The sequence below is a fragment of the Mesorhizobium erdmanii genome (assembly GCF_013170725.1).
Lineage (GTDB): Bacteria > Pseudomonadota > Alphaproteobacteria > Rhizobiales > Rhizobiaceae > Mesorhizobium > Mesorhizobium erdmanii.
This window is the reverse complement of record NZ_CP033361.1, coordinates 3,802,685-3,916,353: the sequence shown is the minus strand read 5'-3', so window position 1 is coordinate 3,916,353 and position 113,669 is coordinate 3,802,685. Positions and strand designations below refer to the sequence as shown.

110 protein-coding genes, 1 tRNA gene and 2 pseudogenes (2 of these 113 running past the window's edge) are annotated in these 113,669 nt (G+C 62.6%); 43 read left to right on the top strand and 70 right to left on the bottom strand.

All coding sequences use genetic code 11. From position 1 onward, the window contains the following. The 3 genes from clpA to EB233_RS18935 form a co-directional block, all read right to left on the bottom strand. Positions 1–990, bottom strand: the 5' end (the start) of a protein-coding gene (gene clpA / locus EB233_RS18945) for an ATP-dependent Clp protease ATP-binding subunit ClpA (protein ID WP_064988613.1). It extends 1,479 nt beyond the left edge of the window; 990 of the gene's 2,469 nt are visible here — the first part of the coding sequence; the start codon lies at positions 988–990; the stop codon falls past the left edge of the window. 6 nt (positions 991–996) lie between these two features. Beyond that, complete coding sequence (gene clpS, locus EB233_RS18940; RefSeq protein WP_027051901.1) at positions 997–1,326, bottom strand: ATP-dependent Clp protease adapter ClpS; 330 nt, start codon at positions 1,324–1,326, stop codon at positions 997–999. 276 nt (positions 1,327–1,602) lie between these two features. Next, positions 1,603–1,932: a phasin family protein gene (locus EB233_RS18935; protein WP_010909566.1), complete on the bottom strand. Its 330-nt coding sequence runs from the start codon at positions 1,930–1,932 to the stop codon at positions 1,603–1,605. Positions 1,933–2,216: 284 nt separating this feature from the next. On the opposite strand from EB233_RS18935, the gene EB233_RS18930 reads away from it, so the two are divergent. Then, positions 2,217–3,644, top strand: a complete 1,428-nt coding sequence (locus EB233_RS18930; RefSeq protein ID WP_027051902.1) for a D-alanyl-D-alanine carboxypeptidase — start codon at positions 2,217–2,219, stop codon at positions 3,642–3,644. A gap of 46 nt (positions 3,645–3,690) precedes the next feature. On the opposite strand, the gene EB233_RS18925 is transcribed toward EB233_RS18930, so the two are convergent. The 3 genes from EB233_RS18925 to EB233_RS18915 all read right to left on the bottom strand — a co-directional run bounded on the left by EB233_RS18925 (position 3,691) and on the right by EB233_RS18915 (position 6,587). Then, complete coding sequence (locus tag EB233_RS18925; RefSeq protein ID WP_064988612.1) at positions 3,691–4,392, bottom strand: DnaJ domain-containing protein; 702 nt, start codon at positions 4,390–4,392, stop codon at positions 3,691–3,693. Positions 4,393–4,668: 276 nt separating this feature from the next. Continuing rightward, positions 4,669–5,106 carry a DUF1489 family protein gene (locus tag EB233_RS18920; RefSeq protein WP_064988611.1) on the bottom strand — a complete coding sequence of 146 codons (438 nt, stop codon included), beginning with the start codon at positions 5,104–5,106 and terminating at the stop codon, positions 4,669–4,671. Between the two features lie 77 nt (positions 5,107–5,183). Beyond that, entirely contained in the window at positions 5,184–6,587 is a 1,404-nt protein-coding gene (locus tag EB233_RS18915; protein ID WP_064988610.1) for an L-serine ammonia-lyase, read from the bottom strand. Between the two features lie 175 nt (positions 6,588–6,762). On the opposite strand from EB233_RS18915, the gene EB233_RS18910 reads away from it, so the two are divergent. Then, positions 6,763–7,482 (top strand): DUF599 domain-containing protein, encoded by a 720-nt coding sequence (locus tag EB233_RS18910; RefSeq protein WP_027051906.1) that lies wholly within the window; start codon positions 6,763–6,765, stop codon positions 7,480–7,482. Here EB233_RS18910 and EB233_RS18905 read toward each other — a convergent pair. The 5 genes from EB233_RS18905 to EB233_RS18885 form a co-directional block, all read right to left on the bottom strand. After that, positions 7,455–8,252 (bottom strand): YdcF family protein, encoded by a 798-nt coding sequence (locus EB233_RS18905; RefSeq protein ID WP_064988609.1) that lies wholly within the window; start codon positions 8,250–8,252, stop codon positions 7,455–7,457. The genes EB233_RS18910 and EB233_RS18905 overlap by 28 nt on opposite strands. 121 nt (positions 8,253–8,373) lie before the next feature. Further along, the gene (locus EB233_RS18900; protein ID WP_064988608.1) at positions 8,374–9,939 is read right to left on the bottom strand and encodes an amidase; all 1,566 of its coding nucleotides are present in this window, start codon (positions 9,937–9,939) and stop codon (positions 8,374–8,376) included. Beyond that, entirely contained in the window at positions 9,939–10,394 is a 456-nt protein-coding gene (locus tag EB233_RS18895) for a GNAT family N-acetyltransferase (protein ID WP_027051909.1), read from the bottom strand. Before EB233_RS18895 ends, EB233_RS18900 begins: the two co-directional genes overlap by 1 nt. Positions 10,395–10,401: 7 nt before the next feature. Next, entirely contained in the window at positions 10,402–10,689 is a 288-nt protein-coding gene (gene gatC, locus EB233_RS18890) for an Asp-tRNA(Asn)/Glu-tRNA(Gln) amidotransferase subunit GatC (RefSeq protein WP_027051910.1), read from the bottom strand. A 389-nt stretch (positions 10,690–11,078) separates the two neighbouring features. Beyond that, positions 11,079–11,786 (bottom strand): metal-dependent hydrolase, encoded by a 708-nt coding sequence (locus tag EB233_RS18885; RefSeq protein WP_064988607.1) that lies wholly within the window; start codon positions 11,784–11,786, stop codon positions 11,079–11,081. Between the two features lie 124 nt (positions 11,787–11,910). Here EB233_RS18885 and ruvX point away from each other — a divergent pair, with 124 nt between their 5' ends. Continuing rightward, a complete protein-coding gene (gene ruvX / locus EB233_RS18880) occupies positions 11,911–12,417 on the top strand; it encodes a Holliday junction resolvase RuvX (protein ID WP_064988606.1) in 507 nt (168 codons plus the stop codon). Here the strand turns inward: ruvX and EB233_RS18875 are convergent. The 3 genes from EB233_RS18875 to EB233_RS18865 form a co-directional block, all read right to left on the bottom strand. Beyond that, the gene (locus EB233_RS18875; RefSeq protein ID WP_081293958.1) at positions 12,335–12,676 is read right to left on the bottom strand and encodes a DUF6105 family protein; all 342 of its coding nucleotides are present in this window, start codon (positions 12,674–12,676) and stop codon (positions 12,335–12,337) included. The genes ruvX and EB233_RS18875 overlap by 83 nt on opposite strands. After that, positions 12,676–13,224 (bottom strand): hypothetical protein, encoded by a 549-nt coding sequence (locus EB233_RS18870; RefSeq protein ID WP_064988604.1) that lies wholly within the window; start codon positions 13,222–13,224, stop codon positions 12,676–12,678. The genes EB233_RS18875 and EB233_RS18870 overlap by 1 nt, the downstream gene beginning before the upstream one ends. Positions 13,225–13,373: 149 nt before the next feature. Beyond that, positions 13,374–15,002, bottom strand: a complete 1,629-nt coding sequence (locus EB233_RS18865; RefSeq protein ID WP_064988844.1) for a DNA alkylation response protein — start codon at positions 15,000–15,002, stop codon at positions 13,374–13,376. Positions 15,003–15,226: 224 nt separating this feature from the next. On the opposite strand from EB233_RS18865, the gene EB233_RS18860 reads away from it, so the two are divergent. Genes EB233_RS18860 through dprA form a run of 4 tightly spaced genes read left to right on the top strand, consistent with a single transcriptional unit; the run spans position 15,227 to position 19,249 of the window. Then, the gene (locus tag EB233_RS18860) at positions 15,227–16,192 is read left to right on the top strand and encodes an aspartate carbamoyltransferase catalytic subunit (RefSeq protein WP_064988603.1); all 966 of its coding nucleotides are present in this window, start codon (positions 15,227–15,229) and stop codon (positions 16,190–16,192) included. Further along, positions 16,189–17,475 (top strand): dihydroorotase, encoded by a 1,287-nt coding sequence (locus EB233_RS18855; protein ID WP_064988602.1) that lies wholly within the window; start codon positions 16,189–16,191, stop codon positions 17,473–17,475. Before EB233_RS18860 ends, EB233_RS18855 begins: the two co-directional genes overlap by 4 nt. Before the next feature lie 56 nt (positions 17,476–17,531). After that, the gene (gene plsY, locus EB233_RS18850) at positions 17,532–18,119 is read left to right on the top strand and encodes a glycerol-3-phosphate 1-O-acyltransferase PlsY (RefSeq protein ID WP_064988601.1); all 588 of its coding nucleotides are present in this window, start codon (positions 17,532–17,534) and stop codon (positions 18,117–18,119) included. Beyond that, on the top strand, positions 18,116–19,249 hold the full coding sequence (dprA, locus tag EB233_RS18845) for a DNA-processing protein DprA (RefSeq protein WP_064988600.1): 1,134 nt from the start codon (positions 18,116–18,118) through the stop codon (positions 19,247–19,249). The genes plsY and dprA overlap by 4 nt, the downstream gene beginning before the upstream one ends. A gap of 8 nt (positions 19,250–19,257) precedes the next feature. On the opposite strand, the gene EB233_RS18840 is transcribed toward dprA, so the two are convergent. From EB233_RS18840 to EB233_RS18820, 5 genes are all read right to left on the bottom strand, one after another. Next, a complete protein-coding gene (locus tag EB233_RS18840; protein WP_064988599.1) occupies positions 19,258–19,470 on the bottom strand; it encodes a hypothetical protein in 213 nt (70 codons plus the stop codon). A 45-nt stretch (positions 19,471–19,515) separates the two neighbouring features. Next, positions 19,516–20,301 (bottom strand): trehalose-phosphatase, encoded by a 786-nt coding sequence (gene otsB, locus EB233_RS18835; protein WP_064988598.1) that lies wholly within the window; start codon positions 20,299–20,301, stop codon positions 19,516–19,518. Continuing rightward, positions 20,298–22,067 (bottom strand): alpha,alpha-trehalose-phosphate synthase (UDP-forming), encoded by a 1,770-nt coding sequence (locus EB233_RS18830; protein WP_064988597.1) that lies wholly within the window; start codon positions 22,065–22,067, stop codon positions 20,298–20,300. Before EB233_RS18830 ends, otsB begins: the two co-directional genes overlap by 4 nt. 105 nt (positions 22,068–22,172) lie before the next feature. Further along, positions 22,173–24,335 (bottom strand): amylo-alpha-1,6-glucosidase, encoded by a 2,163-nt coding sequence (locus EB233_RS18825; RefSeq protein WP_064988843.1) that lies wholly within the window; start codon positions 24,333–24,335, stop codon positions 22,173–22,175. 44 nt (positions 24,336–24,379) lie between these two features. After that, positions 24,380–25,441: a glycosyltransferase family 4 protein gene (locus tag EB233_RS18820; RefSeq protein ID WP_064988596.1), complete on the bottom strand. Its 1,062-nt coding sequence runs from the start codon at positions 25,439–25,441 to the stop codon at positions 24,380–24,382. A gap of 85 nt (positions 25,442–25,526) precedes the next feature. Between EB233_RS18820 and EB233_RS18815 the strand changes: the two genes are divergently transcribed. Then, the gene (locus tag EB233_RS18815) at positions 25,527–26,108 is read left to right on the top strand and encodes a hypothetical protein (RefSeq protein ID WP_244277604.1); all 582 of its coding nucleotides are present in this window, start codon (positions 25,527–25,529) and stop codon (positions 26,106–26,108) included. Positions 26,109–26,300: 192 nt separating this feature from the next. Here the strand turns inward: EB233_RS18815 and EB233_RS18810 are convergent, their stop codons facing one another. Continuing rightward, positions 26,301–26,654, bottom strand: a complete 354-nt coding sequence (locus tag EB233_RS18810; protein WP_064988595.1) for a hypothetical protein — start codon at positions 26,652–26,654, stop codon at positions 26,301–26,303. Positions 26,655–26,811: 157 nt separating this feature from the next. Then, positions 26,812–26,887, bottom strand: a tRNA-Lys gene (locus EB233_RS18805). A gap of 304 nt (positions 26,888–27,191) precedes the next feature. Between EB233_RS18805 and EB233_RS18800 the strand changes: the two genes are divergently transcribed. Beyond that, on the top strand, positions 27,192–27,668 hold the full coding sequence (locus tag EB233_RS18800; protein WP_064988594.1) for a BA14K family protein: 477 nt from the start codon (positions 27,192–27,194) through the stop codon (positions 27,666–27,668). A gap of 110 nt (positions 27,669–27,778) precedes the next feature. Here EB233_RS18800 and EB233_RS18795 read toward each other — a convergent pair whose 3' ends face one another. The 11 genes from EB233_RS18795 to EB233_RS18745 all read right to left on the bottom strand — a co-directional run bounded on the left by EB233_RS18795 (position 27,779) and on the right by EB233_RS18745 (position 39,158). After that, positions 27,779–28,255, bottom strand: coding sequence for a DUF6882 domain-containing protein (locus EB233_RS18795; protein WP_064988593.1), 477 nt, complete (start codon positions 28,253–28,255; stop codon positions 27,779–27,781). A gap of 32 nt (positions 28,256–28,287) precedes the next feature. After that, the gene (glpK, locus tag EB233_RS18790; RefSeq protein WP_064988592.1) at positions 28,288–29,781 is read right to left on the bottom strand and encodes a glycerol kinase GlpK; all 1,494 of its coding nucleotides are present in this window, start codon (positions 29,779–29,781) and stop codon (positions 28,288–28,290) included. 250 nt (positions 29,782–30,031) lie between these two features. After that, positions 30,032–31,558 (bottom strand): glycerol-3-phosphate dehydrogenase, encoded by a 1,527-nt coding sequence (gene glpD / locus EB233_RS18785; protein ID WP_064988591.1) that lies wholly within the window; start codon positions 31,556–31,558, stop codon positions 30,032–30,034. A gap of 126 nt (positions 31,559–31,684) precedes the next feature. Beyond that, complete coding sequence (locus tag EB233_RS18780) at positions 31,685–32,452, bottom strand: DeoR/GlpR family DNA-binding transcription regulator (RefSeq protein WP_064988590.1); 768 nt, start codon at positions 32,450–32,452, stop codon at positions 31,685–31,687. A 125-nt stretch (positions 32,453–32,577) separates the two neighbouring features. Then, a complete protein-coding gene (locus EB233_RS18775; RefSeq protein ID WP_064988589.1) occupies positions 32,578–33,990 on the bottom strand; it encodes a pyridoxal phosphate-dependent decarboxylase family protein in 1,413 nt (470 codons plus the stop codon). Between the two features lie 89 nt (positions 33,991–34,079). Next, positions 34,080–34,811: a proteasome-type protease gene (locus EB233_RS18770; protein WP_064988588.1), complete on the bottom strand. Its 732-nt coding sequence runs from the start codon at positions 34,809–34,811 to the stop codon at positions 34,080–34,082. A 31-nt stretch (positions 34,812–34,842) separates the two neighbouring features. Further along, on the bottom strand, positions 34,843–35,637 hold the full coding sequence (locus tag EB233_RS18765) for a transglutaminase family protein (RefSeq protein WP_064988587.1): 795 nt from the start codon (positions 35,635–35,637) through the stop codon (positions 34,843–34,845). 7 nt (positions 35,638–35,644) lie between these two features. Beyond that, the gene (locus EB233_RS18760) at positions 35,645–36,586 is read right to left on the bottom strand and encodes an alpha-E domain-containing protein (RefSeq protein ID WP_027051938.1); all 942 of its coding nucleotides are present in this window, start codon (positions 36,584–36,586) and stop codon (positions 35,645–35,647) included. Positions 36,587–36,678: 92 nt separating this feature from the next. Continuing rightward, positions 36,679–38,091: a circularly permuted type 2 ATP-grasp protein gene (locus tag EB233_RS18755; protein WP_064988586.1), complete on the bottom strand. Its 1,413-nt coding sequence runs from the start codon at positions 38,089–38,091 to the stop codon at positions 36,679–36,681. Positions 38,092–38,261: 170 nt separating this feature from the next. Further along, positions 38,262–38,498, bottom strand: a complete 237-nt coding sequence (locus tag EB233_RS18750; protein ID WP_010909609.1) for an Lrp/AsnC family transcriptional regulator — start codon at positions 38,496–38,498, stop codon at positions 38,262–38,264. An 81-nt stretch (positions 38,499–38,579) separates the two neighbouring features. Continuing rightward, on the bottom strand, positions 38,580–39,158 hold the full coding sequence (locus EB233_RS18745) for a DsbA family protein (protein ID WP_244277603.1): 579 nt from the start codon (positions 39,156–39,158) through the stop codon (positions 38,580–38,582). 240 nt (positions 39,159–39,398) lie between these two features. Between EB233_RS18745 and EB233_RS18740 the strand changes: the two genes are divergently transcribed. Beyond that, complete coding sequence (locus tag EB233_RS18740) at positions 39,399–39,818, top strand: DUF4864 domain-containing protein (RefSeq protein ID WP_064988584.1); 420 nt, start codon at positions 39,399–39,401, stop codon at positions 39,816–39,818. 7 nt (positions 39,819–39,825) lie between these two features. Here the strand turns inward: EB233_RS18740 and tgt are convergent, their stop codons facing one another. From tgt to coaD, 7 genes are all read right to left on the bottom strand, one after another. Then, positions 39,826–40,956, bottom strand: coding sequence for a tRNA guanosine(34) transglycosylase Tgt (gene tgt / locus EB233_RS18735; RefSeq protein ID WP_064988583.1), 1,131 nt, complete (start codon positions 40,954–40,956; stop codon positions 39,826–39,828). Next, positions 40,949–41,218, bottom strand: a complete 270-nt coding sequence (locus EB233_RS18730; protein ID WP_064988582.1) for a hypothetical protein — start codon at positions 41,216–41,218, stop codon at positions 40,949–40,951. The genes tgt and EB233_RS18730 overlap by 8 nt, the downstream gene beginning before the upstream one ends. Continuing rightward, complete coding sequence (gene queA, locus EB233_RS18725; protein ID WP_064988581.1) at positions 41,208–42,296, bottom strand: tRNA preQ1(34) S-adenosylmethionine ribosyltransferase-isomerase QueA; 1,089 nt, start codon at positions 42,294–42,296, stop codon at positions 41,208–41,210. Before queA ends, EB233_RS18730 begins: the two co-directional genes overlap by 11 nt. After that, positions 42,296–42,745, bottom strand: coding sequence for a DMT family transporter (locus EB233_RS18720; protein ID WP_027044615.1), 450 nt, complete (start codon positions 42,743–42,745; stop codon positions 42,296–42,298). Before EB233_RS18720 ends, queA begins: the two co-directional genes overlap by 1 nt. A 12-nt stretch (positions 42,746–42,757) precedes the next feature. Continuing rightward, positions 42,758–43,270, bottom strand: a complete 513-nt coding sequence (locus EB233_RS18715) for a peptidylprolyl isomerase (protein WP_027051946.1) — start codon at positions 43,268–43,270, stop codon at positions 42,758–42,760. 30 nt (positions 43,271–43,300) lie between these two features. Continuing rightward, on the bottom strand, positions 43,301–43,795 hold the full coding sequence (locus EB233_RS18710) for a peptidylprolyl isomerase (RefSeq protein ID WP_244277616.1): 495 nt from the start codon (positions 43,793–43,795) through the stop codon (positions 43,301–43,303). 110 nt (positions 43,796–43,905) lie between these two features. Then, positions 43,906–44,406, bottom strand: coding sequence for a pantetheine-phosphate adenylyltransferase (gene coaD / locus EB233_RS18705; protein ID WP_027051948.1), 501 nt, complete (start codon positions 44,404–44,406; stop codon positions 43,906–43,908). A gap of 194 nt (positions 44,407–44,600) precedes the next feature. Between coaD and EB233_RS18700 the strand changes: the two genes are divergently transcribed. Next, the gene (locus tag EB233_RS18700; protein WP_081293956.1) at positions 44,601–44,753 is read left to right on the top strand and encodes a hypothetical protein; all 153 of its coding nucleotides are present in this window, start codon (positions 44,601–44,603) and stop codon (positions 44,751–44,753) included. 66 nt (positions 44,754–44,819) lie between these two features. On the opposite strand, the gene gyrA is transcribed toward EB233_RS18700, so the two are convergent. Next, the gene (gyrA, locus tag EB233_RS18695) at positions 44,820–47,621 is read right to left on the bottom strand and encodes a DNA gyrase subunit A (protein ID WP_064988579.1); all 2,802 of its coding nucleotides are present in this window, start codon (positions 47,619–47,621) and stop codon (positions 44,820–44,822) included. Positions 47,622–47,832: 211 nt separating this feature from the next. Between gyrA and EB233_RS18690 the strand changes: the two genes are divergently transcribed. Both EB233_RS18690 and EB233_RS18685 read left to right on the top strand, forming a co-directional pair. After that, positions 47,833–49,536 carry a SulP family inorganic anion transporter gene (locus EB233_RS18690; RefSeq protein WP_064988578.1) on the top strand — a complete coding sequence of 568 codons (1,704 nt, stop codon included), beginning with the start codon at positions 47,833–47,835 and terminating at the stop codon, positions 49,534–49,536. Next, entirely contained in the window at positions 49,533–50,156 is a 624-nt protein-coding gene (locus EB233_RS18685) for a ParB-like protein (RefSeq protein ID WP_064988577.1), read from the top strand. Before EB233_RS18690 ends, EB233_RS18685 begins: the two co-directional genes overlap by 4 nt. A gap of 28 nt (positions 50,157–50,184) precedes the next feature. Here EB233_RS18685 and EB233_RS18680 read toward each other — a convergent pair whose 3' ends face one another. Continuing rightward, the gene (locus tag EB233_RS18680; protein ID WP_064988576.1) at positions 50,185–51,015 is read right to left on the bottom strand and encodes a helix-turn-helix transcriptional regulator; all 831 of its coding nucleotides are present in this window, start codon (positions 51,013–51,015) and stop codon (positions 50,185–50,187) included. An 85-nt stretch (positions 51,016–51,100) separates the two neighbouring features. Between EB233_RS18680 and EB233_RS18675 the strand changes: the two genes are divergently transcribed. Beyond that, positions 51,101–51,631 carry a hypothetical protein gene (locus EB233_RS18675; protein WP_064988575.1) on the top strand — a complete coding sequence of 177 codons (531 nt, stop codon included), beginning with the start codon at positions 51,101–51,103 and terminating at the stop codon, positions 51,629–51,631. 148 nt (positions 51,632–51,779) lie between these two features. Then, the gene (locus tag EB233_RS18670) at positions 51,780–52,409 is read left to right on the top strand and encodes a MarC family protein (RefSeq protein WP_027051953.1); all 630 of its coding nucleotides are present in this window, start codon (positions 51,780–51,782) and stop codon (positions 52,407–52,409) included. Positions 52,410–52,442: 33 nt separating this feature from the next. Here the strand turns inward: EB233_RS18670 and EB233_RS18665 are convergent, their stop codons facing one another. Together EB233_RS18665 and EB233_RS18660 are read right to left on the bottom strand one after the other, a co-directional pair. Continuing rightward, the gene (locus tag EB233_RS18665; RefSeq protein WP_064988574.1) at positions 52,443–52,868 is read right to left on the bottom strand and encodes an OsmC family protein; all 426 of its coding nucleotides are present in this window, start codon (positions 52,866–52,868) and stop codon (positions 52,443–52,445) included. A gap of 129 nt (positions 52,869–52,997) precedes the next feature. Further along, positions 52,998–53,516 carry a single-stranded DNA-binding protein gene (locus EB233_RS18660; RefSeq protein ID WP_027051955.1) on the bottom strand — a complete coding sequence of 173 codons (519 nt, stop codon included), beginning with the start codon at positions 53,514–53,516 and terminating at the stop codon, positions 52,998–53,000. Positions 53,517–53,740: 224 nt separating this feature from the next. On the opposite strand from EB233_RS18660, the gene EB233_RS18655 reads away from it, so the two are divergent. The 9 genes from EB233_RS18655 (at position 53,741) to EB233_RS18615 (ending at position 62,621) form a co-directional block, all read left to right on the top strand. Further along, positions 53,741–54,055: an ArsR/SmtB family transcription factor gene (locus EB233_RS18655; RefSeq protein WP_027051956.1), complete on the top strand. Its 315-nt coding sequence runs from the start codon at positions 53,741–53,743 to the stop codon at positions 54,053–54,055. Continuing rightward, on the top strand, positions 54,052–54,531 hold the full coding sequence (locus EB233_RS18650; protein WP_064988573.1) for an SRPBCC family protein: 480 nt from the start codon (positions 54,052–54,054) through the stop codon (positions 54,529–54,531). Before EB233_RS18655 ends, EB233_RS18650 begins: the two co-directional genes overlap by 4 nt. Before the next feature lie 21 nt (positions 54,532–54,552). Beyond that, on the top strand, positions 54,553–55,161 hold the full coding sequence (locus EB233_RS18645; RefSeq protein ID WP_064988572.1) for an ATP-dependent Clp protease proteolytic subunit: 609 nt from the start codon (positions 54,553–54,555) through the stop codon (positions 55,159–55,161). A 459-nt stretch (positions 55,162–55,620) separates the two neighbouring features. Continuing rightward, positions 55,621–55,902 carry a hypothetical protein gene (locus EB233_RS18640; RefSeq protein ID WP_064988571.1) on the top strand — a complete coding sequence of 94 codons (282 nt, stop codon included), beginning with the start codon at positions 55,621–55,623 and terminating at the stop codon, positions 55,900–55,902. A gap of 771 nt (positions 55,903–56,673) precedes the next feature. Then, a complete protein-coding gene (gene uvrA / locus EB233_RS18635) occupies positions 56,674–59,595 on the top strand; it encodes an excinuclease ABC subunit UvrA (protein WP_064988570.1) in 2,922 nt (973 codons plus the stop codon). Positions 59,596–59,636: 41 nt separating this feature from the next. Beyond that, positions 59,637–60,002: a DUF302 domain-containing protein gene (locus tag EB233_RS18630; protein WP_244277601.1), complete on the top strand. Its 366-nt coding sequence runs from the start codon at positions 59,637–59,639 to the stop codon at positions 60,000–60,002. Beyond that, positions 60,002–60,466, top strand: a complete 465-nt coding sequence (locus EB233_RS18625) for a GNAT family N-acetyltransferase (protein WP_064988568.1) — start codon at positions 60,002–60,004, stop codon at positions 60,464–60,466. The genes EB233_RS18630 and EB233_RS18625 overlap by 1 nt, the downstream gene beginning before the upstream one ends. A gap of 28 nt (positions 60,467–60,494) precedes the next feature. Then, positions 60,495–61,301 carry a DUF72 domain-containing protein gene (locus EB233_RS18620; protein WP_064988567.1) on the top strand — a complete coding sequence of 269 codons (807 nt, stop codon included), beginning with the start codon at positions 60,495–60,497 and terminating at the stop codon, positions 61,299–61,301. A 171-nt stretch (positions 61,302–61,472) separates the two neighbouring features. After that, entirely contained in the window at positions 61,473–62,621 is a 1,149-nt protein-coding gene (locus EB233_RS18615) for a GGDEF domain-containing protein (RefSeq protein WP_064988842.1), read from the top strand. A gap of 50 nt (positions 62,622–62,671) precedes the next feature. Here EB233_RS18615 and EB233_RS18610 read toward each other — a convergent pair whose 3' ends face one another. The 6 genes from EB233_RS18610 to urtA form a co-directional block, all read right to left on the bottom strand. After that, positions 62,672–62,848: a hypothetical protein gene (locus EB233_RS18610; protein ID WP_081293955.1), complete on the bottom strand. Its 177-nt coding sequence runs from the start codon at positions 62,846–62,848 to the stop codon at positions 62,672–62,674. Between the two features lie 269 nt (positions 62,849–63,117). Then, a complete protein-coding gene (gene urtE / locus EB233_RS18605; RefSeq protein ID WP_027051965.1) occupies positions 63,118–63,813 on the bottom strand; it encodes an urea ABC transporter ATP-binding subunit UrtE in 696 nt (231 codons plus the stop codon). 69 nt (positions 63,814–63,882) lie between these two features. Continuing rightward, positions 63,883–64,629 carry an urea ABC transporter ATP-binding protein UrtD gene (gene urtD, locus EB233_RS18600; RefSeq protein ID WP_027051966.1) on the bottom strand — a complete coding sequence of 249 codons (747 nt, stop codon included), beginning with the start codon at positions 64,627–64,629 and terminating at the stop codon, positions 63,883–63,885. 6 nt (positions 64,630–64,635) lie between these two features. Then, a complete protein-coding gene (gene urtC, locus EB233_RS18595; protein WP_064988566.1) occupies positions 64,636–65,871 on the bottom strand; it encodes an urea ABC transporter permease subunit UrtC in 1,236 nt (411 codons plus the stop codon). Continuing rightward, positions 65,868–67,484, bottom strand: a complete 1,617-nt coding sequence (urtB, locus tag EB233_RS18590; RefSeq protein ID WP_064988565.1) for an urea ABC transporter permease subunit UrtB — start codon at positions 67,482–67,484, stop codon at positions 65,868–65,870. The genes urtC and urtB overlap by 4 nt, the downstream gene beginning before the upstream one ends. A gap of 108 nt (positions 67,485–67,592) precedes the next feature. Then, positions 67,593–68,873: an urea ABC transporter substrate-binding protein gene (urtA, locus tag EB233_RS18585; RefSeq protein WP_244277600.1), complete on the bottom strand. Its 1,281-nt coding sequence runs from the start codon at positions 68,871–68,873 to the stop codon at positions 67,593–67,595. A gap of 343 nt (positions 68,874–69,216) precedes the next feature. Between urtA and EB233_RS18580 the strand changes: the two genes are divergently transcribed. Both EB233_RS18580 and EB233_RS18575 read left to right on the top strand, forming a co-directional pair. Continuing rightward, complete coding sequence (locus EB233_RS18580; RefSeq protein ID WP_064988563.1) at positions 69,217–69,615, top strand: hypothetical protein; 399 nt, start codon at positions 69,217–69,219, stop codon at positions 69,613–69,615. Positions 69,616–69,864: 249 nt separating this feature from the next. After that, the gene (locus tag EB233_RS18575) at positions 69,865–70,113 is read left to right on the top strand and encodes a hypothetical protein (RefSeq protein ID WP_064988562.1); all 249 of its coding nucleotides are present in this window, start codon (positions 69,865–69,867) and stop codon (positions 70,111–70,113) included. Between the two features lie 290 nt (positions 70,114–70,403). Here EB233_RS18575 and EB233_RS18570 read toward each other — a convergent pair whose 3' ends face one another. The 3 genes from EB233_RS18570 to EB233_RS18560 form a co-directional block, all read right to left on the bottom strand. Next, positions 70,404–71,975, bottom strand: a complete 1,572-nt coding sequence (locus tag EB233_RS18570) for a GMC family oxidoreductase (protein ID WP_064988561.1) — start codon at positions 71,973–71,975, stop codon at positions 70,404–70,406. A 51-nt stretch (positions 71,976–72,026) separates the two neighbouring features. Further along, positions 72,027–72,557 carry a Twin-arginine translocation pathway signal gene (locus EB233_RS18565; protein WP_064988560.1) on the bottom strand — a complete coding sequence of 177 codons (531 nt, stop codon included), beginning with the start codon at positions 72,555–72,557 and terminating at the stop codon, positions 72,027–72,029. Positions 72,558–72,635: 78 nt separating this feature from the next. Then, positions 72,636–73,031 carry a VOC family protein gene (locus EB233_RS18560; protein WP_064988559.1) on the bottom strand — a complete coding sequence of 132 codons (396 nt, stop codon included), beginning with the start codon at positions 73,029–73,031 and terminating at the stop codon, positions 72,636–72,638. 235 nt (positions 73,032–73,266) lie between these two features. On the opposite strand from EB233_RS18560, the gene EB233_RS18555 reads away from it, so the two are divergent. Then, positions 73,267–73,572, top strand: a complete 306-nt coding sequence (locus EB233_RS18555) for a ribbon-helix-helix domain-containing protein (protein ID WP_027044642.1) — start codon at positions 73,267–73,269, stop codon at positions 73,570–73,572. Here EB233_RS18555 and EB233_RS18550 read toward each other — a convergent pair. Both EB233_RS18550 and cckA read right to left on the bottom strand, forming a co-directional pair. Beyond that, complete coding sequence (locus EB233_RS18550; protein WP_064988558.1) at positions 73,569–74,282, bottom strand: purine-nucleoside phosphorylase; 714 nt, start codon at positions 74,280–74,282, stop codon at positions 73,569–73,571. The two genes, EB233_RS18555 and EB233_RS18550, sit on opposite strands and share 4 nt — an antisense overlap. 89 nt (positions 74,283–74,371) lie before the next feature. Then, positions 74,372–76,948 carry a cell cycle histidine kinase CckA gene (cckA, locus tag EB233_RS18545; protein WP_064988557.1) on the bottom strand — a complete coding sequence of 859 codons (2,577 nt, stop codon included), beginning with the start codon at positions 76,946–76,948 and terminating at the stop codon, positions 74,372–74,374. A 245-nt stretch (positions 76,949–77,193) separates the two neighbouring features. Between cckA and EB233_RS18540 the strand changes: the two genes are divergently transcribed. Then, positions 77,194–77,952 (top strand): flagellar biosynthetic protein FliO, encoded by a 759-nt coding sequence (locus EB233_RS18540; protein ID WP_064988556.1) that lies wholly within the window; start codon positions 77,194–77,196, stop codon positions 77,950–77,952. Positions 77,953–78,074: 122 nt separating this feature from the next. Here EB233_RS18540 and dksA read toward each other — a convergent pair whose 3' ends face one another. After that, positions 78,075–78,491, bottom strand: coding sequence for an RNA polymerase-binding protein DksA (gene dksA, locus EB233_RS18535; RefSeq protein WP_006202025.1), 417 nt, complete (start codon positions 78,489–78,491; stop codon positions 78,075–78,077). A gap of 271 nt (positions 78,492–78,762) precedes the next feature. Between dksA and EB233_RS18530 the strand changes: the two genes are divergently transcribed. The 4 genes from EB233_RS18530 (at position 78,763) to EB233_RS18515 (ending at position 82,574) form a co-directional block, all read left to right on the top strand. Beyond that, positions 78,763–79,266 carry a SixA phosphatase family protein gene (locus tag EB233_RS18530; protein WP_027051978.1) on the top strand — a complete coding sequence of 168 codons (504 nt, stop codon included), beginning with the start codon at positions 78,763–78,765 and terminating at the stop codon, positions 79,264–79,266. Between the two features lie 75 nt (positions 79,267–79,341). Further along, entirely contained in the window at positions 79,342–80,817 is a 1,476-nt protein-coding gene (locus EB233_RS18525) for a YcjX family GTP-binding protein (protein ID WP_064988555.1), read from the top strand. Further along, on the top strand, positions 80,814–81,899 hold the full coding sequence (locus tag EB233_RS18520; protein ID WP_064988554.1) for a YcjF family protein: 1,086 nt from the start codon (positions 80,814–80,816) through the stop codon (positions 81,897–81,899). The genes EB233_RS18525 and EB233_RS18520 overlap by 4 nt, the downstream gene beginning before the upstream one ends. A 123-nt stretch (positions 81,900–82,022) precedes the next feature. Next, positions 82,023–82,574, top strand: a complete 552-nt coding sequence (locus EB233_RS18515) for a hypothetical protein (RefSeq protein ID WP_064988553.1) — start codon at positions 82,023–82,025, stop codon at positions 82,572–82,574. A gap of 92 nt (positions 82,575–82,666) precedes the next feature. Here the strand turns inward: EB233_RS18515 and EB233_RS18510 are convergent, their stop codons facing one another. The 3 genes from EB233_RS18510 to EB233_RS18500 all read right to left on the bottom strand — a co-directional run bounded on the left by EB233_RS18510 (position 82,667) and on the right by EB233_RS18500 (position 85,372). After that, a complete protein-coding gene (locus EB233_RS18510; protein WP_019858327.1) occupies positions 82,667–82,933 on the bottom strand; it encodes a hypothetical protein in 267 nt (88 codons plus the stop codon). Between the two features lie 181 nt (positions 82,934–83,114). Next, positions 83,115–84,323, bottom strand: a complete 1,209-nt coding sequence (locus tag EB233_RS18505; RefSeq protein WP_064988552.1) for an MFS transporter — start codon at positions 84,321–84,323, stop codon at positions 83,115–83,117. Positions 84,324–84,382: 59 nt separating this feature from the next. Then, the gene (locus tag EB233_RS18500) at positions 84,383–85,372 is read right to left on the bottom strand and encodes an AraC family transcriptional regulator (RefSeq protein ID WP_064988551.1); all 990 of its coding nucleotides are present in this window, start codon (positions 85,370–85,372) and stop codon (positions 84,383–84,385) included. Between the two features lie 162 nt (positions 85,373–85,534). On the opposite strand from EB233_RS18500, the gene EB233_RS18495 reads away from it, so the two are divergent. The 3 genes from EB233_RS18495 (at position 85,535) to EB233_RS18485 (ending at position 88,602) form a co-directional block, all read left to right on the top strand. Continuing rightward, complete coding sequence (locus EB233_RS18495; RefSeq protein ID WP_064988550.1) at positions 85,535–87,370, top strand: monovalent cation:proton antiporter-2 (CPA2) family protein; 1,836 nt, start codon at positions 85,535–85,537, stop codon at positions 87,368–87,370. Positions 87,371–87,384: 14 nt separating this feature from the next. Then, positions 87,385–87,930: a DUF924 family protein gene (locus tag EB233_RS18490; RefSeq protein WP_064988549.1), complete on the top strand. Its 546-nt coding sequence runs from the start codon at positions 87,385–87,387 to the stop codon at positions 87,928–87,930. Positions 87,931–88,044: 114 nt separating this feature from the next. Next, entirely contained in the window at positions 88,045–88,602 is a 558-nt protein-coding gene (locus EB233_RS18485; RefSeq protein WP_064988841.1) for a cytochrome b, read from the top strand. A gap of 25 nt (positions 88,603–88,627) precedes the next feature. On the opposite strand, the gene folK is transcribed toward EB233_RS18485, so the two are convergent. The 3 genes from folK to folP form a co-directional block, all read right to left on the bottom strand. Beyond that, a complete protein-coding gene (gene folK / locus EB233_RS18480) occupies positions 88,628–89,146 on the bottom strand; it encodes a 2-amino-4-hydroxy-6-hydroxymethyldihydropteridine diphosphokinase (protein WP_064988548.1) in 519 nt (172 codons plus the stop codon). Then, on the bottom strand, positions 89,130–89,489 hold the full coding sequence (gene folB / locus EB233_RS18475) for a dihydroneopterin aldolase (RefSeq protein WP_027051989.1): 360 nt from the start codon (positions 89,487–89,489) through the stop codon (positions 89,130–89,132). Before folB ends, folK begins: the two co-directional genes overlap by 17 nt. Positions 89,490–89,562: 73 nt before the next feature. Next, on the bottom strand, positions 89,563–90,447 hold the full coding sequence (folP, locus tag EB233_RS18470) for a dihydropteroate synthase (RefSeq protein WP_064988547.1): 885 nt from the start codon (positions 90,445–90,447) through the stop codon (positions 89,563–89,565). Between the two features lie 114 nt (positions 90,448–90,561). Here folP and EB233_RS18465 point away from each other — a divergent pair, with 114 nt between their 5' ends. Continuing rightward, positions 90,562–91,185 carry a DUF922 domain-containing Zn-dependent protease gene (locus EB233_RS18465; RefSeq protein ID WP_064988840.1) on the top strand — a complete coding sequence of 208 codons (624 nt, stop codon included), beginning with the start codon at positions 90,562–90,564 and terminating at the stop codon, positions 91,183–91,185. 233 nt (positions 91,186–91,418) lie between these two features. Next, on the top strand, positions 91,419–92,900 hold the full coding sequence (locus EB233_RS18460) for an MDR family MFS transporter (RefSeq protein ID WP_064988546.1): 1,482 nt from the start codon (positions 91,419–91,421) through the stop codon (positions 92,898–92,900). Between the two features lie 64 nt (positions 92,901–92,964). Here the strand turns inward: EB233_RS18460 and EB233_RS18455 are convergent, their stop codons facing one another. The 3 genes from EB233_RS18455 to EB233_RS18445 form a co-directional block, all read right to left on the bottom strand. After that, a complete protein-coding gene (locus EB233_RS18455; RefSeq protein ID WP_064988545.1) occupies positions 92,965–93,996 on the bottom strand; it encodes an NAD(P)/FAD-dependent oxidoreductase in 1,032 nt (343 codons plus the stop codon). A gap of 83 nt (positions 93,997–94,079) precedes the next feature. Continuing rightward, a complete protein-coding gene (locus EB233_RS18450; RefSeq protein WP_027051994.1) occupies positions 94,080–94,400 on the bottom strand; it encodes a 2Fe-2S iron-sulfur cluster-binding protein in 321 nt (106 codons plus the stop codon). A gap of 100 nt (positions 94,401–94,500) precedes the next feature. Continuing rightward, positions 94,501–94,869, bottom strand: a complete 369-nt coding sequence (locus EB233_RS18445; protein WP_064988544.1) for an Hpt domain-containing protein — start codon at positions 94,867–94,869, stop codon at positions 94,501–94,503. Positions 94,870–95,139: 270 nt separating this feature from the next. On the opposite strand from EB233_RS18445, the gene EB233_RS18440 reads away from it, so the two are divergent. Continuing rightward, positions 95,140–101,742: a kinesin gene (locus EB233_RS18440; protein ID WP_064988543.1), complete on the top strand. Its 6,603-nt coding sequence runs from the start codon at positions 95,140–95,142 to the stop codon at positions 101,740–101,742. A 186-nt stretch (positions 101,743–101,928) separates the two neighbouring features. Next, a pseudogene (locus tag EB233_RS18435) lies at positions 101,929–102,544 on the top strand (3'-5' exonuclease). 35 nt (positions 102,545–102,579) lie between these two features. On the opposite strand, the gene EB233_RS18430 reads toward EB233_RS18435, so the two are convergent. From EB233_RS18430 to EB233_RS18415, 4 genes are all read right to left on the bottom strand, one after another. After that, complete coding sequence (locus EB233_RS18430) at positions 102,580–103,176, bottom strand: ABC-type transport auxiliary lipoprotein family protein (RefSeq protein WP_027051998.1); 597 nt, start codon at positions 103,174–103,176, stop codon at positions 102,580–102,582. An 87-nt stretch (positions 103,177–103,263) separates the two neighbouring features. After that, on the bottom strand, positions 103,264–104,637 hold the full coding sequence (locus EB233_RS18425; protein WP_064988542.1) for an MlaD family protein: 1,374 nt from the start codon (positions 104,635–104,637) through the stop codon (positions 103,264–103,266). A gap of 14 nt (positions 104,638–104,651) precedes the next feature. Then, entirely contained in the window at positions 104,652–105,473 is an 822-nt protein-coding gene (locus EB233_RS18420) for an ABC transporter ATP-binding protein (protein WP_051355287.1), read from the bottom strand. Between the two features lies 1 nt (position 105,474). Further along, a complete protein-coding gene (locus EB233_RS18415) occupies positions 105,475–106,662 on the bottom strand; it encodes an MlaE family ABC transporter permease (RefSeq protein ID WP_027052001.1) in 1,188 nt (395 codons plus the stop codon). Between the two features lie 78 nt (positions 106,663–106,740). Here EB233_RS18415 and dgcA point away from each other — a divergent pair, with 78 nt between their 5' ends. Further along, positions 106,741–107,724, top strand: a complete 984-nt coding sequence (gene dgcA / locus EB233_RS18410; protein ID WP_064988541.1) for an N-acetyl-D-Glu racemase DgcA — start codon at positions 106,741–106,743, stop codon at positions 107,722–107,724. On the opposite strand, the pseudogene EB233_RS18405 reads toward dgcA, so the two are convergent. Further along, positions 107,644–108,908 (bottom strand): annotated as a pseudogene (locus EB233_RS18405) (MFS transporter). The gene dgcA and the pseudogene EB233_RS18405 sit on opposite strands and share 81 nt — an antisense overlap. Positions 108,909–109,031: 123 nt before the next feature. Next, the gene (locus EB233_RS18400; RefSeq protein WP_081293952.1) at positions 109,032–109,847 is read right to left on the bottom strand and encodes a UDP-2,3-diacylglucosamine diphosphatase; all 816 of its coding nucleotides are present in this window, start codon (positions 109,845–109,847) and stop codon (positions 109,032–109,034) included. Between the two features lie 118 nt (positions 109,848–109,965). Between EB233_RS18400 and EB233_RS18395 the strand changes: the two genes are divergently transcribed. From EB233_RS18395 to EB233_RS18385, 3 genes are all read left to right on the top strand, one after another. Next, positions 109,966–110,745, top strand: a complete 780-nt coding sequence (locus EB233_RS18395; RefSeq protein ID WP_064988540.1) for an SDR family oxidoreductase — start codon at positions 109,966–109,968, stop codon at positions 110,743–110,745. Positions 110,746–110,906: 161 nt separating this feature from the next. Continuing rightward, positions 110,907–113,231, top strand: a complete 2,325-nt coding sequence (locus tag EB233_RS18390; RefSeq protein WP_064988539.1) for an NADP-dependent malic enzyme — start codon at positions 110,907–110,909, stop codon at positions 113,229–113,231. Positions 113,232–113,415: 184 nt separating this feature from the next. Continuing rightward, positions 113,416–113,669 carry the beginning of an outer membrane protein gene (locus EB233_RS18385; RefSeq protein WP_064988538.1) on the top strand. The gene runs 427 nt beyond the window's last position, so 254 of the gene's 681 nt are visible here — the first part of the coding sequence; it begins with the start codon at positions 113,416–113,418; the stop codon falls past the right edge of the window.

Genomic DNA, 113,669 nt, shown 5'->3' with positions numbered 1-113,669 from the left:
CGCACCCGAAGACAGCGCCGGCTTCAACAGGTTCGACGCATCCATGGCGCCGCCCGACGTGGCACCCGCACCAATCACGGTGTGGATCTCGTCGATGAACAGCACGGCACCAGGGTAGTCCTCGAGTTCCTTGACGACCTGCTTCAACCGTTCCTCGAAATCGCCGCGGTAGCGCGTGCCGGCCAGCAGCGTGCCCATGTCGAGCGCGAAGATGGTGGCGTTGAGCAGCACTTCGGGAACGTCGCCCTCGACGATGCGCTTGGCCAGACCTTCGGCGATCGCCGTCTTGCCGACACCGGGGTCGCCGACATAGAGCGGATTGTTCTTGGAGCGGCGGCACAGCACCTGGATGGTGCGGTTGATCTCGCTCTCGCGACCGATCAGCGGGTCGATCTTGCCGGCCTTGGCCTTGTTGTTGAGGTTGACGCAATAAGCGGTCAGGGCATCCTGCTGCTGCTTCTTCTTGCCGCCTTCCTCTTGCGGCTCGGCGCCGTTCTGGCCGCCCTGCTCATCGTCGGCGCCACGCGGCGAGCGCGTCTCCGATGCACCGGGACGCTTGGCGATGCCGTGCGAAATGTAGTTGACCGCGTCATAACGGGTCATCTGCTGTTCCTGCAGGAAATAGGCAGCGTGGCTTTCGCGCTCGGCGAAGATCGCGACGAGCACGTTGGCGCCCGACACTTCCTCGCGGCCGGAAGACTGCACATGGATCACCGCGCGCTGGATGACGCGCTGGAAGCCGGCGGTCGGCTTGGAATCCTCGTCGTAGCCGGTGACCAGGTTGTCGAGCTCGGTGTCGATATAGGTGAGAACAGTGTGCTTCAGCTCGTCGAGATCGACGTTGCAGGCGCGCATGACGGCGGCGGCCTCGGTGTCATCGATCAACGCAAGTAGCAGATGTTCAAGGGTTGCGTATTCATGGTGCCGCTCATTGGCGAGCGTCAGCGCCTGGTGAAGCGCCTTTTCCAGGCCTTGGGAGAAAGCCGGCATGTTACCTCACTTCTTCTCCATCACGCATTGCAGCGGATGCTGATTCTGTCGGGCGAAATCCATGACCTGAGACACTTTGGTCTCGGCCACCTCGAATGTATAGACCCCGCACTCGCCCACTCCATGATTGTGAACATGAAGCATGATGCGTGTGGCGGCTTCGCGGTCCTTCTGGAAAAAACGCTCCAGCACGTGAACCACGAACTCCATCGGAGTGTAGTCGTCGTTGAGGATGAGGACCCGATAAAGGCTGGGCTTCTTGGTCTTGGTTTTGGTGCGCGTGATGACGGCCGTACCGCGGCCGGCCTCATTGCCGTCGCCGCTGCCGTTTTGCATCCGCGCCACTTGTCTCGTGGCAGTCAAACCGATCGTCACGTAATCCTGCCTCTTTCGAATCCCCATGCGAGTTCGACATGTAGGTGTTCGATGGACGATTTTAAGCCCTTCTGGTTAGCTGACAATATGGCTAGGTGACCAACTTGGCTGTTTTTCGCAATCGTGAAGGCCCACGTCTCCCCAGAGCGGAAATCGACATGAAAAAACCCGGCCGCGCTGCCGCGACCGGGTCCTGTCCCGGGCCCAAAGGGCCGGATCTGAAACTGTCGAGCGAAATTACTTCGCCTTGGCAACGATCGATTCGAACGGCTTGTAGGCTTCCTTGGCGAGTTCGGCATAGAGGTCGCCAATCTTGGTGGCCTCGGCGACGAACGCCTCGTAGGACTGCTTGGCATAGTCTGTCTGGATCTCGATCGCCTTGTCCAGCGACTTGGCCGAGAACAGCTTCTCGACAGCGGCGCTGCCCGCTTCGAAGCTCTTCTTGGTGTACTCGCCGGCCTCGGTGGCGATTGCCTGGGCGCCCTTGGACAGCGAAGCGAAGCTCTTCAATCCGGTGTCGGCGAATTCCTTGCCGTATTTGCTGAAGTCCTCATAGGTCTGGGTCATTTCACGATTCCCTTGACGGTTGAGGCGTCCTTCTTCGGGGCGCCTTTGTGCAATGCACCTCAATATATTGTGCGCCGCACAAAAGTCAATATTCGCCGCGGCGCGGAGCCCGCCTGCGCAGGCAATGGCTAAAAATCAAATAAAGTGAGTTTCAAGCACGAAGAAAATGGTGAACGCGGCGGTTACCATAAACGGATTGGTAACGCTGCCCGTCTAGCGTGGCTGGAAGTGAGGCAGGACCCTTTGCCGCCTCCAACGCAACGAAGAATCCAAGGGTAATATCAGTGCGTCAGGCGTTGTTGGGCATCGTTTCCAAATCCACTTCCCCCCTCAAAGCGATCATGGTCTTCGCCCTGGCGGTGACGTTCGTTTGTGCCGACGTGGCCTCGTCGCTGGCAGCACGGCCAGCGGCCATTGTCGTGGATGCCAAGACCGGCAAGGTGCTGTATTCCGCGGATGCCAACGGCAGGCGCTATCCGGCGTCGCTGACCAAGATGATGACGCTTTATCTGACCTTCGAAGCGATGGCGAAGGGCAAGATCAACAGGAATTCGCAGGTCGTGTTTTCGGCCCATGCCTCTGCCGAAGCGCCGACTAAACTTGGGGTGAAGCCGGGCGGTTCGGTCACGGTCGAGACCGCGATCCTGTCGATCGTCACCAAGTCGGCGAACGACTCGGCCACCGCGCTCGGTGAAATGCTCGGCGGCGATGAACCCACTTTTGCGCGCATGATGACCGCCAAGGCGCGGCAGCTCGGCATGAACGGCACCGTCTTCCGCAACGCCAACGGCCTGCCCGACCCCGGCCAGTTCACCACGGCGCGCGACATGGCGACGCTCGGCATCGCCCTGCGGGAGCATTTCCCGCAGTACTATGGCTATTTCTCTCAGCGCTCCTTTCTCTACGGCCGTCAGCGCATCAACGGTCACAACCGTCTGCTTGGACGCATCAAGGGCGTCGACGGCATCAAGACCGGTTACACCCGCGCTTCCGGTTTCAACCTCGTCTCGTCGGTCAACGACGGCAACCGCCGCCTCGTCGCGGTTGTCATGGGCGGCACGTCGGGCGGCAGCCGCGACAACCAGATGGCAAGCCTGATCAACACCTACATGCCGAGGGCCTCGACGCGCGGTGGCGGCGATCTGGTTGCCAAGGCCGACAGCAGCAACCCGATCAAGGCCCTTGCCAAGGTTATCCTGCCCAAACACGACGCCCCGACCCCGGACGACAAGCCGGTGGCGGTGGCCAGCGCCGACGATACAGCCGTTACCGAAGACGCGACTGTCGCCGAGGATGACACCGCCGACAGCGATGCCCAGGCCGAAACACCCAAACTGGTCGCCCCGGCAAAGAAGGTGAAGACGGTCATCGTCGCCGCGCCGAAGGTCGCCACCGCCCAGGTCGTCGCCGCCTATGCCGAGCCGACGCCGCCGGCCGTCGATCCGGTCAATACCGCTTCGGTGCCGTCGGGTTGGGCCATACAGGTCGCGTCGTCGCCGAAGCAGTCGGAAGCCCAGGCCTTCCTCGACAGGACCACAAAGCAGGCGCCCAAAATTCTGGCGGACGCGTCGGGCTTCACCGTCGCCTTCGACAAGGATGGCGAGACGTACTACCGCGCCCGCTTTGGCGGTTTCGGTTCGAAGGATGCCGCCTGGAAAGCCTGTACCGCTTTGAAGAAGAAAAAAATCGCCTGCTACGCCGTCCAGCAATAGGACAGCGTGGAAGATATCTCCCGGAAATTTTTTGCGTCGAAGGAGACTAGTTGTGATTGGAGAGCAAGACGTCCTTGGCTTCGTTGATTCGCGCCGCCAGGAAAGACGTGCCGCCGATATCGGGGTGCAGGCGCTGCATCAGGCGGCGGTGCGCCTTGCGGACATCCGCCGCGGCGGCCCCCGCTTCAAGACCAAGGACCTTGTAGGCCTCCTCCTTAGTCATGGCGCCCGGACCTGGCGCAACACCCAGCCCTTCGCCACCGTTCGTCTCAGTGTTTTTGCGCCAGACGGGAAATCTGCCGTCAAGATACGTCTCTAGCAGCTGGCGGCTCTCCGCGTCGCCGGAGAGCTCACGGTAGAGATGCTGCAGCTCGCCAAGACCCATCGCGCCAAGCATCTTGCCGTCGTGGCGGCCAGCCAGAACCAGCCCTTCGAGGCCGCCCGTATTGTGATCCAGCTCCATCTCGAGCGCTGCCGTTCGCACCGTCGAGCGTTTTCCTGGCTCCGGCCTGACGTCAGGCCGGTTCGCACGCGTGGCGAAATACCAGCCGATTGCCGCGAACAGAATGACGCCGCCGATTCCGCTTCGGCCAACCAGAAGCACCGCGCCTCCCACCAGCGCCAGCAGGATCGGTCCCATTGTTCTGGTCCCGCTTGCCAGCCGGGCCGGATCGGCCCGAAGGAAGGCCGATGCTACCCCGAGCATCACCAGCAGCAATGCGACCAGACCGATAATTGCGCCTAACATTTCCCACCGCCCCGCAGGTTCCCTGCCCGCCTGGACAGCCACCTGACGTCATCCAGCACTTTTTCTGCGCCGGAATGATGGCCTGCATCGAGACAGGGAGAGGACCGCCCTGCGGGATGGCCCCCCAACTCCGTGGCCCTTGCCGAATTCGACGGCTGTTCATTGCGCATGAGTTCAAGATGTGGCGTTGTCGAGCCGCTTGCAAGTCCAGCAAGAGGCAAGAGTGAGGGCCAGAAAAGCCCGCGCAGGCGGCAGGCAATACCGCCGCGCTATGGCTTATAGCAAACCCAGATCGGCAAGCTCGCGCCTGAGTTTCGGTGGCATCTCGACCAACCCCGCCTTGCCCTTGCCGAGGTCGAGCGGCGCATCCGATGGTTTCAGGTAGCGCCAGCCCTGGAAAGCCCGGCGCGGCTGCCAATCGGTGCGCACGACGTGCGGATCGAGCATCAGATGGCAACGGCCAATGCCCTCGTCATCGGTGAAGGGCCGGATCTCGGTGATGAGCTGGCGGCATTGCACGTTGCCCTTGATCACCCAGTAGAGCGAGCCGCCATCGGTAATCTCGGCGCCGCGCGTCGGCACCATGCGCGTCGTGTGCCAATGTTCGGCCGGTTCAGCGGCCCGCCGCCGTTCGTCGAGACGGAACTCGATCCATTCCTCGAGGTCCTCGACGCTGTCGCAGCCGACGCACAGTTTTAGGAGATTGAGAGCCATTCGTTAAGGTTAGTCGTGAGCGCCGAGACGTCAACGGCCTGACGGACTTCTCCACAGTGCCAGTTCGGTCCAGCCCCTCAGCACTCCACGACATTGACGGCGAGCCCGCCAAGGCTGGTTTCCTTGTACTTCTCGTTCATGTCGAGGCCGGTCTGGCGCATGGTCTCGATCGCCGCGTCGAGCGGCACGAAGTGGACGCCGTCACCCTTGATCGCCAGGGACGCCGCCGTCACCGCCTTGACCGCGCCGAGTGCATTGCGCTCGATGCACGGAACTTGCACCAGCCCGCCGACCGGATCGCAGGTCATGCCGAGATGGTGTTCGAGCGCGATCTCGGCTGCATTCTCGACCTGCATGGGTGTGCCGCCCATGACGGCACAGAGGCCGGCCGCGGCCATCGCCGAGGCGGACCCGACCTCGCCCTGGCAGCCGACCTCGGCGCCCGAGATCGAGGCATTGCTCTTGATGATGCCGCCGACGGCCGCCGCCGTCAGCAGGAAGTCGCGGATGCTCGGCTGGTCGGCCTCGGGATGAAAATGCAGCCAGTAGCGCAGCACTGCCGGCAGCGTGCCGGCCGCCCCGTTGGTCGGCGCGGTGACGACGCGGCCCCCAGCGGCATTCTCCTCGTTGACGGCCATCGCGTAGATTGACAGCCAGTCATTGGCGAGCAGCGGATTGGGCCGGTTTTGTTGCCACTGTTCCTGCAGCTTGTCGTGGAGCTGCCGGGCACGGCGCCGCACCTTCAGCCCGCCCGGCATGATGCCGTCCTGCGACAGGCCACGGTCGATGCAGCCCTTCATCGCACCCCAGATGGCGTCGAGGCCGGCGTCGAGCTCTTCGCGCGACATCTGCGTTTCCTCGTTGATGCGCTTCATCTCGGCAATGGAAAGACCACTCTTGCCCGCCATCTTCAGCATCTCGACGGCGTTCTTGAAGGGATAAGGCACTTTCTTGCCTTCTGATGTCACGGACCCCTTGGCCTTCATCCGCTGCAGTTCTTCTTCCGAAACCACGAAGCCGCCGCCGATCGAATAGTAGATGCGCTTGAGCAGCAGACGGCCACCGGCATCGTAGGCATAGAACGCCATGCCGTTGGCATGGCCGGTGAGAGGCGTCTTGCGGTCGAGCACCAGATCGGTGGCTGGGTCGAACCGATAAGAGGGATGACCGGGAGGCGTAATGCGCTTCTCGGCAGCGATGCGGCTGGCAATTCCGTCAGCCTGGTCGGGATCGACGGTCTGCGGCGTCAGGCCGGCAAGGCCGAGCACGACAGCACGATCGCTGCCATGGCCGATGCCGGTATAGGCGAGTGAACCGTGCAGGCTGGCGCCAACGCGATCCACGCCCACACCAGCGGGTCGCGGCCAGTCACCATTCAGGATTTCGTCCAGGAAACGCGAGGCAGCCGTCATCGGCCCCATCGTGTGCGAGCTCGAAGGACCGATGCCGATCTTGAACAGGTCGAAAACCGAAAGGAACACGTTGTCTCCTGGAGTCGCGTCGAGGACTACATATAGGAATTGCCAGGATGTTTCCGCTCTTTTGAAATTCGCGGCGCTGCGCCTGCCGACCTTGTTTGCTCCGGCAGCGACATTGTGTCGTCGATCGCAATGTCAGTCATCGAAGCGACCGCGCCGGATGTGATAAATTCGGCTTATGGGCGATTCCCTCGATCTTTCGACAGCCGATTTAGCGGCGCTGGGCCTTTTCCTCCTCGCCTGGGTGCTGCATACGCTCGCTTCCGACGGCCGGTTGGTCAGCCGCATGTCGTTGACGATGGCCATGAATGCGCAGCGCGAGGCCTGGATGCGCACCATGGCCGAGCGCGAAATCCGCATCGTCGACACCGCCATCATGAGCGGCCTGCAGCAGGGAACTGCCTTCTTCGCCTCCAGTTCGCTGATCGCGCTTGGCGGCTGCTTTGCCTTGCTCGGTGCGTCCGACCGGGTGCTCGAGGTGCTGAGCAACCTGCCACTCGGCGGCGCGCCGTCGCGCTCGGCCTTCCAGATCAAGGTGCTGGGACTGGTTCTGATCCTGGCCTTTTCCTTCTTCAAATTCGGCTGGGCCTACCGGCTGTTCAACTATTGCTCGATCCTGATCGGCGCCGTGCCGATCCCGCATGGCGAAGCCTCACGCAATGCCGTCACGCAAACGGCTGTATGGCGTGCCACGCAGATGAACATGCTGGCCGGCAAGCATTTCAACTCGGGCCTGCGCGGCGTGTTCTTCTCGATTGGCTATCTCGGCTGGTTCGTCGATCCGATGGTGTTCGTGGCGTCGACGCTTCTGCTGCTGGCCGTGCTGGTGCGGCGTCAGTTCTTCTCGGCGGCGCGGCGCGCCGTTATCGGTCAGCCGCCCGGTGCTGGGAAAGGCTGATCGATGCGGCCGGAAAGCCAATAGGCGAAAAGCCCGATCCATTCGCGAACCGCCATGGTCGTATTCTCCAGGGAATCGGCCGGATTGTCGCGAAACAGGCCGACGCCTTCCTTGCCAGACGTGCGATAGTCGACCGGCCACGGGACGGTTGGAAAACCCGCTCTGTCGAACAGCGCCTTGGCCCGGGGCATATGGAAGGCGGAGGTCACGAGCAGCCAGGTCTCGCCCGGTTTCGGTTTGACAAGTTCATGGCTGAAGACCGCATTTTCATAGGTATTGCGGGACTTGTCCTCGAGGATAAGACGATCGGCCGATACACCCAGCGGCACGAGCAGGCGGGGCGCGGTGTCGGCATCGCCCTCGCCGTCCAGCAACAGTGAGCCATTCCCTCCGGAAACCACCACCTTCGCCTGCGGGAAGCGCCGGGCAAGGATTGCGGTCTCGACCATGCGATCGCCGCCGCTGCTCAATTCATAGCCGCCGCGTACAAGATTGATCCCGCCCTCGAAGCCGCCGCCGAGAACGACTATGCCGTCGACCTTTTGCGGCAGCGGCGGCCGTGGAAAGCGCTCTTCGAGCGGATTGAGCATCATCGCGCCGAGCGACGTCCAGGCCGAGAGCGCAAGGATCAGAAACGCCAGAACACTGCCGGTGACGGCCATCCGCCGCCTGCCGATCATGCCGGCGATCAGCCCCGCCAGAAGCAGGAAGATCGTGAGGTTGAGCGGCTGGATGAAAAACCAGAAGATCTTGGAAAGATAGTAGAACATCGCTCACCCCGCCGCGCGCGTGTGGCCGCGCACAGCACGCTGTAGCAATTGATTTCGCCCATGATCCTTCCCGAAAGCCGATTCCGGTTCTCGCGACCCATGCGCTAGACGAGCGATGCCCTTACCACCACTTTTCCGGCTGAAATGTGCCGGCCGCCTGTTCGATGACGGCAGCGGTCTGAAACAGCGTTTCTTCCTCGAAAGGCCTGCCGATCAGCTGCAAGCCAAGCGGTAGCCCTTTGGGGTCGAGCCCCGCGGGCACGGCGATGCCCGGCAGGCCGGCCATGTTCACAGTGACGGTGAAAATGTCGTTGAGATACATCTTGACCGGGTCGGCGGCCATGTCCTCGTCGGCGATGCCGAAGGCGGCGGATGGCGTCGCCGGCGTCAGGATGACGTCGACGCCGGCGGCGAAGACATTCTCGAAGTCGCGCTTGATCAGGTTGCGCACCTTCTGCGCCTGCAGATAGTAGGCGTCGTAATAGCCGGCCGACAGCACGTAAGTGCCGATCATGATGCGGCGCTTGACCTCGCGGCCGAAGCCGGCGGCGCGGGTCTTCTCATACATGTCGACGATGTCCTTGCCGGGCACGCGCAGGCCGTAGCGGACGCCGTCATAGCGCGCCAGGTTGGACGAAGCTTCGGCGGGCGCTACGATGTAGTAGGCAGGCAACGCGTATTTGGTGTGCGGCAGGGAAATGTCGACTATCTCGGCGCCGGCATCCCTGAGCCAGGCAATGCCCTTCTGCCACAGGGCTTCGATCTCCTCGGGCATGCCGTCGACGCGGTATTCCCTGGGAATGCCGACCTTCATGCCCTTGATCGGCTTGCCGATCGCCGCCTCATAGTCCGGCACCGGCCGATCGACCGAGGTCGTGTCCTTCGGGTCGACGGAGGCCATGGACTTCAGCAGGATCGCGGCATCGCGCACGTCGCGCGCGATCGGTCCAGCCTGGTCGAGTGACGAGGCGAAGGCGACGATGCCCCACCGTGAGCAGCGGCCATAGGTGGGCTTGATGCCGACCGTGCCGGTGAAGGCGGCCGGTTGGCGGATCGAACCGCCGGTATCCGTGGCAGTCGCGCCGGCGCATAGGAAGGCCGAGACGGCGGTGGCCGAGCCGCCGGAAGAACCGCCCGGCACCAGTTGCGCATTGTCCAGGCTGCGCTGGGTTCTCGTGCCGCCGGCCGAGACGAAGCCACCATCGCCCTGATGCGTCGTCGGCATCACCACCGTATCGAGGCGCGAACGTCGCCAGGGATTGATGACCGGTCCATAATAGGAGGTCTCGTTCGACGAGCCCATGGCGAACTCGTCCATGTTGAGCTTGCCGAGCATGACGGCGCCGTCGGCCCACAGATTTGATGTGACGGTCGATTCATAGCGCGGCTTGAAGCCGTCGAGCACATGGCTGCAGGCCTGGGTATGAACACCCTCGGTGCCGAACAGGTCCTTGATCCCCAGCGGAATGCCTTCCAGTGTCCCGCCCTCACCCTTGACGAGCCTGGCATCCGACGCCTTGGCCATATCTAGCGCCTTGTCGCCGGTCACCGCGACATAGGCATTGAGCGCCGGATTGGCGCGGTCGATCGCCGAGAGATAGGCCTCTGTTATCTCGGTCGCGGTGATTTCCTTGCCGCGCAGCTTGGCGCGGGCCTGCGAAATCGTCAGTCGGGTCAGGTCGCTCATCAAAGGCTCTTTTCGTAAAACACCGACCACTCGGAATCGGGATAATCCAGCACCGGGCCGCAGCGCGAAAATCCGGCACGTTCGTAGACGGCCCAGGCGGCTGGATGACGATCGCCCGTCTCCAGCACCAGCCGCTTCAGTCCTTCCTGCCTCGCGAGCGCCTCGACCCGCTCGACGATCCTGGCGCCGATTCTCTGGCCGCGATGCGAAGGCCGCGTATACATGCGCTTGACCTCGCCGATCCCGGCGCCGTGACGCTTGAGCGCCCCGCAACCGATGGCAAGGCCATTGTCACGGGCAATGAAAACCGTCGTGTCCTGGCCCGCCATCTGTTCCACCGTCAGGTGATAACAATGCTCCGGCGGCGTCAGTTCAAGCAAGGTCTCGTTGAGTTCGGTGACCAGGCCGCGCACGTCGTCCTGTAGCGGTGTCTCGATGGCGATCTCGATTGCCATCGGGGCCTTACTCCACGACCTTCGGCACGAGGAAGAAATTCTCTTCGGTCGCCGGTGCGTTGGCGACGATGTCGGCCGCCTTGTTGCCGTCGGTGACGACGTCCTGACGCTTCTTCATCTCCATCGGCGTGACCGAGGTCATCGGCTCGACGCCTGATACATCGACCTCGTTCAGCTGCTCGACAAAGCCCAGTATGGCGTTCAGCTCGCCGGTCATGCGCTCTGCATCGTCTTCGCTGACCGCAATGCGGGCGAGACGCGCCACGCGCTTCACTGTCTTGACATCAACGGACATACATTTTGCCTCGGGGAAAACCAGTCCGCGCTATAGCGGCGCGGCGCGCACTGCGCAACATGCATCGTGCCAAGGCATCACGCCAGACTGCCGTGCCGGCCCGGTTCTTGGGACGGCGCAACAGGGCGGACAACTCGAACAATCGCTTCCTTGACGAACACTGCCGCATGGGTCCACGCGCGGCGAAGGCTCGCAATTCCGCATTGGAACAGCCGGGCTCAAGCGGTCGACATGCCAGATAGGGATCCTAGTGCCGGAATGGCCATGATTGGATTGGCTCGAACAACTTTCGCAGGAGAGATTGCAGCGATCCGCGACGTGCGGTTCCAGCTTTGGGAACACCAGCCAGATCGCCCCAACCCCACGGATTTGCTCCGCTTTGGTTGTTTCTAGATCGTAATCGCTTTGCCGATGTCGGGCAATGCGACCTTGACCCCGGACCCTTCCAGGCCGGCCTCGAACTTCTCGGGCGTCGGATCGATCATCGGAAACGTACCGAAATGACAAGGGACGACCGTGTCGAACTTGAAGAAGCGGCGGCAGGCAAGGGCCGCCACCGCACCGCCCATGGTGAAGCGGTCACCGATCGGCACGATGCCGATCTTCGGCTCATGCAGTTCGTTGATCAGCGCCATGTCGGAGAAGATATCGGTATCGCCCATGTGGTAGAGCGTCTTGTCTTCCGGGAAATGCAGAACCAGCCCGCCCGGATTGCCGAGATAGACGTTCCTGCCGCCGTCTTCGCCAAAAGAGGACGAGTGGAGCGCCTGGACGAAGGTGGTGGTGAAGCCGCCGCAATCGACCGTGCCGCCGATATTGCCGGGATTGATCTTGCCGCCGTCGACGCCCTTGCCGACCAGATACATGCAGACCTCGAAATTGGCGACCAGCTGCGCGCCGCTCTTGCCGAGCACTTCCAGCGCACCGCTGATATGGTCGCTGTGTCCGTGCGTCAGCAAGACATGCGTTATCCCCTCCGCCGGCCCTTCCCAGCCGCCTGTCCAGGACGGATTGCCGATCAGATAGGGGTCGATGAGGATCTTGGCGTCGCCGGTTTCGATACGGAAGGCCGAATGGCCGTACCAGGTCAGTTCCATGAATGCATTCCTCGATTTTTGCCGGGTCAAAGGATAGAACGCCGATGGCCCGGAGATCAAAGGGTATAGTGTCCGCCGCGCCTCCGGAAGGATGGGCGCTGCTTAAAAAGACAAGGGAAAACTGTTGGCTATCATCACGATTGAGCAATTGCCGGCACGGCTCGCCGATGGCAGGACGCTGGCGGGGCTCGATCTCGGCGACAAGACCATCGGCGTCGCGGTTTCCGATCGGGGCTTCTCCTTCGCCCATCCACGCCCGGTCATCATGCGAAGGAAATTCTCGCTCGATGCCGCCGTGCTTCTGGCGTTGCTCAAGAAGGAGAACGCCGGCGCGGTGGTAATCGGGCTGCCGATCAACATGGATGGATCGGAGGGGCCGCGTGCGCAGAAATCACGCGCCTTCGTGCGCAACATGGCGCAATTGAGCGACCTGCCCTTCGTATTCTGGGATGAGCGGCTCTCGACGGTCGCGGCCGAGAGGACGCTGATCGAAATGGACTTTTCGCGCGCCAAACGTGCCGGCAAGATCGATTCGGCGGCGGCCGCCTTTATTCTGCAGGGAGTTTTGGACCGGCTTCAGTCGCTCGATGCAGCCGATCGAACGGAACCTGGACCGCCCAACGCCGACTGATCCAGCCGGCGATTTCGCGACGGCGGCGGAAAGCCCAGAGGGCCAGCAACAGAAACCCGTCGAAGATGCACGTCTTGGCTACCATTCCGGGGATGATCGAAGGGTCGATGCCCAGCATCTGACCGTAGAGCTGGAAGAAGAAGTCATGCGTCCGCCGGCTGAGCATGACGTAGCCGAAATTGAGGTCGTTGGCCGACAGATAGAACCAGCCCCAGAAAATCGCCATCGGGGCCGCCCACATTCCGAAGATATAACGCATCAGCGACCTCCCTTCCCTTTCGGGCTGGCCCGGCCCGATATCAGGGAGAGCAGCGAATTGTGAGCCGCTGCCTTCGCCATTGTGTGCGCCGTAGCCCGGAAATCGAGGTCATCCGACGCCTCCGCCGAGCGGCGCTCGGCGAGCATCGCGACATAGGAGGCCAGAAGTGCGGCCAGTTGCACCGCGACGACCATGAAAAGCCCGTTGATGCCCTGCGCGGCGCCACCGATCAGGATCATCGACAACACACCGGAAGCCGAAATGAAGGCGATACGAACGACGCTGTCGGCGCCCGGGCTGGTCGCATCGCTGATCAGGGAATCGACAAAGGCCCAGAAGAACAGCACCGAGACGACCAGCAAGGCGGTCGCCAGCGGCGCGACCACGACGAGATTTTCGAGATTGACGAAGCGGGCGCTCTCGACGGTCACACCGAGTACGCCGAGGGCTGCCGCCACACCGCGATCACCGTCGATGCAGATCAGCGCCAGCAGGGCAAAAACAATTGCCCAGTGCACGGACAGAAAGGAGGTCATTACGTGTCGCATCGTGGTTCCTGCTTCGGCAGCGATGACAGTGGGCTTTGCCGCCCGCCGCCGCAATGGAAACCATTTGTTAAGGTTAACGGCGATCCACAGGGCATTCCCCTTCGGATGTGTTCAGCCGATCGAAGCCCCAGCGGCTTGCAGCACCCGGCTCAGTTCACCGGCGGATAGAGCGTGTCGATGATCATGCGCGCGTCGTGGCGCGAATCGAGCATGCCATAGGTGTTGCGCCACTGACCGGCCAGGCGCGTTTCGACGAAGGCATCGGCGATTCGCCCTGCCCCCAGCCGGCGCAGTTCCGCCGCGGCGGCCGACAGCGCCAGTTGCTCCGTCAGCAGGCGCGCCGAGCCCTCGTCGGTCGAAGCCACCTGCATCGCCGCCTTCAGCACACCGATCGTGCCGCGCCCGCCGGCGCCGAGGTCGCGGTCGATGCCGGCCAGCACCTCTTCGAACAGCCCAGGCGCGCGGCCAAGCACGCGCAGCACATCGAGAGCCATGACATTGCCCGACCCTTCCCAGATCGCATTGACAGGGGCTTCGCGGTAATAGCGGGCGAGCGGCGCCTCCTCGACATAGCCATTGCCGCCGAGGCATTCCATCGCCTCGTAAAGCAGCGGCGGTGCAATCTTGCACACCCAGTATTTGACGACCGGCGTCATGGCACGGGCAAACGCCGCCTCGCCGCGATCACCCGCCGCCTCGTCGAAGGAGCGCGCCAGCCTGAACGACAGCGCCGTGGCCGCGGCAACATCCAGCGCCATGTCGGCCAGCACGCGCTGCATCAGCGGCTGCTCGATCAAGGTCGAGCCGAAAACCTGGCGATGGCGAGCATGATGAACGGCTTCCGCCAGCCCCGCCCGCATGAGAGCCGAGGACGCCACCGCGCAGTCGAGCCGGGTCAGGGTCACCATGTCCATGATCGTCTTCACGCCGGCGCCGGGTTCGCCAACCATCTCGCCGATGGCATTGACGAATTCGACCTCGGAAGACGCATTGGAGCGATTGCCGAGCTTGTCCTTCAGCCGTTGGAAGCGGAAGCCGTTGCCCGATCCGTCGCCGAGAACGCGCGGCACGAGAAAGCACGACAGTCCCTCCGGCGCCTGCGCCAGCACCAGGAAGGCATCCGACATAGGCGCCGACATGAACCATTTGTGCCCGGTCAGGCGATAAAAACCGCTGCCGGCGCGTTCAGCCCTCGTCACATTGGCGCGCACATCGGTGCCGCCCTGCTTCTCCGTCATGCCCATGCCGAGCGTCAGTCCGGTCTTCTCCACCGGCGGCTTCTGGCTCTGGTCATATTTGCGCGTGGTCACGCGCGGCGCCCATTCGCGAAACAGCTTTGGGCTGGCCATCAATGCCGCCAGCGAAGCGCTGGTCATGGTGATGGGACAAAGGTGCCCGGTCTCGAGTTCGGCGGTCAGATAAAAACGGGCAGCGCGCACCTGATGGCGGCGGCCGATCTCGGCGTCACCATTTTCCCAGACCGACGAATGCAGCCCATTGGCCACCGAACGGCGCATCAAGGCGTGGTAAGCGGGATGGAATTCGACAAGGTCTATGCGCCGTCCCTGGCGATCATGCGTCCTCAGTTTCGGCATCTCGACATTGGCGAGACGCGCAAGTTCCTGCGCCTCCTGCGTCAGCACGAAACGGCCGAGCCCGTCTAGTTCCTTGCGCACCGGATCGGAAAAGCGCTCGGCAAGCTGGATCAGCAACGGATCGCCCCGCCAGGCGTTGCCGCCCGTCAACGGCGGCGGCTGGTTCGTTACGTCGTCAGTCACGCCCAATCCTTTTATCGGTAGACCTTTTGTCGGTAGAAAGGTCTTATCGTGCGAAAGCCTCGAATCCGAGGCCCTCGGCTAGATATAGCCAAGCGTTGCCGCGCGCGCGACGAAAATACCGGCCGATCTAATCGGCCATCTCTACAAAAAAATGAGGAGAACGGCGCCAAACGAAAGCTGGTGCTTGCGGGCGCAAAATCCGCACCCTATAGCAGCCACTTGAGATGACCGACGCTTCGTCCCTGCCACTCTATCCCCACCGCCATCTTCTGGGCATCAGCGATCTTTCGCCTGGTGACATCGAGCTTTTGCTGGACCGGGCGGACAGGGCGGTCGCGATCTCGCGGCAGTCCGAGAAAAAGACCTCGACGCTGCGCGGACGCACCCAGATCAATCTCTTCTACGAGGCCTCGACCCGGACGCAGTCGTCCTTCGAGCTTGCCGGAAAGCGGCTCGGCGCCGATGTCATGAACATGTCGGTGGCAAGCTCTTCGGTGAAGAAGGGCGAGACGCTCATCGACACGGCGATGACGCTGAACGCCATGCGGCCCGACATATTGATCATCCGCCACCAGTCGGCGGGTGCCGCCGCTCTTCTGGCGCAGAAAGTCGGCTGCTCCGTCGTCAATGCCGGTGACGGTGCGCATGAACACCCGACCCAGGCGTTGCTCGACGCGCTGACCATCCGCCGCGCCAAGGGGCCGCTGTCGAAGCTGATCGTGGCGATCTGCGGCGACATCCTGCATTCGCGCGTCGCGCGTTCCAACATCATGCTGCTCAACGCACTCGGCGCGCAGGTACGCGTGGTGGCACCCTCGACTCTGCTGCCCTCCGGCATCGAGAAAATGGGCGTCATCGTCACCCGATCGATGGCCGAAGGCCTCAAGGACGCCGACGTGGTGATGATGCTGCGCCTGCAGCGCGAGCGCATGGAAGGCGCCTTCGTGCCTTCGGTGCGCGAATATTTCCGCTATTTCGGCCTCGATGCCCAGAAGCTGAAGGCCGCCAAGGACGATGCGTTGGTGATGCATCCCGGCCCGATGAACCGCGGCGTCGAAATCGCCTCGGAAATCGCCGACGGCCCGCAAAGCGTCATCCAGGAACAGGTGGAGATGGGCGTCGCCGTGCGCATGGCGGTGATGGAAGCGCTGCTCGACCCCCGTCGCAATCAAGAAGGCCGCGGCGCATGAGCATAACGGTCTTTGAACGCGCCCGCATCGTCGACCCCTCGCGCGGCATCGATGAAGTCGGCTCTCTCATTGTCGATGGCAAGAAAATCCTTGCCGCGGGCAAGGCAGCGTTGAACCAGGGCGCGCCCGATGGCGCCATCATTACCGATTGCGCCGGCAAGGCGATCATTCCAGGCCTGATCGATGGTCGCGTTTTCATCGGCGAGCCAGGCGGCGAACATCGCGAAACCATCGCTTCGGCGAGTGTCGCGGCGGCGGCCGGCGGCGTCACCTCCGTCGTCATGATGCCCGATACCGACCCGGTGATCGACAATGTGGCGCTGGTCGAGTTCGTGCTGCGTACCGCCAAGGACACGGCGAGCGTCAACATCTTCCCGGCGGCGGCGATCACCAAAGGGCTCGATGGCCGCGAGATGACCGAATTCGGCCTGTTGCGCGAGGCCGGCGCCGTGGCTTTCACCGATGGCCGCCACACCATATCGAGCGCGCTGGTGATGCGCCGCGCGCTCACCTACGCCCGCGACTTCGGCGCCACCATCGTGCATGAGACGCAGGATGCCGACCTCGGCTCGTCAGGCGTCATGAATGAAGGCCTGTACGCCAGCTGGCTCGGCCTCTCCGGCATTCCGCGCGAGGCCGAATCGATCCCGCTGGAACGCGACCTGGCTTTGGCCCGGCTGACGCGCGGCTCCTACCATGCGGCAAAAATCTCGACGGCGATGGCGGCAAACGCCGTGACGCGCGCGAAAGCCGACGGTGCGGCGGTCACATCAGGCGTATCGATCCACAATCTGTCGCTCAACGAAAACGACGTCGGCGAATACCGCACCTTCTTCCGGCTGACACCGCCGTTACGCGCCGAGGAAGACCGGTTGGCGATGATCGAGGCGGTCAGGGACGGCACGGTCGACATCATCGTCTCCTCCCACGATCCTCAGGATGTCGACACCAAGCGCCTGCCCTTCGCCGACGCGGCCGCCGGTGCCATCGGGCTGGAGACGCTGCTCGGCGCGGCCTTGCGGCTCTACCACAATGGCGATGTGCAGTTGCTGCGGCTGATCGAAACGCTCTCCACCGCGCCGGCAAAACTGTTTGGACTGTCCGGTGGCACGCTGAAGCCCGGCGCCGTAGCCGACCTTGCGCTTGTCGATCTCGATGAACCATGGATCGTCAGCGAAAGCGGCATCCGCTCGCGCTCGAAGAACACCTGCTTCGAAGGTGCGCGCCTGCAAGGCAAGGTCTTGCAAACGCTGGTGGCGGGCCGCACAGTGTTCTCGGCATAGGCTAAGAACGGGCGCGCACCTGATCTCGCCTATCTGGGGGAAATGCGGGAGAAACAATGACTTACGGCCTGATCCTGGCGCTGGTGTTCGGCTACCTCCTGGGCTCGATTCCCTTCGGCCTGCTGCTGACCCGCGCCGCCGGCCTCGGTGACGTGCGCAAGATCGGCTCCGGCAATATCGGCGCCACCAACGTGCTGCGCACCGGCAACAAGGGCCTGGCCGCCGCGACCTTGCTGCTCGATGCGCTGAAAGGCACGGTCGCCGTTGTGATATCAGGCCATTTCGCGCCGGAAACGGCGGTCTGGGCCGGCCTCGGCGCTTTTCTCGGCCACCTCTTCCCGGTCTGGCTGGGCTTCAAGGGTGGCAAGGGCGTCGCCACCTATCTTGGCGTGCTGATCGGCCTTGCCTGGCAGGTGGCGCTCATCTTCGCCGTCGTCTGGCTGGTGATGGCATTCCTGTTTCGCTATTCCTCCCTGGCAGCGCTGACGGCGGCCGTCGTCGTGCCGATTGCCCTTTATTTCATGAGCGCGCCGCAGACCGCCGTCCTATTCGTGGTGATGAGCATCATCGTTTTCATCAAGCACAGGGCCAACATTTCGCGGCTCCTTGCCGGCAGCGAGGGCAAGATCGGAGCCAAGGGATGAGCGAGCCTGCCGCCGGGCCGCGCCTCAGCGACCGGCAGCGGCTGAGCTGGCTGCGGCTGATCCGTACCCAGAATGTCGGACCTGCCTCCTTTCGCGACCTGATCAACCGCTTCGGGTCCGCCGAGGTGGCGCTGGAAATCCTACCGGAACTGATGATTTCGGGCGGTGCCAGCCGGATAGCCCGCATTCCATCGATTGCCGAGGCCGAGGCCGAGTTGGAAGCAGCCCGGCGGGCGGGCGCGCGTTTCGTCGGCATTGGCGAGCCCGATTATCCGCCAATGCTGAGAAGCATGGACAATCCACCGCCCCTGCTGGCGGTGAAGGGTAATGCCGCGGTGTTCCGGCTGCCGGGCATTGCCATTGTCGGCGCTCGCAACGCATCGCTGGCCGGCATAAAGATGGCGCGCATGCTGGCGACCGATCTTGGCGGCGACGGCTATGGCATCGTGTCGGGGCTGGCACGCGGCATCGACACCGCAGCGCATCAGGGCAGTTTGGCGACCGGTACCATCGGTGTGCTCGCCGGAGGCCTCGACCTGCCCTACCCGCCTGAAAATGCTGGTCTGTGCGACGAAATCGCCGGGCGCGGCGCCATCATTTCGGAAATGCCGTTCGGCTGGCAGCCACGCGCCCAGGATTTTCCACGCCGCAACCGCCTTGTCGCTGGTGCTGCCCTCGGGCTGGTGGTGATCGAGGCAGCACAGCGGTCGGGTTCGCTGATCAGCGCGAGACTTGCCGGCGAAATGGGCCGGCTGGTGTTTGCCGTGCCCGGCTCCCCGCTCGATCCCCGGGCCGCTGGCACCAACGGCCTGCTCAAGGACGGCGCCACGCTGGTCACCGAGGCATCGGACATTGCCAGGGCGATCGCGCCGCTGACCGGCATGCGGGCGCCTGAGGTGCCGCCATTTGAAGAGCCGCCCGACTTCTCGGCCACGCCGCCACCCGGCGAGAGCGACCGCGCCAAGGTCATCGAGGCGCTCGGCCCGACACCCGTGGCTATCGACGAGATCATTCGGCACACCGGCCTGCACCCGGCCCAGGTTTTCATGGTGCTTTTGGAACTCGACCTCGCCGGCCGGCTCGATCGCCATGCCGGCGGCAACGTTTCGCTACTGTTCGGGGATGGCTGACCCAGCCATCAATGGCGGCTGGGTTCTTTCTCGCTGGTCTCGGCGTAATCCGGCGTGTTGGCTCCAAACTGGTTCTTTTCGACAGCCTTGCGCCAGACTGCGTCGGCGTCTTCGGGGTGCAACGGCCCGGCCGCCGTCTTGGCATCACAGTCTAGGGGCCCGGAGCGCCGCCGCAGCCAGGCGGGCATGATTTCCCGGATGAGGCTGGTCAGTTGGGTCATTGCAAACTCCTTCCATGCGTAAACCGGGGGGCTCGGATGCCGGTTTCACTTGGCCATTTCGGCTGGCGTGGCGGCGGTCCCGCGCCCGGCCAGGCCGTCCAGCCATGCCAAGGCCGCATCGACGCCGGCCAGCGCAAACGGTGCCGCTGTCGATCCCTGCGGCTTTATGCGAACCGAGATACCGCCCAATTCATTGACCACTTCGAATCCGTTTTCGTCGGATGTGTCGTCACCGAGGAACACCGGCCGCCGGCCCCTGAAAGCCGCAGTTTGCATGAAGCGTCGGATGGCTGCTCCCTTTGCTGCCTCCAGCGGCATCAGCTCCACACCGGCATTTCCGGCCAAGACCCGATATCCCGCGGGTAATCTGTTAAGTGCCTGTTCGACCAGGTCGGTTGCGCGCTTCAGCAAATGCGGGGCCGCGCGCGTATGAATGGCCAGGATCGGCCCCTTGCGTTCGATATAGACATCCGCGTTGTCCAGTTCCGCCGCGATTTCGTCGGCAAGCGCGGCAATGTCAGCCGGTTCGACGGCCGCCTCGACCGCCCCATCGCGTACCAGCCTGTGTTCGAGGCCATAAAGTCCCGCGGCGCGCAATCTGAGAGGCTGGAAAAGGTGGTCGACGGCGGCGATCGACCGCCCGGTAATGAACGCCAACGCTCCATCCAATTGCGCTTCGAGCCGCACCAAGAGTGCGCGCAACCCCTCGTCTACAGCCACCGCATCGGGATGCGCGGCATGTTCGAGAAGCGTGCCATCGATATCGAGGAACAGGCTCCACGGCCCTTGCGGGACCTCGGGCACCGGCAGGTTTGACAGTTTAGACCTCATAACGCCGCCACGCGTTTTCGATCGAGCAGCGATATCACATTGCCCGGCGCCGCTGGCGCGGCGCCGACGGCACGATCGACCGCGATGCGCTTGCGCAGGCGCGCGGCGTCCAGAAGCATGCTGCCCGCCCATCGATAGACATTGTTGTCGCGAACGACCTCGCGCATGCGTTGCATGCGCTGGCGTTGTTCCTCCTCAGACATCGTCAAGGCCTGCATCAAGGCGTCGCCCATCATCGCCGCGTCATAGGGATTGACGATCAGTGCCTCCAGCAGCTCCTTCGAGGCGCCGGCAAACATGCTGAGCAGCAACACACCCTGTTCATCCTCGCGCGCCGCGACAAACTCCTTGGCGACCAGGTTCATGCCGTCATGCAAGCTGGTAACCATGCAGACGTCGGCGGCACGGTAGATTTCGTAGACCTGCTGCTGTGAATGGTGTTCCGTGACCATCAGGACGGGCGTGTAGCCTTCGCGGCCATAGCGCCGGTTGAGGTCCTCGGCGTGGCGCAGGCACTCCTCGTAGAGCTGCTGGTAGGCAGGCAAGGTGCCACGGCTAGGTGCTGCAATCTGCAGGAGTGCCACCTTGCCGATCCATTCCGGATGAAGCTTCAGCAGTTCATCCAGCGCGTTGAGGCGATCGAGGATACCCTTGGTGTAGTCGAGCCGTTCGACGCCCACGCACAGCCGGACATTTTCGCCCAGGTCGAATTTTTCGCGAACCTGCCGGCGGCACTGCGTCACGTCAGCCAGTCTGTCCAGTTGCACCGGCGGCCATTCGATTGAGATCGGATAGGCATGGACCAGGCTGATCTCACCGCCGTAGGAGATGGCCGAATCCTCGCGCTCGATCCGGCTCTCCAGGAAGCGGTCGACGCTGTCGATGAAATTGTTGCAATGGAACTGGGTGTGAAAGCCGACAATCGAACTGCCGAGCAGGCCCTCGAGTATCTTCTCGCGCCACGGGCAGATGCTGAACACTTCCGAATTCGGCCATGGAATATGCCAGAAAGTTATGATGATCGCCTCCGGCAGGCGCTCGCGGATCATTCGCGGCAGCAACGCGAAATGATAGTCCTGGACCAGCACGATCGGCCGCTCGTTGCGGGCCTCCGCGATGACGGTGTCGGCGAATTTGCGGTTGACCGCCTCGTATGCCTCCCAATCGGAGGCGCGGAATATCGGCCGGGTGAAGGCGATATGGCATAGCGGCCAGAGACCTTCATTGGCAAAGCCTAGATAGTAGCCTTGCTGTTCCTCCTCGCTTAGCCAGACCCGGCGGAGCGTGTAGGAAGGATCCTCGGGAGGCACCTCGATGCGGTCGTTCTTGTCGACGACGAGCGTGTCGGCCGAACCGCCGCCATAGGCGATCCAGGTGCCCGCACAGGCGCGCGTGATCGGCTCCAGGGCGGAGACGAGCCCGCTGGCGGGTACGACCAGCTGGATGTCGTCGCCGTTGCGATTGTGGATATACGGCTCGCGATTCGAGACGACAATCACCTGGGCTTCGGGGAGTTCGGTCGCCAGTATATGACGAAGCGTTTCAGGCGACCATTGCACCAGCGCGGCGGCGGCCGACTGCCCATTCTTCTCGAATTCCGGCAAGGGACCGCGCGCAGGTTCCGAGGCCACAGCGACCGGCCCGTTCGACGCGCGCGCGCGCAACATCATCGCGACCAGCACAATGGCCAGGACGCCGACCGCTACGAGGATGAGAACCCACAATGAGAACACGGGAATGACCAGGTACGAACTGTTGTCGGGCATTGAAATCGATTACCTTTCAATGGGATACCTCAGCGACTTCATCGACCTGATTTCGGCACCCATGGCGCGGGTGCAACGCCCGTGGCGCGGGATGGTTCCAATTTTTCAGCTCCTGACCACGAGAGGCACCAGCCCTTCATGAGGCTCGGCGAGGAAGGCGCCGACACGATCCCCGACGCGCTGAAACGTCAGATCCACCGCTGCCTGTCCTACTGAAAGATGACGAATGACGAGGCTGTCGATGCCGATCGGCAGGCGCGGCCGGGTCACATGGATTTCGCCTGTCCAACCATCGATCTGGAGGCCGAGGCACGATTGCATCAGCATGAAGGCTGAACCGGCGGACCAGGCTTGCGGCAGGCAGGCCACCGGATAGGCGATCGGCGCTTCGCCGGCCGCGCGGGTAAAGCCGCAAAAGAGCTCGGGCAGCCGCATGTTGAAATGGACGGCGGATTCGAAGGTTCCGCTCATCAGCCGCACCACGCTGTCGCGGATGCCGTATCGCGCCAGTCCGGCAGCGCAGATCGCGGTGTCGTGCGGCCAGATGGACCCGTTGTGATAGGACATCGGATTGAAGAAGATCGCGTCGTCCGCCAGCGTTCGCAGCCCCCAACCAGAATGGAAAGAGGCTGACAGCAGCTGGTCGGCGACCATGCGCGCGCGATCCGGGCTGGGAAGGCCGACGTAAAGCAGGTGACCCGCATTGGATGTGCGCACCTTGCAAGGCTGGCCGTCTCCATCCAGCGCCAGCGCATAGTAGCCGAGCTCTTCGACCCAGAAACGGCGCTCGACCTGTTGGCGAATAGCATCGGCGCGCATTTCCCAGCTTTCCGCCCGCTCCACGTCACCACGTAGCCGTGCCAGTTTCGCCAACCCCTGGAACGCCGCGAAGACGTACCCCTGCACCTCGACCAGCGCGATCGGCCCCTTCGGGATGCGGCCGTCGGCGTGGAAGACAGAATCGAAACTGTCCTTCCATCCTTGGTTGGCCAGGCCCGATTCGGCGGCGCGCTGGTAGGTGAGGAATCCCGTCGAACGGCTCGCCGTTTCGATCCACTCAGCCGCGGCGCACAGCGACGGCCACAGGTCATCGATGAAGGCCGTGTCCCCCGTGCGGTCCGCATAGGCGCAGGCAAGATGGATATAGAGCGGCGTCGTATCGACGCCGCCATAGTAGCGACCGAACGGCAACTCGCTGAGCGCCACCATCTCGCCCTTGCGGGTCTCGTGCATGATCTTGCCAGGTTCGGAATCGCTGAACGGAGAGGTCTCGGTTGCCTGATGCTGGGCGAGAAACGCCAGGACGCCGCGCGCCAGGCCAGGATTGAGCCAGAGCATCTGCAAGGCCGAGATCACGCCATCCCGGCCAAAGGCGGTGGAGAACCAGGGAATGCCGGCATAGGGATATGGCCCGGTCGCCAGTTCCGTGGTCAGCAGCGCGACATCGGCGCGGGCCCGCTCCATCCAGTCGTTGAAAACGCGGCCTGAACTGTGCAGCGTCGCGCCATGACGGCGTTTGGCACGCATGCCGAAACGAGCACGGGCGGCAGCAGCGCGAAACCGGTCGCTTTCGGGGCGAGCATCGGTCTCGTTGCCCACTTCCACATAAAGCGTCTGGCTGCTGCGCTTGGTAACGGCGATGAAGAAGTCCGCCCGCTCGGAGGTCAGTTGATCAGGAGTATGCGAAAAAGAAATCGCCGATGTCCGCACCACTTTGTCCAGGCCTTCGTAACCAAGCACGACCGCATTGCGGGTAATCTCGGCCGTGTGGGCGGTTCCACGCTTCGAACGGGTCGAGCCGCGGACCTCGAACATGTCGCGGAAATCAGCGCCGAAACTCAGCGACAGCAAGATCGTCGAATGCTCCCGGCTGTAGTTCGAGAGCGTTATGCGCTCATATAGCCGTTCCTCCCACAGCAGCCTGACGCGCTCGATATGGATAGCACCTTGCGGGATCTGTCGGCCTGCCGCGCTCTCGATCGGCAGGTTGGTCAGGTTGGTGGTGAACAGCACATTGTCCTGGCTGAGCGATGCACCGAGCAACGACGTCGATCGCCCGCCGACGGTGAGGCGAAATTCGGAAAGCACGCGGGTATCGTCACGGAAGAAGCCATCGCCGACACCACGTATGTCGCCATAGGCATCGGCAACGGCAAAACAATCGCCATGCTTGAGAGCGAACAGGCGGTGCGGCTCCCTGGGCGCGGTCTCGTCGAGGGACGCCAATGCTATGGCCGGATCAAGCTTGCGCTCGTCGAGTTGAGTGATGGTCAAGAAGATTGTCCCGTGCTGGTTTTTCGAACGGGTTAGCGTTACGAGGCTCTGCTTTCCTCATGGCCGCTGCTCAGCCGGGAGTAGGCGGCGACATAGTCGCTCGCCATTCTGTCGGCTGAAAACCGCCTTTCGAACACCGCCCTTATGCGCCGCCTGTCGAGTTGCAGGAGAGCCGGCATGGTGGCGACAGCGTCTTCGATGGTTTCCACGACGAATCCGGTAACACCATAGTCGACGATCTCGGGCATGGCGCCGCAACTCCAGGCCATGACCGGGGTTCCACAGGCCATGGCCTCTATCACGGCAAGGCCGAAGGGTTCGGGCCAATCAATCGGGAACAGCAGGGCGGCTGCATTGCCGAGAAATCCGCTCTTCTGGTCCTCATTGATCTCGCCGACATATTCGACCCTGTCGCCGTCGATCAGCGGTTGGACGACTTCCTCGAAATAGGCGCGATCGCCATCGCCGATCTTGGCCGCGAGCTTGAGTTTCAGCCCGGTGCGGCGGGCGATCTCGATCGCCCGGTCCGGCCGCTTGTCGCGCGACATCCTGCCGAGAAAGGCGAGATAGCCGCCATCCGTGCCCGCCTCGAAATCGGGTTCGTAGAGATCGAGCGGCAACCCGTGGTGGATTGTCGCCAGCCAGTTCGCGGACGCGAACCGCGCCCGTTGGCTGCGCGATATCGAAATCATCGGGAAGCGCGGGAACCGGTTATAGGCCTGCGGGAGATCCGCGTAATCCAGCCTGCCATGCGGCGTCGTGACCGTACGCTGCGGCACGTCGCGGAAAAACGGGAAATGCAGGAAATGGCTGAGATGAAAGTGAACGACATCGAAATCGTCGGCGCGTTTCCTCACCTCATCGAGCATCGATAGATGCGCCGCGATCTCGGATTTCAGTGGACGCGGATCGAGACGAAGCGCCCGCTCGCGGCATGGCACCAGTTTGGCGGAAGTCTTCGTGTCACCGCTGGCAAATAACGTCACATCATGGCCGAGACCGACGAGCGCCTCGGTGAGGTAGGAGATGATGCGCTCCGTCCCGCCATAGAGTCTTGGCGGAACCGATTCGTACAGTGGCGCGACATGGGCAATCTTCATGGCCCGGCTTTCCCTCGATGAGCTGGTCATGGAGCCAAATGTTTCAGGCGCAGGATAGTTCCGTCCTTATTGGCGGACACGCCAAATGGCCCAACAGCGTTTGATGTCCGATTGTGCCGCCCTATTTCCTTTTGGCTGCCGAATTTGCGCTCAGCCCAAGGAGGCCGCGGTGCAGGAACCCAGGGATGTTGCAGCCCGACGCCTGAGCATGCTCATCGAGCAATATGTCGAGGCGAGAAAACGGCGTTATGACTTCGTGTCGACGGATCAGGCTGCCAGGGTGGTCCGCAGGATGTTGAAACCTGCGGATCCGGCTCTCTCGGACCGCAAGCTCGACGACATGGTCGCCGCCCTCGCCGTCAAGAACGGCCTGGCGGTCGTCTTCGATCGCGGCGTCAGAGCCCCGGTCGATATCGCCGAGGCCGACCTGAACAGGAAGGAACCGGCCATGCGAGCACCATCGGAGACCCCGGATGTTGCCGGCGCGGTGGATGCCATTCTGGGCACTCAGACCGCTCCGCTTACGCAAATCACCCCGCTTTCAATGAGCGCGGTGATCTCGCTGCTGCGCGAACGGACGGGCACGAAACGGTCGGACGCCGACCTGGAAGGCCTGATCGCCAAGAAGGCCGCCGTTCTGGACGTGCACTTGGCGCGCAATGGCTGAGCGGCACTGCGCGCCGGCAAAGGCGTTCGTATGTCGTTTGACAAGGATGAGCGCGATGGGATTCAAACCCATGCCCTACCGATAAAAAGGGCTTTCTGGCAGTACGTCATGGAATGCGGTGAGCGCAATGAATAGGCGCCGGCGAGCTGTCGATCTGGACGGTTGGGCTTCCAGGCTTTGGGATCTCGCACCCTATTCACCCCATAGCGCTCGCGCATCAGAGCAATACCTCTCATGCGCTCCAGCGGGGAAGAGGATGTTCGCATTTCGAATTCCCGCGAGGTACATCTGATCTCGCGTGGCCTCCTTGCCAATCTCCGCCTCCGCTGCTGCGAATTCTCGCCGATGCTCCGCCCGCGTACGCTCGTTGTCGATCCCGCAGGCAATGTTGATAGCATTGAAGTACTCGACCTGTTCGGCGTGCCGATTGAACGGCTGGTGTTCCTTGAAAAGGGAGCTGACTACCCGCGCAACCGGTTGCCTTTCGCCAGCGTGAGCATAATAGGGCTGCAGGGTTACGATGAGCATCGCGAGGATTTTGTACATGGCAGGAATCTGTCCAGATGGTTCGTTGGTTAGTAGCGCAAACCGGCGGCTCACATTTCTGGGCCTTTTCATCTGAATCCCTTTAGACCGCCCGTCCTTAGCGACTAACGATGTCGGTAGGTTAGGCTCTTCATAAATTTGGATTTTGTCAGACTATTGGTGAGCGCGATGGGATTCGAACCCATGACCTACTGATTAAAAGTCAGTTGCTCTACCGGCTGAGCTACGCGCTCCCGCGGGCGCGAACAGGCGACCCTCGAAATTGCGCGGAACATAGGGAGAGTGCCTCGACCGGTCAACCGGAAAAAGAGCGTCCACAAGCCAGACTTCTCAAGCACTGCCATGCTGCCTCCCTGTCCGCTTCGATAAAGAGTGGCGCACTCTGGAAAAGTACCGGCAATCCTCCTCGTCGACACTGGCGGCAGGCCGGAGAAACATTACAAATCAGCAACTTGGCATTTTGACGAGGAACCTTCCCCCACACCACCCGTTGTCTCGCCACAAGGGACGTCAATCACCCTTTCCAAGGAGAAGACAATGAACAAGATCTCAACGGGTATACTGGCGACCACCTTGTCGGCCTCGTTTGCGGCGGCTGCGATGCCTGCCAACGCGGCCCAGATGTTTGTGCCGCAGGCGGCTTCGGCTTCCAGCGATGTCCAGACAGTCGACTACAAGCCGTGGATGAAGAACCGCAATTTCAGCAACCGCCATTTCAACGGCAACCGTAACTTTGCGCGAAATTATGATGGCGGCGGCTACTGGAATGGCCATCGCGGCTATCGCGAATACCATCGCGGTTATCGCCGCCATGGCGACTATTGGTTCCCGCTGGCGGCTTTCGCGACCGGCGCGCTGATCACCGGGGCGATCGTCAACAGCGAGAACCATCGCGTCTACGAAGGCAATTCCCATGTGCAGTGGTGCTACGACCACTATCGCAGCTACCGGGCCTCCGACAACACCTTCCAGCCGAACTATGGCCCCCGTCAGCAATGCCGTTCGCCTTACTGACCTGATCTAAGCTGGTTTCAAGCATCGGGTAAATACGGCCCGCGTCGGCAACGGCGCGGGCTTCTTTGCATGGAACTTTCAGCATGCCGATCAGCGTAATGAAGTTCCTATCAGCTGGCCCAACTTGCGCTTTTGAGGATGAGATAAAGACCGCCTCCCTCCCCGCTTGGAGAGCGGTAAGCGCCGATTGCTTCGCAGACCCTCACCATCGCCGCCGTCAGGTCCCAGCCGAGCGCTTCCAGGTCATCCGTCGTGTCGGTCACGTAGGCCTGCTTGAGTTCGGCGATATCGTTCTCCTGACCGAAGGAACGGACCCGTTTGGCGTCGCCGAGAATTTCGCCGGGCAAGTTGGAACTTGACCAAGCCCAAAGCCAGTTGCCGGCTTTGGCACTTGTCGAGCCTGCAATCTGAATCTCGGTAACGACTTTGACGGTCCCCTGGTCCGAGAACAGAAGCCGGCCGGTGGTCAGGTCGTAATTATAGCGCTGCCAGTGACCGAGGCGGAACTCCTTCTCCAAACGAGCATTCTTGGCGATTAGCTGTTCAAAAGCCTCATCACGCCAAGCAGGATACCAGTCTGGCTGCATGTTTCACCCCAGCCCCGCTCCCATGGCGACCGTTATGGCGCGCTCAGCGTCCTTCGCACAGCATCGCGCCAGCCTGCCAGCTTCACGGACCGAGTGGAGGTGTCCATCTGCGGCCTGAACCGTCGTTCAAGCGCCCAGCTTCTGGCAAACTCCTTTGCCTTCGGCCAAACCCCTGCCTTCGAACCGGCGAGCCAGGCCGCACCCAGCGCCGTCGTCTCCAGAATGGTCGGCCGATCGACCGGCGCGTCGAGAATGTCCGCCAGCCGCTGCATGGTCCAATCCGATGCCACCATGCCGCCATCGACCCTGAGAACCGTTTTGGCGGAAGTGCCCTTCCAGTCCTTGCGCATGGCGTCGAGCAGGTCCCGGGTCTGGTAGGCGACGGATTCGAGTGCCGCGCGCGCGAATTCCGCCGGGCCGGAATTGCGGGTCAGACCGAAGATAGCGCCGCGCGCGTCGGCGTCCCAGTGCGGCGCGCCAAGACCGACAAACGCCGGCACCAGATAAACGTTCTGTGTCGGGTCGGCTTCTTCAGCCAGTTTGCCGCTCTGCTCGGCCTTGCCGATCACCTTGATGCCGTCGCGCAGCCACTGCACGGCCGCCCCGGCAATGAAGATCGAGCCTTCCAGCGCATAGGTCGTCTTGCCGTTCAGCCGGTAAGCGATGGTGGTCAAAAGCCGGTTCTTCGAACGGACCAGATCGCTGCCGGTGTTGAGCAGCGCAAAGCAGCCGGTGCCATAGGTGGATTTCATCATGCCCGGCTCGAAGCAGGCCTGGCCGATGGTCGCGGCATGCTGGTCGCCGGCAACGCCAAGGATTCTTATCTCGGCGCCGAAGAGATTTTTCTCTGTGATCCCATAGTCATCCGCACAGTCTTTGACCTCCGGCAGCATTTTTGCCGGAATATTGAGAATGGCCAGCAGCTCATCGTCCCAGGCGTTGTTCTCGATGTTGTAGATCAGCGTACGCGACGCATTGGTGGCGTCCGTTGCATGAACCTTGCCGCCGGTGAGCCGCCAGATCAGGAAGCTGTCGATGGTGCCGGCCAGCAATTCGCCCTTCCCGGCGCGCTTCCTCGCCCCCTTCACCTTGTCCAGCATCCAGGCGATCTTGGTGCCTGAGAAATAGGGATCGAGCAGCAGGCCGGTCTTGCGGGTGAATTTCTTCTCCAGGCCCTGCGTCTTCAGCTTCTGGCAGAGCGGCGCGGTGCGGCGGTCCTGCCAGACGATCGCGTTGTGGATCGGCTTGCCCGTCGCTCTGTCCCAGATGACCACGGTTTCGCGCTGGTTGGTGATGCCGATCGCGGCCACATCCGATGCGGTGCGGCCTGCAACCTTCAGCGCCGCTTTCACCGTCGCAAGCACACCCGCCCAGATGTCTTCCGGATCATGCTCGACCCAGCCCGACGCCGGATAGTGCTGGGTGAATTCCTTCTGCCCGGTGCCGGCGACTTTCATGTCCTTGTCGAACAGGATCGCCCGGGTCGATGTCGTCCCCTGGTCGATCGCCAGCACAAAACCGGTCATTCCAATATCCTCCGCCTTGATACAAACAGGGGAGACGGCAACGCGCCGCCTCCCCAATTTCACACGAGCGCGAACGCTCGCATAGACCGTCCTACTTCTGCCAGCTCTTGACCCAAACGTTAAGCGAGCCATGCTGAAGTGTCAGCGAGACGTCGCGTATATGCTCGACCGCACCGACCGTCTTGGTGACGTTCCTCAGTTCAAGCATGACGCCTCCTCCCAGGCTTTCCGCATCAGCTCATGACCCTCTTCATTCGGCGGCCGCGACGTGCCGGCGGCTTATGCCGCGCATGAATTCATCGAGTGCCGCGACCTGTTCACGGGCAAGGTGCAGGCCGCGCTTGGTCCGCCGCCACAGCACATCTTCCGCCGTGACCGCCCATTCGTTTTCAACGAGATAGCGCACCTCGGCCTCGTAGAGGTCGCCACCGAAATTGCGGCCGAGCTCGGCATTCGACTTGGCAAGACCGAGCAGGAGCTGAGCCCGCGTCCCGTAAAGCCGGGTCAGCCGGCGGGCGAGACGCGCGTCGAGGAACGGATAGGCCGTCTTCAGCTTCGCCACCTGCGCGTCGAAACCGGTGGCCGGAAAATCACCGCCGGGCAGCGGCGCATTTGATGTCCACGGCTTGCCGCGCTTGCCGAGAAAACCTTCGATCTTTTCCAGCATCGATTCCGACAGCCGGCGATAGGTGGTGATCTTGCCGCCGAAGGCGTTGACGATCGGCGCCGCGCCCTCGCCGCCATCGGCCTTCAGCACGTAGTCGCGCGTCGCTTCCTGCGCCTTGGAGGCGCCGTCATCATAGAGCGGGCGCACGGCCGAATAGGTCCAGACGATGTCGGAACGCTTGACGGGCTGGGCGAAATATTCGCTTGCCGCGGCGCAGAGATAATCGATCTCGGTGTCGCTGATCTTCACCTCATGCGGATCGCCGAGGTAGTCTTGGTCGGTGGTGCCGATCAGCGTGAACTCTTCCTCATAGGGGATGGCGAAAATGATGCGGCCATCCTTGTTCTGGAAGAAATAGGCACGCGGATCGTCGAACTTCTTGGCGATGACGATGTGGCTGCCCTGCACAAGGCGCACATTGTGCACATCGTTCAGGCCGACGACGCCGGAGAGTACATGATCGACCCACGGTCCGGCGGCATTGACCAGCAGCCGCGCCTTGACCTCCTCGGTCCCACCGCTCCGCAGGTCCTCTATTTTGATCGTCCAAAGGCCGTTTTCGCGGCGCGCGCCGACAACTTTCGTGCGTGTGCGGATCGTTGCGCCACGGTCGGCGGCGTCGCGTGCGTTGAGCGCCACCAGCCGCGCGTCGTTGACCCAGCCGTCTGAATATTCGAAGGCCTTTTTGAACAATGGCTTCAGAGGCTTACCGGCCGGATCCGTAGCCATGTCCAGCGTCCTGGTCGCCGGCAGCAATTTGCGTCCGCCAATGTGGTCATAGAGGAACAGGCCGAGCCGGATCAGCCAGGCCGGACGCAGGCCCTTGGCATAGGGCAGCACGAAGCGCATCGGCCAGATGATGTGCGGCGCGTTCTTCCACAGAACCTCGCGCTCCATCAGTGCCTCGCGCACCAGACGAAACTCGTAGAATTCGAGATAGCGCAGGCCGCCATGAATGAGCTTGGTCGAGCCGGAGGAGGTTCCGCTGGCAAGGTCGTTCATCTCGGCGAGAAAAACCGAGAACCCGCGTCCAACGGCATCGCGGGCAATGCCGCACCCATTGATGCCGCCACCTATGACGAAAATGTCCCGGACTGAAGACGTGTCCACTTAACTCCTCCACGATTTCGCATTGCACCGTTTCCGGTCTTTTACGAAACCATGGTGGAATTATTTCGAACCGATAACGAATGTCAAACGAAATATCGCAAGGTCGTGAAGCGGGCGTGATGAGCCTCAGCCAACTGACGTCTCGATCAGCTGAACCTCGGCCTCCTGGCATATCTTGCGCACCGACGGGATGTCGCAGCGGTCGGTGATGAAGGTGTTGACCTGCGACAGATGACCGATGCGCACCGGCGCGGTGCGTTCGAACTTGGTCTGGTCGGAGACCAGAATCACATGCCGGGCATTGGCGATGATTGCCTGCGCCACCTTCACCTCGCGAAAATCGAAGTCGAGCAAGGCGCCGTCATGGTCGATGGCCGAGGCGCCGATGACGGCGTAGTCGACTTTGAACTGCCTGATGAAATCGACCGCCGCCTCGCCGACGACGCCGCCGTCCGAACCGCGCACCACGCCGCCAGCGATCACTACCTCGATCGAGGGATATATGCGCATCCTGTTGGCAACATTGATATTATTGGTGATGACCATGAGACCGCTATGATCCAGCAACGCCTTGCTGACCGCCTCGGTCGTGGTGCCGATATTAATGAATAGCGAGGCGTTGTCGGGGATGAGCCTGGCGGCTGCGCGGCCGATCGCTTCCTTCTCGTCCGCCGCGATCTTGCGCCTGGCCTCATACTCCATGTTCTCTATACCGGACGGGAACAATGCTCCGCCATGGATGCGCGAAAGCAGCCGCTGGTCGCAAAGATCGTTGAGATCCTTGCGAATGGTCTGCGGGGTTACGTTGAAGTGGGTGGCTAGGTCGTCGACCAGCACGCGGCCGTGGTCCTTGGCCATCTGGATGATTTCGGCATGGCGTGGGGACAGATACACTGCAAGCTCCCGTTTTCGTTTTTCTTGTCTATAGCGGAAAACGAAAGCAATGAAAAGGCATAAGCCGGCTAAGGGAAATCATCTGATTGCAAAGGCAAACTCCGGCGCAATCCTGTAGCGACCTTTCAGGCCATGTCCCGTGCGATTTCGGTGATGACGACAAAGGCCGCATCGACATCGTCGGCTGTTGCTTCGAACTGGCCGACTTGGAACCTGATCGCCACATGCCCGTCGACCCTCGTCTGCGTCAGGTAAATGCGGCCATCGTCGTTGATCGCATTGACCAGCCGCAGATTGTGCTCGTCGGCATCGGCACCTGAGCCCACGATGTGCCGGAACGAAAACAGCGACAGCATCGGTTCGCTGACGATCTCGAAATCCGGCTCGCCTGCCAGCCGTGCGGCAAGCCCCTCGCTCCACGCAACATGGTTGCGGATCATGGCGCGCAGGTTTTGCAGCCCGTAGGCGCGCAGCAGGAACCACAATTTCAAGGCGCGGAAGCGCCGGCCGAGCGGCACCGACCATTCGGAATAGTTGATGATGCCGTCCCGTCCGTGCGTCTTGAGGAATTCGGGCTTGATCGCCAGCGTGCGCACCAGGTCTTCCGGCTGTCGCAAGAACTGGATGGAGCAGTCAAACTGTGCTCCAAGCCATTTGTGCGGATTGAAGACGACAGAATCCGCTTGTTCGACGCCGGCCCAGAAATGGCGATACTCCGGGCAGATCATTGCCGATCCGGCCCACGCGGCATCGACATGCAAATAGAGCCCATGCCGGCGCGCCACACCGGCGATCGCGGCGATATTGTCCGTGCCGCCGATGCTGGTTCCGCCGACGCTGCCTATGATGCCGGCTGGCAGCATTCCAGCCGCACGATCAGCGACGATTGCCGCTTCCAGGGCTGCTGTATCCATGGCGCGAAAGCGGCCGGCGATGGGAATGCGCACGAGATTATCCTCGCCGATGCCCGATACCCAGATCGCCCGGTCGATCGACGTGTGCACCTGATCCGAGGAATAGACGCGCAGCCGTGCCTGGCCGGTCAGTCCCTTTTTGTTGCCTTGCCAATCCAGCGCCCGCTCGCGCATGGTCAGCACGGCGTTCAGCGTCGCCGACGAGGCCGAATCCTGGATGACGCCGGAGAAGCCATCCGGCAGGCCGAGCGCCTGGCGCATCCAGTCGACGGTGCGGGTTTCGAGTTCGGTCGCCGCCGGCGAGGTCTGCCAAAGCATGCATTGCGCGGCCATGGCCGAGACCAGATACTCAGCCACCACCGAAACCGGCGCCGCGTTCGCCGGGAAATAGGCGAAGAATCGCGGATGCTGCCAATGCGTCATGCCCGGCACGATCTTGCCTTCGAAATCGGCGAAGATCCTGTCCATCGGCTCGGCGTCTTCGGGCGGTGACGCTTCTATGCTCCTGAATATGTCGCCGGGCTCGACCAGCGGCCGCACCGGCCGCTCGCGCAAATTGTCCCGATAGTCGGCGCCCCAGTCGGCGGCGCGCTGCGACCACTGCCGGAACTCATCATTGTTCATCCTGTCCTCCCGACACGGACCGCAATGCCGGCGCTCTCGGCCCGACTTTCAAAATCCACCATTAATCAAGCGCTGGCGGCGCACACGCCCTACCCCGGAAAATCCGGCAGGCTGGCAAAAGCCGTTTTCAGCGCATTTGACCAGCCATCGGAGATCGTGCGGTAATACTGGTCGTCCTGGCCGATCCGCTTCTTCAGGCCGACCTTGAAGGCGTCCTGTTCCAGAAACAGCAGGTCGAGCGGCAAGCCGACCGACAGATTCGACTTCAGCGTCGAGTCGAACGACACCAGCAGCAGCTTTACCGTCTCGGCCAGGCTCATCGCGCGCTCATAGGCGCGGATGATGATCGGCTTGCCGTATTTGGTCTCGCCGATCTGGAAGAAAGGCGTGTCGTCGGTCGACTCGATGAAATTGCCCTCGGGATAGATCATGAACAGCCGTGGCGGACTGCCCTTGATCTGGCCGCCCAGGATGAAGGAGGCGTTGAAATAGGAATCGGCCTTCTCGCCGACCGGTGACGCCTGTGCGATCACCTCTTTCACCGTATCACCCACCAGCCGCACCGTTTGGTACATGGATGGCGTTTCGAGCAGCTTCTCGTGACGGTCCGTCACCGCCTTGGTGCGCTCGTCAAGCAGGCTGACCACGGCCTGCGTCGTCGCCAGATTGCCGGCCGACATCAAGACGATGACGCGCTCGCCGGGCTGCTCCCAGACGTGCATCTTCTTGAAGGTCGAGATCGAATCCATACCGGCATTGGTGCGCGTGTCCGACATGAACACGAGCCCGCGATCGATCTTTAGGCCGACGCAATAGGTCATGGAATCTCTTCTGGCACCAATCCTCGGCGGATTACTGCTCCACCGTGACGGTGACCGCAAGCTGTTCTTCCGCCTGTCCCAGTCGAATTCCCGACACCGGAGAAGCATCGCGATAGTCGCGGCCGGTGGCCACCTTCACATAGCGTTCGTCGGGAGAAATCCCGTTTGCGGGGTCGAAGGCAACCCATCCGAGCCCCGGAACATGCGCCTCGGACCAGGCATGGCTTGCCGCCTGCTCGACGTCCGCATCCATCATCAGGTAGCCGCTGACATAGCGGGCTGGAAAACCCATCGCACGCGCGGTGGCGGCAAAGATGTGGCTATGGTCCTGGCAGACCCCAGTCTTCAGCGTCAGGGCCTCTTCGGCCGGGGTGGCCGCATTGGTCGTGCCCGGCGTGTAGGCGACGCGTTCGCCGATCATTGCCATCAGCCGGTGCAGCCTTTCGATGTCGGTGCCCTTGCCGACCGCTTCGGCAAGATTACGGACGCCGCCGCCTATCGTGGTCAAAGGCGTCTCCTGCGCGAACAACCACAACGGCGCAAAACCCTGATGCGCCCCACAGACGCCGGATGTATCGCGCGTCACCACCTCGCCAGACGCTTCGACGGTGATGAAATCGTGGTTGCCCTCGACGCTCAGCAGTCGCGTGTCGTTGCCGTAGTGATCGGTAAATCGCACCTCCTCGCGCGCGCCTTCGACCTTCAGCGCCCAGGACAGCACGGTCTGCGTAGGCCCGCTCACCGGCAGCAACCGCAGCCGTTGCAGCAGATATTGCACCGGCGCGTCGTAGCGGTATTCGGTCCGGTGGGTGATCTTGAGTCGCATGATGTCCTCAATAAAACCGGTAATCCTGCGCGATTTCGTCGCCGAGCCTGGTGTTGTCCCTGATGAAATTGGCCAGGAATTCATGCAGGCCGGCATCAAAAATATCCTTGATCGACCCTGCCCTCAGCATTGTCTGCGTCTTCTCCGCCGTGGCGTGGCAGGCATGACGTTCGCCGTAATCGTCGCCGAGGAATTTCAGGTGCTCGGCCAGGAAGCGGTAGCAGAACGTCAGCGAACGCGGCATGCGCACGTTGAGGATCAGGTAATCGGCGATGTTCGTCGGCTTGTAGTCGGCGTCATAGACCCAGCGGTAGGAGCGGTGCGCAGACACCGAGCGCAGGATTGATTCCCACTGATAGTTGTCGAGCGTCGAGCCGACCCAGGAGATCGACGGCAACAGCACATAGTATTTCACGTCTAGGATGCGTGCGGTGTTGTCGGCGCGCTCGACATAGGTGCCAAGTTGCGAGAAGTCGAAGATCTCGTTGCGCAGCATGGTGCCGTAGAACGAGCCGCGGATCAGCGCCGTTTCGCGCTTGATCGCGTCGAGCACAGTGGGCAGGTCGCGCTCGTCGATCGGCTTGGCCAGCATCCGCTTCAGCGCCATCCAGGCTTCGTTGATGCTTTCCCAGGTCTCGCGCGTCAGCGCGGTGCGCACCATGCGGGCATTGTTGCGCGCGGTCTCGATCGACGACATCGTGCTCGACGGGTTCGACGTGTCGCGCAGCAGGAAATCGGCGACATTGGCGGCCGTATAGTCCGAATATTTCTGCTTGAAGGCCACGTCGGCGCCGGCGCTGAGCAGCACCGAGTTCCACTCCTCGGACGCGCTCTGCGTGCGCGTCAGCGCCATGCGCAGCCCGGCATCGACCAGTCGCGCCATGTTTTCAGCCCGCTCGATATAGCGGTTCATCCAGTAGAGCCCGTTGGCGGTGCGGCCCAAAAGCATGTCAGCTTGCTCCGGTGTCGGGCGAATAGCGAATAGTCAGTAGCGAATAGCGAAGAATACGTCTCATGATTGCTGCGTTCCCCGCGCTCGTCTCAATCATCCAACACCCACGTATCTTTCGTTCCGCCACCCTGCGAGGAATTGACCACCAGTGAGCCTTCCTTGAGCGCGACGCGCGTCAGGCCGCCGGGAACGATCTGGATGCGGTCGGATACCAGCACATAGGGCCTGAGATCGACGTGGCGCGGCGCCAGTCCCTTGTCGGTCAGGATCGGGCAGGTCGACAGCGCCAGTGTCGGTTGGGCGATGTAGTTCGAAGGCTTCGCGGCGAGCTTCTTGGCGAAGGCCTCGCACTCCTTCCTGGTCGCCGCCGGGCCGACCAGCATGCCGTAGCCGCCGGAGCCGTGCACTTCCTTGATCACCAGCTCATGGATGTGCTCGAGCACATACTTCAGGCTGTCAGGTTCCGAACAGCGCCAGGTCGGGATGTTGCCGAGGATCGCCTTGCGGCCGGTGTAGAACTCGACGATCTCCGGCATGTAGGAATAGATCGCCTTGTCGTCGGCTATGCCGGTACCCGGCGCATTGGCGATGGTGATGTTGCCGGCGCGGTAGACATCCATGATGCCGGGTATGCCAAGCGCCGAATCCGGCCGGAAGGTCAGCGGGTCGAGGAAAGAATCATCGACGCGCCGGTAGAGCACGTCGATCTGCTTGTAGCCCTCGGTCGTGCGCATCGCGACATGGCCGTCGACGACGCGCAGATCCTGGCCCTCGACCAGTTGCACGCCCATCTGGTCGGCGAGGAAGGCGTGCTCGAAATAGGCGGAGTTGAAGCTGCCGGGTGTCAGCACCGCGATGGTCGGCGCGCCCTTGGTGCTCTGCGGACGAACCGCCGCCAGCGACTGACGCAGCAGTTGCGGGTAGTTCTCCACCGGCCGCACCTTGATCTTCTGGAACAGCTCGGGGAACAGCTGCATCATCGTCTCGCGGTTCTCCAGCATGTAGGAGACGCCGGACGGCGTGCGTGCGTTGTCCTCCAGCACATAGAATTCGTCTTCGCTGATGCGCACGATATCGACGCCGATAATGTGGGTGTAGACGCCGGCGGGCGGGCGCACTCCGATCATTTCCGGCAGGAAAGCCTCGTTCTTGGCGATCAACTCCCGCGGCACGCGACCGGCGCGCAGAATCTCCTGGCGGTGATAGATATCGTCAAGGAAGGCGTTCAGCGCCTGCACGCGCTGCTCTATGCCTTGCGTCAAGCGCCGCCACTCATTGCCGGAAATGATGCGTGGGACAATATCGAACGGGATCAGCCGTTCGGACGCCTCCTGCTCGCCATAGACGGCGAAGGTGATGCCGGTCTTGCGGAAGACGCGTTCGGCGTCCTGCATCTTCTCGGTAAGCCTGGCCGGATCCTGCTCCTTCAGCCAGCGGTCATAAGCCGAATACGGTCTTCTCAATCCGGAGACTTCCGGAAGCATTTCATCGAACGCTGCCAATCGCATACTCCCCTGTGACGCCATTTCAATGGCGTGGCCGGAGAAAATCAAGCGCAATCGGTGATTTGGGAGATCCGGACGATCAGTATGTTGCGGCTGCCTAAAATTGAGGCAGCTGAAATATGACCTTGAACAGGCTTTGCCTTGTGCCCGGGCAGATGCATTCCTGGCTAGAAGGCGCGGAAGGTGACGACCGTGAAGGTGTCTTTTATGCCGGGGAGAATCTGCACCTTCTCGTTGACGAAATGGCCGACGTCCTCTTCGTCATCGACATAGAATTTGGCGAGCAGATCGTAATTGCCGGCGGTGGAATAGATTTCCGAGGCGATCTCGGCGTCGGCAAGCGCGCTGGCAACCTCATAGGATTTGCCCAGCTCGCATTTGATCTGCACGAAAAACGCCTTCATGGCTTCGTCCCGCTAAACGTCCAAGTCCAAGCGGCCCTTCTGGCAGACTGGAGGCGGCCTTTCAAGCACTGGAATCCGTACTTAGCCGGCGCGGGCCCTGGCCACGGCCTCGCGCAGCTCCGCAACCGGCATGCCACGCTTGAACAGCCTGCCGCCGATCACCAGCGCCGGCGTGCCCCGCAGCCGGAAGGCCGTTGCCTGCGCATCGTTGCGCGACAGCAAGGCATCGATCGCCGGCTGACGGTCAGCGAGAGCGGCGCGCGCACTGGCGACATCGACGCCGGCCACGCCGAGAATATCGTCAGTGCGATGCGCGGAAAGCCCACGTTCATTGGTCATCAGCGCATCGACAGCGGCTGGATAGTGGTCACCGGCCGACAACGCCATCCGCGCGGCATCGCGCGAGACGTCACCGAAGATCGGCCAGTCCTTCATCACCAGCCGGACGCCATGGTCCTCGGCCAGCAGCTTCTTCAGTTCGACAAAGACAAGCTTGCAGACCGGACACTGGTAATCGACGAATTCGGCGATGGTCACATCGCCCTTGGGATTACCAAGCGCCGGTATCGCCGGGTCGAAGGCCACTTCGCTGACCGTCGCCACGATCCTTGGCCAGGCGGGCAGCGGCGCCAAAGCCGCAAGGCCGGCGGCACCTTTCAACAAAAGGCGCCGATCAACGGACCGCGTGAAAATCATTCGTCCCATCGGTCTTGCATGCTCTCTCCCCCAAGGTTCACGATGAGCGCCCCGCCTTAAAGGAAGCTTAAGCATGAGGGACCTGCCTCGACGAGGAAGAATATTGGCGGATACTGAAACCGCGAGGCGCCGTCACGCGTATGTTAAGATGTCTCCAGGAACAGCTTTCCGGAGGCATCCTTCGAGGGACAGTGGAGACAGGCCATGCGCCGCGCCTTTTTCGCATTCGTGATGGTACCGTTCATGCTGGCGTCCTCGGCATTTGCCGGCGATGCCGAGGTCAAGGCGGGCCAGGCTGTCATCGACGGCCAGTTGAAGGCCCTCCTCGCCGATGACGGCGCCAAGGCCTACAGCTTCGCCGCCCCGAACGTGAAACAGGTCTTCCCGACCGTCGATGCCTTCATGAACATGGTGACCAATGGCTACCCTCCAGTGCGCAAGCCACAATCCTATTCCTTCGGCAAGGTCGAGCAGACAGGCCCGGGTTCGATCATCCAGCAGGTGCTGATCGTCGGTCCCGACGGCAAGGATTATGAGGCGGTCTATACGTTGCAGCAGCAGCCCGACGGCACGTTCCAGATCACCGGCTGCAGCCTGCGCGCATCGAACTCGCTCAGCACCTGAGGTTTAGCTAGAGGACTGGGATATCGCCCCTCGCCCAGCCTTCGGTGATTTCAGCCCCACGCACGTCAAAGCTGCCGGTCTCGATCGCGGCGCGGATGTCCTGCATCAGCTTCTGGTAATAAGAAAGATTGTTCCAGGTCAAAAGCATGGCGCCCAGCGCCTCCTGCGAGCGCACCAGATGGTGCAGATAGGCGCGCGAATAGCCTCGCGCTGCCGGGCAGTCGCTTTCCTCGTCGAGCGGGCGCGGGTCGTCGGCATGGCGCGCGTTGCGCAGATTGACCTTGCCACGCCTTGTGTAGGCAAGGCCGTGGCGGCCGGCTCGCGTCGGCATAACGCAGTCGAACATGTCGATGCCGCGCGCCACCGATTTCAGGATGTCGTCGGGCGTGCCGACGCCCATGAGATAGCGCGGCTTGTTATGGGGCAGTACCGGACAGGTGATGTCGAGCATTTCGAGCATTACCGCTTGGGGCTCGCCGACGGCCAGGCCGCCGACCGCATAGCCCTTCAGCTCCATGGCGCTCAGCGCCTGCGCCGAACGAATGCGCAGCGCAGCATTGTCGCCGCCCTGCACGATGCCAAACATCGCCTTGCCTGGCTGGTCCCCGAAAGCCGTCTTGCAACGCTCCGCCCAGCGCAGCGACAGCTCCATGGCGCGCTCGATCTCCTTGAGCTCGGCCGGCAGTGCCGTGCATTCGTCGAGCTGCATCTGGATGTCGGAATCGAGCAGGCCCTGGATCTCGATCGAACGCTCGGGCGACATCTCGTAGGCGGCACCATCGATATGCGAGCGGAAGGTGACGCCTTTCTCGGTCAGTTTCCTCAGCTTCGACAGCGACATCACCTGAAAACCGCCACTGTCGGTCAGGATCGGATGCGGCCAGCGGGCGAATTCGTGCAGGCCGCCAAGCCGCGCCACGCGCTCGGCGCCCGGCCGCAGCATCAGGTGGTAGGTGTTGCCCAGGATGATGTCCGCGCCGACGCCACGCACCTGGTCCATATACATCGCCTTGACCGTGCCGCCGGTGCCGACCGGCATGAAGGCGGGTGTACGGATCTCGCCGCGCGGCATGTCGATGACACCACGCCGCGCCTTGCCGTCGGTCGCCAGAACCTTGAAGGTGAACGGCTTAGCCATTGAATTCCTTGTCGTGGATCGGCGCGTCAGGCGCCTGTCTGTCGAGCGACTGCCGGTATTGGACGCAGCCACGCATGAATTTGGGCCAGGGCGGCACGGCGATCGATGGCGTGGTCTTTTCCGGCAGCAGGTCCCACAGATCGGGATGATGCCAGCAAAGGTCATGGCCCGACGTGTCGCGATGCGCCCGAATGCCGGCGCGCAATTTCTTCACCTCGGCGATCAGGGCATCGCGATCGAGGGCTTGCAGGTCATCGTCCATCGCTCGTCTCCGCTCGGTAAAGCAGGCTTGCGTCGCCGTAGGAATAGAACCTGTAGCGGTTCGCGATAGCATGCGCATAGGCGGCCCGCATCGTGTCGAGGCCGCTGAAGGCCGAAACCAGCATGAACAGCGTCGAGCGCGGCAGATGGAAATTTGTCATCAGCATGTCGGCGGTGCGAAAGCGATAGCCGGGCGTGATGAAGATGTCGGTCGGGCCGGACCACGCAGGTACCGTACCGTCGTCGCGCGCCGCACTCTCCAGCAGCCGCAACGAAGTCGTGCCGACGGCGACGATGCGCCCGCCTCTCGCCTTGGCAGCGTTCAGCGCGTCGGCTGTTTCCCGGCTGACCGAACCGATCTCGGCATGCATCTTGTGATCGGCGGTGTCGTCTGCCTTGACCGGCAGGAACGTGCCGGCACCGACATGAAGCGTGACGAAATGGCGTTCGACTCCCTTGGCGTCGAGCGCCGCAAAGAGCTCCGGCGTGAAATGCAAGCCGGCGGTGGGCGCGGCAACCGCCCCTTCCTCCCTTGCATAGATGGTCTGGTAGTCGGAACGGTCGCGCTCGTCTTCGTCACGCTTCGAGGCGATGTAGGGCGGCAATGGAATGTGACCGACGGTGTGCAGCGCCTCGTCGAGGAATGGTCCGGACAGGTCGAAGCCAAGCAGTGCTTCGCCCCCCTCGCCCTTCTCGATGACCGTGGCGTCGAGCTGGCCGAGGAAACAGGAATTGCCGTCATGGCCGAAATGGATGCGGTCGCCGACCCCGATGCGTTTGCCTGGCCGCATGAATGCGAGCCAGCGATCCGGCGCCACGCGCATGTGCAAGGTGGCCTCGACCTGCGCCTGTGCTTCGCCACGCCGCCGGATGCCTTTGAGCTGCGCCGGAATGACCTTGGTGTCGTTGAAAACCAGCACGTCGCCGGCCCTGAGCAAGGACGGCAGGTCGCCGACTATGCGGTCGTCGAGTTCCCCCCCCGGCTTGACCACCAGCATTTTGGCGCTGTCGCGCGGCTCGGCAGGGCGAAGCGCGATGCGCTCTTCCGGCAGGTCGAAATCGAAGAGGTCGACGCGCATCAGTAGAGCCGGACGAGCAGCGCTCCGGCCAAGAGCAGCACCGCGCCGGCAACGCGACCGAGCGAGATTTCCCGAACGGCGACGCCGAGGAAGCCGATGCGGTCGATGAGCATGCCAGCCAGCAACTGGCCAGCCACCAGGAACGCCATAAGCGCGGCGGCACCGATGCGTGGCGTCAGGATTGTCGAGAGCGTGACATAGAAGCCGCCGAGCATGCCGCCGGCGACGAACAGCCAGGGCGCCGGTGCCTTCCAGTCGAGGGTGATGCCTTGCAGCTTCACCACCGTGACGGAGATGATGCCGAGCACGACGGCGCCCGACAGGAACGAGAAGGCGGCAGCCGCGACCGGGAGCCCCAGGCCGCGTGCCAACTGCGAATTGATCGGAGCCTGAATGGCAATGAAGGCGCCGGACAGGATGCCGAGAAGCGACCAGACGACGCCCATCATTGTCGTTCCGCCTTACTTGACGTCCGCCGCGACCTTCAGCGACACAATCTTGTCGGGATCGACCACCGGCTCGCCGCGCTTGATCTTGTCGACATTGTCCATGCCTTCGATGACCTGGCCCCAGACAGTGTACTGGCGGTTGAGGAAGGCGGCATCGTCGAAGCAGATGAAGAACTGCGAATTGGCCGAGTTCGGGTTCTGCGAACGGGCCATCGAGCAAGTGCCGCGACCGTGGTTGGCGTTGGAGAATTCAGCCTTCAGGTCAGGCTTTTCCGAGCCGCCCATGCCGGCACGCGAGGGAGCAAAGCTCGGCTTGCTCGAATTGCCGAACTTGACGTCGCCGGTCTGCGCCATGAAGCCGTCGATGACGCGGTGGAAGACGACGCCATCATAGGCGCCTTCCCTGGCCAGTTCCTTGATCCGGGCGACATGGCCGGGGGCCAAATCGGGGAAAAGCTCGATGACGACCTTACCCTTGGTCGTTTCCAGGATGAGCGCGTTCTCGCGGTCCTTGATCTCAGCCATGTCAGATATCCTTTTTCTCAGAAAATAGAGTTACTTATCGGCGGCGATGCGCACCTTGATCATCCGGTCGGGGTCGGAGACCGTACCGTTGTCGGCCTCGTCACCCTTCTTGATCTTGTCGACCAGTTCCATGCCGCTGACGACGTTGCCGACGATGGTGTACTGGCCATCAAGCGGCGGCGCCGGCGCGAACATGATGAAGAATTGCGAATTGGCGGAGTTCGGATCCTGGGAGCGGGCCATGCCGACCACGCCGCGCTTGTAGTGCTCGGTCTGCGAGAATTCGGCCGGCAGGTCAGGCAGATCGGAACCGCCGGTGCCGACGGCCTGGGCGTTGAAACCCTTCTTCATGTTGCCGAACTTGACGTCGCCGGTCTGGGCCATGAAGCCGTCGATGACACGGTGGAAGGCGACATTGTCATAGGCATGATCACGGACGAGCTTCTTGATCTGCGCGACATGCTTGGGCGCCAGATCAGGCCGCAAGGCGATGGTGACGTCGCCATCCTTGAGCGTGATGATCATGGTGTTTTCGGGGTCGGCGGCATAGGCCGAGACCGATGCGGTCAGGAGACCGGCAAGCACGACGAGGAACGAGGCGAGCTTTTTCAGCTGCATGGTCTTCTCCGAGAAACTTATTTTGCGAATTTGGCGGTGAGCGCGCCAGCGACCGCCGCCGGCACGAAGGGGCGGATGTCGCCGCCCATGGAGGCTATCTGGCGCACAAGTGTGGCGGTAATGGTGCGTACCGACGGGCTGGCGGGCAGAAAAACCGTCTGCAGCTCGGGCGCCATGGTTTCGTTCATGCCGGCCATCTGCATTTCGTAATCGAGATCGGTGCCGTCGCGCAGGCCTCGGATCATGATCGAGGCACCCTCTCTCCTGGCGGCGTCGATGACCAGGCCGTCGAAGGCGACGACCTTGATGCGGGTGCCATCGCGGCCAAATTCGGCCTTGGTGGCCGCTTCGATGAGCTGCACCCGTTCTTCGAAGGAGAACAGCGGCTTCTTGCCCGGATGAATGCCGATCGCGGCGTAGACGATGTCGGCCACGGCCAGCGACGCTTTCAGCACATCGAGATGGCCGTTGGTCAGCGGGTCGAAGGAGCCGGCGTAAAGGGCGATGCGTTCCATCATGCCGCAGCTTCTAGCGAGCCTCTCTCGCAAAGGCAAATCCGATCAGCGCGCAGGCCGTGAACCTTTTCCGGCACATGAACGACAGATGAACACGCTGATCACGAAGCCTTCACGCAGCGTTCACTAGGTTGCACCCTTAATAAGATGAAACCAAAACCCCATCTACCCGTTGTAAGGCGCAGGAGAACACGCATATGCTGATCTACATGCTTGCCACCGCAATGACCGTCGCCATGCTGATCGCCACAGTATTCGGGCTGCATCAGGAGGCGCAACGCATCCGCGTCAGGGCAACAACCAAGCGCTTCGAGGGCTTCGGCCCCCGCAAGCCGTATCGTCACTACTAAGTCTATCTAGAACTTGCTGCCGCGCCGGCCAACAGGCCGGCGTTGCTATGTCAAAGCCTGCCCTGCCTACTCAGCACCCTCAGGGCCATCGGCCGCCGGATCGGCTTCGGCGCCGCCCTGAACGATCTCTTCGCTTTCCTCGTCCGGCTGCGGCTCCGAGATCCGCTCGACCGAAACCACCTTCTCACCGTCGGCGGTATTGAAGATGGTCACGCCCTTGGTGGCGCGGCTTGCGAAGCGGATACCGTTGACCGGCACCCGGATGACGGTACCCCCATCCGACACCAGCATGATCTGATCGTCATTGCCGACCGGGAAAGTCGCCACCAGCCGGCCGATCTCGGCCGTTTTCGACACGTCGGTGGCGCGGATGCCCTTGCCGCCGCGTCCAGTCAGGCGGAAATCATACGACGACGAGCGCTTGCCGTAGCCATATTCGGTCACCGTCAGCACATACTGCTCGTGTGCTTTGAGGAACTCGTAGCGTTCGTCGGAAAGCTCCGCCTCCTCGCCGACCTCTTCATTGGTCAGCGCTATTTCTTCCTCTTCGCCGGCGGCGATGCCCGCGGCAGCCCGCCGTTCGGCCGCCGCACGCTTGAGGTAGGCGGCGCGTTCGGCGGGCGGCGCATCGACACTCTCGATCACCGACATGGAGATGATGCGGTCGGTCTCGGCCATGGTGATGCCGCGCACGCCGACCGAATTGCGGCTCTGGAAGACGCGCACGTCGCCGACAGAGAAGCGGATGCACTGGCCGGAGCTGGCGGTCAAAAGCACGTCGTCATTGTCGGTGCAGGTCTCGACGCCGAGAATCTCGTCGCCCTCTTCCTCCAGCTTCATGGCGATCTTGCCGTTGCGGTTGACCTGGACGAAGTCGGAGAGCTTGTTGCGGCGAACGGTACCGCGCGTCGTGGCGAACATAACGTCGAGCTCGCCCCAGCTCGTCTCGTCCTCGGGCAGCGGCATGATGGTGGTGATGCGCTCGCCCTGCTCGAGCGGCAGCATGTTGATCAGCGCCTTGCCGCGTGACTGCGGATTGCCGATCGGCAGACGCCAGACCTTTTCCTTGTAGACGATGCCGCGCGAGGAGAAGAACAGCACCGGCGTGTGCGTATTGGCGACGAACAGCCTTGTGACGAAATCCTCTTCCTTGGTCGACATGCCGGAGCGGCCCTTGCCGCCGCGGCGCTGCGCCCGGTAGAGCGACAATGGCACGCGCTTGATGTAGCCGGAATGGCTCACCGTCACGACCATGTCCTCGCGCTGGATCAGGTCCTCGTCTTCCATGTCCGCGCCGCCGTCGGTGAGTTCGGTACGGCGAGGCGTGCCGAACTCGTCGCGCACGGCGGCGAGCTCGTCCTTGACGATCTGCTGGACGCGCGCGCGCGACGACAAAATGTCCAGATAATCAATGATTTCGGCGCCGATCGTGTTCAATTCGTCGGCGATCTCGTCGCGGCCGAGCGCGGTCAGGCGCTGCAGGCGCAGTTCGAGGATGGCGCGCGCCTGTTCCTCGGACAGATTGTAGGTGCCGTCCTCATTGATGCGGTGGCGCGGATCGTCGATGAGGAGGATCAGCGATTCCACATCGCCGGACGGCCAGCGCCGTTCCATCAACTGCTCGCGCGCCGTCTGCGGGTCCGGCGCGGTGCGGATCAACTTGATGACCTCGTCGATATTGGCAACCGCGATGGCAAGGCCCACCAGCACATGGGCGCGGTCGCGCGCCTTGCGCAGCAGGAATTTCGTCCGCCTTGTGATGACCTCTTCGCGGAAGGTGACGAACGCCTTCAGCATGTCGGTCAGGTTCATCACTTCCGGCTTGCCGCCATTCAGCGCCACCATATTGGCGCCGAACGAGGTCTGCAGCGGCGTGAAGCGGTAAAGCTGATTGAGAATGACGTCGGCGACGGCGTCGCGCTTCAGTTCGACGACGACTCGATAACCCTGACGGTCGCTTTCGTCGCGAATGTCGGAAATGCCTTCGATGCGCTTGTCGCGCACCAGTTCGGCCATCTTCTCGATCATCGAGGCCTTGTTCACCTGGTAGGGAACCTCGGTGATGATGATCGATTCCCGGTCGTTGCCGCGCTGTTCGATGTTGACCTTGCCGCGCATGACGATCGAGCCGCGGCCGGTCGAATAGGCGCTGTAGATGCCGGAGCGGCCAAGCACGATGCCGCCGGTCGGGAAATCGGGGCCTGGAATGATCTCCATCAGCGCCGGCAGGTCGATCGCCGGATTGTCGATGACGGCAATGGCGCCGTTGCAGACTTCGCCGAGATTGTGTGGCGGAATGTTGGTGGCCATGCCGACGGCGATGCCGCCGGAGCCGTTGACCAGCAGATTGGGAAAGCGCGCCGGCAGAACCTTCGGTTCCGTGTCCGAGGCATCATAGGTGTCCTGGAAATCGACGGTATCCTTGTCGATATCCTCCAGAAGCTCATGCGCGACCTTGGTCAGCCGCGATTCGGTGTAGCGCATCGCCGCCGGCGGATCGCCGTCGATCGAGCCGAAATTACCCTGCCCGTCGATCAGCGGCACACGCAGCGACCAGTCCTGCGCCATGCGCACCAAGGCGTCATAGATCGATGCGTCGCCGTGCGGATGGTATTTACCCATCACGTCGGCGACCGGGCGCGCCGACTTCACATATTTGCGGTTCCAGTGGTAGCCGCTCTCATGCGCCGCATAGAGAATGCGCCGATGCACGGGCTTCAGGCCGTCGCGCACATCGGGCAGCGCACGGCTGACGATCACGCTCATGGCGTAAGAGAGATAGGAGCTCTGCATCTCCTCGATAATGGAGATCGGCTCGATGCCGGTGGGGCCGCCGTCGGCGCCGCGCGGTGTCTTTTGGTCGGTCAAATCGGATCACAATCTAATCAGGAATCACTGACCGCTTATATAGGAAGCGCGGCCGAAACTCCAATGTTCGCGGCACTTTTCCAGTGTCATTTTTGGTGGTAATTTCAAAAGGATACCGCAGATTGCGACGAAATGGCCACAACGCTTTTCGCCGCCACCAAGGCAAAAGCCGGCAATGGACCAACTTCCCCAGGCAAAAGCCTCAAGCACCATGAACTGGCGCCAGTGGCTGCCTTTGCGCGCGCTGACCGGCTGGCAGCTCCGGGATTTGAATGGCGATCTGATCGCGGGTTTGACGCTGGCCGCGATCGCCATTCCAGAGCAGATGGCAACGGCCCGGCTCGGCGGCTTTGCTCCGGAGATCGGTTTCTTCGCCTTTGTGGCTGGTTCAGTGGCGTTTGCCCTGTTCGGCGCCAACCGTCACCTCTCGGCCGGCGCGGATTCGACCATCACGCCGCTGTTTGCCGGTAGCCTGGCGCTGGTCGCCACATCAGGCTCGCCGCATTACATGGCGCTGGCGGCCATGCTGGCATTGATGGTCGGGCTGATCGTGGCCCTCAGCGGCGTCTTGCGCCTCGGCTGGATTGCCGATCTCCTGTCCGTGCCGGTCACGACGGGGTTTTTGGCCGGCATCGCCGTCCATATCATCGTTTCGCAGATGCCCGGGCTGCTCGGCCTGCCCGCCGAGAGTGGCGAAACCCTGCGGCGTGTCGGCCAGATCGCCGGCAGTCTTCATCTCACCAATCCCTGGAGCTTCGGCCTTGGCTTCGGCGTGTTTGCGATCGTGTTCTGTTCGGAACGGATCAGCGCTCGCATCCCCGGCGCCTTGATCGGCATGGTGCTCGCCACGCTTGCCGTCATCGTCTTCGATCTCAGGGATCGCGGCGTCGAGGTGCTTGGCGCCTTGCCCAACGGCCTGCCGCGCGCCTACCTGCCGGAAGCCGGCCTCGCTGACGTTCAGGCGCTCGTTCCGCTGGCCTTGCTGATCGCCATTGTCGTCATGGTGCAGACGGCTGCCACCTCGCGTTCCTTCGCCTCGCAACAGGACGACGCACCCGACGTCAACCGCGATTTCATCGGCGTCGGCGCCGGCAGCATCGCGTCGGGCCTGTTCGGCGCCTTTGCCGTCAATGCCAGCCCGCCGCGCACGGCGATCGTTTCCCAGTCGGGCGGCCGCTCGCAACTGTCAGGCCTCATTGCCGCGGCCATCGTGCTTGCGCTCGGCGCCTTTGGCGGCGGTCTGCTCGCCAATGTTCCGCAGGCCGCGCTTGCCGGCGTCCTGATGTTCGTCGCCCAGCACATACTGCGCTGGAAGGTGTTCGCCAGTGTCTACCGGCAGGCGCCGGTCGAATTCGTGTTGATTCTGATCACCATGGCGGCGATCGTCGTGTTGCCGATCGAGGCCGGCGTGGCGGTCGGCATCGGCCTGTCGCTGCTGCACGGCATCTGGAGCGCGACCCGGACGCTGCCGATCGAGCTCGAACAGGTGCCTGGCACTTCCGTGTGGTGGCCGCCCAGCAAGCCCAATGCCGGCGAACAGATCCCAGGCGTGCTGGTCGCGGCCTTCCAGGCGCCGCTATCCTTCGTCAATGCCGATCGCTTCAAGCGTGGTGTTTGCGATCTCGTCGATGCCAGGAACGAAACCGTGAAACTGGTCGTGCTCGAGGCCAGCAACATCGTCGAAATCGACTACACCGCCGCGCAGGCGCTGATCGACACCATCGCGCATTCCCGCAAGGCGGGCGCGGTCTTTGCCATTGCACGACTGGAATCGCTGCGCGCCCAGGCGGCACTGGCGCGGTTCGGCATCGCCGAAATAGTCGGCACGCAGCGCATATTCCACAGTGTCGACGCAGCGATCAAATCACTTGGTCCGGGCAAACAGCCGCGGCAGGAACAGGATGGAGTGCCATGATCGACCCTCGAGAACCCATTGTCACGCCGGTTGCCGTCGCGGACCTTCGGCCGACGCAGATAACGGTCGGCATGAGAGAAGTTGCGTTGAAGCGCCAGATGATCCGGTCGCAGGACGCCAGGAAGAAGACCGGCGCTTTCCTCGGCAAGCACATGGTGCCGGTCGTATTGGGTCCTAAAAATCGCAACTACGTGACCGACCACCATCACCTCGCTCGCGCCCTGCTCGAGGAGGGGGTCAAGGACGTGCTTGTGACCGTGATCAGCGACCTGTCCGCGCTCGACAAGGACGCGTTTCTTTTCGTGCTCGACAACAGAGGCTGGATGCACCCCTTCGATGAGAACGGCCGGCGCCGCGATTACTCGGCAATTCCTAAAACAATCGGCGAGCTGATCGACGATCCTTACCGGAGCATGGCGGGCGAGTTGCGCCGGCAAGGCGGTTTCGCCAAGGACACGACGCCGTTCAGCGAATTCATCTGGGCGGATTTTCTGCGCCGGCGCATCGATCCGGATGCCGTGGCGAAGAACTTCGACAAGGCGATGAAAGAGGCGTTGACGCTCGCCAAGGGCAAAGACGCGGACTATTTGCCAGGCTGGTGCGGGCCGACCACGGACTGACGCCGCCGGCGGCGGGCAAGCCGTTCTTTCAGCGCCGGGACAGCTGCCCGGCACGATATCTGCTGGGCGTCTGGCCCATGACGCGCCGAAACCGGCGGTTGAAGGTCGAGAGATCGTTGAAGCCGGCGTTGAAGGCGATTGCCGAGATGGCATCGTCCGACAGCCGCAGCCGTACTGCCGCACGGTGCAGCCGGGTCCTGATCAGGAATTGGTAGGGCGTCATGCCGGCGACCTGCCGGAAAATGCGCAGGAAATGATAGGGACTTGTCGCGGTTTCGTCCGCCAGTGCCGACAGCGAGACCGGCCCGTCGCCATCCAGTTCGATGCGCCGTACCGCTTCGGCCACCCGTTTCTGGTCGCGGCGGCTCGGTCCGCGCCTGATAGGCGCGGCGCCGGAAGCTGCAACCACCGCCGCACCCGCAATACGTAGGGAAAGTTCCTCGAAGGAGGCCCTGTCAGCCATGTCACGCATGGCTTCCGCCTCGGCCAGCAACGGCGCCAGGGCCGGCAAGGGCGGCAGGCGTGGCGCCTCGAAGGTGAGCCTCCTGGCCCCGGGCACGCTGGCGATGATCCGTTCCATGTAGGCTGGTCCGAAATGGAATGAGAGACAACGGTCGCCGCTGCCATGCTCGTGCCCGCATTCGTAGCACGTGCCGGGATTGCCGAGCAGAAACGCGCCGGGCGCCAGCATTGCGGTCCCTTGTTGCGCGCGGTAGCGGAACGTGCCGCTTGTCACCGCCGCGACGCAGAAGTCCTGGTGGGTTTCCTCGAATGGCCGATCGCCGGCGCTTGCCGTGCAGGTCACATCCGCAACGTGCCAGCCGGGTCCGGATGCGAGAGTGCGGGTCGTCGCTGTCATGCCCGAAATATAGCAATTTTTCCCAAGCCCATAACCCCGTCGGCGCCTACTCCTAACGGCCTCCTGACAGAAAGAGACCGCAACCATGTTCGACCCCTTTGCCGAAGCCTTGCACAGCCCCGGACCGATCGGCGGGCTTGCGGAAAAACTGAACCTTTACGGCCGCTTCGTCGGCGCCTGGACGTTCGATGCCTCACGCCACCTCGAGGATGGCACCGTGCTGACCGGCCGCGGCGAGGTGCATTTCGGCTGGGTGCTGGAAGGCCGCGCCATCCAGGACGTCTGGATACTGCCCGCCCGTGATGCCGGCCCCTCGCCTTCGCTCGGCAAGTGGACTTTTTATGGCACCACACTGCGCGTCTACGATCCCGGCGCGGAAGCCTGGCACATCTTCTGGAGCGATCCGCGCAACCAGTATTTCAGCCGCCAGCTCGGCCGCGCCGAGGGCGATACGATCGTGCAAGTCGGCGCCGATGGCACGGGCTCCTCGGTGCGCTGGAGCTTTTCGCGGATCACCGAAAACTCCTTCCGCTGGCTCGGCGAGCGCTCGCAGGGCGGCACGGACTGGCACCTCGAAGTCGAGTTCCTGGCGCAGCGAGAGAATAAAGCTCAATAGGTCTTCGAAAGGCGGTCGAAATGATAGGTGGCGATCCTTCGCGCCAGCATAAAGGAGAACCGGGGCATTCATGCCTCTGACTGTTCCCACCGGCCGGGCTTTGCTCTACCAATGCAGAGCGGGCTCGGCCCGGCGGGAGGGGTCAGCGATGCCGAGTTTCGACAGCCTGTTCAATGCCTTCGTCACCATTCTCGTGACCATCGACCCGCCCGGCCTGGCACCGCTGTTCCTCGCCGTGACACGCGGCATGAACCGCGAGGAGCGACAGCAGGTCTCCGTGCGCGCCTCGGTCATCGGCTTCCTGGTGATGGCGCTGTTCGCGGTGGCCGGCGCCTCTATCCTGTCGGTGTTCGGCATCACCTTGCCGGCCTTCCGCGTCGCCGGCGGCTTTCTGCTGTTCTTCATCGCCTTCGAAATGGTGTTCGAGCGCCGTCAGGACCGCAAGGAGAAGATCGGCGACGTCGCCATCACCAAGGACATGATCCACAACATCGCCGCCTTCCCGCTGGCGATCCCGCTGATCGCCGGTCCCGGCGCGATTTCTGCGACGGTGCTGCTTTCCGGCTCGTTTCAGGGCTTTGCCGCGCAAGCGGCACTGGTCGGCATCATCTTCGTCTGCCTCGTCATCACCTATATGGTGTTCGTGCTCTCGGAACGCATCGACCGCATCCTCGGCCAGACCGGACGCTCGATCCTCACCCGCCTGCTCGGCGTCATTCTGGCTGCACTGGCCGTGCAGTTCGTGGCCGACGGCATCAAGGCCTTGATGGCGGGGTGAGCGGCACGCCTACTGCCCTACTGCCCTTCTGCCCTACTTCGCCGCCGTGTCGATCACTTCAAAATCATGCGTGATCTTGGCCGTCTTGGCCATCATTGCCGAGGCCGAGCAGTATTTGTCGATCGACAAACCGATCGCGCGTTTCACCTTGTCGGTCGAAAGCGCCCTGCCCTTGACGATGAAATGCATGTGGATGCGCGTAAACACTTTCGGGTCAGTCTCTGCCCTGTCGGCATCGAGTTCGACGACGCAGTCCTCGACCGCTTCGCGGCCCTTCTCGAGAATGTGGACGACATCATAGGCCGAACAGCCGCCGGTGCCGATCAGCACCAGTTCCATCGGGCTCGGGCCTGGCGTCTTGCCTTCAGGGCCGGATGCCGTTCCCATGACCAGCTTGTGGCCGCTGCCGGACTCGCCGACGAATGTGCGCTCTTCGACCCATTTTACCCGTGCCTTCACCGCCTTGTCCTTTCAATCCTTGATCGCACCTGCCGCCGGGCCAAATCAACAACGCAAAACCCCGAAAGTCCATGCAGGACTCTCGGGGCGTCTCGACCACGCGGCGTCAGCCGTTTGGTGTCAAATCGATCAGAACGGGATCTCGTCGTCCAGTTCGCGCGACGAGCCGCCGCCGCCACCCCTGGGCGCGCCGCCGCCGCGGTTGAAGCTTTCATTCGGGCTGGACTGGCCGAAATCGGAACCGCGGCTGCTGCCGCCGCCGGAATAACCGCCGACCTGGCCGCCTTCACCCTGGCCACGTGCGTCGAGCATCTGCAACTCGCCGCGGAATTTCTGCAGCACGACCTCCGTCGTGTACTTGTCGGCCCCGGTCTGGTCCTGCCATTTGCGCGTCTGCAATTGGCCCTCGACATAAACCTTCATGCCCTTCTTCAGGTACTGCTCGGCCACCTTGGCGATGCCCTCATTGAAGATGACGACATTGTGCCACTCGGTCTTCTCCTTGCGCTCGCCGGAATTCTTGTCGCGCCAGCTTTCCGACGTGGCGATGCGGATATTGACGACCGGCTCGCCCGAATTCAGGCGGCGGATCTCCGGATCCGCGCCGAGGTTGCCGACCAGAATGACCTTGTTGACGCTACCCGCCATGATATTTCTCCGCTCATCCGAAACAAATTTTTGTGGGCGTACCTTACAGGCTGCCGACGTCAGCCGCCTGCCAAGGCTGGCTTTTCCCACAAGGTTTTTGTTCCCTTTTCGTTCCTATATTCACTGCCGCTGATTGTCAAGGAATGGCAGCAATGCCCGAGCCCCTCATATGGGCCTCAAAACAGCGCTTGCCAAATCAATAAGTATCGACTTATGCTTTTGCCATGATCGAAGCAGAGATTTTCCGCGCCCTGGCCGACCCGACGCGACGCGCCGTCTTCGAGCGCCTCGCCACGGCTGAGATGAGCGTTTCGGAATTGCGCAGCGGCCTGACGGTGTCGCAACCGGCTGTGTCGCAGCATCTGGCGGTGCTGCGTGGCGCCGGCCTGGTCGTCGAGCGGCGAGCGGGCCGCAACGCCTACTACCGCGCCGACCCGCAAGGGCTTGCCCCGCTGCTCTCCTGGATCGATCGCTACCGGACCTTCTGGCCGGAGCGCATCGAGAGGCTGAAGACGGTTTTGAAGGATATGGATCAATGAACGACGAAAAGCAGGCGCGAACCGCCAACGACGCCCTCGCCTTCGAATGCGATCTCCCGGATGCGCCGGAAAAGGTGTGGCGTGCGCTGACCGTGCCGGAGCTGTTGGCGGCGTGGATGATGCCGAACGATATCAAGCCGGAAAGCGGCAGCCGCTTCGCCTTTGCCGGACAGGGCGCGCCGATCGAGTGCGAAGTGCTCGATGCCGAACCCGGGCGTCTGCTTCGCTACTCCTGGCGCGAGCGGTCCGAGAGCGGCGAAGCCGATCGTCGGGAACTCGACAGTGTCGTCACCTTCACACTCTGCCGCACCGTTTCCGGCGGCACGCATCTGCGCATTGTCCATGACGGCTTTGCCGGGAAGGCGATACCTGCCGTCGCCATGGCGGGCACCGGCTGCCGGCTTTCGCTCGGGGTTCACGGGACCGGAAAGCCCGTCGCCGCGAACACACCGCGCTCTCTGCTGCGCGCCGCTTGAACACGAAATCGGAGACGAAAAATGAGCGGTATTGCCAGTCTGGTGCCGATGGTGATCGAGCAATCGAGCCGCGGCGAACGTGCCTTCGACATTTTCTCGCGGCTGCTGCGCGAGCGCATCGTCTTCATCAACGGCGAGATCAACGACGATGTCTCGGCGCTGGTCTGCGCGCAGCTCTTGTCGCTGGAATCAGACAATCCCGATAAGGAGATCTCGCTCTACATCAACTCGCCGGGCGGCGTGGTGACCAGCGGCTTCGCCATCTACGACACGATGCAATATATCAGTTGCCCGGTGTCGACCGTGTGCATGGGTTTTGCCGCCTCGATGGGGTCGTTCCTGCTGATGGCCGGCACGGCAGGGCGCCGCATCGCGCTGCCGAACGCCACCATCCTGCTGCATCAGCCGCTCGGCGGCTTCCAGGGCCAGGCATCCGACATCCAGCGCCACGCGGAGCGCATCGGCAGGACCAAACGCCACATGACCGAACTCTACGCCCAGCATTGCGGCCGCACCTATGAAGAGGTCGAGCGCACGCTCGACCGCGACCATTTCATGACCGCGAAGGAAGCGCAGGCATGGGGCATTGTCGACCACGTCTTCGACACCCGCAAGAAGGCGGCGGCATAAAGTGATTTGGGTGGAATCCACGCATCAATTAAATCAGATGCACCAAATCGAGAACATTTTTTTCATCACCCATCAATGAACTCGGCCTTAATTGCCTAGTTTAATTATAAGCGGAGACATACATGCCAGCGCTTACCAATCCAAACAAACGAGCATTCCGCGCCATATTAGCTATAGCAGGAATATGCATGGCATTTTTCTTGCTGTCTAATGGCGCCGAAGGGTACGCATGTTTGGCGCGTGGAGGCGATGTGCGACTCGAAGGCGGGTCCATCCGCTGCTATATGGATTTTAGCAACTGGCAACCAGGCGAGCCGCCCCGTCCTGCATCAAACCAGTAGGGAGATTTGATTGCTTGCAGCCGGGCCAGGGCAAGCAATCGGATTGATGTGCCCCGGCCGACATCGATTTCGGCGCCGCAGTCTGGCCTGACCTGCAGCGCGATACTATAATCTTGTCATGCAGCACCGCCTGAACAAACTGATCATAGCCATTACGGTCGCCGCGGCGGCCTCGAGCGCGGCATTCGCCGAGGACAGTTCCCCACCCGGCCAGACGGGTGCCCTGCCCGGCGTGACCGGCAACTACCGTATCGCCAAGCCAGCTCCCCAGCCCGAACCCGACGACGCATTGCCGGCAGGCGGCGATGGCACGTTCAAGATCGGCAATACCGATGTCAGGATCGGCGGCAGCATAACCATCGACATGGCGACCGGCGGCATCCGGCCACCGAACCATTGATCTGGCGACCGGCTGAAGCGTGTTTTCGTCTTCGCGTCCAGGGATGACGAACTGGCGGAGTCTCCGGCCAATTGCGGATCACAAAACGTAAGCCCCGCCGTGCTCTGGGCAAACGGACGGGGCTTTTTCTGGATCTCAAATCCATATTTTGCCGGGAGTGTACTGCCGGCGTTGGATTTCGGATGCTTCGCGGCGTCAGCCGACGATCCGACTAGCAGTCTCTGATTGTTGGGGGATTCGGCAAGTCACGGTTTGCCGGGTGGCGCGAACGCTAAACCCTGGCACTTATGCCTGCCGCGGCTCCAACGAGACGTGGAGCCCTTGGGGACTATCCGGTGGCGTCATGCTCCGCTCCTGTGTCCGTTGCGACATAGTAGTCGCGAAGCGCAAATCGCAAATGCCTGCGGCGTCTCGCAGGCCGCCTTGGGGCGGCGAGGCCGTCGAAAGACGGCCGGCTTCGCTGACTTCTGGAGACTGCTCCCGCGAGACGGCCGCGTCAACCGTCAATAGCCGGTTACCGAAAATTGTGATCGCAGGGAGGTTAAGTCCAGGTCAGTTTTCCGAAACAGCCATGCCGGCTTTTGCACAGCTTTGTCAGGAGCGTGTTCGGCCTTTGTTCTTTCCGCTTGCCCGTTCACGGGAAAGGCGGTTAAACGACTTCTGTCGGGAATTGTGGCGTCTCTCGACGTGGCGGCAAAAACACCTACATAGGGGATGGCCGGGAAAATCCCGCCAATCCCACGAATTCCAGATCTGAGGCGGCGACCGGCGATGGCCGACCATAAATTCCTTTCCATTCGCGGGGCGCGCGAACACAATCTGAAGAACGTCGATCTCGACCTGCCGCGTGACAGCCTGATCGTCATGACCGGCCTGTCCGGTTCGGGCAAATCATCGCTTGCCTTCGACACCATCTATGCCGAAGGCCAGCGCCGCTATGTCGAGAGCCTGTCGGCCTATGCCAGGCAATTCCTCGAAATGATGCAGAAGCCCGACGTCGACCAGATCGACGGCCTGTCGCCCGCCATCTCCATCGAGCAGAAGACCACGTCGAAGAACCCGCGCTCGACGGTCGGCACCGTCACCGAGATCTACGACTATATGCGGCTTTTGTTCGCCCGTGTCGGCGTGCCCTATTCGCCGGCCACCGGCCTGCCGATCGAGAGCCAGACGGTCAGCCAGATGGTCGACCGGGTGCTGGCGCTGGAGGAAGGCACGCGCTTGTTCCTGCTGGCGCCGATCGTGCGCGGCCGCAAGGGCGAGTACCGCAAGGAACTGCTGGAACTGCAGAAGAAGGGTTTTCAGCGCGTCAAGGTCGACGGCGTCTTCTATGAGATCGCGGACGTTCCGGCGCTGGACAAGAAGTACAAACACGACATCGACGTCGTCGTCGACCGCATCGTCGTGCGCGGCGATCTTGCGACGCGTCTTGCCGACTCCATCGAAACCGCGCTGAAGCTCGCCGAGGGGCTGGCGGTGGCCGAGTTCGCCGACAAGCCGCTCGATGCCAGCCAGACCGGCGAGGATTCGGTCAACAAGTCGAAGAACGAGACGCATGAACGCATCCTGTTCTCGGAAAAATTCGCCTGCCCGGTATCCGGCTTCACCATTCCCGAGATCGAGCCGCGGCTGTTCTCGTTCAACAACCCGTTCGGCGCCTGCCCGACCTGCGACGGTCTCGGCAGTCAGCGAGCAATCGACCCCAACCTCGTCGTGCCCGACGAGAACGTGTCGCTGCGCGACGGCGCCGTCAGCCCGTGGGCGAAATCGACCTCGCCCTATTACGTGCAGACGCTCGAGGCATTGGGCAAGGCCTACAATTTCAAGCTCGGCGACAAGTTCAAGGACCTTTCAGCTGCGGCCCAGGACGCGATCCTGCGCGGCACTGGCGAGCGCGAAGTCACCTTCCAGTACGATGACGGCCTGCGCTCCTACAAGACGACCAAGACCTTCGAAGGCGTCATCCCCAATCTCGAACGGCGCTGGAAGGAAACCGAATCCGCCTGGATGCGCGAGGAGATCGAGCGTTTCATGTCGGCGACGCCCTGCCCGGTCTGCAAGGGCTACCGGCTGAAACCTGAGGCGCTGGCAGTGAAGATCGCCGGCAAGCACATTGGCGAGGTCACCGAGCAGTCGATCCGCAACGCCGACAAATGGTTCACCGACCTGCCGGCGCAGCTCAACGACAAGCAGAACGAGATTGCGGTGCGCGTGCTCAAGGAAATCCGCGAGCGCCTGCGCTTCCTCAACGATGTCGGGCTCGACTATCTGACGCTGTCGCGCAATTCCGGCACGCTGTCGGGCGGCGAGAGCCAGCGCATCCGGCTGGCCTCGCAGATCGGCTCCGGCCTCACCGGCGTGCTTTACGTGCTGGACGAGCCGTCGATCGGCCTTCACCAGCGAGACAACACCCGTCTGCTCGATACGCTCAAGCACCTGCGCGACATCGGCAACACGGTGATCGTCGTCGAGCATGACGAGGACGCCATCCTGCATGCCGACTATGTCGTCGACATGGGTCCGGCCGCCGGCATCCATGGCGGTGAGATCATCGCCCAGGGCACGCCGCAGCAGGTGATGGCCAATCCCAATTCGATCACTGGCAAGTACTTGTCGGGCGCGCTCGAAGTCGCGACCCCCGGTGTTCGGCGTGAGGCGAAAAAGAACCGCCGCCTGAAGATCGTCGGCGCGCGCGGCAACAATCTGAAGAACGTCACCGCCGAAATCCCGCTCGGCACCTTCACCGCCGTCACCGGCGTGTCGGGCGGCGGCAAGTCGACCTTCCTCATCGAGACGCTGTTCAAGGCAGCCTCGCGCCGCATCATGGGTTCGCGCGAACATCCGGCCGAGCATGACCGCATCGAGGGCCTGGAATTCCTCGACAAGGTCATCGACATCGACCAGTCGCCCATCGGCCGCACGCCGCGGTCGAACCCCGCCACCTATACCGGCGCCTTCACGCCGATCCGCGACTGGTTCGCCGGCCTGCCCGAAGCCAAGGCGCGCGGGTATCAGCCGGGGCGTTTCTCCTTCAATGTCAAGGGTGGTCGCTGCGAAGCCTGCCAGGGCGACGGCGTCATCAAGATCGAGATGCACTTTTTGCCCGACGTCTACGTCACCTGCGACGTCTGCCACGGCAAGCGCTACAACCGGGAGACGCTGGACGTGCTGTTCAAGGGCAAGTCGATCGCCGACGTGCTCGACATGACCGTCGAGGAAGGCGTCGACTTCTTCGCCGCCGTGCCCGGCGTGCGCGACAAGCTCGACACGCTGAAGCAGGTCGGCCTCGGCTACATCCATATCGGCCAGCAGGCGACGACGCTGTCCGGCGGCGAAGCGCAGCGCATCAAACTCGCCAAGGAACTGTCGCGCAAGGCGACCGGCAAGACGCTCTACATCCTCGACGAGCCGACCACAGGCCTGCATTTCCACGATGTCGCCAAGCTGTTGGAAGTGCTGCACGAACTGGTCGACCAGGGCAACACGGTGGTGGTCATCGAGCACAATCTGGAGGTGATCAAAACCGCCGATTGGGTGCTCGACCTAGGCCCCGAAGGCGGCGACGGCGGCGGCGAATTGGTTGCCCAGGGCACGCCGGAAGCGATCGTGCGCGAAAAGCGCAGCTATACCGGCCAGTTCCTCAAGGAACTGCTGGAGCGGCGCCCCGGGAGCAAGCGCGAAGCGGCGGAGTGATGACTGGAGATGGCCTCATCACGGTCCAGAGCCGATTTGGCGTGACCGAAACCATCGACCGCCTGGCTGAGGCGGTCAAGCGCGCGGGGCTGGTTGTCTTTGCCCGCATCGATCACGCAGCCGGCGCCCGCGATGTCGGCGCATCGTTGCGGCCCACTGAATTGCTGATCTTCGGCAACCCGCGAGGTGGCACGCCTCTGATGCAGGACAGTCAGCTTGCCGGCATCGATTTGCCGGTGAAGGCGCTGGCCTGGGAGGATGACCAAGGCAAGGTCTGGCTGTCCTACAACGACCCACACTGGATCGCCGAACGCCACGGCTTGGGCGACGCCAGCGGCGCTGCAGTAGCGGCGATGGCTGCGGGCATGGAAAAGGTGATCGCGGCCGCCGCGGGACTGGCTCAATGATGAGACTTGCCCGCTCCGACGATCTCGCAGCGATCGTCGCGCTGACGGAAGCGGCCTATGCCCCCTATAATGCCATACTCGACGCGCCGCCGATTCCGGTGACCGAGGACTACGCCCCGCGCATCGCGCGCGGCGAGGTCTGGCTGCTGGAGGATGGCTCAGAATTCGCGGGGCTGATTGTCCTCGAACGGCATGAGGACCACGCGATGATCTTCAGCGTCGCCGTTTCGCCGGCCTTCCAGGGCAGGAAACTCGGCATCAGGCTGCTCGACTTTGCGAATGAGCAGGCGCGCCTATGGAACCTGCCAGAGATACGGCTTTACACCAACGCGAAAATGGAACGGAACATCGCGCTCTATCTCGCATACGGCTATCGCGAAACGGGTCGCCGGCCCAATCATTACCGGCCAGGTTGGGTGCTCGTCGACATAGCGAAGCCGGTCAACGAAGCCAGCGCGGCCTGATCGCTTTTAGAAATCTGGGAGGACGACAATGACCGCATCAGGAACAATCCGCGCCGGCATGGGCGGCTGGACTTTCGAACCCTGGGATACATCCTTTTACCCTGACAAGCTGTCGAAGGCCAAGCAACTGCAATATGCCAGCAGGCAGGTGCCGAGCATCGAGGTCAATGGCACCTATTATTCCAGCTTCAAGGAACCGACTTTCGTCAAATGGGCCAACGAGGCGCCGGACGGTTTCGTCTATTCGCTGAAGGGCAACCGTTTCGTCACCAACCGCCGCGTGCTGGGCGAGGCCGGTGAATCGATGATGCGTTTTCTCGGCTCCGGTGTCGCCGCCCTCGGTGAAAAACTCGGGCCGATCCTGTGGCAGTTCGCGCCAACCAAGAAATTCGATCCCGACGATTTCGAAGCCTTTCTGAAACTGCTGCCGGAAAAGCAGGACGGTGTGGCGCTGCGCCACGCACTCGAAGTCCGCAACGACAGTTTCATCGTGCCGGAATTCGCCGCGCTCGCCCGCAAGTACAAGGCGGCGATCGTTTATGCCGACCACGCGAAATACCCTGATATCGCCGATGTCACCGGCGATTTCGTCTATGCAAGGCTGCAGACCGGCAGCGACGACAATCCCGATTGCTACACGCCAAAGGGCCTCGATGAATGGGCGGCGCGGGTAAAAACCTGGGCGAAGGGCAAGCAGCCGGCCGATTTGCGGCGCGCCGATCCCGCCGTCGACGCGACTGTGCAGCCCCGCGACGTGTTCGTCTACTTCATCACCGAGGGCAAGGTGCGCGCACCGTTCGGCGCGATGGCGCTGATGAAACGGGTAGCCGGCTGACGAGCATTTCCCTATGCCCGCAAGTGTATCATCCCTGCGTTTTGCGCATGGCAAACCGCCTATTCTCTGCATCTTCTCCACCATCGTAACCTTATCGACACTTCCTTGCTGCATGAATGCGACGACGCCAAGCCGCAGAGTTGGAGCCGCCGCCGGCAGGGAAAGAGGGGCATGTCGCTCGACTACACTTCACTTCTGCTGGCTGTCGGTTTCTCCGCGGCTTGCCTGAGCCTGACATTGTTCGGCATGTGGCTGACCGCCCGCTCGGAGCGGTTCCTGCTGACCTGGGCGATCAGCCTGGTGTTCGTGGTCGGCGATATCTTTATCTATGACACCTATATCGATATGCCCGGGCGCCTCCTCGGCATCGCCACCCTTGCCCTGTTGCTGCTCGGTTTCTCGACAATGCTGGGTGCGGCCTACCAGTTCAGAACCGGCGGCTCGCCGTTACCGCGGACACTGTGGGGCTGCGCCTCGCTGGTGGTGGCGCTGCCGGCCATGGCCCTCGGCTATGACGGCCTCGGCTTCATGTTCGAGAACCTGTTCGCCGCCCTGCTCCTGTTCGCGACGGCATTCGAATACTGGCGGGGCCGCAATGAGGCCCCCGCGCTGACAATCGGCATCACCGCGCTCTATTCGGCCACCGCCATTTCCTTCATGCTGTGCGCGGGGGTGCTGGCATGGGACGGCAAACTGGCACTCGGACACGCACCAAGCAACTGGGCGGAAGAACTCAGCCTCATTGTGGTCATCGCCAGCATGACGGGTATCGGCGCGCTTTCGCTTGCGCTCAACCAGGGGCGTCTGGCGAGGCACCACCGCCGCAATGCCCTGACCGATCCGTTGACCGGCCTGCTCAACCGGCGCGCGCTGTTCGACATGCATGGCCATCTTCCGGTCGGCGCCTTTACGGCGGTGGTCGTCTTCGACCTCGACAACTTCAAAGCGATCAATGATGAATTCGGCCATGCGGCGGGCGACGAGGTGCTGAAAGTGTTTGCGAGCGAACTCACCGGCAATCTTCGCCAGACCGACGTCGCCGCGCGCATGGGCGGCGAGGAATTCGCACTGGTGTTGAAGCGCACCCTGCCGGAGACGGTCGAGGAAGCAGCGGAACGTATCCGGACCGCGTTTGCCACGCGCCTGATAGAAACCGAAACCGGCTCTCTGACATGCACGGTCAGTGCCGGATTTGCGTTTGGCGGCAAAGAGGGGCTCAGTTTCGACAAGGTGCTCAGCGCCGCCGACAAGGCGCTCTACGACGCCAAGCGCGGCGGCCGCAACCGCGTCACCGCCTCGCCATTCCGACGCGCCGGCTGATCGCGCTCATCAATGTCCGGCCTGCGATTGCTGGACCGGCGAAATCGGCTCTATGCCGCCATGACGATCTCATTGAAGGTATCGAGATCGACATAGAAGACCTTGGTGATCTCCTCGATCAGATCGTCGTATTCGCAGCCCTGCGACCTCAAGATATTGATGGCTGTGATGATGTCGACGCGCTCGGTAAGCCGCCGCTTCTGGTGATCCTCGACATAACGTTCCATGGCTGTCCCTTAGCCTGTGTGCCCAAACGCGTTTGAACGACAGAAATCGCAGGAGGGAAGCTAGGAAGCCTTGCTTGCGTGGAACTTGCCCGACCGTCGCCGCGCCCTCGATCTGCGATAACCAGACTGATACGGAAGCGGCCGACTCACAAAAGCCAAGAAAAGACTAGCACGCGATGTTGAGCGCGCCAGAGACACAGGTGACCCGATCGGAGAAATATTGGGCTTGCCAAGGACTTCGGATCCTCGACTGACGTCCGATACCGATTCTAGACCGTCAAAAATCTACGAACATCAGCCCGGTCTAAATCTTGCGCCGGCCCAGAATGGACGATCTGGCCACGGTCCATGATGTTGACCTCGTCGGCGAGTTCGCGGCAGAAGTCAAGATACTGCTCGACCAGCAGGACGGCGATGCCAGCCTGGTCGCGCAGATAACGAATGGCGCGGCCGATGTCCTTGATGATCGACGGCTGGATGCCTTCGGTGGGCTCGTCCAGCACCAGCAGCTTCGGCCGCATCACCAGCGCCCGGCCGATCGCCAGTTGCTGCTGCTGGCCGCCGGAAAGATCGCCGCCACGGCGGCCAAGCATCTGCTTCAGCACCGGAAACAGCTCGAAGACATGCGCCGGCACGTTACGGTCGGCGCGCTTCAGGGGCGCAAAGCCCGATTCCAGGTTTTCGCGCACCGTGAGCAGGGGGAAGATCTCCCTGCCCTGCGGTACGAATGCGATGCCCGACCGGGCGCGGTCATACGCCGCGCTCCGGTCGAGCGCCTTCCCCTCGAAGGCAACGCTTCCGCTCGTCAGCCGGTGGTGGCCGACGATCGATCTCATCAAACTGGTCTTGCCGACGCCGTTGCGGCCGAGCACGCAAGTGATCTTGCCGGCGCCCGCCTTCAGCGAAACGCCGCGCAGCGCCTGGGCGGCGCCGTAATGCAGCGTGGCGTTGGAAACTTCGAGCATGTCAGCGCCTTCTCCAGAAGCGGAGGAAGTTCAGATCGAAGCGATGGAATTGAATCCGCCAGACCATATTCATCTCCCCAGATAGACTTCGACGACGCGCTCGTCGGCCGACACGAAATCGAGCGTGCCTTCCGACAGCACCGAGCCCTCATGCAGGCACGTGACCTTGACGCCGAGTTCGCGCACGAAATGCATGTCGTGCTCGACGACAATGACCGAATGGTCGCGCGCAATGTCCTTGAGCAGCCGCGCTGTCTCCTCGGTCTCTGCATCGGTCATGCCGGCCACCGGCTCGTCGACCAGCAGCAATTTCGGGTCTTGCGCGAGCAGCATGCCGATTTCGAGCCACTGTTTTTGTCCGTGGCTGAGATTTGCCGCCAGGTCGTAACGCCTGCTGCCCAGCCGGATGATGCCGAGAATGTCATCGATCTGTCGGGCCTCGGCGACCGAACGGCGGTGGAACAGCGCCGGGAAGATCGAGCGCGGCCCCTTCAGCGCCAACATCAGATTCTCTTCGATCGTGTGGCTTTCGAAGACCGTCGGCTTCTGGAACTTGCGGCCGATGCCCATCATGGCGATCTCGGCCTCGTCATGCCTGGTCAGATCGATCTCGCCGTCGAAGAACACTTCGCCCTCGTCGGGCCGTGTCTTGCCGGTGACGATGTCCATCATCGTCGTCTTGCCGGCGCCGTTGGGGCCGATGATGGCGCGCATCTCGCCCTTGTCGAGCACCAGCGACAGACTGTTGATCGCGCGAAAGCCGTCGAAGGAGACCGAGACGCCGTCGAGATACAGGATGGTGTTCGATTTGCTCATGGTCGCCTACTCCGCCGCCTGCGGCTTAGGGGCCGACCAGGACCATTCGCCTGGATTTCTCGCCGGCGAGCGAGCGGGCTCCGACGTCGCCTCCGCCACTCCAACCTTGGTGCCGGCTTCTTCAGCGACGGAGGCCGCGCGCAGCGCCTTGGCATTGCCGCGCCACGAATCCCACATCCCGATGATGCCTTTCGGCAAGAGCAGAGTGACGGCGACGAACAGCCCGCCGAGCGCGAACAGCCACAATTCCGGCAGCACGCCGGTGAACCAGGATTTGCCGGCATTGACGAGCAGAGCGCCGATGATCGGCCCGACAATGGTGCCGCGGCCTCCGACGGCCGCCCAGATCACCACCTCGATCGAATTGGACGGTTCGAATTCGCCGGGATTGATGATGCCGACCTGCGGCACGTAGAGCGCGCCGGCGATGCCAGCCATGACCGCCGACACGGTGAAGGCGAACAGCTTCACGTTCTCGGCCCGCCAGCCGAGGAAGCGCGTGCGGCTCTCGGCATCGCGCACCGCCATCAAGAGCTTGCCGTATTTGGAGCCGGCGATCGCCCAGGTGACGAACACGGCGAATGCCAGCATCACAGCGCTGGCCGCGAACAATGCCGAGCGGGTCGCGTCGGCCTGCACGTTGAAGCCCAGAATATCCTTGAAATCGGTCAGGCCGTTGTTGCCGCCGAAACCCATGTCATTGCGGAAGAAGGCGAGCAGCAACGCGTAGGTCATCGCCTGGGTGATGATCGAGAGATAGACCCCGGTGACACGGCTGCGGAAGGCGAACCAGCCGAAGATGAAAGCCAGCAGGCCGGGTACCGCCAGCACCATGATCGCGGCGAACCAGAAATGGTCGAAGCCGGTCCAGAACCATGGCAATTCCTTGTAGTTCAGGAACACCATGAAATCAGGCAGGATCGGGTTGCCATAGACGCCGCGCGAGCCGATCTGGCGCATCAGATACATGCCCATCGCATAGCCGCCGAGCGCGAAGAAGGCGCCGTGGCCGAGCGAGAGGATGCCGCAATAACCCCAGACAAGATCGAGCGCGAGCGCAAGCAGCGCATAGCAGAGATATTTGCCGGTCAGCGCCACGATATAGGACGGGATGTAGAAGGCGCTGGTCGGCGCGACAGCCAAGTTGAGCACGGGCACGACGATGGCCACCGCCAGCAGGATGAAGATGGTGATGGCGATGCGGCGGTCGGCGCCGGCGGCGAAGAAGCGTCCCGTGATCATGCTTCCACCGCCCTGCCCTTGAGCGCGAACAGGCCGCGCGGACGCTTCTGGATGAACAGGATGATCAACACGAGAACAACAATCTTGCCGAGCACGGCGCCGGCGTAAGGCTCGAGGACCTTGTTGACGATGCCAAGCGAAAAGGCGCCGACCAGCGTGCCCCAGAGATTGCCGACACCGCCGAAGACCACGACCATGAAGCTGTCGATGATGTAGCCACGGCCGAGATTGGGCGAGACGTTGTCGATCTGGCTGAGCGCGACACCGGCAATGCCGGCAATACCTGAGCCCAGCGCGAAGGTCAGCGCGTCGACCCACGGCGTCCTGATGCCCATCGAGGCGGCCATGCGCCGGTTGGCGGTGACGGCGCGCATCTGCAGGCCCCAGGGCGTCCGCTTCATGACGTAGAGCAGCACGCCGAAGACGGTAAGCGCGAAGACCAGGATCCAGAGCCGGTTCCAGGTGATGGCCAGTTGTCCGACATCGAACGAACCCGACATCCAGGACGGATTGCCGACCTCCTGGTTGGTCGGTCCAAAGATCGAGCGCACAGCCTGCTGCAGGATCAGCGAGACGCCCCATGTCGCCAGCAGCGTTTCCAGCGGCCGGCCATAGAGGAAGCGGATAACGCCGCGTTCGATGACCAGGCCGACAAGTGCTGCGACCAGGAAAGCAAGCGGCAGAGCAATGACCAGCGACCAGTCGAACAGGCCGGGAAACGATGTGCGGATCACTTGCTGGACGACGAACGTCGTATAGGCGCCAAGCATGACCATCTCGCCATGCGCCATGTTGATGACGCCCATGACGCCGAAGGTGATGGCAAGCCCGATCGCGGCGAGCAGCAGCACCGAGCCCAGTGAAATGCCGTACCAGATGTTCTGGCCCGCATCCCAGAGAGCCAGCGTCGAATTGATGTTGCCGATCGCGGCCGAGGCCGCTTCCTTGACTGCCCCAGAGGCGTTGGCCTCGACGGAGGTGAGCAGCGAAACCGCGCTGCGGTCGCCACGCGCACCGATCAGCGCGATTGCGGCAAGCTTGTCTGCATCGGGGTTGTCTGAAACCAGTATGGAAGCGGCACGCGCCTGCTCCAGCAAAGACTTGACGCTCGCCACGCTCTCACTGGCGATCGCTGCATCGAGCGGCCCGATATTGGCGGCGTCCGGCGTCTTGAACATGGTGTCGGCGGCGGCGATGCGGACAGTCTGATCCTTGGAGCCAAGCGTCAACGTGCCCAATGCATCGCGGATGGCACGGCGCAACGTGTTGTTGACGCTGATCTTGCTTATGTCGTCCTCGGAGGCCTCGCCCGCAGCCTCGCCGCTCAGCGGATCGAATAGCTGGACGTTTTCGTCGCCTTCCTTGCCGACAAACACCATCGAGTCGGCCGTGCGAGCGTAAAGATTGCCGTCCGCCAATGCAGCAAGCGGCCGTTCGACAGCTGGATCGCCTGTCGCAGTCAACTCCTGAACGACAGCTCCGGTCTCGGAGAAATCCGTTACTGTCGCGAATTTGGCGATAATGGCACGCAGATCGGCTTCCGCGGCGCCCGAAGACGACAGCGTCGTCATCAGGAACAACAGCGTCAGGCCCATCGCATGGAAGATCTTCATCGGTTTTTGGTGACCCTTGAAGGTTGAAGTCGGCGTCCGGACGGCGGAGGAAACCGTCCGGACGCACGCGGCCTTGGGCAGGGACCCGAAGGTCCAGCCCGGGGAGGATCAGTTCGTGCCCTTGCCGCCGCACTTGCCGGTTTTGACGTTGAAGTTGCCGCAGCTGAGCGGCGCGCGCCAATCGGAAATGAGGTCCTTGGAGTCGGGTAGGTAGTCGGACCATTCGTCGCCCATCACCAGGCCCGGCGTCTTCGAAACCGTTTGGAACTGGCCATTCGCCTGGATTTCACCGATCAGCACCGGCTTGGTGATGTGGTGGTTCGGCATCATCGTCGAGTAACCGCCGGTCAGGTTCGGTACCGAAACGCCGATCATGGCGTCGATGACCTTGTCCGGATCGGTGGTGCCGGCCTTCTCGACCGCCTTTATCCACATGTTGAAGCCGATGTAATGGGCTTCCATCGGGTCGTTGGTGGTGCGCTTGTTGTTCTTGATGAACTTGTGCCAGTCGGCGATGAACTTCTTGTTCTCGGGCGTGTTGACGCTCTCGAAATAGTTCCAGGCGGCGAGATGGCCGACCAGCGGCTTGGTATCGAGACCGGCAAGCTCTTCCTCGCCAACCGAGAAGGCCATGACCGGGATGTCCTCGGCCTTGATGCCCTGGTTGCCGAGTTCCTTGTAGAACGGCACGTTGGCGTCGCCGTTGACGGTCGAGACGACGGCGGTCTTCTTGCCAGCCGAGCCGAACTTCTTGATCGCCGAGACTTCGGTCTGCCAATCGGAGAAGCCGAACGGCGTGTAGTTGGTCATGATGTCTTCGGCCGCGACGCCCTTGGACTTCAGATAGGCTTCGAGGATCTTGTTGGTGGTGCGCGGATAGACGTAGTCGGTGCCTTCGAGCACCCAACGCTTCACCGAGCCGCCATCCTTGCTCATCAGGTAGTCGACAGCCGGGATGGCCTGCTGGTTCGGAGCCGCACCGGTATAGAACACGTTGCGTTCGCTCTCCTCGCCCTCATATTGGACGGGATAGAACAGGATGTTGTCGAGCTCGGAAAACACCGGCAGCACCGATTTGCGAGACACCGATGTCCAGCAGCCGAACACCGCCGCGACTTTGTCCTTGGAGATCAGCTCGCGTGCCTTTTCGGCGAAGAGCGGCCAATTGGAGGCCGGATCGACGACGACAGCCTCGAGCTTCTTGCCGAGCAGTCCGCCCTTGGCATTCTGTTGCTCGATGAGCATCAGCATGGCGTCCTTCAGCGTCGTCTCCGAAATCGCCATGGTCCCCGACAGCGAATGGAGAATGCCGACCTTGATCGTATCCTCGGCCGCCTTGGCGGGAGCCGACATCATTAGACCCGCGGCCACGACGCTTGCCGAAAACATTTTTGTTATTGTCGAGAAATTACCCCTCATACGGAAGACTCCCAAGCTGGTTGATTGCACCGCAACAATGCAATGCAACCCCCATGCCAACCGCTGCAGAGCCTCTGAAACACTTTAAATAGGCAAGCGATATCAGCCGGTTATTGCACTAAGTCAAACTAGCGAAAGAGAGCCGGTTAAAAATTGGTTGAGGGAATTTTGCGCAGCACACAAGACATCTGCCCAATTTTCGCCCAATTTCATCAACTGCCTAGATTTTGACCTTAACGCGAGGGTCGCGGACGACAAATGTTGCCGCACAGCGCAAAAATAGGGCAAGCTCGCGGCTCAACCGAGCGACATCATGGCATCCCTGATTTCACGCATCTCTATCGGCATGGTGTTTCTGGCGGCAACGACCGGGGCCGCACGGGCCGACTTCAGCGACGGCAAGATGCCAGACGGCATCTATCACTGCGAAGTCTACCTGCTTGGCATGTTCATCAACCTCGGCGACATCACCATCAAGGGCAATGTCTACACCGGCCCCACCACCTTCGGCACCGTCCAACAGGCCTACAACTACCAGATGGACGCCAACGGCGTGATCTCGTGGCTGGGGCCGCTCGGTGGCTACACCACCGGCGGCAACGCGCTGTCGATGACCCAGGCCACGCTGGACGGCCAGAGCCCACCCTCCTTCGACATCATCATGAAGCAGCCCGACGGCGCCTTCACCGCCTCGACCTGCACCAGGGGCTGAACAGTCAACAAGGCCCTCCATTGCAGGGCCGCCGTGCGGCTGCACGAACACACGAACAGAAGATCCTTGAACGGCTCGCCGGCCCAGTCCGCGACCGGAAATCAGCAACTGGCCGTTGTCGAAACGCGAACCGTCTATCTCGAAGCCGGTCAGGGGGCTGTGGACTTCATGTTTCCTTAATTCCATTCCGGCGATGTATTTGACGTCCGCAAGCTTTTGATGGCGCTTGCCACCTTTCGACGACGGATCATGGCTACCGACAAGCGATATCATCCATTCATCAAGGTGGCCTTCGGCGTGCAGATGCTGATCGGAGGCGGATTTATAGCCTTCTGGCTCTGGAATGGCTCGGCAACCCTACCGAAACACGGCGGTGGCTCGTTCACCCTCGACCGCGCCGAGCAGCCTTATCAGTATTGGCTCCTGATCATCGCAATTGGCTTGGCCATGATCGGCATGCCCATTCGATCACTGCTTAAAGGCCCCCCGCAATACTAACCCGGTCAAGGCCGGGCTTCATTCCGCCGAGTACTCCGCCTTCGGTTCCGGTGCCGACCAACCCTTGCCCGATTTAGATCCCGACGACGAGGTGCAAACCATGGCGCGCGGATCGGCAAGGGTCAATGTCGCGAGCGCCGTCGCTTTCGGCCTTGGTGTCCTGCGTCGACTCTACCGATTTGATGACCATCTGCTCGAGATGGATGCGAGGATGCCCGACAACATAACCCGCAGACATGAAAAAAGGCGCGGAACCCGGTCGGGCGCCGCGCCAGCAGGCAGTCGGGAGGCTAGATCGTCTTCGCCGACATTTGCGCGGCGATGTAGTCGGCCTGGCGGATCGCAAGCGATACGATGGTCAAGGTCGGGTTTTCGGCGGCGCCCGTGGTGAACTGGCTGCCGTCCGATACGAACAGGTTCTTGATGTCGTGCGTCTGGCCATGCTTGTTGACGACGCCGTGCTCCGCTTTCTCGCTCATCCGGTTGGTGCCGAGATTGTGGGTCGAGGGATAGGGTGGCGTCGGAAAGGTGCGGGTAGCACCTACCGCATCGTAAAGCGCGGAAGCCTGCTTGTAGGCGTGGTTGCGCATCGCCGTGTCGTTCGGGTGGTCGTCGAAATGCACGTCGGCGATCGGCATGCCATGCTCGTCCTTTTCATCGGCATGCAGCATGATGCGGTTTTCCTCGCGCGGCATGTCCTCGCCGACGATCCACAGGCCGGCCATGTGGTCGTAATGGTCGAGCGCGGTGGTGAACGAGCGTCCCCAGCCGCCTGGGTTGAGGAAGGCCGCCATGAACGGCAGGCCGAGCGACAGCGTCTCGAACTCGTATCCGCCGACGAAGCCGCGCGACGGGTCATGCCGCGCCTCATCGCGGATGATGCCCGCCATGGTGGTGCCGCGGTACATATGCACGGGCTTGTCGAAGATGGCATAGACCGAGCCGGTGGTGTGGCGCATGTAGTTCTTGCCCACCTGCCCCGACGAATTGGCGAGCCCGTGCGGGAATTTGGCCGATTGCGAGTTCAGCAGCAGTCGCGGGCTCTCGATCGAATTGCCGGCAACGGCGACGATACGGGCCTTCTGCTCCTGCAGCTTCCCGTCCTTGTCGGCATAGACGACGCCGGTCACCTTGCCTGAGGCATCATGGTTGATCTTGATCACCATCGCATTAGGCCGAACTTCGAGATGGCCTGTCGCCTCGCCCTTTGGGATCTCGGTGTAAAGCGTCGACCATTTGGCGCCCCATTTGCAGCCCTGGAAGCAGAAGCCGGTCTGTTGGCATGAGTTGCGGTCGTCGCGCTCGACCGAGTTGATCGCCATGTTGCCGGTATGGCATTCCTTGTAGCCGAGCTTGTCGGCGCCGGCCTTCAGCACCTTGAAATTGTTGTTGCCGGGCAGCCGCGGCCAGTCATTGGTACCTGTGACGCCCATCTTGGCTTCCGCCTTGGCGTAATAGGGCTCCATTTCGGCGAGCGTAATCGGCCAGTCCAGAAGGTTTGCGCCTTCCAGCTTGCCATAGGTCGACGCCGTCTTGAACTCATGTTCCTGGAAACGCAGCGAGGCGCCCGCCCAATGCGTGGTCGAGCCGCCTACCGATTTGACGATCCAGGCTGGCAGGTTCGGGAAATCCTTGGCGACCCGCCAGTCGCCGGATGTGGTGCGCTTGTCCTTCCAGGCGAGCTGGGCGAACGAATCCCACTCGTCGTTGATGAAGTCCTCATATTCGTGGCGGGCGCCCGCCTCGAGGATGACGACGTCGATACCCTTCTGCGCCAATTCATTGCCGAGCGTGCCGCCGCCGGCGCCCGAGCCGATGATGACGACCACTCCGTCGTTTTTCAGATCAAATGAAGCTGCCATGGTTTCCTCCCATGAGATCGGTCAAAAAAGCGGTTATCGGAACGATCGGGCTCAGAGCCACTCGATGTCGCTGAAACCGCGCGCGATGTAGCCACCCTTCGAGTAGGACTCGCCCTCGTAGCCAAAGATCGGCCACACCTCCTTCTGGTTGTAGAGGCTGACGACGAGGCCGCCGCGCACCGCCTGGAAGAAAGGCGTCTTCTCTATTTCGGTGAGCAGCGCCACACGCTGCTCTTCCCAGCCAAGCCCGCGATAGCCACCCTTGCCGGCCTTCTTGTCGAGTTCGGCGATACCCTTCTCGATCAGTTCCTTGTGGGCAGGATCCTTGGCGGCTGTCTCGTCATGGCCTTTGACGGCGATGGCGTAATATTTGTCCGGCACCTGGTCATGCGGATAGATGTCGCGCGCCATCTGGATCAGCGTCGCCATCGTTTCGGGCTTCAGCGCCGAGGTTTCCAGCCCCCACGCCTGTTCCGGGCTGATCACGGCGCTGCCGGAGATGACGAGCAGTGCGCCGATACTGCCGCGTTTGAGAAGTTCACGACGTGAAAGTCCAGGCTTCCCGTCATAGATCGTGACCATGGTTTCCTCCCTGCTTGCTGTTCGCACCTATCGGGTGCCGTTGCTGGCGCCGCGCCGATCCGCGCGGCCGGTTGTCCCCTATTGGAAGCGCCCCCCTCGCTGCAGGACCTCGATCTTGTAGCCGTCGGGGTCTTCGATGAAGAAAAAGCGGGCGATCAGCGACCCATCGCGGTTGAACTCGACGATCTTCTTCGGGTTGAGGCCGAGCGCACCAAGCCGATCGTGTTCGCTGTCGAGATCTGCGACCGAAACCGCAAGGTGGCCGTAGCCATCGCCAAGCGCATAAGGCTCCTGCCGCCCCTTGTTGACGGTCAGTTCGACTTCGAAAGGCGTATCGGCATTGCTGAGGTAGATCAGCGTGAAGGTCTCGAAATCCAGTCGTTGGGCGACCTTCAGCCCGAACGCTTTCGTGTAGAAATCGATGGACCGGGCCTCGTCGAGAACCCGGATCATGGTGTGGATCGCCTTCGCCAAATCAGACTCCGCAGCGTTCGTGCTTTTCGAAGGTGATTATGCGCGCCTCTGAAGATAGAGTGGTGGCAGCCGATTACCACGCATGCGACCGGGAAACGGATGGTGTCGGCCCGCTTAAGGACGAAAGTCCGATTGCCGTTGTCGAGCGTCCGGTCGAAGATGAAATCGCAGGCAGTGTTCAAAAGGCGCCGATGGCCCCGTCGACGCCCAAGACCAACAAAAATGGGAGGTAACAATGTGCAGAGTCTTTGCCGCACAGGATCCGGAAGGCTATCGCCAGATCAACCGGTCGATCCGCATCGATGGACATTCGACCAGCATCCAGCTCGAGGCGACGTTCTGGGCCTTGCTTGACGAAATCGCTGAAAGCCAGAACCTGACAACGCCCAAATTCATCTCGAAGCTTTACGACGAAGCCATCGAGATCAACGGCGAGATTCCCAATTTCGCGTCCATGCTGCGCACCACCTGCGCGCTCTATCTGCGCGGCCATCGGCCTGATCTGGACGAGAGGATGGCGTTGAAGCAGGAAGCGGCCTAGCGCGCTTCCACGGCGATTTCGAGCGCCAGACGGCTCATATCGGTGAAAAGCGCCTGGCGTTCGGAATAGTCGGCCTGCTCGCCGGTAATTAGATTGTCGACGACCGTCAGCAGCGACAAGGCCCTGGCGCCGAAATGCGCGCAGATGCGGTAGAGCGCGCTGGTTTCCATGTCCACGGCCAGCGCACCGAGCGCCTTTGCCTCGCCATAGCGGCCGCGAGCCTCAGGATGGTAGAATATGTCGGTGCAGGCTGTCAGGCCGGCATGGTGTTGGACGCCGAGTTCGGCTGCCTTGGCCAAGGCACGAGCGAGCAGCGCCGGATCCGGGCCGGTATCGGCACCGTATAGGCCGAAGACCTGGCCGCTCTCGGTGTTTTCCGGCCGCGCCGATTGCGAAATCACCAGGCTGCGCAACCCTAGCTCGGGGCTCAGGCCACCGCAGGTACCGGTGCGGATCAATGTTCTGGCGCCATAATAGTCAAGCAATTCGTGGGCATAGATCAGGAACGATGAAACACCGATACCCGTCGACTGAATGCTGATGGGCCGGCTGCGGTAAAGTCCGGTGAAGCCGAGAGCGCCCCGCCGGCGATTGACGCAGCGCGGCGCTTCGAGAAATGTCTGCGCCATCCATTCGGCGCGCTGCGGATCACCCGGCAACAGCACCGTTTCGGCGTAGTCGCCCTTGCCTGCCTCTATGTGTGGCGTCACCGCTGCCCCCCCAAGCCCGCTTGCCCCTTCAGCCGTAATCATGACGTTGTCAGGGCGTTGCGCAAAGCCATTCGGTGGAGCGCGCTGAATTACGACTCCAGCACGTCCTTGACGATCGTTGCCAGTTGCTTGAGCGAGAACGGCTTCGGCAGAAAGCCGAAATGCGCGTCGGCGGGCAGGTTCCTGGCGAATGCGTCCTCGGCATAGCCGGACACGAAGACGAACTTGATGTCAGGCTGGCGCTTGAGCAATTCGCCGAGCAGGGTCGGCCCATCCATTTCCGGCATCACCACGTCGGAAACGACGATGTCGACCTTGCCGCCGAGCGCCTCGAACACCTCCAGCGCCTCGACACCGGAAGAAGCCTCGTGCACCGTATAGCCGCGCGAAGTCAGGGCCCGCATGCCGCCCATGCGCACGGCATCCTCGTCCTCGACCAAAAGCACCGTGGCTGACCCGGACAAGTCCTTGGTGCTATCGATTGGTTTGACCGGCGCGGCGCTAGGCGCTTCCCCGGCTTCGGCTACCTTCTTCGCTTCCGCGATGTGACGCGGCAGGAAGATGCGAAAGGTCGACCCTTTGCCCACTTCGGAATCGCAGAAAATGAAGCCGCCGGTCTGCTTGATGATGCCGTAGACCATGGACAGGCCAAGGCCTGTGCCCTTGCCGACCTCCTTGGTGGTGAAGAACGGCTCGAAGATCTTCTTCAGCACATCCGGGGCGATGCCGCTGCCTGTGTCCTCGACCTCGACCACGACATAGTCGGCGGCAGCGAGTTCACGGTAGGGGAAGGTCTTGCACTCGTCGGCGGTGACGTTGCGGGTGCGCACTGTGAGATCACCGCCGGCAGGCATCGCGTCACGCGCGTTGACAGCCAGATTGACCACCACTTGCTCGAACTGGCCGATATCGACCTTGACCGGCCACAGGTCGCGGCCGTGATCGATCTTCAGCTTGATGTCGTTGCCGACCAGCCGGGCAAGCAGCATTCTGAGGTCGGCGAGCACGTCGGTGAGGTTCAGCACTTCCGGCCGCAGTGTCTGCTTGCGCGAGAAGGCCAGCAATTGCCTCACCAGGGAAGCCGCCCGGTTGGCATTCTGCTTGATGTTCATGATGTCGGGGAAAGACGGGTCCGACGGGCGATGATTGGTCAAAAGCAGATCCGACGCCATGATGATGGCGGTCAGCACATTGTTGAAGTCATGGGCGATGCCGCCGGCGAGTTGCCCAACCGCCTGCATCTTCTGGCTTTGTGCCATCTGCCCTTCCAGCGCCTTCTGCTCGGTCGTCTCGACAGCGTAGACGATGGCCGATTCTTCGGCACCCTCGCCGCCGGTCCCGTCAGCGACGGCATTGACGTAGAAGCGGATGTGCCGCTCCTCGTTGCCGGGCAGCACGGTGTCGATCGGCTCGATGTCGGCCTGGCGTTGCCGGGCCTTCTCGAAAGCCGCGGCAAAGGCTGGCCGTTCGCGATCATGGATCACCGTATCGAGCCGCACCCGGCGATCCACGGCGTCGCGATCGACGACCGAGGAAAACAGCGACAGGAACGGCGCGTTGGTGCGCAGGATGCGCCCGCTGGCGTCGACCCCCGCGATCGCCATTGGCGTCGAATTGAAGAAGCGGGTGAAACGGACTTCCGACGCGCGAAGATCGGCCGAGGCATCCTCGCCCTGGGTGCGGTTGAGCACGATCGTGCGCGTCGGGCCGCCGACACCTTCGCGGCTTGCCGAAACGCGATGCATGAAGCGCACCGGCAGCGCTTGCCCCGTCATCGTCGTCAGGTCGAGATCGATCACCGCGTTGCGCGTCGTGCCGGGGTCGGCCTTGACCGAGCGCACCAGCGCCATGCCGTCGCCGGCAACGATATCCGGCAAGGTCACGGCGCCGGGTGTGAAACTGGCAAGATCGATGCCGAGCCATTCCGCCAGCGTGGCGTTGATATAGGTGACGCGGCCGTCCTGGTCGGCGGAGAAAAAGCCGGCCGGGGCGTGGTCGAGGTGATCGATGGCCTTCTGCAAATCGAGGAAGAAACGCTCCTGTTCGGCCCGTTCCTGCGAAATGTCGGCGAGTTGCCAGGCCAGCATCGGCAATCGCTGGCCCGGAACGTTGAAGGTGCGGGCGCGCGCCCTGTACCAGCGAGCGCCCGGTTCGGCGCCGGGCCGGATCGATTGCGCCAGCCGGAATTCGCCGTCGCCCGGCTGGCCGTCACGCAAGCCGGAGGCCAGCCGGTAAATGGTCACCGAGGCCTCGGGAACATCGGAAAGCAGTGCTTCCACCGTCTTGAGGTCGGCGGCCGAGGAGGCTCCGGTCATCTCGGCATAGGCGCGGTTGGCGTAGACGACGCGCCCCTTTGTGTCCGTCACAAGCAGGCCTTGCGACATCGAATCGACGAAAGCCTTAGACAGTTCATCGCCGGTCGAGCGCGGCGTGACCTGCACGAAGCCGATCGCCGTCGCGAACAGGAAGCCGACGCCGATCATCGCCAATACGCCGAGCATGCCGAGCAGGAAGGGATCGCCGAGGCGCTCGCGGAAAATGCCGAAAACGATCGCAGCACCCGTCAGAACGACGATGAAGATGATGAGCCGGGTGACCGCGCCCGGTCGCGTGTTCTGGTCGACGATCGGTACCGGATAGAAATCGCCGCGCGCTTCCTTGGCCATGTGTCCCCTGCTCGTGAAGTCCGGCGTTCTGGCACTTGCCCCATTTGTGCCGGCACCCACCCCAATCGGGTTGAATCATATTCTCCTGGTTCGGAAAAGGCCCGGGCGGCAAATGTCGGATAAAAATGATGCCAACCGGCCCTCCCCGTGTTTCAAGCTGTTCACGATGCGTGAAAGGCAACTTGCGGTGGCCAGCCGCAACGGTCTAGTGTCGCGTCACTTTCCGAACCGATCAGGGGAAACCAATGCAGTGGCTGGATAGCGTGGCGGGTCCTGGTTATGCGGCGGCACTCCTGTGGACCTTCGCGGCGCTGATCCTGCTGGTCATCGTGCTCGTCATCGTCAGGCTCGTGCGCAACCTGACCTTCGGCACGTTTGTCGCCGGTGGCCGCAACCGCAAGACGCGGCTCGCCGTCATGGACGCCACCGCCGTCGACAGCCATCGCCGGCTGGTGCTGGTGCGCCGTGACGACATCGAACATCTGCTCCTGATCGGCGGTCCGACCGATGTCGTCGTCGAACGCGACATCCGCCTGGCCGCCCCGCGCCGTCCGGCGTTGACCGGAGATGGCGGCCTGCAGCCTGTCCCGGCCACCGCAGCCCCGGCGGCAAGGCCGCGGCCGGCTCAGCCTGCTCCCGCACCGGCGCGACCTGCATCGCCGCCGCAGCCGGTGACCGCGGCGGCCCCCCCTGCCCGCCAGCGCCCGTCGGCGCCGCCACCAGCCCCGGCCCCCCCGCCGAAACCGGTGGCGCAAACCTATCCGTCGACCAACGTCACGCCGCTACCTGCCTATGGCTCCGCCAACGCCAATGCCGCGCGACACACGCCATCGCCGCCGCCCAGACAGGACAGCATCGACGATACGCTGATGAAGGACCTCGAGATTTCGCTCGATCAGCCGCGCTCCGGCGGCCCGGTGGGCAAACCGGCAGCCAAGGCACCGCCGTCTCTCGATGATGAAATGACCAGGCTCCTGGGCGAACTTTCCAGCCAGAAGAGATGATTAGCGACCGAGTCGCTTGCTGGAGGGACGTGCCACGCATCAATAAAAATGGCCGGTAAATCCGGCCATTTTCACAAAGACTTCTTTGCAACCGCCTTGAAACGCGGCCCGGAAGCAATCCGTCAGTCGTCGCGATAGACTTTTTCGCGGCGCTCATGCCGTTCCTGCGCCTCGATCGACAAAGTGGCGATCGGACGTGCATCGAGCCGCTTCAGCGCGATCGGCTCGCCGGTTTCCTCGCAATAACCGTAAGTGCCTTCATCGATGCGCTGCAATGCCGAATCGATCTTTGAGATCAGCTTCCGCTGGCGATCGCGGGCCCTGAGCTCGATGGCGCGGTCGGTCTCCGACGAGGCGCGGTCGGCGAGATCAGGGTGGTTGGCGTTTTCTTGCTGAAGGATTTCAAGAGTTTCGCGCGCTTCGCGCAATATGTCATTTTTCCAGGTGACGAGCTTCAGGCGGAAGTAGGATTTCTGCCGTTCGTTCATGAACGGCTCGTCTTCGGAGGGTACGTAATCGGCGGTAACGATGTCGTTCATTCGACTCACCCAAACTGCCCCAAATTTGGCGCCTATATATTCGCCGCCCGACGCCTGCACAAGCGCAATCGGCCACCGACTCACGCAATTGTTAAGGTGCCCCAGCGGCACTCGTTGCAGCGAGATGATGCTGATTCGGTACGGAAAGTGCCGCCTTTGCACGATGTCTCGTGCCTGATTCGGTGCGCGGACGAAGACGGACCATTGTGCGCAACGCCCTTCTCGTGACTAATCGCGGCACGGCTTCGGCCTCGGCATGATTGGAGGTTGGGTGAGCAGGCTTTATCTGTTGCGACACGCCAAGGCCGGCTGGGCACTGCCCGGCATGCGCGATTTCGATCGCCCGCTCGACGCCTCCGGCCGCGCCGATGCCGAGATCATGGGCACGGCCATGCGGTCGCGCGGCTATGTGCCCGATCTGACATTGTGCTCCAACGCCAGGCGCGCCAGGGAAACGCTCGAAGGCCTGGCCGGCCAGACTGACACTGGCAAGGTGCTGTTTTTCGACACGCTCTATAGCGAAGACGCGGCCGGCTATCTCCGCCTTATCCAGGAACATGGCGGGCCGGGCTCCCTGCTGGTCATCGGCCACAACCCGATGACGGAAGATCTTGCCATGGCGGTCGCGGGCGATGGCGACGAAACGGCGCGTGCCATGCTCAACCATGGGTTCCCGACCTCGGGCCTGGCGGTCGTGCGCTTTTTGGACGATCTGGCCAAAGCGGCCCAGGACGCGGGGTATCTCGAAGCGTTTCTGACACCGGCCGATCTTTGATACCGGTTTCGGCGCCATTTCAAAGCCGGATTGCAGAACCTATATCGGACGGACGCAAGCCCGAGAGATCACATTTTGGCATCATCGCTGACCACCTTCACCGACGAGGCAAGAATTGCCCTCGATACGCTGTCGGGACGTGCCACCGGGCTTTTTTCTCCTTCGCTGCGATTGGGCGTTACCGGCCTTTCACGCGCGGGCAAGACGGTGTTCATCTCCGCGCTGGTCCACAATCTGATCCACGGCGGCCGCCTGCCGCTGTTCGAGGCCCAGAAATCCGGGCGCATCGCGCGGGCCTTTCTTGAAGAGCAGCCTGACGACGCCGTGCCGCGCTTCCAATACGAGGACCACATCGCCGCATTGGTCAATGACCGCGCCTGGCCCGATTCGACGCGCGCCATTTCGGAACTGCGGCTGACCATCGAATATGAGTCGGCCTCCGGCTGGAGCCGCATGTTCTCATCAGGCAAACTGTCGGTCGACATCGTCGACTACCCCGGCGAATGGCTGCTCGACTTGCCCCTGCTCGGCAAATCCTTCGCCGTTTTTTCACGCGAGGCGATCGAGATGGCTGCTCTGCCGGTGCGCGAGGATCTTTCGCGGGCCTGGCGGGCGATCTCGGCGGAAATCGACCCGAACGCCGACGCCGACGAGATGACGGCACGCCGCCTGGCAGAAAGTTTCGCCGCCTATCTCAAGGCCTGCAAGCTGGACGAGCGCGCGCTTTCGACCCTGCCGCCCGGCCGCTTTCTGATGCCTGGCGATCTCGAAGGTTCGCCAGCACTGACCTTCGCGCCGCTGGCCGGCCTCGACAGGCGTCCGCGCCCGGGATCGCTGCACGCCATGATGGAGAGGCGTTACGAGGCCTACAAGACGCACGTCGTGAAACCTTTCTTCCGCGAACACATCACCCGTCTCGATCGCCAGATCGTGCTCATCGATGCCATGCAGGCGCTGAACGCAGGCCCCGGCGCCATGGCTGACCTCGAGCGCGCCGTGACCGAAATCCTCAGCTGCTTCCGCCCCGGCCGTGGCAGTTTTCTCACCGACCTTTTTTCGCGGCGCATCGATCGCATCCTGGTCGCCGCCACCAAGGCCGATCACCTGCACCACGAAAGCCATGACCGGTTGCAGGCGATCGTTCGGCGGCTGGCAGACCGCGCCGTGGCGCGGGCGAACTTCACCGGCGCCGACGTCGATGTGGTCGCCATGGCGGCGGTGCGCGCAACCCGCGAAGGCACGGTCAAGCAAGGCCGCGAGACATTGCCCGTTATCATCGGCACGCCGATCGCCGGCGAGAAGATCAACGGTGATACGTTTGACGGAAAGACCGAAACCGCCATATTTCCCGGTGACTTACCGGAGAAAATTGATGCGGTGTTCGACATCTCCAGGCCTGACCAAAGACAGGATTCCACGGACCCGGCAATCCGTTTTGTCCGGTTCCGCCCGCCAAAACTCGAACGCACCGCCGAAGGCGTCACACTGTCGTTGCCGCATATCCGGCTCGATCGTGCCCTGCAGTTCCTGATCGGAGACCATCTGGCATGATCGCGCCCCGCAAACCGGCGGCATTCCGCATCGAGCCGGAAGCCCAGCCAACGCACGAGGCGCCAAAGGCGCGCCAAAGCGAGCTTTCGCGCAAACCGCGCGTGCTTAAGGCCGATGCCGCGCTGGTCATACCGACGGAGATCGACGTTTTCGACGAACCGGACATCGTAGCCGCCGAACCGCCGCCGGCGATCGCCCCCAGACGCCGCTCGCAGTTCGGCAACATCTTCTTCGGCGCCCTTGGCGTCCTTGTTTCGCTGGCTGTCGGCCTGTGGACCGACCAGCTGATTCGCGACCTCTTCGCCCGCGCCGAATGGCTGGGTTGGCTGGCCGCCGGCATGGCTGTCATTGCCGTGCTCGCGCTTCTGGTGATCCTGATTCGTGAGTTCCTGGCGATCGCGCGCCTCGCCGAGGTCGAAAAACTGCAGAAGCGGGCGCTCGATGCCATAGCGCGTGACGATCCCAAGGCGGCACGATCTGTGGTCGACGAGCTTTCGGCTTTTGTTGCCGCCAAGCCGGAAACCGCGGCCGGCCGGCGCGCGCTGGCCGAACTGCGCGGCGAGATCATCGACGGCGGCAATCTGGTGCGCCTGGCCGAAGCGGAAATTCTCGGCCCCTTGGACGCCAGGGCCAAGGTGATGATTCTCGAGGCAGCCAAACGCGTCTCGCTGGTGACGGCGGTCAGCCCGCGCGCGCTGGTCGATGTCGCCTATGTCGTGTTCGAGGCCGGACGCCTCATTCGCCGCCTGTCGGAACTCTATGGCGGACGCCCGGGAACGCTGGGTTTCTTCCGCCTGGCGCGCAGCGTGCTGGCGCATCTGGCGGTCACCGGTTCGATCGCCGTCGGGGACAGTTTCGTGCAGCAGATCGTTGGCCATGGGCTGGCGGCACGGCTTTCGGCCAAGCTTGGCGAGGGCGTCGTCAACGGCATGATGACGGCGCGCATCGGCATCGCGGCGATGGAAACGGCGCGCCCCCTGCCCTTCAGCGCCGCGAGGCGCCCTGGGTTGGGCGATTTCCTCGCGGCATTGACATCGTTTGCATCGAAGAAGGACACCGAAACGACCGCCCCTGGCAAATAGCATTTTACTCTTCAGGACGGCAACGGAATTGCGGTTTCAAGGCGTCGCAGTGACGAAGCATTAACCAATCTTCTTCATGGTCTAACCGGTTCCAAACAGCCTCTTTGTTGCCGGGTGTCGTCGATGAAAAGTGTAATTCTGTCCAGCGCCCTGCCCGTGGCGCTCGCGATCACAACAGTCGTCGGTGTCGCCTCGGGAGCTTCCGCCACAGAGCCGGACAAGCAGTTCTTCCAGTCGGCCGAAGGCAAATGGGTCGGCCCTGGCGAGATCGTCGCCGGCAAGTACAAGGGCACGAAATTCAATTGCAGCTTCACCGGCTCCACGCCGGACGGCAAGATGGGCATGTCGCTGGACGGCGGCTGCCGGGTCGGCGTGTTCACCCAGCAGATGTCGGCCAAGATCGAGCGCAAGGGCCGGGATTACAGAGGTTCCTTCATGGGTGGCGCTGACGGCGCCGGCCTCGATATCATCGGCGGCAACGTCGTCGATGCCCGCAAGGTCGTCTTCACCATCAACCGCAACCAGTTGCGCGGCGTCATGCAGGCCCGCATTCCCGACGACAATTCGATGACGGTGACGGTTGCCGTGCGTGTCCAGGACCAGTTGGTGCCGGTTATCGGCATGAGCCTGAAGCGCGTCGACGCCGTCGAAGTCGGCTCCATCGCGCCGAACTGAGCGCGTTATCGCGCCTACCCTGACATTATCCCTTAAAAGCAAAGAGGCGGCAGCCCATCGCCACCGCCTCCTTGAACCCGTCGAACCGGACGTCAGCCCTTGATGGCGGCCGTCACCTCGTCATACGCCTTGCAGGCGTCGGCAAGGGTCGTGGTGCCTTGGTACTTGGTTGTCACCGCCTGGACCTTCGCGGTCAGGTCAGCGGCCTTGGACGGATCCTTGGTGATCGCTTCCTGCAGCGCGGCGGCCATGTCCTGCGCCTTCTTGGTCGCGATCTCGGCCGTGCATTCCGGCGCCTTCGAACAGGCCGAACCGGCAAGCACCGCCAGGCCGACGGCAACAAGCAAAAACTTCTTCATGTCAGTCATCTCCTCAAAAGGGCTCGACTTGATCGTCGCTCACCCTCCAATGGCCGAAGCCGAGCGTGCTCTAACCCTCGATTGTGGCAAGATGCAACGCGTTACCGACGTCATATTGTGTAACGCGCATGGAATACCCCCGGCCGCCGGATTCAGGCTGCTGTGTCAGCGGCGGCAAAGCTTAGCTGCGCGGCTGTAGCAGCGCCAAGACGGCTGTAGATGCGGCAAGGATAGCGGTCACAGTCAAAGGCGCTGTAGGGCCGTAGGTGTCCACAACATAGCCGCCGACAACCGCGCCGGTGGTGATGGCCACCTGAAAAGAGGCGACCATCAGGCTGCCGGCTGCTTCCAGGGCGTCAGGCGCCGCGCGAGACAGATTTGTCGGCAGCACCACCGGCGCCATGCCAAAGGCGAAGCCCCACAGCGTGGCAAAGCCGAAGGCAACGCCGATGTGCACGCCCCAAAGCACCAATGCCAGCGCCGCGAATGCCATCAATGCGGCGGTAACCACGAGGGCCACGTGGATATTGGCGTCGGCCATGCGGCCACCGGCAATATTGCCGATCACCGCGGCGATGCCAAATCCGAGCAATGCAAGGGCGATTGGCCCGGTTGCAAGGTGCGTCACATGTTCGAGAAAGGGACGCACATAGACCGAGCCGGCAAAATGACCGGTCATCAGCAAAAGGATGGCAAGCATGCCGAGTTGAATGCCACGCCGCCGCGTGAGCCGAAAGACGTCTGCAAGACTATTGCTTGCCGTTGCAGGCAAGGTCGGCAGGCTAAGCAACTGCAGCAGCATGGCAAGCAAGGCCAAACCAGCCGTCATGGCCATGGCGCTCCGCCAGCCCAGCCAGTCGCTGATCAACGCACCCATCGACGGTGCGGCAATGGTGGCGAGCGAGACGCCGAGGGTGACGATCGCCATGCCCCGCCCCGTCGCGTTGGCGCCAACAAGCCTCGCCACGACGGCAACCGAAAGCGCCCAGAACGCGCTGAGCGCGATCCCCAGCCCGGCCCGGCCTAACAACAGCAGCCAGAAATTGGATGCTAACGCCGCCAGAATGTTGGAACCGACCGCCAAGGCCATGAGGCCAACCAGCACCGTCTTGCGATTCAATCGGCCGATGAGAACATTGCTCAACATGGCCGTGACGGCGCCGACGGAAGCCGTAGCGGTGACGACCTGTCCAGCCGTTCCCTCGCTGATGCCGAGATCGCGCGCCATTGGCGTCAACAGACCTGCCGGCAGAAATTCGGCTGACACCAGGGCAAAGCTGGTGGCGGCCAATGAGATGACCGCGAACCACGTGGTTGCGCTCCACTTGGCCGGTGCGACGGCATCAAGGTCTATCGCCGCGTCTTCAAGCTGTAATGTTGTGTCTGTCACGGAAGTATCTCCAAAGGTTGGAGACATTCATAGACGAGTCTTTCCGGATGATATGTATCTCAAAATCCGAAATTCATGTCCATTCGTCCGGGAATTGTGCGGCGCACAACACCCGGCGAGACATTGGTGATGCGCTTGAACGCGCGAGCGAAGGATGCCTCGGAATCATAACCCAGGCGGGTAGCAACTTCGGCCACCGACAAGCCGTTTTGCCCCAACAACTCGCGGGCAAGCTGCATGCGCAGGCGGGCGAGATAGCGTGCCGCTCCTTCTCCCAATACGGCGCTGAAGCGCTCCGCGAAAATCGAGCGCGATTGGCCTGCCAGCCCGGCGAGGCTTTCCAGGGTCCAGTTATGGCCGGGGTCTCGGTGCATGGCTGCCAGAGCGCGGCCAATATGGGGGTCGCGGATGGCAGCAAGCCAACCGGTGGTCGAAGCGCCCGTGCAATTGACCCAGCAGCGAATAAGCCGGGCTGTCAGCAGGTCCGCCATACGCGACAGAATCGTGGCGCTACCCATCTGCGGCTGCGCGGCCTCCGCGGTCATGGCCGCCAGCAAAGGACCAACGACCGGATCATTGCCGGCAACGTCGCAACCCTTGATGATAGGCGGCATCAACGTGATCAATGGGTTAAGCGCACAGGCGCCCAAGGCCATGGAGCCGCAGAAAAGCGTGCTTGTCGCGCCAGTGCCTTCCCGCACCACTTCGCAGACGTTGCTCCCCAATTTGGTCACCTGACAATCATCGAGCGAGCCGCCTGCAACGTCCGGCGCGCTGGCCAGCCGATGGGCAATGCCTTGCGGCAGCAGCACCAGATCGCCATCGCGCAACTCCTGCCATCCCTGCGCTTCGGTGTGGATCCAGCATGGACCCTGACCTACAAAGTGAAAACGAAGGAGGGGTTGTTCCGGAAAGGCGATACTCCATGGGTGGCGGAGCTCGCAGCGGCCATAGTTGACGCCACTCAAGCGAAAGTCTTGTAGGACTTCGCTGAGCGCATCCATTGGAATATGGTGCGCCGAGGACGGTCGGGACGAATAGTCAGACATCTCGCCTATATAAATACCAATCGTCCGACAGACAAGCGAAGACCGTGATTCCACCAGAGGAATCGCTTCAACGGCAACCCTACCCGTCCTGGCAGGTTCCCCGCCCTTGCCTCTCGCTCCAACAGCATGCAAGGAGTGATGTCGGACACAGGGACAAGAGGCATGGCAGCGGAAGCATCAGGCAGCGATCTCATTCAGGTGGTGGCGCTGCTTGCCGCGGGCGTCGTCGCCGTTCCGATCTTCAAACGCATGGGCCTCGGCTCGATCCTGGGCTATCTGGCCGCCGGCGTGGTGATCGGCCCGTTCGGCATCGGCATCTTTTCCGAATCGGGGGCCATCCTCCATGTCGCCGAACTCGGCGTCGTCATGTTCCTGTTCATCATCGGACTGGAAATGCAGCCGTCGCGGCTTTGGGGCCTGCGTCGCGAGATCTTCGGGCTTGGAGCGCTGCAAGTCGGCGTCTGCGCGGTGCTGTTGACCGGTGTCGGTGTGGCCGGAGGCTTTCCCATCTCGCAATCCTTCGTCGCCGGGGCCGGTTTCGTGCTGACGTCGACGGCGATCGTCATGCAGCTTCTCGAGGAACGCGGCGAGATCGCCTCGCCGAAAGGCCAGCGCATTGTCTCCATCCTGCTGCTGGAGGATCTGGCCATCGTGCCGCTGCTGGCCCTGATCGCGTTCCTGGCGCCGGGCGGCGCCGATACCAGCCTGTCAGAAAGGCTGACTGAGGTCGGCATCGGCCTCGCCGCGATCGTCGGACTGGTGTTGGCCGGACGCTATCTGCTCAATCCATTCTTCCGCATCCTGGCCGATGCCCGTGCCCGTGAGGTGATGACGGCCGCCGCACTTCTGGTCGTGCTCGGGTCGGCGCTCGCCATGCAACTCAGCGGCCTGTCGATGGCGATGGGCGCCTTCCTGGCTGGCGTTCTCTTGTCCGAATCGACCTTCCGCCATCAGTTGGAGGCCGACATCGAGCCCTTCCGCGGCATCCTGCTCGGTCTGTTCTTCCTGGCGGTCGGCATGTCGCTCGACCTGCATGTGGTGGCGGCGAACTGGAGACTGATCGCCATCTATGTCGTCGCCTACATGGTGATGAAGACGGTTGGCATCTACATCGTCGCGCGCGTCCTCAAGACCGGCCATCGCGAAGCGCTGGAACGCGCGGTCTTCATGGCGCAGGGCGGCGAATTCGCCTTTGTCCTCTACTCCGCCGCCGCGGCCGTCGGCATCATCGACAGCCAGGCTAATGCGACACTGACGGCGGTCGTCATCATCTCAATGGTGCTGACGCCGTTGGCGATCATCGGCTTGCGCTATGTCACCCCGCGCGACGAACAGTCGCTCGACGGGGTCGATGTCGCCGACGGCCTGACCGGCAGCGTCCTGATCATCGGTTTCGGCCGCTTCGGCCAGATCGCCAGCCAGCCGCTGCTGCTGCGCGGCATCGACGTCTCGATCATCGACAATGATGTCGAGATGATCCAGGCGGCCGCCGATTTCGGCTTCAAGGTCTACTATGGCGACGGCACGCGGCTGGATATCCTGCACGCCGCCGGCGCCGGTCGGGCACGCGCCGTGCTGATCTGCGTCGACAAGGCCGATGTCGCCGTTCGCATCGCCCAGCTGGTCAAGGCCGAATTTCCGCTGCTCACCGTGCTGGCCCGGGCTTTCGATCGTGGCACCGCGCTGCAGCTCATTCGTGCCGGCGTCGACTATCAGCTGCGCGAGACCTTCGAATCGGCGCTGGTTTTCGGCGGCTCGGCCCTGGAATCGCTAGGCGTTGATCCTGAAGACGTGGCCGAAACGATCGAGGACGTCCGGCGTCGCGACACCGACCGTTTCGAAACCCAGCTCGCCGAAGGCATTCGCGCCGGCCAACGCTTCCTGCGGGGCAATATCGGCACGCCGATTCCGACACCGCTCTCCACGCCACGCCGCCCTGGTCAGGCCCTCAACGAGGAGACGGCCGGTGTTCTGCACAAGTCCGAAACCGCCGACTGAATAGGGAATCATGAATGGAATTGGACGCCAAGGCCCTGTCGGTGACCAAATTCTGGCGTGACGCCGGCGAGGATGCATGGTTCGAGAAGAATGACGCTTTCGATGCCGGTTTCCGCGACCGCTTTCTCGACCTGCATTATGCCGCCGCGCGACGCGAATGCGACGACTGGTCCGAACACGCCGAAGGCTCACTCGCGCTGATGATCCTGCTGGACCAGTTTCCGCGCAATTGTTTTCGCGGCACCGGTCACATGTTCGCCACCGACTCGCTGGCCAAGCATTTTGCTCGGAAGGCGGTCGTCGCCGGGCATGATCTGGCGCTGGAACCCGAACTTCGCGTGTTCCTGTATCTGCCGTTCGAACATTCGGAAGACCTTGCCGACCAGCACGTGTCCGTTGAACTTCACACCGCCAAGGCCGAGCTCAATCTGAAATACGCACTGGAACACCGCGACATCATCCAGCGCTTCGGCCGCTTTCCGCACCGCAACAGGATGCTTGGTCGCGAAACCACGGCGCAGGAACGGGCATTCCTGGATGAAGGCGGCTTCTCCGGCTGATACCTTCCGGTCCAGCACGCCCCGCTCGCGAAGAGGTGAACGGGCGAGCCGTCAAATCAACCACATTCCGGCCGATTGCACGGGCTCATCGCCATCGACATCGCCGGAGAGCCCATGTCCACTGTCGCCGAGACCGCCTCGGATACGCCGTCACCCCGGTATCGACCATCCCAGCGGATCCTGCACTGGCTGATGGCCATCGTCATCATTTCGGCACTCGTGATCGGGCTTTACTGCTCGTATCTCGAGCAGGGAACGGCGCTGCGCCGTGCCCTTCTCGATGTTCACAAATCGCTCGGCATGACGGCGCTTGTCTTGATCGCGATCCGCCTGCCGCTCAGGCTTTCCTTCGGCGAACCGGCAAATCGTCAGGCGTTTGGCACCTTAGTTCACTATGCCGCCCGCTGCACGCACATCCTGCTTTACGTTCTGATGATCCTGATGCCGCTCGCCGGCTACGCAACCTCGGCAGCAGGCGGTCATGACCTGCCATGGTTCGGGCTGTTCCAGTGGCCCGACATCCTGCCGCTCGACGGGCCTCTGGAGCAAGCCGCCGCGCGGATCCACGAATATGGCGCCTATTGCCTGTACGCGATCCTCAGCCTGCATGTGGTCGCAGCCCTTTGGCACCATTTTTTCCGCAGGGATGATGTGCTGGAGCGGATCCTGTAGCCGGCACCGGCGGCCTTGTTGCCGCTCAGTTCCGCCTCAGCCACCAGTCGCGACCGGCCGGCAACCGTTCGATGCCGGCGGCGTCGACTGCGCTGAGGCGCGCCGACACGCTTCGCCCGCCGACGGCAAGGTCCGGTGCGATCTCGGCCAGCGGCGCCAGAACGAAGGCGCGCTCCAGCATGCGCGGATGCGGTACTTCCAGCCCGGTCTCATGGATGATGCGGTCGCCGAACACCAGAATGTCGATGTCGATCAGGCGCGGCCCCCAGCGCTCCTCGCGCACCCGCTTCAGCTTCCGCTCCGCATCGAGGCAGAGATCGAGCAGCGCCCGAGGCGAAAGCCGGGTCGACAGTTCGGCCGCGGCATTGAGGAAATCCGGCTGGTCGAGCTTGCCCCAGGGCGGCGTGCGGTAGAGCGAGGAGACGGCGCTGACGCGCGTCTCCGCGTCGGCATCCAGAAGGCGCAGCGCGGCCGCCATCGAGGCCGCCGGATCGCCCAGATTGCCGCCGAGGCTGAGGTAGACGGTGTTATTCGGGCCAGACAACGGTCACCTCGACATAATCGAGCACGCCGGGTACCGGGGCGTTCGGCTTGCGCACAGTGATTTCGGCCCGCTTGATCTGGGGAAACCGCGCCGTCAGCGCCTTGGCCACTTCCATTGCCAGGGCCTCGATCAGGAAGCGCCGCTGGCCGGTGATGATCTCCTCGATCACCGTGAAGGCAATGCCGTAGTTGACGGTTTCCCCGATGGCGTCGTCGACAAGCGCGCGCCCAGGTTCGACCGACAGCACCGCGTCGACATAGAAACGCTGGCCGAGCGCCTCTTCCTCGTCGAGCACGCCATGCCGGGCAAAGAAGGCGCAGTTCTTCAGGCGGATGACATACATGGCTTAGCGTCCCGGTCCATAGAGCGACGTGCATCCACCTGGACGCACGAAGTACGCTCTAGCACTTTTGAATCTACACATCGTGCTTTCCTAAAACCGATTCCGATTTCCGGGCGGATGCGGCGTTTTCAAGAGCCAGCATAGCATCCGCCACCGCCAGCGCGTCCACGTTGATTGCGACATCGTGGACGCGAAACAGATGCGCGCCCTTGAGCCTCAGAATGACGCTGGTCGCCGCCGTCCCGGCAGCGCGGTCGGCCGCATCACGCCCGGTGACGGTGCCGATGAAGCGTTTTCGCGAGGTGCCTGCCATCAACGGGAAGCCGAGCGCATGAAGCTCGGAGAACCGCGCCATCAGATCGAGATTTTCCTGCGCGGTCTCCTTGGCGAAGCCGAAGCCGGGATCGAGCACGATGCGATCGTCCGCGATGCCGTTGCGACGCGCGATTTCCAACGATTTTTCCAGGAACACAAACTGGTCGGCGATCACGTCGGGCAGTTTCTCACGGTCCCGCCCGGTATGCATGATGATGAGACCGGCGCCGGTTTCGGCTGCGACCCGCGCAATGTCGGGGTCGCGCTGCAGACCCCAGACATCGTTGACGATATGGGCGCCGGCAGCCACCGCAAGCCGCGCGGTTTCGGCACGATAGGTGTCGACCGAAATCAGCGCCTCATTGGCGCTCGCCAGTGCCTCGATCACCGGCAGGATACGCGCCTGTTCCTCGCTGGACGATAGTGTGGCGGCGCCCGGCCGCGTCGATTCTCCGCCGACATCGATGATGCCAGCCCCTTCCCCAACCATGCGGTGCGCCTGGTTCAGCGCCGCTTCGGGCGCATCGAACAGACCACCGTCGGAAAAACTGTCGGGGGTGACATTGAGGATGCCGACGATCACGGCCTTGCCGCCAAGGTCGAGATGGCGTCCATGCGCCAGCTGCCATCGCCTCGCCGTCATTGCGCGTCAACCATGGGTTCATCAACCAAGGGTTCATCAACGATGTGTGATCCGCAAAGGATCAATTCCGTTGCGCCGGCAACGGCCGTAAAGCAAGGTGGTCGAAGAGGCAATATGATGAAACGATCCCTGCTTTGCGCGCTGCTGCTTGCCGTGACCGCCGTTCCGGCGAGCGCGGCCAATCTTGTGAAAACATACAGCTATTTTTCCATCGGCGGCAACACGCTCGAAGACATCGAGCAGCAGCTTTCCACCCATGGACCGCAGGTCAAAAGCACGGGCTCGCGCCACCCCGGCGCCACCCAGATGGCCTTCACCAGCCGTATCAGCTATGCAAAGCAGGCCGGCTCCTGCCGGATCGCCGACGCGGTCGTGACCGTCAAGGTCAAGGTGATCCTTCCGCAATGGCGCCGCCCGCGCAAGGCGGACCCCGACGTGACACTGTTCTGGGATACGCTGGCCGCCGACATCAAGCGCCATGAAGAACGCCATGTCGAGATAGCCAAGAACCATGGCCGCGCGCTGGAAGACGCGCTGAAGGCGACCTATCCGCAGAAGGATTGCGATGCCGCCAAGGCCAAGGCGGCCGAGATCACCGCCGCCATTCTCGCCAAGCACGACCGCGCCCAGGTGCAGTTCGATCGCGTCGAGAGCGTCAATTTCGAAAGCCGTATCCTGCGGCTCATGCGCTATCGCATCCAGCGCATCGAGAACGGCCGGCTGCCGCCGCCAGCCTGAATTACGTCGGCGCACGCAATGCGGCCGATGCAAGCCAACCGGACCGAAGCGTAATGCCAGCTTCGAAAAACTTTTCGAACAGGGGTCGAAATCGGCCTATACGGAACGACATATGACGGGTTGTCAGAGCACACCCCTCGAAACACGGGCATCACGACCGAGCGCGCCGCGCAAGCACCAGACAAGCCCAATCGGTGACCCGACCAGCGCGCAACGCACATGGACAAAAGACTATGGACCAGGCTGTCGACAAGCAGACCATCGCGGCTGCCGCAACACCGCTGAGCGAAAGCGAGAAGAACGCCATTATCGGCGGCGTCCTCCTGTCCATGCTGCTGGCAGCGCTTGACCAGACAATCGTCGCGCCTGCCATGCCGACCATCGGGCGCTCACTCGGCCATGCCGAATACCTGCCATGGATCGTCACCGGCTACCTTCTGACGGCAACCGCCGTGGCGCCGCTTTACGGAAAAATCTCCGATGTCTATGGCCGCCGGCCGACTGTCTATGCGGCAATCCTTATCTTTCTCGCCGGATCGCTGGTCAGTGCACTGGCCCCCAACATGTTCGTCCTGGTCCTCGGACGCGCAATCCAGGGTGCCGGTGGCGGTGGCCTTTTCGCGCTGACGCAGACCGTGGTCGGAGACCTCGTTCCGCCGCGCGAACGCGCGCGCTATGCGGCGTGGTTTTCCGGCACATGGGCCGTCGCCAGCGTCGCCGGACCGCTGCTGGGCGGCACCTTCGCGCAACATCTGCACTGGTCGCTCATCTTCTGGATCAACATCCCGCTGGGCTTCCTGGCGATGGCGATCATCAACAAGCCACTCAAGAAGCTGCCGGTCGCCGCCAAGAACCATAGTATTGATGGCGTCGGCGCGTTGCTGCTCATCGTGGCCACGGCCCTGCTGCTGCTGGCGTTGAACTGGGGCGGCAGCGCCTACCCCTGGATATCGCCGGAAATCATTGGCGTCCTGGCCTGCTCCGCTGTTTTCTGGAGCGCCTTCGCCTTACGCCTTATGCGAGCCGCCGAACCGCTCATCTCGCTCGAGGTGCTTGGCAACCCGATCGTGCTCGCCGGCACTATGTCGATGTTCCTGTTCCAGGCCTCCAGCGTCGGCCTTGCCGTGTACCTGCCTGTCTACCTGCAGTCGATACTTGGCCTCACGGCCAGCCAGTCGGGCATTGCAATGCTTGGCCTTCTGCTTGGTACCGTTGGCGGGGCTGCTTCGAGCGGTCGCCTGATACCGCGTTTCACCCACTACAAGCGCATCGCGATGACCGGCGTCATCTTCGCCTCCCTATGCATGGGCCTGCTGGCCTTTGTCGCCGGCCATGCATCACTGATTGTCGTCGAAGTCCTGACCATCTGTATCGGACTGGGAACCGGAACGACGTTCCCGGTAACCACCGTCTCCGTGCAAAACGCTGTCGACCGCATCCACCTTGGCGTAGCGACGGGCGTACTGACCTTCCTGCGTTCGCTGGGCAGTGCATTGGGTGTCGCGATACTGGGCGCCGTCGCTCTAGGCTATGGGTTGCCGCTGGCGGGCGAAGGCGTGCAGATGGCTGGACATGTCGCATCGGTCCAACCCTTCGTGATGATCTTTCTCGTCGCCGCCGCCACTTTGGTGCTGGGGCTCATAACGCTGACGCTGATGCCCGAGAAAGAGCTTCGCGGCCATGTCGACAATCCGGCGCCAATCCTGGCGGAGTAAGGACCGTGATTTAGGGTATGTTGATACTCAGGTCATGCGGACATCCCCTGAATATCAACATAAGCTAGCCTGAAACACCAAGCTTCTTCTGCAGGCTTGTCGACGAGGTCGTGTACTGGAACACGATCCGCTCGCCAGGGCTGATGACGCGTTTGGCGGCCTGCGCCATCAGCGCCACCTCATGGAAGCCCGACAGGATCAGCTTCAGCTTGCCAGGATACCAGTTGATGTCGCCGACAGCGAAAATGCCGGGGACCGACGTCTGGAACTTCTCGGTGTCGACCGGGATCAGGTTCTCGTGAAGATTGATCCCCCATTCCGCGATCGGCCCGAGTTTCATGGTCAGGCCGAAGAACGGCAGCATACGCGTGCACGGCACTTCGAGATCGCCGTCCGGACCGCCCTTGATGGTGGCCGATGACAGTTGGCCATCGGTCCCGGCGAGACCGGTCACCTGGCCCACCCTGAATTCCAGCTGCTTCGCCTCCTGCATGGCGTACATCTTGTTGACGCTGTCGGGCGCCGCGCGGAATTCGGGGCGCCGATGCACCAGCGTTATGCTCTTTGCCACCGGCTGCAGGTTCAGCGTCCAGTCGAGCGCCGAATCGCCGCCGCCGACGATGACGAGGTCTTGGCCGCGAAAATCCTCCATCCGGCGCACCGAATAGAAGACGCTCTTGCCTTCATAGGGCTCGATGCCCGGGATCGGCGGGCGTTTCGGCTGGAATGAACCGCCGCCGGCTGCGATGACCACCACCTTGGCCTCGAACACCTCGTTCTCGTCGGTGGTGACACGAAAGCTGCCATCTTCAAGTTTCTCGAGGCTGGAGACCATACGGTTGTAGGTGAAGTCGGGCTTGAACGGCGCAATCTGCTCGAGCAGCTTGTCGACCAGCCCTTGCGCCGAGATCGATGGCCAGCCGGGAATATCGTAGATCGGTTTTTCCGGATAGAGTTCCGCGCATTGGCCGCCGGGCTTGTCGAGAATATCGATGAGATGGCATTTCAGGTCGAGCAGGCCGAGTTCGAACACGGCAAACAGGCCGACCGGCCCTGCTCCGACAATGAGGACGTCTGTGCTGATGGTCCCGGTCATGCGCCATGCCTCGCTGCTGAGTTGGCGTGAGACTGCATGACCACCGGCTCGCTGCCAAGCGGCAGCGGGAAAAATCGGCTTTTTCAGCCCTGGCGCTCGGGCACCCTCACCACCAGGCCGTCGAGCGCGTCGCGCACCTTGATCTGGCAAGACAGCCGGGAATTCGGCTGCACGTCATAGGCAAAGTCCAGCATGTCCTCTTCCATCGCTTCCGGCTCGCCGACCTCCGCAGTCCACGCATCATCGACATAGACGTGGCAGGTTGCGCAGGCGCAGGCGCCGCCGCACTCCGCCTCGATCCCTGGCACGGCGTTGCGAATGGCGTTTTCCATGACCGTCGAGCCGTTTTCGGCGTCCACGTCGAAATGGGTGCCGTCATGGGCGATGAAGGTCAGCTTGGTCATTTGTCACCTGAAGGGAGTTTCGCCCGAGATAATCACTCCGGCAGACAAGTCAACTGCCGCGCGAAAACGCCGCTCCGTGACGTTTTTCCGCAAACCAGGATCAGCGATTGATAGCGGCGATGAAATCGCGCACTTCGTCGATCAGCGTACCAAGCCGCTTGAGGGTTTGGCGATCTTCCGGCCGCTGCTCGATCTCGGTGACGCAATCGGCGATAGCGAAGGCGCCGACGCCGCGAGCCGACCCTTTCAAGCCATGCGCCAGCAGCAGCCGATCCTTGACATCGGCATCGACTATTTTGTCGCGCACCGACAGCGCCTGCTGTACAAACAGCGCCAGCACCTCCTGCTCGAGGGCGCGATCGCCCATCGTTTGCCGGGCAAGGTGTGCCAAATCGACCGGTCGGGACTGTCTGGTTCCCGATACGTCGCCCCCGGGCATTGAGAAGGCAATGCCGCTTTCGCCACGCATGAACTCGAACTCCGTTTCTTCGGTCGCCCGAAAAACTAGGCGAATCCAATGGACAACGGGTTAATGAATGGCCGGGAAAAATGTTGCGAAAGCGGCGCCCAAATCACGCTTCCGTTAACCTTATATTTAAAGTTTTACGTATCCCGCGGAATGCATGTTTTCTTTACCCCCCTGTGTCATTACGATACGAGGGTCCATTTTCAGCCTCCTGCGCGGGGTACGACAAAGACAACTATAAGCCCGCGGCAGCTAGTACAGGGTAGCGAAGGCATGGCAAAGAAACCAACGACCACGACGAGAACTCTCGACAGCGACGTGGCCAGGGAACTGGAAAAAGCGCTCGATCTCGACCTCAGCAGCGATGTCGGCAGCGGCGATCTCGACATCGCGGCTTCGATGGAAGATCTGGAAGCGCAGATATCCCAGGCCGCCGATGAACTGGCCCGCGAAGGACGCAACCAGAAGCCGGCACCTGCCGCCAATCAGCCCCTCATTGCCAATCAGCCAGCCAAACCCGCGCCGAAGGCAAAGCCCGCCGAACTGCGCCCTGTGGAGACACGCGGCAACGGCAGTGGCACGCAGCCCACCGGCTTTGCACCGGCCAATGACGATCGCCAGAAGGATTACAAGACACTCCTGCACAGCCTCAACAGGCGCGCTTCCAACACCGTCTACTGGATTGTTGCCTTCGTTTCGCTCGCCTGGATCGCCGGCGCCGGCGGACTGGCCAATCTGCTGTTCGGACCGAGCATCTGGCGGATCCGCACGCTCGACCAGTTCCTTGCCCGTCCCGAGCTGATTGGCCTCGCCATCGCGGCGATCGTGCCGATCATCCTGTTCTGGGCCTTCGCGGCCATGATCCGCCGCGCCCAGGACATGCGCATTGCCGCACAGTCGATGACGGAAGTGGCCTTCCGCCTGACCGAGCCGGAAAACATGGCGCAAGATCGCGTCATGATGATCGGCCAGGCCGTTCGCCGCGAGGTGGCGGCGATGGGCGAAGGCATCGAACGCACGCTTGCCCGCGCCGTGGAGCTGGAAACGCTGGTTCACAGCGAAGTCAACCAGATCGAGCGCTCCTATTCGGAGAACGAAACCCGCATCCGGTCGCTCGTCGACGGGCTCGGCAGCGAGCGCGAGGCTGTCGTCACCCATGCCGAGCGGGTCCGCGCCTCCATTTCGGGTGCGCATGAGACGCTTCGAGACGAGATCGGCGCTGCCAGCGATATCATCCGTGATTCGATCCTCAACGCATCGACCAAGCTGTCGATGACGATCACCAATTCCGGCGACACGTTGATCGACCGTATCAACGAAAGCTCGATGTCGATCTTCGATTCGGTGGAAGGCCGCCTCGACAGCATCACCGACAGGCTGTCGACCTCTGGCGAGGCCTTCGCCAGCCTGCTCGACACGCGCATTGCCAAGCTGACGGACACGACGGATGGCCTGACCCGGTCGCTGACCGATCTGCTCGACGATCGCACCACCGGCATGGTGTCGCTGCTTGGCGGCGCCGCGCGCACTCTCAATTCGGAATTCGAAGCCAGCCTCAACGGCATCGAGCGCACGCTTGCCGAACGCGGACAGGCGCTGATCAGCGAATTCCAGACCCGCGCCGAGGCGCTCGACACCGGCACGCAGAAGCTCAACGCGGCGCTCGAGGCGCGCGCGCGCCAGATCAACGAGACGCTGGTCGAGCGCGCCCGCGAAATCGCCCACACCTTCGCCGAGAGCAAGGACACGCTGGCCGCGATGATCGATCAGGGCAAGACCCAGATCGGCGCCGACATGGCCGACATCGTCACCTCGACTTCAAGCATGCTGGAGGCTCGTGCCAGCGACTTCGCCGGCCGCATGGAAGCGGCGCGCCATGTCGTCTCGCGTTCCTTCGACAGCGACATCCAGCGGCTTGCCGACGCCCGCGTCGGTATCGAGGAAGCCGTCGAGAATCACAGCCGCAAGCTCTCCGAAAGCCGCGAGCGCATGGCCGCCGCCATGGAGGCGGATCTGGCGAAATTCGCCGAGGGCCGCGCCGGCATCGATGCCGCGGTGACCAACCAGGTGCAGAAGCTGGCCGAAGGCCGCACCCTGATCGCGCGCGCCCTCGAAGAGGATCTGCGCAAGGTCAATGAATCGCGCGCCGCCATCGATGCGTCGCTCGGCAGCCACCTCGAAAGACTGGAAGAAGGCCGCAACAGGCTTTCCCTTGCTCTTAACGAAGACTCTGGGAAACTCGTGCAAGCCCGTACGGTCATTGATGAAATGGTCGCCGGTCATGTTGGCAAACTTGCCGAAGGCCGCAACATCCTGTCGCGCGCCCTGGAAGCAGACCTCGGCAAACTGTCCGACAGCCGCGCCAGCATCGACGGTCTGGTCGCCGGCCAGGTCGAGAAGATCGCCGAGGGCCGCGCGGTGCTCGCCAAGGCGTTGGAGAACGACATTGTCGGCATCAAGAGCCTGATCGAAACGCATTCGACGAAGCTGGCGGAAGACCGCAGCCAGCTCGGCCGTTCGCTCGAGAACGACCTTTCGGGCATCAGGAGCCTGCTCGACGATCATTCCGGAAGGCTCGCCAACGACCGCAGCCTGCTCTCGCAGACACTCGAAGCCGACCTTGCCAAGCTGGCCGAAAGCCGCTTGAGCATCGACGGTCTTGTCGCCGGCCAGGTTGAGAAGCTGGCCGAGGGTCGCGACATCCTCAAGCGCGCGCTGGAATCGGACCTCAACACCATCAAGGGCGTCATATCCAGCCAGTCGGAAAAGCTGGCTGAGGATCGCGGGCAACTTTCGCGCGTCCTGGAGGCCGACCTGCAGAATGTGAACAGCGTCATATCAGACCACATGAACAGGCTGGTTCAGGATCGTTCGACCCTGTCGAAGGCGCTCGAGGACGACCTCGCCAAGCTGGCCGAGAGCCGCTCCAGCATCGACGGCCTGGTTGCCGGTCAGGTCGAGAAGTTGTCGGAAGGCCGCGACATCCTGCGGCGCGCCCTCGAAGCCGACCTCAACACGATCAAAAACACCGTTGCCGACCAGTCGCAGAAGCTGGTCGACGACCGCGCCCAGTTCGCCCGGGCGCTGGAAGCCGATCTCGGCAGCGTCAACAGCCTCGTCAACAGCCATGGCGAGAAGTTGGTGCAGGACCGGTCGACGCTGTCCAAGGCGTTGGAGGACGATTTGGCCAAACTGGCTGAGAGCCGGTCCAGCATTGACGGGCTGGTTTCCGGCCAGGTCGAGAAGCTCGCCGAAGGCCGAGATATCCTCAAGCGGGCTTTGGAAACCGACCTCAACACAATCAGAGGTGTAGTAACTGACCATTCGCAGAAGCTGGTCGACGACCGCGCGCAGTTCGCGCGAGCTCTGGAGGCCGACCTCGAAAGCGTCAGCGGCCTGGTCAACAGCCATGCCGAGAGGCTTGTTCAGGAGCGTTCGACCCTGTCGAGGGCACTCGAGGACGATCTTGCCAAGCTGGCCGACAGCCGCTCCAGCATCGACGGCCTGGTCGCAGGCCAGGTGGAAAAGCTGGCCGAAGGCCGCGACGTTCTCAAGCGCGCCCTCGAAGCCGATCTCGCCAAGCTCGCCGAGAGCCGCTCGAGCATCGACGGCCTGGTCGCAGGCCAAGTGGAAAAGCTGGCCGAAGGCCGCGACATTCTCAAGCGCGCGCTGGAATCGGACCTGAACACCATCAAGGACGTGATATCCAGCCAGTCGGAAAAGCTCGTGGAGGATCGCGGGCAGCTTTCGCAGGCTCTCGAGGCCGACCTGCAGAAGCTCAACGAAAGCCGCAGTGAGATCGATAGCATCATCGCCGGTCATGTCGGCAAGCTGGCCGAAGGCCGCAACATGCTGAGCCGCGCACTGGAAGACGATCTCGGCAAGCTCGCCGAGACGCGCAAGGACGTCGACCGCTCGCTGTCTGGACATATCGACCAGATCGCGGCCCGGAGCACCGACATTTCGAGCGCGATCGCGGCCGATGTGGACAAGATCGAGCAGGCGTTCAGCCGTCAGACCGGCATCATCGAGGAACGATCCGGAACCATGGAGCGTGCGCTCTCGACCGGCGTAGACAATGTCCGCAGTGTGCTCGAAAAGAGCGCGGTCTTCGTCGCCGGTGCCTTGCGCGACAAGGTCCTGGAAGTCACCAGCACGCTGCATGAACAGGCCGGTGCGGCCTTCAGCGACGCCGATCGCAAGATCGCCGAGCGCGCCGAGCAGACATCCGCTGCGCTTCTGGCACGGGCTGAAGACATCGCCCGCACCTTCGAGGAGGCCGATCTACGCCTCCACGCCCGTGCGGAAGATACCTCGAACGCCTTGCTCGCCCGTGCCGACGACACCTCCAGCTCACTGCTGGCCCGTGCCCACGAAACCGCCGATCAGCTGGCCGCGCGCGCTGGTGAAATCGCCGGCGCCTTCGATCTCGCCGACCAGACGCTCGCCGCCCGCGCCCAGGCGACCACCGACCAGTTGGCCGCCCGGGCTCAGGATACCGCGGATCATCTGGCCTCCCGAGCAAACGAGATTGCGGGAGCTTTCGACGCCGCCGACCAGAAACTGGTTGCCCGCGCCGTCGAGACGGCACAGTCGCTGGCCGCCCGCGCCGGCGACATCCTGCGCAACTTCGAAAGCGCCGACCAGCGGCTCGGTGTGCGCATCGGCGAATCCGCCGAGGCGCTCGCCGCCCGTGCGTCCGATCTCGGCCGCATCTTTGATGCCGCCGACCAGCAATTGGTCGCGCGCATCGCGGAAGGTTCGGACGCGCTCTCGAACCGCGCCTCGGAGATCGGCCGTATCTTCGACGAGGCCGACCAGCGCCTGGTGTCGCGTATCGCCGACAGCACGTCGACGATCGGCGAACATGCGCAGACGATCGTCGGTGCCTTCGCCAGCACCGAGCAGAGGGTTGCCGACCGTGCGCGCCAGACCGGCCAGGAGATGGCCGTGCATGCTCGCGAAATCGAGCAGGCGCTCGCCAGCGCCGACGAACGTCTTGCATCGAGCGCGGTGGCCGCGGCCGCCCGTGTCGAGGAGCAGATCGCCAGCGTCGAGAGCCGCCTCGCCTACACCACCGAGGCGATGGGCCAAAGGCTCAACGAGCAGGTATCGACCGCCGAGGCGCAGCTCGTTTCGCGTGCCAATGTGATTGCCGAGACCTTCACCGCGGTTGGCCAGCATATCGGCCAGAGCACCAACGACGCCGCCAAGACGATCGGCGCCAACACCCGCGAACTCAACACCATGCTCGCGGCGCGGTCGGCCGAAATGTCTAAGATCCTCGACGAGACCGCGCGGCCCTTGGTTGAGCGCTTCGCCCAGGGCGGCTCCGAACTGCAAAAGAGCATGGAAGAGGTCACCGAACGCGCCACCGAGAAGCTGCGCAGCGAAAATGCAGCGCTCGTCAACGCGCTCGCCAGCCGTACCGCCGAGACCTTGTCGGCTGTCGAGGGCGCCCGCTCGTCGCTGTCCGACAGCGTTGCCGACCTGATCGGCCGCATGACCAAGTCCAGCTCGCAGCTCGGTCAGCTGATCGAACAGGCCGCCGTCAATCTCGGCCAGGTCGACGAGCGCCTGACCGGCAGCACGCAGAGCTTCGCGGCGACCACCGAAAAGGCGGCGCAGACTTTCGCCAGCTCGGCGCGTCTGGTCGATTCGAACACCACAAGGTTGACGGAACTGTCCTCGTCGACCTTGCGCGAAGTGGCCTCGATCGCCACCAAGTTCGATGAACATAGCCGTCTGCTGGCCAGCGCCTCGGACCTGTTGAGCTCGGCCCAGAGCAACCTCGAGCACACACTGGAAAGGCAGTCGTCGCTCGAAGACCTCGCCGTCAGCCTGGTCAAGAAGTCGGAAGATCTCGAAAGGGTCATGCGCTCGTTCGAAAACCTCGTTGGCCAGACGCTGCAGAACGCCGAAGGCAAGACGATGGAGTCGGCCGACAAGATCCGCAACGCCATCACCGACGTCGTCGATTCGGCGACCAAGCGCTTCGCCGATGCGACCGAGGAGATGCGGCGCACGGCGGGCTCGATCAAGAGCGAGCTCGACCTCACCCGCGCCGAGCTCAAGAAAGGTGTCATCGAGATGCCGGAAGAGGCCAAGGAATCGACCTCTGCCATCCGCCGCGCCGTTTCCGAGCAGATCAACGCCCTGAAGGAACTTTCCGACATCGTTGCGAAGTCCGGGCGCGGCGGCGACACCTCGGAGCGCCCGTTGCGCCCGGCGCCACAGGCGCCGGCGGCACGTCCCGCCGAGCCGCCGCGTCGTGCGCCGGCACCCCAGCCGGAGCTCCGCACGCCTCAGGCGCCGCTGGGTGGCGCGGCACTGCGCGGCACGCTCGACCTCGAGCGTCCGGCCGAGGCGGCACCACGCCAGCGTCCTGACGCCAACGCCCGCACGCCGCAGGGCGGCTGGGTGCGCGACCTCCTGAGCGCGGCGTCAACCGATGCGGATCTAAGGCCGGCAGCACCACCTTCGGCGCCCGCGGAAGCACCGCGCGCGGCCCCTGCCCAGCGCTCGCCCCTGCATGTCGTGGAATCGCTGAACTCACTGTCCGTCGACATCGCACGGGCCATCGACCACGATGCCTCGATCGAGTTGTGGAACCGCTATAGGCGCGGCGAGCGGGACGTGTTCACGCGTCGGCTCTATACGCTGAAGGGTCAGCAGACGTTCGACGAGATCCGCCGCAAGTATCAGGGCGAGGCCGAGTTCCGCGCCGCCGTCGACCGTTACTGCGACGACTTCGAGAAGCTGCTCAAGGACGTCTCGCGCAATGACCGCGACAACATCATGGCGCAGACTTACCTGACCTCGGACACCGGCAAGGTCTACACGATGCTGGCCCACGCCAGCGGCCGTCTGCATTAGCCAGTATTAGAACGGGTGGGGCCATGGCCCCGCCCGTCCCTGACTCCGTCAAGCGCTGAACCATCCCCACCGGCGCAGCAAGCCGATGGATGGGTTGGACAAGCCCGCAACGCAAAATCCGATGCCGGCCACGCAAAGACTACGAGTGAACCGGCTGCACCGACCCTCGCCCAAAGGGTGCTGACCGTGAAGACGGCAATCATATTCGACTGCGAATTTCTCTGCCTTGAGGGCTCGCAACGCAGATTCTGGTGCGCGGCCCACGATCCCGACCCGGTCATCGCCCAGATCGGCGCCGTCAGGCTTGGTCTCGAAGACGACTTTCCTCTGCTCGGCAAGCACAAGGCCTATGTCAGGCCGATCGACCGGCTTGGCCAGAGATACGCACTCGACCCGTTCTTCACCAAACTGACCGGCATCACCGAGGACGACATCGACACAATGGGGATCACGCTGGGAGAAGCCCTTGCCGAGGTCGATCGGTTTTCCGGTGGCGCGCGATTCTGGTCCTGGGGCAAGGACGAACTGAACATGATCGCCATCAGCTGCTATGTCGCGGGCATCCAGCCTTCCATCCCGGCCACTCGGTTCGACAATGCCGTCAAGCTGCTGATCGCGGCCGGGATGCCGATCGAGGATTTGGCGAGGACGCCGAGCAACAAGCTCGCGGACTATTATGGCGTCGACCACCCGCCTCTGCAGGGCCACGACGCGCTCGACGATGCTCTGTCCGTCACCTACACCTTGCAGCACCTATTGAAAGGCCGGAAAGCTACGGTCGGATGTTTTCGACCGCCTGTAGCCCGGAAGCGTTGGTGCATCGGGCGCTTCCGCCGCTCAGATCACCGAATCGGTCCAGCGGACGATCTGTCTGGCGGCATCGCCAAACGCGCTGTCTAGGGCGCCGACATAGGCGGCGTTGCCTTTGCCCGAAACGGGTGCGGTCGCGGTAAAGCTCTTGGAAGCCCGCACCTCGCCGTTGCGGTCATTGAGCAATCGGACGAACAGATCGACCTCGGCATGTTCACCGCCAGCGACGCGGACCTCGAACGACCGGATCTCGACGATGACCTGATAATCGATCGCCAGGCCCTCGCCCGGTTTGCCGACGCCGGCAAAGCTGCCCGAGCGCTGGAACGTCTCGCCCAGCCGCGCCTGCACGATCAGCGGCAGCCGGTCGGCCCACTGCGCGCCCTTCAGATACTGGATCGACCGGTCGGAAGGCTTGATGACGATGTTCTGGCTATCCAGCGCCTTGAGCGCCGAGGGTTGCGCGATCAGGATCTGCTTGCGGCTATGGCCATGTGCGTCGACCGAAGGCGCGGACAGCTCAAACGTATCGAGCGGCGCGGGGCCACCGCCGGGCAGCGCCGCACAGCTGGCGAGAGCCAAGGCAAGCAATGCCACGCCCGATCTGGACACAATCGACTTCACGCGCGACCCCTGTAGTCCCCGTTATGTATCGACTTCAAAATTACCTGCATGCGCAGTGCCTGTTTCTGGGGCGCAGAGGCGCCGAAGTCAACGCCGCGCCCTGCCATCGAACTGCCGAACCTCGCCGTCACCACCGGAAAGAATGCGCTGCGGATTGCGGCTGAGATCCGTGACCGCCTCCTCGATGCGGCTGATCGAGCGGCGGCTGTCCTGCACCAGCGCCTCGACATTCGACAGGCCCTGGCCCGAGAAACGCGCCAGATTGTCGGTGATGACGCCAAGCCGCGCATTCAGCGTGTCGGCAACCTGCTTGAATGATTTCAGAGTATCCCTGGCGTCGGCCATCACACCGTCGGCCTGCCCCGAGCCGAGCAAGGTATCGACCCTGGCGAGGATGCCGTCGACGCGCACCGAGGCATCGTTGAGCCGCTGCGCCAGCTGCTTGGCGTCCTTGATCGTCTGGTCGATGTCGTCGGCCCGGCCGGCGATCTTGTCGGTCACTTTGGCAATGTCGGCGGCGGCTTTGTCCGCACTTTCGCTGGCCTTCTGGATGTTGGCGAGCGCCGTTCGCACCTGTGCCGGATCGATGCCGTCAAGCACGCCGTCGACCTTGTTCAGCGTACCCTGCGTCTGTTTGGCGAAATCATTGACCGATCCGACCGCCGTATCGACATTCTTGATCACGCCGTCGAGCTGTTGCGAGGTTTGCTTGAGGTTCGCGGTCACCGTGTCGACATTGGCGACGATGCTCTTGATCTTGTCTCGGTCGACGGCATTGAGCAAGCCTTCCGCCGCCTTCAGCGTGCCATCGAGCTTGCCGGACACGCCCTTCAGTTCGTCGGACAGCGCGCTGACGCTGGACAGGAACTTGTCGATGCCGTCGGCATTCTTCGCCAGCGCATCGGAGAATGTCTGCGCGTTCTGGACCGTCTGCGTCAGCGGCCCGCGAACATCCTTGGTGAAGCCTTCGAGTTCCGAAAGCACCTTGTCGGCACGGGTGAAGATGTTCTGCGCCGTTTGCAGCAGATTGGTCACGGCGGATGGGTTGGCGACGATCTCGGCGACCTTGCCTTCCTTCTCGGCCTGATCGAGGAGTTTCACCTCCTTGGGGTCAGCGCCCTTGAGCTCGATATTCGCCTGACCGGTAAGGTTGGCAAGACCGAGATCGGCCTGCGTCGACTTGGTGATCGGGGTCAGCCGGTCGACTTGAGCGTCGGCGATGGCGACGGTCGGATTGTCGAGGTCGAGATAAACGCGCTTGACCACACCGACCTTGACGCCGTTGAACAGCACCAGACTGCCGGGACCGAGGCCGGAGGCCGAACCCGGAATGCGCACGCGCAGCACCGCGGTCTCGCCCCTGTCACCGATCGCCGCCGTCCAATAGACGAACGCGAAAGCACCCAGGATCGCAACAAGCGTGAAAATGCCGACAATGACGTAGTTGGCTCTGGTTTCCATTGCTTCACTTATGGCTATGCACGTGCGGCAAGATCAAGTTGTCGGGCGCGCTTTCCGCGGAAATAGGATTTTACCCACGGTTCCTCGCTCTTCAGCATGTCGTCTATGGTGCCTTCGACCAGCACTTTCTTGTTGCCGAGCACGGCAACGCGGTCACACGCCGTGAACAGCGTGTCGAGGTCGTGCGTGACCATGTAGACGGTCAGGTCCATCGTATCGCGCAGCTTGACGACCAGTTCGTCGAACTCCGCCGCGCTGATCGGATCGAGGCCCGACGTCGGCTCGTCGAGAAAGACGATGTCCGGATCGAGTGCCAAGGCGCGCGCAAGTGCTACGCGCTTGATCATGCCGCCCGACAGCTCGGAGGGAAATTTCCGCGCCGCATCCGGCGGCAGCCCGACCAGCTCGATCTTCAGCAGAGCCAGCTCGTCCATCAGCTTTTTCGGCAGGTCGAGATATTCGCGCATCGGCACCTGCACGTTCTCCTGCACGGTCAGGGCCGAAAACAGCGCGCCATGCTGGAACAGCACGCCAAGCCGCATGTCGACGCGAAGGCGCTCCATGTCGCTCGCTTTATCGACATCGACGCCGAACAACTTGATCGTTCCGGATTGCTTGCGCAGCAGGCCAAGGATGGTACGCAACAGCACCGATTTGCCAGCACCCGAGGCGCCGACAAAGCCCAGTATCTCGCCGCGCCTGATGTCGAGGGACAGCTTGTCGAGGATGAGCTTGTCGTCAAGGGACACCGTGATGTCGTGCGCGGAAAGCACGATATCGCCCTCGTCCGCGTTGCCGACCGCTGTGCTCGCCAGCTTCCTGTCTCGCAGCTTCATCTCAGAACTCGATCGCTGCGTAGAAGATGGCGAAAAGCCCATCCAGGATGATGACGATAAAGATCGACTTCACCACCGAGGCTGTCACGTGCTGGCCGAGCGATTCGGCGCTGCCGCCGACCTTCATACCCTCGACCGAGGCGATCGTGCCAATGATCATGGCCATGAAGGGCGCCTTGATCAGGCCGGCAAAGATGGTGCTGAGGTCGATGGCGACGCGCAGCCGGTCGATAAACGCCGCCGGTGTGATGCCGGAATAAAGCCAGGCGGCGGCCATACCGCCGCCAAGGGCGGCGAAATTGGCGATGATGGTCAGGCAAGGCAAGGCGATGACAAGCGCGACCAGCCGCGGAAACACCAGAACGCCGATCGGATTGAGGCCGATGACCTTCAGCGCGTCGACCTCCTCGCGCATCTTCATCGAGCCTATCTCGGCGGTGATCGCGCTGCCGGACCGGCCGGCGATCATGATGGCGGTCATCAGCACGCCGAGCTCGCGCAGGATCAGCACGCCGACCAGGTCGACGACCAGCAGGTCGGCGCCGAAATAGCTGAGCTGGTAGGCGCCTTGTTGGGCGACGATGGCTCCAACGATCGCCGACATCAGCACAACCACCGGAATGGCGCCGACCCCCATGCGATCGATCTGGTTGAAGATCGCCGCCGGGTTGACGCCGTGGCCGCGGCCGAGCTTCATCTGCGCGCCGCGAATGGTGGCACCCAGAATATTCATCGAAGCGAGGAAATCGTCACGCATCTCGTAGACGCGTCGGCCGATCAGCTCCAGTGCCCGAATGACGATGTTGGGCGGTCGCTCCGGCCCGGATTCGGGCTCGCGCCGGACAGCTTCGGCGACCGCGTCGAGCAGGATGGAAGCGATCTCGCTTTGGCCCTGCATCCGGACCTCGACGTTCTTCTTCTCGAAGGCGCTGACCAGCCGGTCGATCAACCAAGCACCAGCGGTATCGATCTTCTCGATATGAGAAAGATCCAGCGCCAAGGTCTTGAAGCCGCTTCGTTTCTCGATGCTGCGCATGTCGGCGTCGATCAGCGCCACGGTCCGTGTTGTCCAGATTCCGGAAAACGCGCAGCCGAGAACGCCGCCCTCTTCGCCAACAGCCACACGCGGTTGGTGGTCAGCCTCCGAGGCGGCGGTACCGCTTGCGTCGCGCTTGCCGATGGTCAACATGGCGTCCTGTTTAGCCTGATGGGTCCGACCTTGTCGATTTGCCGACAACCCTATCTCGCACAGCCGGAGCAGAAAAATATGGCGCGTGTCATTTCGGTTGAGGCGGAACGTTTTCCCATAGCCGGCGCCTTTACCATTTCGCGCGGCTCCAAGACGGAGGCCGAGGTCATCACCTGCACGATCAGCCAGGATGGTCATAGCGGTCGCGGCGAATGCGTTCCCTACAAGCGCTACGGCGAGACCATGGACGGCGTGCACGCCGCGATAGAGGCCATGCGCGAGCCGGTCGCCGGCGGCATCGGCCGCACCGCCCTGCTCGGCGCCATGCCGGCGGGAGCCGCCCGCAACGCCGTCGACTGCGCCCTTTGGGACCTCGAAGCCAAGATCAGCGGCATGCCGGTGGCGAACACGGTCTGGCCGGCTTCGCCACGTCCGCTCGAAACCGCCTACACGCTGTCGCTGGGCGAACCCGAGGCGATGGCGGCACAGGCCCGTGCCAACGCTGGCCGACCGCTGCTGAAGGTCAAGATCGGCGGTGACAACGACATCGCCCGTATTCGGGCGGTGAGGCAGGCCGCGCCTCGAAGCCGAATCATCCTCGATGCCAACGAGGGCTGGACCGACGACAACATCGTCGCAAACCTCGCCTTTGCCGCGGAGCAAGGCATTGCACTCGTCGAGCAGCCCCTGCCCGCCGGCCAGGACGAGATCCTGCGCCACATCGCGCATCCGCTGCCGATCTGCGCCGATGAAAGCGTGCATGAGGCGAAGAACCTTGAAACACTGGTCGGCCTTTACGATGCCGTCAACATCAAGCTCGACAAGTCCGGCGGACTGACGGCGGCGCTGGTGCTGCGTGACCGCGCCCGCGAACTGGGGTTTGGCATCATGGTCGGCTGCATGGTCGGCACATCGCTGGCGATGGCGCCGGCGGTGCTGCTCGCCCAGGACGCCGATTTCGTCGACCTCGACGGTCCCCTGCTACTTGCCCGCGACCGTGTGCCGGGTCTCGTCTACCAGGGGTCGCTCGTTTCCCCCCCGGAACGGGAGCTTTGGGGCTGAGCGCGCCGCAAGTCCGATCAGCGCCAGGCCGACGATCGCGATCGGGATCATCGCCCAGAAACCATCGACGCCGAGACGGTCGTAGAGCGGGCCGGACGCAAGCGTAACGGCTGCCATGAAGAAGCCGTTGAAGAAATAGGCGATGCCTTGCGCGGCACCTGTACGCTCCTCGGATACGGTCTCGGCGATCATTTTCTGCAGGCCGATCAGCACCATCGCGACAGACACCGAATGCAGCGACTGGACGGCGAAGAAGCCGGCTATGCCCAGGCCGAGCGGCCATACCAATGGAAAGACTATCCAGCGCACGATCGAGCCGATGCCGGCGATCGCCATCACCTTGACGACGGATACGGAGGCGAAAATACGATTAAAAAACAAAACATGCAGACTTCGGACACGACCCCCCAGGCCCACAGGAGGCCGACCACGGAATCGCTGATGCCGATCGACTTCCAGTAGATGGAAACGAAGCCGTAGAGGAAGGCGTGGCTGGCGGTGATGATGCCGACGCCAAAGGTGAAGTAGAGGAAATAGGCGTTGAACAGGCTCGGCGCCGCGTGCTGGATTTCCGCCGCCGACAACGGCGAGGCCTTGCGCGGCCGCCCCATTCGCGGCGCGAACAGGGCAGCGGCAAGCGCAGCGCCAAGCGCCAGGACTATGATCACCGGCACGGCTTTGGCTCCAGCCGCCGCCAGGATGAAGCCGCCCACGACATTGGCGCAGAGATAGGAGATCGAACCCCATTTGCGCATGGCAGTGTAGTTCGAGCCGAAGCGGCGCACCCCGGACAACGCCAGCGAATCGGCCATTGGCGAATGTGGCGTCCAGACGATCGTCAAAAGCAGCGATACGGCCAGCACGATCGCATAGGTCGCCGGCAGGAAATAGCCGGTCGATATGATCATCGTTGCCGCGACCAGCGCGATATAGACGTTGGCGCGGTCCTTCGCCCGGTCGGCAAGCGCCGTCAACATCGGCGTCGTCACGACGCGCAGGAACATCGGCGCCGCAAGGATCACGGCGATCTGTTCGGCGCCGAAACCTTTCGCCTGCAGCCACAGCGGAAAATAGGGCAGATGCGTACCTTGCGAAACGAACAACGTCGCGAAGATCAGACTCATGCGCAGTTCGAAATGGCGCGGCTTGACGAGCTGTTCTGGCGAAAGCGGCGGCAGGGACATGAATCGATCCAATTACGCCGCGTACGATGGGCCGGCGACGTGGATCGAACCCTTAACATGGCGGAAAACCAGACGAAACCGGCTGGACCAATCGATCAACGTTAAAAACGTCGCGCCTTCCCCTCAGGCTGCCTGCCCAACCCGATCTTCGATGAGCATCGGGATGAAGGGTTCGTCCAGCGACTCCGGCAGCACCTGCGCCCAGGTCAGGATTTCCATCCGGCCATCGAAGTGCTCGACCACGGCCGTGCAGCTTTCCACCCAGTCGCCGGTGTTGATGTAGCGCACGTCATCGAAATTCTCGATCGCGGCATGGTGGATATGGCCGCAGATGACGCCATCGACATGCGATCGGCGGGCCTCTTCGGTCAGCACGGTCTGGAACGAGCCGATGAAATTGACGGCCTTCTTGACCTTGACCTTGGCCCAGGACGAGAACGACCAGTAAGGCAGGCCGAGCAATTGGCGCAACCGCGTCACCACGCGGTTGACGATCATCGCCGTGTCATAGGCATGATCGCCGAGATAGGCGAGCCAGCGTTGATTGTGGACGACGGTGTCGAACTGGTCGCCATGGATGACGAGCATGCGCTTGCCGTCGGCTGTTTCATGGATGGCGCGGTCGGCGACGACGATGCCGCCGAAATGCACGCCCTGGAACTGGCGCGCGAATTCGTCGTGGTTGCCGGCAATATAGGTGATGTTGGCGCCCTTGCGGGCCTTGCGCAGCAATTTCTGCACGACGTCATTGTGGCTTTGCGGCCAGTGCCAGCTCCGCCGCAACCGCCAGCCGTCGACGATGTCACCGACCAGATAGATGATGTCCGCATCGTGGTAGCGCAGGAAATCGATTAGGAATTCGGCCTTCGCCGCCTTCGAGCCGAGATGGACATCGGAAATGAACATGCTGCGGAAAGTGCGGGGCTCTTGGCCTGACATCGCGATTTCACCTTGCTTTCGCGCAGCCTATGCCCCGATTCATGCAACAACCGTATGACGGTTGCGATTGGTCCAGCCTAGGGACTAGCTTGCCGGGCAAATCACAGGAGAAATCGTCATGGATCTCGGTATCCGCGGGAAGAAGGCCATCGTCTGCGCTTCGAGCAAGGGGCTTGGAAAAGGCTGCGCCATGGCGCTGGCCGAGGCCGGTTGCGATATCGTCGTCAACGGCCGCAGCGCCGAGCTGGTGGCGAAAACCGCCGCCGAGCTGCGCCAGCGCTATGGCGTGACGGTGACGGAAGTCGTCGGCGACGTTTCGAAGCCGGAGGTGCAGAAGGCGCTGCTAGCCGCTTGTCCCGAACCCGACATCCTGGTCAACAACAATGGCGGCCCGCCGCTCCGCGATTTCCGCGAGCTCGATCGCGCGAAGATCCTCGAAGGCGTCACCCAGAACATGGTGACGCCGATCGAACTGGTGCAGGCCGTTGTCGACGGCATGGCAAAGCGCGGCTTCGGCCGCATCGTCAACATCACCTCGTTGTCGGTCTACGTCCCTATCCCTGGCCTCGACCTGTCGTCGGGCGCGCGCGCCGGCCTGACCTCGTTTCTTGCCGGTGTGGCGAGAACGGTGATCGACCGCAACGTCACCATCAACAGCCTTCTGCCGGGCAAGCTCGACACCGACCGGCTGCGCGGTCCGCATGAGGCCGGCACCGTGGAAGATCCAGCCGCGGCGGCCGCCCGCAAGACCCGCATCAGCGCCGACGTGCCGGCCAAGCGGCTCGGCACGCCGGAAGAGTTCGGCCAGATCTGCGCCTTCCTGTGTTCGGTTCATGCCGGCTATCTGACGGGCCAGAACATACCGGTCGATGGCGGTCTCTACGTCAGCGCCTTCTGACCATCGCCAGTGGAGACACCGAAGGAACTTCTGCCAAGTAACTGAAATAGATCGGATATTCCTGTCTCGCCAATGTGAAGCGCGGTTGCGTCATTTGGCGTCTCGAAAAACCGCGACCGCATGCTAAGAAGGGTTTTAGACAGAGCGCAGGGAGGGCCGGAATGAGCGGCGAGAACAAGAACACGGCACGTTCGGACCTCGACGAAGCCGCCCTCTACTTCCACAAGCACCCGACACCGGGAAAACTCGAAATCCAGGCAACCAAGCCGCTCGGCAACCAGCGCGACCTGGCGCTGGCCTATTCGCCGGGCGTGGCGGCTCCTTGCCTGGAGATTCGCGACAATCCGGCGACCGCCGCCGACTATACGGCACGCGCCAACCTGGTCGGCGTTGTCTCTAATGGCTCGGCCGTGCTCGGCCTCGGCAATATCGGCCCGCTGGCCTCCAAGCCGGTCATGGAAGGCAAGGCGGTCCTGTTCAAAAAATTCGCCGGCATCGATGTCTTCGACATCGAGATCGACGCTCCTGAGATCGAGCGCATGGTGGAGACCGTCGCCGCTCTCGAACCCACTTTCGGCGGCATTAACCTCGAGGACATCAAGGCGCCCGAGTGCTTCGAGGTCGAGGAAAGGCTGAAAGCCCGTATGAGCATACCGGTGTTCCACGACGACCAGCATGGCACCGCCATCATCGTCGCCGCCGCCGTGCTCAATGGGCTGGAGTTCGCCGGCAAGACCATATCGGACATCAAGGTCGTCACCTCCGGGGCGGGCGCGGCCGCCCTCGCCTGCCTGAACCTGCTGGTTTCGCTCGGCGTGCGGGTCGAGAATATCTGGGTCACCGACCGTTTCGGCGTCGCCTACAAGGGCCGCGTCGAGGAAATGGATCGCTGGAAAGACCCCTATGTGAAGGATACCGAGGCGCGCACGCTGGCCGATGTCATTCCCGGCGCCGACGTCTTCCTCGGCCTCTCGGCGGCCGGCGTCCTGAAGCCGGAACTGCTGCAGCACATGGCGCCAAAACCATTGATCCTGGCGCTGGCCAACCCCAATCCCGAGATCATGCCAGAAGAGGCGCGCGCGGCGCGTCCCGATGCGATGATCTGCACCGGCCGCTCCGATTTTCCCAATCAGGTCAACAATGTCCTGTGCTTTCCCTACATCTTCCGGGGCGCTCTCGATTGCGGTGCCAGCGCCATCAACGAAGAAATGAAGATGGCTGCCGTGCGGGCCATCGCCGCCCTTGCCCGTGAAGAGCCTTCGGACGTCGCCGCGCGCGCCTATTCGGGCGAGACGCCGATCTTCGGGCCCGAATTCCTCATCCCCTCGCCCTTCGATCCCAGGCTCATCCTGCGCATCGCGCCGGCCGTTGCCAAGGCGGCCTGCGACACCGGCGTGGCGACACGGCCGATCACCGATTTCGCCGCCTATATCGACAAGCTCAACCGTTTCGTCTTCCGCTCCGGCCTGGTGATGAAGCCGGTGTTCTCATCCGCCAAGGCATCGAACGCCAAGCGCGTCATCTATGCCGACGGCGAGGACGAGCGCGTCCTGCGCGCCGCCCAGGTGGTGCTTGAGGAAGGCATCGCCGAGCCGATCCTGATCGGCCGTCCGCATGTCATCGAGGTCAGGCTGAAGCGCTACGGGCTGCGCATCAGGCCCGGCGTCGATTTCGGCCTGATAAACCCGGAAGACGATCCGCGCTACCGCCACTACGTCGATCTCCTGATTGAACTCGCCGGCCGCCGCGGTGTCACCACGGAGGCAGCGCGCACCATGGTGCGCACCGACAACACGGTGATCGCCGCCCTGGCGCTGAAGCGCGGTGATGCCGACGCCATGGTCTGCGGGCTTGAAGGGCGCTTCGAGCGGCACCTGCGCAACGTGACGCTGATCATCGGGCCACGTGCCGGCATCAAGGACCATGACCTGTCGACGCTGTCGATGCTGATCTCGCAGCGCGGCATCATCTTCCTCACCGACACCCATGTCTCCGTCGACCCGACGGCCGAGGAGATCGCCGAGATGACCGTGCTGGCGGCCGAGGAAATCCAGCGCTTTGGCATCGAACCGAAGGCGGCCCTTCTGTCACATTCGGATTTCGGCTCGCGCGATTCGCCAAGCGCGCTCAAGATGCGGCATGCAGCGGCTATCCTGGCGCGCATTGCGCCGGAACTGCAGTGCGACGGCGAAATGCATGCTGATTCCGCTTTGTCGGAGCCTCTGCGCCAGCGCGTCTATCCGCATTCGCGGCTGAAGGGCGAAGCCAATCTGCTGGTGTTCCCGAACCTCGATTCGGCCAACATCACGCTGACGGCGCTGCGCGCCATGATGGATGCGCTGCATGTCGGGCCGATCCTGCTCGGCACCGACAAGCCGGCGCACATACTGACGCCGTCGGTCACGTCGCGCGGTGTCGTCAACATGACGGCGCTGGCCGTGGTCGAGGCCGCACACAAGGCGCAAGCGATCGCCAATCTGGACTAAGCCGATCCCTACGTTTCGGCTTGGCCAACAGGGCAGCTTGCCGTCTTGTGCCGGCCCGTTGCAAAGCCGGGGTGTTGCGAACCGGCAACTTGCGATTGCGGAAATTCGGCAGCGGCCGGAAGCGGATTTCGCACGGAAAACCAACCTGATATGGTTGCGCATCTGATCTGACGGCGAGGACGTCGTGAAGGGCCTGTTGCTCGCATCCTCATTGTTGTCGCTGATCGGCGGGCAAGCTCTCGCCGCCGACGCTGTCAGTGTCGAGCCCGCAACCGTACACGACTGGTCGGGCGTCTATATCGGTGGGCAGGTTGGCTACGGTTTCGGCAAGACCGACGCGACTTATAATTTGCCGAACACCCCAACAATTCGGGGTTCACAGGATTACGACACCGGTGGTTTCCTGGGCGGCGTCCAGCTCGGCTACAACTATCAGAT

Excerpts from the sequence above, each read along its gene's own strand:
- EB233_RS18870 (WP_064988604.1), bottom strand. The coding sequence starts at position 13,224 with ATGCGACACGTAATGACCTCCTTTCTGTCCGTGCACTGGGCAATTGTT.
- EB233_RS18565 (WP_064988560.1), bottom strand. The coding sequence starts at position 72,557 with ATGGTCACGATCTATGACGGGAAGCCTGGACTTTCACGTCGTGAACTT.
- dgcA (WP_064988541.1), top strand. The coding sequence starts at position 106,741 with ATGGCGCGTGTCATTTCGGTTGAGGCGGAACGTTTTCCCATAGCCGGC.
- EB233_RS18900 (WP_064988608.1), bottom strand. The coding sequence starts at position 9,939 with ATGAGCGACCTGACCCGACTGACGATTTCGCAGGCCCGCGCCAAGCTG.
- EB233_RS18555 (WP_027044642.1), top strand. The coding sequence starts at position 73,267 with ATGTGCAGAGTCTTTGCCGCACAGGATCCGGAAGGCTATCGCCAGATC.
- EB233_RS18485 (WP_064988841.1), top strand. The coding sequence starts at position 88,045 with ATGTCCACTGTCGCCGAGACCGCCTCGGATACGCCGTCACCCCGGTAT.
- EB233_RS18675 (WP_064988575.1), top strand. The coding sequence starts at position 51,101 with ATGTTCGACCCCTTTGCCGAAGCCTTGCACAGCCCCGGACCGATCGGC.
- urtB (WP_064988565.1), bottom strand. The coding sequence starts at position 67,484 with ATGAAGATCTTCCATGCGATGGGCCTGACGCTGTTGTTCCTGATGACG.
- EB233_RS18460 (WP_064988546.1), top strand. The coding sequence starts at position 91,419 with ATGGACCAGGCTGTCGACAAGCAGACCATCGCGGCTGCCGCAACACCG.
- cckA (WP_064988557.1), bottom strand. The coding sequence starts at position 76,948 with ATGGCCAAGGAAGCGCGCGGCGATTTCTATCCGGTACCGATCGTCGAC.
- EB233_RS18515 (WP_064988553.1), top strand. The coding sequence starts at position 82,023 with ATGAAAAGTGTAATTCTGTCCAGCGCCCTGCCCGTGGCGCTCGCGATC.
- EB233_RS18500 (WP_064988551.1), bottom strand. The coding sequence starts at position 85,372 with ATGTCTGACTATTCGTCCCGACCGTCCTCGGCGCACCATATTCCAATG.
- EB233_RS18510 (WP_019858327.1), bottom strand. The coding sequence starts at position 82,933 with ATGAAGAAGTTTTTGCTTGTTGCCGTCGGCCTGGCGGTGCTTGCCGGT.
- EB233_RS18710 (WP_244277616.1), bottom strand. The coding sequence starts at position 43,795 with ATGATCATCACGCTCAAGGATGGCGACGTCACCATCGCCTTGCGGCCT.
- EB233_RS18440 (WP_064988543.1), top strand. The coding sequence starts at position 95,140 with ATGGCAAAGAAACCAACGACCACGACGAGAACTCTCGACAGCGACGTG.
- dksA (WP_006202025.1), bottom strand. The coding sequence starts at position 78,491 with ATGAACGACATCGTTACCGCCGATTACGTACCCTCCGAAGACGAGCCG.
- EB233_RS18730 (WP_064988582.1), bottom strand. The coding sequence starts at position 41,218 with ATGGACGATGACCTGCAAGCCCTCGATCGCGATGCCCTGATCGCCGAG.
- EB233_RS18570 (WP_064988561.1), bottom strand. The coding sequence starts at position 71,975 with ATGGCAGCTTCATTTGATCTGAAAAACGACGGAGTGGTCGTCATCATC.
- plsY (WP_064988601.1), top strand. The coding sequence starts at position 17,532 with ATGACTTACGGCCTGATCCTGGCGCTGGTGTTCGGCTACCTCCTGGGC.
- EB233_RS18690 (WP_064988578.1), top strand. The coding sequence starts at position 47,833 with ATGAACTGGCGCCAGTGGCTGCCTTTGCGCGCGCTGACCGGCTGGCAG.
- urtD (WP_027051966.1), bottom strand. The coding sequence starts at position 64,629 with ATGAGCAAATCGAACACCATCCTGTATCTCGACGGCGTCTCGGTCTCC.
- EB233_RS18680 (WP_064988576.1), bottom strand. The coding sequence starts at position 51,015 with ATGACAGCGACGACCCGCACTCTCGCATCCGGACCCGGCTGGCACGTT.
- EB233_RS18935 (WP_010909566.1), bottom strand. The coding sequence starts at position 1,932 with ATGACCCAGACCTATGAGGACTTCAGCAAATACGGCAAGGAATTCGCC.
- uvrA (WP_064988570.1), top strand. The coding sequence starts at position 56,674 with ATGGCCGACCATAAATTCCTTTCCATTCGCGGGGCGCGCGAACACAAT.
- urtE (WP_027051965.1), bottom strand. The coding sequence starts at position 63,813 with ATGCTCGAAGTTTCCAACGCCACGCTGCATTACGGCGCCGCCCAGGCG.
- EB233_RS18575 (WP_064988562.1), top strand. The coding sequence starts at position 69,865 with ATGGCTACCGACAAGCGATATCATCCATTCATCAAGGTGGCCTTCGGC.
- EB233_RS18775 (WP_064988589.1), bottom strand. The coding sequence starts at position 33,990 with ATGAACAATGATGAGTTCCGGCAGTGGTCGCAGCGCGCCGCCGACTGG.
- EB233_RS18420 (WP_051355287.1), bottom strand. The coding sequence starts at position 105,473 with ATGAAGCTGCGAGACAGGAAGCTGGCGAGCACAGCGGTCGGCAACGCG.
- EB233_RS18800 (WP_064988594.1), top strand. The coding sequence starts at position 27,192 with ATGAACAAGATCTCAACGGGTATACTGGCGACCACCTTGTCGGCCTCG.
- EB233_RS18685 (WP_064988577.1), top strand. The coding sequence starts at position 49,533 with ATGATCGACCCTCGAGAACCCATTGTCACGCCGGTTGCCGTCGCGGAC.
- EB233_RS18620 (WP_064988567.1), top strand. The coding sequence starts at position 60,495 with ATGACCGCATCAGGAACAATCCGCGCCGGCATGGGCGGCTGGACTTTC.
- EB233_RS18820 (WP_064988596.1), bottom strand. The coding sequence starts at position 25,441 with ATGAAGATTGCCCATGTCGCGCCACTGTACGAATCGGTTCCGCCAAGA.
- coaD (WP_027051948.1), bottom strand. The coding sequence starts at position 44,406 with ATGATGGAACGCATCGCCCTTTACGCCGGCTCCTTCGACCCGCTGACC.
- EB233_RS18740 (WP_064988584.1), top strand. The coding sequence starts at position 39,399 with ATGCGCCGCGCCTTTTTCGCATTCGTGATGGTACCGTTCATGCTGGCG.
- EB233_RS18465 (WP_064988840.1), top strand. The coding sequence starts at position 90,562 with ATGATGAAACGATCCCTGCTTTGCGCGCTGCTGCTTGCCGTGACCGCC.
- EB233_RS18520 (WP_064988554.1), top strand. The coding sequence starts at position 80,814 with ATGATCGCGCCCCGCAAACCGGCGGCATTCCGCATCGAGCCGGAAGCC.
- EB233_RS18815 (WP_244277604.1), top strand. The coding sequence starts at position 25,527 with ATGGCCCAACAGCGTTTGATGTCCGATTGTGCCGCCCTATTTCCTTTT.
- EB233_RS18450 (WP_027051994.1), bottom strand. The coding sequence starts at position 94,400 with ATGACCAAGCTGACCTTCATCGCCCATGACGGCACCCATTTCGACGTG.
- gatC (WP_027051910.1), bottom strand. The coding sequence starts at position 10,689 with ATGTCCGTTGATGTCAAGACAGTGAAGCGCGTGGCGCGTCTCGCCCGC.
- EB233_RS18400 (WP_081293952.1), bottom strand. The coding sequence starts at position 109,847 with ATGTCAGGCCAAGAGCCCCGCACTTTCCGCAGCATGTTCATTTCCGAT.
- EB233_RS18490 (WP_064988549.1), top strand. The coding sequence starts at position 87,385 with ATGGAATTGGACGCCAAGGCCCTGTCGGTGACCAAATTCTGGCGTGAC.
- EB233_RS18540 (WP_064988556.1), top strand. The coding sequence starts at position 77,194 with ATGCAGTGGCTGGATAGCGTGGCGGGTCCTGGTTATGCGGCGGCACTC.
- EB233_RS18765 (WP_064988587.1), bottom strand. The coding sequence starts at position 35,637 with ATGCGACTCAAGATCACCCACCGGACCGAATACCGCTACGACGCGCCG.
- EB233_RS18425 (WP_064988542.1), bottom strand. The coding sequence starts at position 104,637 with ATGGAAACCAGAGCCAACTACGTCATTGTCGGCATTTTCACGCTTGTT.
- folB (WP_027051989.1), bottom strand. The coding sequence starts at position 89,489 with ATGTATGTCATCCGCCTGAAGAACTGCGCCTTCTTTGCCCGGCATGGC.
- EB233_RS18810 (WP_064988595.1), bottom strand. The coding sequence starts at position 26,654 with ATGTACAAAATCCTCGCGATGCTCATCGTAACCCTGCAGCCCTATTAT.
- EB233_RS18660 (WP_027051955.1), bottom strand. The coding sequence starts at position 53,516 with ATGGCGGGTAGCGTCAACAAGGTCATTCTGGTCGGCAACCTCGGCGCG.
- glpK (WP_064988592.1), bottom strand. The coding sequence starts at position 29,781 with ATGACCGGTTTTGTGCTGGCGATCGACCAGGGGACGACATCGACCCGG.
- EB233_RS18455 (WP_064988545.1), bottom strand. The coding sequence starts at position 93,996 with ATGACCGGGACCATCAGCACAGACGTCCTCATTGTCGGAGCAGGGCCG.
- EB233_RS18860 (WP_064988603.1), top strand. The coding sequence starts at position 15,227 with ATGACCGACGCTTCGTCCCTGCCACTCTATCCCCACCGCCATCTTCTG.
- EB233_RS18625 (WP_064988568.1), top strand. The coding sequence starts at position 60,002 with ATGAGACTTGCCCGCTCCGACGATCTCGCAGCGATCGTCGCGCTGACG.
- EB233_RS18415 (WP_027052001.1), bottom strand. The coding sequence starts at position 106,662 with ATGTTGACCATCGGCAAGCGCGACGCAAGCGGTACCGCCGCCTCGGAG.
- EB233_RS18760 (WP_027051938.1), bottom strand. The coding sequence starts at position 36,586 with ATGCTTTTGGGCCGCACCGCCAACGGGCTCTACTGGATGAACCGCTAT.
- EB233_RS18700 (WP_081293956.1), top strand. The coding sequence starts at position 44,601 with ATGCTGATCTACATGCTTGCCACCGCAATGACCGTCGCCATGCTGATC.
- EB233_RS18840 (WP_064988599.1), bottom strand. The coding sequence starts at position 19,470 with ATGACCCAACTGACCAGCCTCATCCGGGAAATCATGCCCGCCTGGCTG.
- EB233_RS18770 (WP_064988588.1), bottom strand. The coding sequence starts at position 34,811 with ATGACCTATTGCGTCGGCCTAAAGATCGATCGCGGGCTCGTGTTCATG.
- urtC (WP_064988566.1), bottom strand. The coding sequence starts at position 65,871 with ATGATCACGGGACGCTTCTTCGCCGCCGGCGCCGACCGCCGCATCGCC.
- EB233_RS18640 (WP_064988571.1), top strand. The coding sequence starts at position 55,621 with ATGCAGCACCGCCTGAACAAACTGATCATAGCCATTACGGTCGCCGCG.
- EB233_RS18445 (WP_064988544.1), bottom strand. The coding sequence starts at position 94,869 with ATGCGTGGCGAAAGCGGCATTGCCTTCTCAATGCCCGGGGGCGACGTA.
- folP (WP_064988547.1), bottom strand. The coding sequence starts at position 90,447 with ATGACGGCGAGGCGATGGCAGCTGGCGCATGGACGCCATCTCGACCTT.
- EB233_RS18715 (WP_027051946.1), bottom strand. The coding sequence starts at position 43,270 with ATGGCTGAGATCAAGGACCGCGAGAACGCGCTCATCCTGGAAACGACC.
- EB233_RS18795 (WP_064988593.1), bottom strand. The coding sequence starts at position 28,255 with ATGCAGCCAGACTGGTATCCTGCTTGGCGTGATGAGGCTTTTGAACAG.
- EB233_RS18610 (WP_081293955.1), bottom strand. The coding sequence starts at position 62,848 with ATGGAACGTTATGTCGAGGATCACCAGAAGCGGCGGCTTACCGAGCGC.
- EB233_RS18395 (WP_064988540.1), top strand. The coding sequence starts at position 109,966 with ATGGATCTCGGTATCCGCGGGAAGAAGGCCATCGTCTGCGCTTCGAGC.
- otsB (WP_064988598.1), bottom strand. The coding sequence starts at position 20,301 with ATGAGGTCTAAACTGTCAAACCTGCCGGTGCCCGAGGTCCCGCAAGGG.
- EB233_RS18670 (WP_027051953.1), top strand. The coding sequence starts at position 51,780 with ATGCCGAGTTTCGACAGCCTGTTCAATGCCTTCGTCACCATTCTCGTG.
- EB233_RS18885 (WP_064988607.1), bottom strand. The coding sequence starts at position 11,786 with ATGGAACTGACCTGGTACGGCCATTCGGCCTTCCGTATCGAAACCGGC.
- EB233_RS18615 (WP_064988842.1), top strand. The coding sequence starts at position 61,473 with ATGTCGCTCGACTACACTTCACTTCTGCTGGCTGTCGGTTTCTCCGCG.
- EB233_RS18645 (WP_064988572.1), top strand. The coding sequence starts at position 54,553 with ATGAGCGGTATTGCCAGTCTGGTGCCGATGGTGATCGAGCAATCGAGC.
- EB233_RS18925 (WP_064988612.1), bottom strand. The coding sequence starts at position 4,392 with ATGTTAGGCGCAATTATCGGTCTGGTCGCATTGCTGCTGGTGATGCTC.
- EB233_RS18720 (WP_027044615.1), bottom strand. The coding sequence starts at position 42,745 with ATGATGGGCGTCGTCTGGTCGCTTCTCGGCATCCTGTCCGGCGCCTTC.
- EB233_RS18650 (WP_064988573.1), top strand. The coding sequence starts at position 54,052 with ATGAACGACGAAAAGCAGGCGCGAACCGCCAACGACGCCCTCGCCTTC.
- EB233_RS18655 (WP_027051956.1), top strand. The coding sequence starts at position 53,741 with ATGATCGAAGCAGAGATTTTCCGCGCCCTGGCCGACCCGACGCGACGC.
- EB233_RS18855 (WP_064988602.1), top strand. The coding sequence starts at position 16,189 with ATGAGCATAACGGTCTTTGAACGCGCCCGCATCGTCGACCCCTCGCGC.
- EB233_RS18905 (WP_064988609.1), bottom strand. The coding sequence starts at position 8,252 with ATGTTCTACTATCTTTCCAAGATCTTCTGGTTTTTCATCCAGCCGCTC.
- urtA (WP_244277600.1), bottom strand. The coding sequence starts at position 68,873 with ATGTTTTCGGCAAGCGTCGTGGCCGCGGGTCTAATGATGTCGGCTCCC.
- EB233_RS18830 (WP_064988597.1), bottom strand. The coding sequence starts at position 22,067 with ATGCCCGACAACAGTTCGTACCTGGTCATTCCCGTGTTCTCATTGTGG.
- tgt (WP_064988583.1), bottom strand. The coding sequence starts at position 40,956 with ATGGCTAAGCCGTTCACCTTCAAGGTTCTGGCGACCGACGGCAAGGCG.
- EB233_RS18895 (WP_027051909.1), bottom strand. The coding sequence starts at position 10,394 with ATGGCAATCGAGATCGCCATCGAGACACCGCTACAGGACGACGTGCGC.
- EB233_RS18390 (WP_064988539.1), top strand. The coding sequence starts at position 110,907 with ATGAGCGGCGAGAACAAGAACACGGCACGTTCGGACCTCGACGAAGCC.
- clpS (WP_027051901.1), bottom strand. The coding sequence starts at position 1,326 with ATGCAAAACGGCAGCGGCGACGGCAATGAGGCCGGCCGCGGTACGGCC.
- dprA (WP_064988600.1), top strand. The coding sequence starts at position 18,116 with ATGAGCGAGCCTGCCGCCGGGCCGCGCCTCAGCGACCGGCAGCGGCTG.
- queA (WP_064988581.1), bottom strand. The coding sequence starts at position 42,296 with ATGCGCGTCGACCTCTTCGATTTCGACCTGCCGGAAGAGCGCATCGCG.
- EB233_RS18580 (WP_064988563.1), top strand. The coding sequence starts at position 69,217 with ATGGCATCCCTGATTTCACGCATCTCTATCGGCATGGTGTTTCTGGCG.
- EB233_RS18750 (WP_010909609.1), bottom strand. The coding sequence starts at position 38,498 with ATGAAGGCGTTTTTCGTGCAGATCAAATGCGAGCTGGGCAAATCCTAT.
- EB233_RS18875 (WP_081293958.1), bottom strand. The coding sequence starts at position 12,676 with ATGCGTTATATCTTCGGAATGTGGGCGGCCCCGATGGCGATTTTCTGG.
- EB233_RS18920 (WP_064988611.1), bottom strand. The coding sequence starts at position 5,106 with ATGGCTCTCAATCTCCTAAAACTGTGCGTCGGCTGCGACAGCGTCGAG.
- EB233_RS18495 (WP_064988550.1), top strand. The coding sequence starts at position 85,535 with ATGGCAGCGGAAGCATCAGGCAGCGATCTCATTCAGGTGGTGGCGCTG.
- EB233_RS18910 (WP_027051906.1), top strand. The coding sequence starts at position 6,763 with ATGGGCGATTCCCTCGATCTTTCGACAGCCGATTTAGCGGCGCTGGGC.